98 protein-coding genes and 6 pseudogenes (1 of these 104 running past the window's edge) are annotated in these 114,614 nt (G+C 72.1%); 54 read left to right on the forward strand and 50 right to left on the reverse strand.

Features of this window, described 5'->3' with window-relative positions:
* The 3 genes from NQU55_RS17560 to NQU55_RS17570 all read right to left on the reverse strand — a co-directional run.
* Nucleotides 1-234 (reverse strand): ACT domain-containing protein (locus NQU55_RS17560; RefSeq protein ID WP_505017593.1); only part of this gene is annotated, 234 nt, incomplete at its 3' end.
* Nucleotides 235-337: 103 nt separating this feature from the next.
* Nucleotides 338-1,780, reverse strand: coding sequence for an aspartate ammonia-lyase (gene aspA, locus NQU55_RS17565; RefSeq protein ID WP_168096201.1), 1,443 nt, complete (start codon nt 1,778-1,780; stop codon nt 338-340).
* A 102-nt stretch (nt 1,781-1,882) separates the two neighbouring features.
* On the reverse strand, nt 1,883-2,914 hold the full coding sequence (locus NQU55_RS17570) for an asparaginase (RefSeq protein ID WP_168096200.1): 1,032 nt from the start codon (nt 2,912-2,914) through the stop codon (nt 1,883-1,885).
* A 174-nt stretch (nt 2,915-3,088) separates the two neighbouring features.
* Here NQU55_RS17570 and NQU55_RS17575 point away from each other — a divergent pair, with 174 nt between their 5' ends.
* From NQU55_RS17575 to NQU55_RS17690, 24 genes are all read left to right on the forward strand, one after another.
* Entirely contained in the window at nt 3,089-3,544 is a 456-nt protein-coding gene (locus tag NQU55_RS17575; RefSeq protein WP_168096199.1) for an Lrp/AsnC family transcriptional regulator, read from the forward strand.
* 310 nt (nt 3,545-3,854) lie between these two features.
* The gene (locus NQU55_RS17580; RefSeq protein WP_168096198.1) at nt 3,855-4,142 is read left to right on the forward strand and encodes a hypothetical protein; all 288 of its coding nucleotides are present in this window, start codon (nt 3,855-3,857) and stop codon (nt 4,140-4,142) included.
* A gap of 238 nt (nt 4,143-4,380) precedes the next feature.
* A complete protein-coding gene (locus NQU55_RS17585) occupies nt 4,381-4,806 on the forward strand; it encodes a VOC family protein (protein ID WP_168096643.1) in 426 nt (141 codons plus the stop codon).
* Nucleotides 4,807-4,903: 97 nt separating this feature from the next.
* Nucleotides 4,904-6,472, forward strand: coding sequence for an alpha/beta fold hydrolase (locus tag NQU55_RS17590; RefSeq protein WP_256790821.1), 1,569 nt, complete (start codon nt 4,904-4,906; stop codon nt 6,470-6,472).
* A gap of 347 nt (nt 6,473-6,819) precedes the next feature.
* Nucleotides 6,820-7,008, forward strand: coding sequence for a hypothetical protein (locus NQU55_RS17595; protein ID WP_168096111.1), 189 nt, complete (start codon nt 6,820-6,822; stop codon nt 7,006-7,008).
* Between the two features lie 41 nt (nt 7,009-7,049).
* A complete protein-coding gene (locus tag NQU55_RS17600) occupies nt 7,050-7,586 on the forward strand; it encodes an RNA polymerase sigma factor (protein WP_058043007.1) in 537 nt (178 codons plus the stop codon).
* Nucleotides 7,583-8,296: a hypothetical protein gene (locus tag NQU55_RS17605; RefSeq protein ID WP_168096113.1), complete on the forward strand. Its 714-nt coding sequence runs from the start codon at nt 7,583-7,585 to the stop codon at nt 8,294-8,296. Before NQU55_RS17600 ends, NQU55_RS17605 begins: the two co-directional genes overlap by 4 nt.
* Nucleotides 8,297-8,744: 448 nt before the next feature.
* Nucleotides 8,745-10,877 (forward strand): eCIS core domain-containing protein, encoded by a 2,133-nt coding sequence (locus tag NQU55_RS17610; protein WP_256790822.1) that lies wholly within the window; start codon nt 8,745-8,747, stop codon nt 10,875-10,877.
* Between the two features lie 140 nt (nt 10,878-11,017).
* Nucleotides 11,018-12,697 carry a phage tail sheath family protein gene (locus NQU55_RS17615; protein ID WP_256790823.1) on the forward strand — a complete coding sequence of 560 codons (1,680 nt, stop codon included), beginning with the start codon at nt 11,018-11,020 and terminating at the stop codon, nt 12,695-12,697.
* A 52-nt stretch (nt 12,698-12,749) separates the two neighbouring features.
* A complete protein-coding gene (locus NQU55_RS17620) occupies nt 12,750-13,274 on the forward strand; it encodes a phage tail protein (RefSeq protein WP_058043010.1) in 525 nt (174 codons plus the stop codon).
* 4 nt (nt 13,275-13,278) lie between these two features.
* Nucleotides 13,279-14,007, forward strand: coding sequence for a hypothetical protein (locus NQU55_RS17625; protein ID WP_168094063.1), 729 nt, complete (start codon nt 13,279-13,281; stop codon nt 14,005-14,007).
* Nucleotides 14,008-15,013: 1,006 nt separating this feature from the next.
* Nucleotides 15,014-16,213: a Pvc16 family protein gene (locus tag NQU55_RS17630; protein WP_168094062.1), complete on the forward strand. Its 1,200-nt coding sequence runs from the start codon at nt 15,014-15,016 to the stop codon at nt 16,211-16,213.
* Nucleotides 16,210-18,444: an ATP-binding protein gene (locus tag NQU55_RS17635; RefSeq protein ID WP_168094061.1), complete on the forward strand. Its 2,235-nt coding sequence runs from the start codon at nt 16,210-16,212 to the stop codon at nt 18,442-18,444. Before NQU55_RS17630 ends, NQU55_RS17635 begins: the two co-directional genes overlap by 4 nt.
* Nucleotides 18,441-18,746, forward strand: a complete 306-nt coding sequence (locus tag NQU55_RS17640; RefSeq protein ID WP_168094060.1) for a hypothetical protein — start codon at nt 18,441-18,443, stop codon at nt 18,744-18,746. Before NQU55_RS17635 ends, NQU55_RS17640 begins: the two co-directional genes overlap by 4 nt.
* A complete protein-coding gene (locus tag NQU55_RS17645; protein ID WP_168094059.1) occupies nt 18,743-19,384 on the forward strand; it encodes a hypothetical protein in 642 nt (213 codons plus the stop codon). The genes NQU55_RS17640 and NQU55_RS17645 overlap by 4 nt, the downstream gene beginning before the upstream one ends.
* Nucleotides 19,385-19,408: 24 nt before the next feature.
* Complete coding sequence (locus NQU55_RS17650; protein ID WP_168094058.1) at nt 19,409-19,735, forward strand: LysM domain-containing protein; 327 nt, start codon at nt 19,409-19,411, stop codon at nt 19,733-19,735.
* Complete coding sequence (locus tag NQU55_RS17655; RefSeq protein ID WP_168094057.1) at nt 19,732-20,853, forward strand: hypothetical protein; 1,122 nt, start codon at nt 19,732-19,734, stop codon at nt 20,851-20,853. The genes NQU55_RS17650 and NQU55_RS17655 overlap by 4 nt, the downstream gene beginning before the upstream one ends.
* Nucleotides 20,850-21,383: a phage baseplate assembly protein V gene (locus NQU55_RS17660; RefSeq protein ID WP_168094056.1), complete on the forward strand. Its 534-nt coding sequence runs from the start codon at nt 20,850-20,852 to the stop codon at nt 21,381-21,383. Before NQU55_RS17655 ends, NQU55_RS17660 begins: the two co-directional genes overlap by 4 nt.
* A 9-nt stretch (nt 21,384-21,392) precedes the next feature.
* The gene (locus NQU55_RS17665) at nt 21,393-21,734 is read left to right on the forward strand and encodes a hypothetical protein (protein ID WP_168094055.1); all 342 of its coding nucleotides are present in this window, start codon (nt 21,393-21,395) and stop codon (nt 21,732-21,734) included.
* A 7-nt stretch (nt 21,735-21,741) separates the two neighbouring features.
* On the forward strand, nt 21,742-22,104 hold the full coding sequence (locus tag NQU55_RS17670; RefSeq protein ID WP_168094054.1) for a GPW/gp25 family protein: 363 nt from the start codon (nt 21,742-21,744) through the stop codon (nt 22,102-22,104).
* On the forward strand, nt 22,101-25,148 hold the full coding sequence (locus tag NQU55_RS17675) for a putative baseplate assembly protein (RefSeq protein WP_256790824.1): 3,048 nt from the start codon (nt 22,101-22,103) through the stop codon (nt 25,146-25,148). The genes NQU55_RS17670 and NQU55_RS17675 overlap by 4 nt, the downstream gene beginning before the upstream one ends.
* Nucleotides 25,145-28,444: a putative baseplate assembly protein gene (locus tag NQU55_RS17680; RefSeq protein ID WP_256790825.1), complete on the forward strand. Its 3,300-nt coding sequence runs from the start codon at nt 25,145-25,147 to the stop codon at nt 28,442-28,444. The genes NQU55_RS17675 and NQU55_RS17680 overlap by 4 nt, the downstream gene beginning before the upstream one ends.
* The gene (locus NQU55_RS17685) at nt 28,441-30,744 is read left to right on the forward strand and encodes a hypothetical protein (protein ID WP_168094698.1); all 2,304 of its coding nucleotides are present in this window, start codon (nt 28,441-28,443) and stop codon (nt 30,742-30,744) included. Before NQU55_RS17680 ends, NQU55_RS17685 begins: the two co-directional genes overlap by 4 nt.
* Before the next feature lie 49 nt (nt 30,745-30,793).
* Nucleotides 30,794-32,233, forward strand: a complete 1,440-nt coding sequence (locus NQU55_RS17690) for a DUF6519 domain-containing protein (RefSeq protein WP_256790826.1) — start codon at nt 30,794-30,796, stop codon at nt 32,231-32,233.
* 173 nt (nt 32,234-32,406) lie between these two features.
* Here the strand turns inward: NQU55_RS17690 and NQU55_RS17695 are convergent, their stop codons facing one another.
* Nucleotides 32,407-32,700 (reverse strand): hypothetical protein, encoded by a 294-nt coding sequence (locus NQU55_RS17695; RefSeq protein ID WP_168095477.1) that lies wholly within the window; start codon nt 32,698-32,700, stop codon nt 32,407-32,409.
* A gap of 330 nt (nt 32,701-33,030) precedes the next feature.
* On the opposite strand from NQU55_RS17695, the gene NQU55_RS17700 reads away from it, so the two are divergent.
* On the forward strand, nt 33,031-34,137 hold the full coding sequence (locus tag NQU55_RS17700; protein ID WP_240976847.1) for an alpha/beta hydrolase: 1,107 nt from the start codon (nt 33,031-33,033) through the stop codon (nt 34,135-34,137).
* A 36-nt stretch (nt 34,138-34,173) separates the two neighbouring features.
* Here NQU55_RS17700 and NQU55_RS17705 read toward each other — a convergent pair whose 3' ends face one another.
* The gene (locus NQU55_RS17705) at nt 34,174-35,121 is read right to left on the reverse strand and encodes an SMP-30/gluconolactonase/LRE family protein (protein WP_168095476.1); all 948 of its coding nucleotides are present in this window, start codon (nt 35,119-35,121) and stop codon (nt 34,174-34,176) included.
* 310 nt (nt 35,122-35,431) lie between these two features.
* The gene (locus NQU55_RS17710; protein ID WP_168095475.1) at nt 35,432-36,667 is read right to left on the reverse strand and encodes an MFS transporter; all 1,236 of its coding nucleotides are present in this window, start codon (nt 36,665-36,667) and stop codon (nt 35,432-35,434) included.
* Nucleotides 36,668-36,748: 81 nt separating this feature from the next.
* Between NQU55_RS17710 and NQU55_RS17715 the strand changes: the two genes are divergently transcribed.
* The 7 genes from NQU55_RS17715 to NQU55_RS17745 all read left to right on the forward strand — a co-directional run bounded on the left by NQU55_RS17715 (nt 36,749) and on the right by NQU55_RS17745 (nt 44,945).
* Nucleotides 36,749-37,150 carry a MerR family transcriptional regulator gene (locus NQU55_RS17715; RefSeq protein ID WP_168095474.1) on the forward strand — a complete coding sequence of 134 codons (402 nt, stop codon included), beginning with the start codon at nt 36,749-36,751 and terminating at the stop codon, nt 37,148-37,150.
* A gap of 220 nt (nt 37,151-37,370) precedes the next feature.
* A complete protein-coding gene (gene dacB / locus NQU55_RS17720) occupies nt 37,371-38,981 on the forward strand; it encodes a D-alanyl-D-alanine carboxypeptidase/D-alanyl-D-alanine endopeptidase (RefSeq protein WP_256790827.1) in 1,611 nt (536 codons plus the stop codon).
* A 420-nt stretch (nt 38,982-39,401) separates the two neighbouring features.
* Nucleotides 39,402-40,070, forward strand: a complete 669-nt coding sequence (locus NQU55_RS17725; RefSeq protein ID WP_168092584.1) for a GTP cyclohydrolase II — start codon at nt 39,402-39,404, stop codon at nt 40,068-40,070.
* A gap of 25 nt (nt 40,071-40,095) precedes the next feature.
* Nucleotides 40,096-40,872, forward strand: a complete 777-nt coding sequence (locus NQU55_RS17730; RefSeq protein WP_168092581.1) for a flavin reductase family protein — start codon at nt 40,096-40,098, stop codon at nt 40,870-40,872.
* Nucleotides 40,873-41,056: 184 nt separating this feature from the next.
* Entirely contained in the window at nt 41,057-42,919 is a 1,863-nt protein-coding gene (locus NQU55_RS17735; protein WP_168092580.1) for an outer membrane protein assembly factor BamB family protein, read from the forward strand.
* Between the two features lie 12 nt (nt 42,920-42,931).
* On the forward strand, nt 42,932-44,182 hold the full coding sequence (locus tag NQU55_RS17740; RefSeq protein ID WP_168092579.1) for an MFS transporter: 1,251 nt from the start codon (nt 42,932-42,934) through the stop codon (nt 44,180-44,182).
* 163 nt (nt 44,183-44,345) lie between these two features.
* The gene (locus NQU55_RS17745; protein ID WP_168092578.1) at nt 44,346-44,945 is read left to right on the forward strand and encodes a TetR/AcrR family transcriptional regulator; all 600 of its coding nucleotides are present in this window, start codon (nt 44,346-44,348) and stop codon (nt 44,943-44,945) included.
* Between the two features lie 95 nt (nt 44,946-45,040).
* Here the strand turns inward: NQU55_RS17745 and NQU55_RS17750 are convergent, their stop codons facing one another.
* The 5 genes from NQU55_RS17750 to NQU55_RS17770 form a co-directional block, all read right to left on the reverse strand.
* Complete coding sequence (locus NQU55_RS17750) at nt 45,041-46,630, reverse strand: alpha/beta hydrolase (protein ID WP_168092577.1); 1,590 nt, start codon at nt 46,628-46,630, stop codon at nt 45,041-45,043.
* The gene (locus NQU55_RS17755; RefSeq protein WP_168092576.1) at nt 46,627-47,868 is read right to left on the reverse strand and encodes a serine hydrolase domain-containing protein; all 1,242 of its coding nucleotides are present in this window, start codon (nt 47,866-47,868) and stop codon (nt 46,627-46,629) included. The genes NQU55_RS17750 and NQU55_RS17755 overlap by 4 nt, the downstream gene beginning before the upstream one ends.
* Nucleotides 47,869-48,104: 236 nt before the next feature.
* Entirely contained in the window at nt 48,105-49,616 is a 1,512-nt protein-coding gene (locus NQU55_RS17760; protein WP_168092575.1) for a carboxylesterase/lipase family protein, read from the reverse strand.
* 138 nt (nt 49,617-49,754) lie between these two features.
* On the reverse strand, nt 49,755-50,024 hold the full coding sequence (locus tag NQU55_RS17765) for a hypothetical protein (RefSeq protein ID WP_168092574.1): 270 nt from the start codon (nt 50,022-50,024) through the stop codon (nt 49,755-49,757).
* Between the two features lie 36 nt (nt 50,025-50,060).
* Nucleotides 50,061-50,798: a TetR/AcrR family transcriptional regulator gene (locus NQU55_RS17770; RefSeq protein WP_256790829.1), complete on the reverse strand. Its 738-nt coding sequence runs from the start codon at nt 50,796-50,798 to the stop codon at nt 50,061-50,063.
* A gap of 148 nt (nt 50,799-50,946) precedes the next feature.
* Between NQU55_RS17770 and NQU55_RS17775 the strand changes: the two genes are divergently transcribed.
* Nucleotides 50,947-52,032, forward strand: a complete 1,086-nt coding sequence (locus NQU55_RS17775; protein WP_168092572.1) for an alpha/beta fold hydrolase — start codon at nt 50,947-50,949, stop codon at nt 52,030-52,032.
* Here the strand turns inward: NQU55_RS17775 and NQU55_RS17780 are convergent.
* The 4 genes from NQU55_RS17780 to NQU55_RS17795 form a co-directional block, all read right to left on the reverse strand.
* Complete coding sequence (locus tag NQU55_RS17780) at nt 52,001-53,182, reverse strand: gamma-glutamyl-gamma-aminobutyrate hydrolase family protein (RefSeq protein WP_168092571.1); 1,182 nt, start codon at nt 53,180-53,182, stop codon at nt 52,001-52,003. The two genes, NQU55_RS17775 and NQU55_RS17780, sit on opposite strands and share 32 nt — an antisense overlap.
* A gap of 120 nt (nt 53,183-53,302) precedes the next feature.
* Nucleotides 53,303-55,045, reverse strand: a complete 1,743-nt coding sequence (locus tag NQU55_RS17785) for a hypothetical protein (RefSeq protein WP_256790830.1) — start codon at nt 55,043-55,045, stop codon at nt 53,303-53,305.
* Nucleotides 55,046-55,384: 339 nt separating this feature from the next.
* A complete protein-coding gene (locus NQU55_RS17790; protein ID WP_168092570.1) occupies nt 55,385-55,690 on the reverse strand; it encodes a hypothetical protein in 306 nt (101 codons plus the stop codon).
* 194 nt (nt 55,691-55,884) lie between these two features.
* Nucleotides 55,885-58,275 (reverse strand): Orn/Lys/Arg family decarboxylase, encoded by a 2,391-nt coding sequence (locus NQU55_RS17795; protein ID WP_256790831.1) that lies wholly within the window; start codon nt 58,273-58,275, stop codon nt 55,885-55,887.
* A 242-nt stretch (nt 58,276-58,517) separates the two neighbouring features.
* On the opposite strand from NQU55_RS17795, the gene NQU55_RS17800 reads away from it, so the two are divergent.
* Nucleotides 58,518-59,783, forward strand: coding sequence for an APC family permease (locus NQU55_RS17800; RefSeq protein ID WP_168096399.1), 1,266 nt, complete (start codon nt 58,518-58,520; stop codon nt 59,781-59,783).
* Between the two features lie 172 nt (nt 59,784-59,955).
* Complete coding sequence (locus tag NQU55_RS17805; protein ID WP_256790832.1) at nt 59,956-60,267, forward strand: hypothetical protein; 312 nt, start codon at nt 59,956-59,958, stop codon at nt 60,265-60,267.
* Between the two features lie 157 nt (nt 60,268-60,424).
* Here the strand turns inward: NQU55_RS17805 and NQU55_RS17810 are convergent, their stop codons facing one another.
* Entirely contained in the window at nt 60,425-61,207 is a 783-nt protein-coding gene (locus NQU55_RS17810; RefSeq protein ID WP_168096401.1) for a TetR/AcrR family transcriptional regulator, read from the reverse strand.
* 113 nt (nt 61,208-61,320) lie between these two features.
* On the opposite strand from NQU55_RS17810, the gene NQU55_RS17815 reads away from it, so the two are divergent.
* From NQU55_RS17815 to NQU55_RS17825, 3 genes are all read left to right on the forward strand, one after another.
* Nucleotides 61,321-62,250, forward strand: coding sequence for a zinc-binding dehydrogenase (locus tag NQU55_RS17815; RefSeq protein WP_256790833.1), 930 nt, complete (start codon nt 61,321-61,323; stop codon nt 62,248-62,250).
* 85 nt (nt 62,251-62,335) lie between these two features.
* Nucleotides 62,336-63,193, forward strand: a complete 858-nt coding sequence (locus tag NQU55_RS17820; RefSeq protein WP_168095773.1) for a helix-turn-helix transcriptional regulator — start codon at nt 62,336-62,338, stop codon at nt 63,191-63,193.
* A gap of 128 nt (nt 63,194-63,321) precedes the next feature.
* Nucleotides 63,322-64,089 carry an SDR family NAD(P)-dependent oxidoreductase gene (locus NQU55_RS17825; protein WP_168095774.1) on the forward strand — a complete coding sequence of 256 codons (768 nt, stop codon included), beginning with the start codon at nt 63,322-63,324 and terminating at the stop codon, nt 64,087-64,089.
* Here the strand turns inward: NQU55_RS17825 and NQU55_RS17830 are convergent.
* The 4 genes from NQU55_RS17830 to NQU55_RS17845 form a co-directional block, all read right to left on the reverse strand.
* Nucleotides 64,040-65,332, reverse strand: coding sequence for an aminotransferase-like domain-containing protein (locus NQU55_RS17830; protein ID WP_256790834.1), 1,293 nt, complete (start codon nt 65,330-65,332; stop codon nt 64,040-64,042). The genes NQU55_RS17825 and NQU55_RS17830 overlap by 50 nt on opposite strands.
* Nucleotides 65,333-65,527: 195 nt before the next feature.
* Nucleotides 65,528-66,922 carry an erythromycin esterase family protein gene (locus tag NQU55_RS17835; protein ID WP_168095775.1) on the reverse strand — a complete coding sequence of 465 codons (1,395 nt, stop codon included), beginning with the start codon at nt 66,920-66,922 and terminating at the stop codon, nt 65,528-65,530.
* Nucleotides 66,923-67,080: 158 nt separating this feature from the next.
* A complete protein-coding gene (locus tag NQU55_RS17840; protein ID WP_256790835.1) occupies nt 67,081-68,277 on the reverse strand; it encodes a cytochrome P450 in 1,197 nt (398 codons plus the stop codon).
* Between the two features lie 487 nt (nt 68,278-68,764).
* Nucleotides 68,765-70,015, reverse strand: a complete 1,251-nt coding sequence (locus tag NQU55_RS17845) for a threonine synthase (protein ID WP_168095442.1) — start codon at nt 70,013-70,015, stop codon at nt 68,765-68,767.
* A 180-nt stretch (nt 70,016-70,195) separates the two neighbouring features.
* On the opposite strand from NQU55_RS17845, the gene NQU55_RS17850 reads away from it, so the two are divergent.
* Nucleotides 70,196-70,714 carry a hypothetical protein gene (locus NQU55_RS17850; RefSeq protein ID WP_168095441.1) on the forward strand — a complete coding sequence of 173 codons (519 nt, stop codon included), beginning with the start codon at nt 70,196-70,198 and terminating at the stop codon, nt 70,712-70,714.
* On the opposite strand, the gene NQU55_RS17855 is transcribed toward NQU55_RS17850, so the two are convergent.
* Entirely contained in the window at nt 70,708-71,703 is a 996-nt protein-coding gene (locus NQU55_RS17855) for an AraC family transcriptional regulator (protein ID WP_168095440.1), read from the reverse strand. The two genes, NQU55_RS17850 and NQU55_RS17855, sit on opposite strands and share 7 nt — an antisense overlap.
* 106 nt (nt 71,704-71,809) lie before the next feature.
* Here NQU55_RS17855 and NQU55_RS17860 point away from each other — a divergent pair, with 106 nt between their 5' ends.
* Nucleotides 71,810-72,754 (forward strand): MBL fold metallo-hydrolase, encoded by a 945-nt coding sequence (locus tag NQU55_RS17860; RefSeq protein ID WP_168095439.1) that lies wholly within the window; start codon nt 71,810-71,812, stop codon nt 72,752-72,754.
* A gap of 70 nt (nt 72,755-72,824) precedes the next feature.
* Here the strand turns inward: NQU55_RS17860 and NQU55_RS17865 are convergent.
* The 3 pseudogenes from NQU55_RS17865 to NQU55_RS17875 form a co-directional block, all read right to left on the reverse strand.
* Nucleotides 72,825-72,953 (reverse strand): annotated as a pseudogene (locus NQU55_RS17865) (phosphotyrosine protein phosphatase); the annotation flags it as partial.
* A pseudogene (locus NQU55_RS17870) lies at nt 72,936-73,515 on the reverse strand (arsenic resistance protein); the annotation flags it as partial. The pseudogenes NQU55_RS17865 and NQU55_RS17870, both read right to left, overlap by 18 nt.
* Nucleotides 73,512-73,604: pseudogene (locus NQU55_RS17875) on the reverse strand (transcriptional regulator); the annotation flags it as partial. The pseudogenes NQU55_RS17875 and NQU55_RS17870, both read right to left, overlap by 4 nt.
* A gap of 6 nt (nt 73,605-73,610) precedes the next feature.
* On the opposite strand from NQU55_RS17875, the pseudogene NQU55_RS17880 reads away from it, so the two are divergent.
* The 3 genes and pseudogenes from NQU55_RS17880 to NQU55_RS17890 form a co-directional block, all read left to right on the forward strand.
* Nucleotides 73,611-73,871 (forward strand): annotated as a pseudogene (locus NQU55_RS17880) (glyoxalase/bleomycin resistance/dioxygenase family protein); the annotation flags it as partial.
* Nucleotides 73,859-74,002, forward strand: coding sequence for a hypothetical protein (locus NQU55_RS17885; protein ID WP_168092029.1), 144 nt, complete (start codon nt 73,859-73,861; stop codon nt 74,000-74,002). The pseudogene NQU55_RS17880 and the gene NQU55_RS17885, both read left to right, overlap by 13 nt.
* 143 nt (nt 74,003-74,145) lie before the next feature.
* The gene (locus NQU55_RS17890) at nt 74,146-75,678 is read left to right on the forward strand and encodes an alpha/beta hydrolase (protein ID WP_168092037.1); all 1,533 of its coding nucleotides are present in this window, start codon (nt 74,146-74,148) and stop codon (nt 75,676-75,678) included.
* Nucleotides 75,679-76,113: 435 nt separating this feature from the next.
* On the opposite strand, the gene NQU55_RS17895 is transcribed toward NQU55_RS17890, so the two are convergent.
* A complete protein-coding gene (locus tag NQU55_RS17895; protein ID WP_168092048.1) occupies nt 76,114-76,872 on the reverse strand; it encodes an ArsR/SmtB family transcription factor in 759 nt (252 codons plus the stop codon).
* A gap of 489 nt (nt 76,873-77,361) precedes the next feature.
* On the opposite strand from NQU55_RS17895, the gene NQU55_RS37125 reads away from it, so the two are divergent.
* A complete protein-coding gene (locus tag NQU55_RS37125) occupies nt 77,362-77,631 on the forward strand; it encodes a CGNR zinc finger domain-containing protein (protein ID WP_168092049.1) in 270 nt (89 codons plus the stop codon).
* On the opposite strand, the gene NQU55_RS17900 is transcribed toward NQU55_RS37125, so the two are convergent.
* Nucleotides 77,528-78,931: an amino acid permease gene (locus NQU55_RS17900; RefSeq protein ID WP_168092038.1), complete on the reverse strand. Its 1,404-nt coding sequence runs from the start codon at nt 78,929-78,931 to the stop codon at nt 77,528-77,530. The genes NQU55_RS37125 and NQU55_RS17900 overlap by 104 nt on opposite strands.
* A gap of 231 nt (nt 78,932-79,162) precedes the next feature.
* Nucleotides 79,163-80,065 carry a class I SAM-dependent methyltransferase gene (locus NQU55_RS17905; protein WP_168092039.1) on the reverse strand — a complete coding sequence of 301 codons (903 nt, stop codon included), beginning with the start codon at nt 80,063-80,065 and terminating at the stop codon, nt 79,163-79,165.
* Nucleotides 80,066-80,162: 97 nt separating this feature from the next.
* Here NQU55_RS17905 and NQU55_RS17910 point away from each other — a divergent pair, with 97 nt between their 5' ends.
* Complete coding sequence (locus NQU55_RS17910; protein ID WP_168092040.1) at nt 80,163-80,753, forward strand: TetR/AcrR family transcriptional regulator; 591 nt, start codon at nt 80,163-80,165, stop codon at nt 80,751-80,753.
* Nucleotides 80,754-80,774: 21 nt separating this feature from the next.
* Here NQU55_RS17910 and NQU55_RS17915 read toward each other — a convergent pair whose 3' ends face one another.
* On the reverse strand, nt 80,775-81,767 hold the full coding sequence (locus tag NQU55_RS17915) for an NADP-dependent oxidoreductase (protein ID WP_168092041.1): 993 nt from the start codon (nt 81,765-81,767) through the stop codon (nt 80,775-80,777).
* A gap of 142 nt (nt 81,768-81,909) precedes the next feature.
* On the opposite strand from NQU55_RS17915, the gene NQU55_RS17920 reads away from it, so the two are divergent.
* Nucleotides 81,910-82,938 (forward strand): GlxA family transcriptional regulator, encoded by a 1,029-nt coding sequence (locus NQU55_RS17920; protein WP_168092042.1) that lies wholly within the window; start codon nt 81,910-81,912, stop codon nt 82,936-82,938.
* A 12-nt stretch (nt 82,939-82,950) separates the two neighbouring features.
* Here NQU55_RS17920 and NQU55_RS17925 read toward each other — a convergent pair whose 3' ends face one another.
* The 7 genes and pseudogenes from NQU55_RS17925 to NQU55_RS17955 all read right to left on the reverse strand — a co-directional run.
* Nucleotides 82,951-83,784, reverse strand: coding sequence for a MerR family transcriptional regulator (locus NQU55_RS17925; protein ID WP_168092043.1), 834 nt, complete (start codon nt 83,782-83,784; stop codon nt 82,951-82,953).
* 130 nt (nt 83,785-83,914) lie between these two features.
* Complete coding sequence (locus tag NQU55_RS17930; RefSeq protein WP_206329134.1) at nt 83,915-84,517, reverse strand: hypothetical protein; 603 nt, start codon at nt 84,515-84,517, stop codon at nt 83,915-83,917.
* 341 nt (nt 84,518-84,858) lie between these two features.
* Nucleotides 84,859-85,755: an alpha/beta hydrolase gene (locus NQU55_RS17935; protein ID WP_168092045.1), complete on the reverse strand. Its 897-nt coding sequence runs from the start codon at nt 85,753-85,755 to the stop codon at nt 84,859-84,861.
* A gap of 202 nt (nt 85,756-85,957) precedes the next feature.
* Nucleotides 85,958-87,388 carry an MFS transporter gene (locus NQU55_RS17940; protein WP_168092050.1) on the reverse strand — a complete coding sequence of 477 codons (1,431 nt, stop codon included), beginning with the start codon at nt 87,386-87,388 and terminating at the stop codon, nt 85,958-85,960.
* Between the two features lie 77 nt (nt 87,389-87,465).
* Entirely contained in the window at nt 87,466-88,536 is a 1,071-nt protein-coding gene (locus NQU55_RS17945) for a PLP-dependent cysteine synthase family protein (protein WP_168092051.1), read from the reverse strand.
* 600 nt (nt 88,537-89,136) lie between these two features.
* Nucleotides 89,137-89,601 (reverse strand): hypothetical protein, encoded by a 465-nt coding sequence (locus NQU55_RS17950; RefSeq protein ID WP_168092046.1) that lies wholly within the window; start codon nt 89,599-89,601, stop codon nt 89,137-89,139.
* A 217-nt stretch (nt 89,602-89,818) separates the two neighbouring features.
* Nucleotides 89,819-90,121: pseudogene (locus NQU55_RS17955) on the reverse strand (DUF3224 domain-containing protein); the annotation flags it as partial.
* Between the two features lie 53 nt (nt 90,122-90,174).
* Between NQU55_RS17955 and NQU55_RS17960 the strand changes: the two are divergent.
* Together NQU55_RS17960 and NQU55_RS17965 are read left to right on the forward strand one after the other, a co-directional pair.
* Nucleotides 90,175-91,221: a helix-turn-helix transcriptional regulator gene (locus NQU55_RS17960; protein WP_256790836.1), complete on the forward strand. Its 1,047-nt coding sequence runs from the start codon at nt 90,175-90,177 to the stop codon at nt 91,219-91,221.
* A 77-nt stretch (nt 91,222-91,298) separates the two neighbouring features.
* Nucleotides 91,299-92,447 (forward strand): DNA polymerase III subunit beta family protein, encoded by a 1,149-nt coding sequence (locus tag NQU55_RS17965; RefSeq protein WP_168095542.1) that lies wholly within the window; start codon nt 91,299-91,301, stop codon nt 92,445-92,447.
* 99 nt (nt 92,448-92,546) lie between these two features.
* On the opposite strand, the gene NQU55_RS17970 is transcribed toward NQU55_RS17965, so the two are convergent.
* The 4 genes from NQU55_RS17970 to NQU55_RS17985 form a co-directional block, all read right to left on the reverse strand.
* Nucleotides 92,547-93,833, reverse strand: coding sequence for an NAD(P)/FAD-dependent oxidoreductase (locus NQU55_RS17970; RefSeq protein WP_168095541.1), 1,287 nt, complete (start codon nt 93,831-93,833; stop codon nt 92,547-92,549).
* 61 nt (nt 93,834-93,894) lie between these two features.
* The gene (locus NQU55_RS17975) at nt 93,895-94,563 is read right to left on the reverse strand and encodes a methyltransferase domain-containing protein (protein WP_256790837.1); all 669 of its coding nucleotides are present in this window, start codon (nt 94,561-94,563) and stop codon (nt 93,895-93,897) included.
* Nucleotides 94,564-94,672: 109 nt separating this feature from the next.
* Nucleotides 94,673-95,371 carry a DUF6461 domain-containing protein gene (locus tag NQU55_RS17980; RefSeq protein WP_256790838.1) on the reverse strand — a complete coding sequence of 233 codons (699 nt, stop codon included), beginning with the start codon at nt 95,369-95,371 and terminating at the stop codon, nt 94,673-94,675.
* A gap of 134 nt (nt 95,372-95,505) precedes the next feature.
* Nucleotides 95,506-96,054: an RICIN domain-containing protein gene (locus NQU55_RS17985; RefSeq protein WP_168092603.1), complete on the reverse strand. Its 549-nt coding sequence runs from the start codon at nt 96,052-96,054 to the stop codon at nt 95,506-95,508.
* 466 nt (nt 96,055-96,520) lie between these two features.
* On the opposite strand from NQU55_RS17985, the gene NQU55_RS17990 reads away from it, so the two are divergent.
* A complete protein-coding gene (locus tag NQU55_RS17990) occupies nt 96,521-97,714 on the forward strand; it encodes a saccharopine dehydrogenase family protein (RefSeq protein WP_168092615.1) in 1,194 nt (397 codons plus the stop codon).
* A gap of 98 nt (nt 97,715-97,812) precedes the next feature.
* Here the strand turns inward: NQU55_RS17990 and NQU55_RS37130 are convergent, their stop codons facing one another.
* The 4 genes from NQU55_RS37130 to NQU55_RS18005 form a co-directional block, all read right to left on the reverse strand.
* Complete coding sequence (locus tag NQU55_RS37130; protein WP_372504737.1) at nt 97,813-97,890, reverse strand: 50S ribosomal protein bL37; 78 nt, start codon at nt 97,888-97,890, stop codon at nt 97,813-97,815.
* A 154-nt stretch (nt 97,891-98,044) separates the two neighbouring features.
* Nucleotides 98,045-98,728 carry a DUF899 family protein gene (locus NQU55_RS17995; RefSeq protein ID WP_206329264.1) on the reverse strand — a complete coding sequence of 228 codons (684 nt, stop codon included), beginning with the start codon at nt 98,726-98,728 and terminating at the stop codon, nt 98,045-98,047.
* Nucleotides 98,729-98,847: 119 nt separating this feature from the next.
* Nucleotides 98,848-99,504: a DUF5701 family protein gene (locus NQU55_RS18000; RefSeq protein ID WP_168092604.1), complete on the reverse strand. Its 657-nt coding sequence runs from the start codon at nt 99,502-99,504 to the stop codon at nt 98,848-98,850.
* A gap of 173 nt (nt 99,505-99,677) precedes the next feature.
* Nucleotides 99,678-100,589: an alpha/beta fold hydrolase gene (locus NQU55_RS18005; protein ID WP_168092605.1), complete on the reverse strand. Its 912-nt coding sequence runs from the start codon at nt 100,587-100,589 to the stop codon at nt 99,678-99,680.
* 118 nt (nt 100,590-100,707) lie between these two features.
* Here NQU55_RS18005 and NQU55_RS18010 point away from each other — a divergent pair, with 118 nt between their 5' ends.
* The gene (locus tag NQU55_RS18010; RefSeq protein ID WP_256790839.1) at nt 100,708-101,301 is read left to right on the forward strand and encodes a hypothetical protein; all 594 of its coding nucleotides are present in this window, start codon (nt 100,708-100,710) and stop codon (nt 101,299-101,301) included.
* 18 nt (nt 101,302-101,319) lie between these two features.
* Here the strand turns inward: NQU55_RS18010 and NQU55_RS18015 are convergent, their stop codons facing one another.
* From NQU55_RS18015 to NQU55_RS18045, 7 genes and pseudogenes are all read right to left on the reverse strand, one after another.
* Nucleotides 101,320-102,303 (reverse strand): asparaginase, encoded by a 984-nt coding sequence (locus tag NQU55_RS18015; protein ID WP_168092606.1) that lies wholly within the window; start codon nt 102,301-102,303, stop codon nt 101,320-101,322.
* 117 nt (nt 102,304-102,420) lie between these two features.
* Nucleotides 102,421-102,828 (reverse strand): annotated as a pseudogene (locus tag NQU55_RS18020) (VOC family protein); the annotation flags it as partial.
* Nucleotides 102,829-102,947: 119 nt separating this feature from the next.
* On the reverse strand, nt 102,948-103,313 hold the full coding sequence (locus NQU55_RS18025) for a helix-turn-helix domain-containing protein (RefSeq protein ID WP_168092618.1): 366 nt from the start codon (nt 103,311-103,313) through the stop codon (nt 102,948-102,950).
* 70 nt (nt 103,314-103,383) lie between these two features.
* Nucleotides 103,384-104,253, reverse strand: a complete 870-nt coding sequence (locus NQU55_RS18030) for an SDR family oxidoreductase (protein ID WP_168092607.1) — start codon at nt 104,251-104,253, stop codon at nt 103,384-103,386.
* A gap of 213 nt (nt 104,254-104,466) precedes the next feature.
* Nucleotides 104,467-104,862: a hypothetical protein gene (locus NQU55_RS18035; RefSeq protein WP_168092608.1), complete on the reverse strand. Its 396-nt coding sequence runs from the start codon at nt 104,860-104,862 to the stop codon at nt 104,467-104,469.
* A complete protein-coding gene (locus tag NQU55_RS18040; RefSeq protein ID WP_168092609.1) occupies nt 104,859-108,455 on the reverse strand; it encodes a CHAT domain-containing protein in 3,597 nt (1,198 codons plus the stop codon). The genes NQU55_RS18035 and NQU55_RS18040 overlap by 4 nt, the downstream gene beginning before the upstream one ends.
* Before the next feature lie 133 nt (nt 108,456-108,588).
* On the reverse strand, nt 108,589-110,472 hold the full coding sequence (locus NQU55_RS18045) for a B12-binding domain-containing radical SAM protein (RefSeq protein WP_168092610.1): 1,884 nt from the start codon (nt 110,470-110,472) through the stop codon (nt 108,589-108,591).
* A 181-nt stretch (nt 110,473-110,653) separates the two neighbouring features.
* On the opposite strand from NQU55_RS18045, the gene NQU55_RS18050 reads away from it, so the two are divergent.
* The 4 genes from NQU55_RS18050 to NQU55_RS18065 all read left to right on the forward strand — a co-directional run.
* The gene (locus NQU55_RS18050; protein WP_277355336.1) at nt 110,654-111,982 is read left to right on the forward strand and encodes an MFS transporter; all 1,329 of its coding nucleotides are present in this window, start codon (nt 110,654-110,656) and stop codon (nt 111,980-111,982) included.
* Between the two features lie 16 nt (nt 111,983-111,998).
* Nucleotides 111,999-112,610 (forward strand): PadR family transcriptional regulator, encoded by a 612-nt coding sequence (locus tag NQU55_RS18055; RefSeq protein ID WP_168092612.1) that lies wholly within the window; start codon nt 111,999-112,001, stop codon nt 112,608-112,610.
* Entirely contained in the window at nt 112,591-113,583 is a 993-nt protein-coding gene (locus NQU55_RS18060) for a hypothetical protein (protein WP_168092613.1), read from the forward strand. The genes NQU55_RS18055 and NQU55_RS18060 overlap by 20 nt, the downstream gene beginning before the upstream one ends.
* A 70-nt stretch (nt 113,584-113,653) precedes the next feature.
* Nucleotides 113,654-114,614, forward strand: the 5' portion of a protein-coding gene (locus tag NQU55_RS18065) for a cation diffusion facilitator family transporter (protein WP_168092614.1). The gene runs 122 nt beyond the window's last position; 961 of the gene's 1,083 nt are visible here — the first part of the coding sequence; the start codon lies at nt 113,654-113,656; its stop codon lies off the right edge, out of view.

Raw genomic sequence — 114,614 nt, forward strand, 5'->3', positions numbered from 1 at the left:
CACGCCCTCGATACCGCGCAGCTTCTCCACGATCTCATCGGCATGCTCGGTCGACGTCGTCGCCATCGTGACGTCGATCCGCAGCTTCTCATGACCGGAAGCAGTCACATCGAGGCCGGTCACCGAACCGCCCGAGCTCTCCACCGTCGTGGTCAGCTCGCTGACCGAGGTTCCGCTCGTGGGAACCTCCAGTCGGACGGTCATCGAGTACGAGACGCTGGGCGCCGTTGCCATGAAGGTGCTTCTTCTTTCTGGTGCTGGTGGTTGCTGTGCTGGAGAGGGCCGGAGCCGGCGTCGGTGCCGGCTCCGGGGCGTGCGGCCGGTGGTCCGGGTGCGGTCAGGCCTCGACGGCCGCCGCGGCGGACGCCCGGGTGTGGGGGCGGGCGAGGTTGTCCGGGTGGAGGATCTCCCGGAGCCGCTCCTGGGTGAGCAGGCCCTTGGCCAGGACGAGGTCGTGCACCGAGGCGCCCGTGGTCAGGGCCTCCTGGGCGACGGCGGTGGCCTGCTCGTAGCCGATGTGCGGGTTGAGCGCGGTGGCCAGGCCGATGGACTGGCCGACGAGGCGGGCCAGGTGCTCGCGGTTGGCGGTGATGCCGGTGACGCAGCGCTCGGCCAGGGTCAGGCAGCCGGCGCTCAGGTGACCGATGCTCTTGAGGAGGCTGTGGGCGATGACCGGCTCGAAGGCGTTGAGCTGGAGCTGGCCGGCCTCCGCGGCGAAGGTGACCGTCACGTCGTTGCCGATGACCTCGAAGGCGATCTGGTTGACGACCTCCGGGATCACCGGGTTCACCTTGCCGGGCATGATGCTCGAACCCGCCTGGACCGGCGGCAGGTTGATCTCGGCGAGGCCGGCGCGCGGGCCGCAGGAGAGCAGGCGCAGGTCGTTGCAGGTCTTGGAGAGCTTGACGGCGATCCGCTTGAGCACGCCGGAGAGCTGGACGAACGCGCCCATGTCCTGGGTGGCCTCGACGAGGTCGCCGGCGACCGCGAGCGGGATGCCGGTGATGATGCTCAGGTGGCTGCAGGCCAGCCCCGGGTAGTTGGGGTGGGCGTTGAGGCCGGTGCCGATCGCCGTGCCACCGAGGTTGATCTCGCGGATGAGGGCGCAGGCCTCGGCCAGGCGGGCGCGGTCCTCCTCCAGCATGACGGCGTAGGCGGCGAACTCCTGGCCCAGCGTCATGGGCACGGCGTCCTGCAGCTGGGTGCGGCCCATCTTCAGGATGTCCGCGAACTCCTCCGCCTTGCCGGCGAAGGCCTCGCGCAGCACGTCCATGGCCTGCAGCAGCCGCTCGGCGGCGAGCTGCAGCGCGACCTTGACCGCGGTCGGGTAGACGTCGTTGGTGCTCTGCCCGGCGTTGACGTCCTCCAGCGGGTGGAGGTGCTTGTAGTCGCCCTTGTCGTGGCCGAGGAGTTCGAGCGCGCGGTTGGCGATGACCTCGTTGGCGTTCATGTTCGTGGACGTGCCGGCGCCGCCCTGGATGACGTCGACGACGAAGTGGTCGTGCCACCGCCCGGCCCGGATCTCCTCACAGGCCTGGACGATCGCGTTCACCTTGCGGTCGTCGAGCAGGTCCAGGTCGCGGTTGGCGAGGGCGGCGGCCTGCTTGACGGAGGCGAGGGCGGTGACGAGGTCGGGGTAGGCGGAGATGGGGGTGCCCGTGATGGGGAAGTTCTCCACGGCGCGCAGGGTGTGGACGCCGTAGTACGCGGCGGTGGGGACGTCGCGCTCGCCGAGGAGGTCGTGCTCGGTGCGGGAGGAGCCGGGGGCGGGGACCGACATGGGGGGATCCGATCGGGGTGCGGTGGGGGAGCGGAGGGGAACGGGCCGCGGGCGGGGAGGGGAGGGGGAGCCGCGGAGCCGGCGGAGGAGCGGAGGAAACGTTTATGCGGATGCGTGCGCGGACGCGGACGCGGTTTCGGCAGCGGGGGCGGGGGCGGCGACGAGCTGTCGCAGCACGCGCGTCCGCTCGTCCGCGTCGGGGGAGGCCAGCGCCGCGCTGAGCACGGCGATCCGGGCCTGGCCGGCGCGGAGGGTGCCGGTCAGCACGGCTCCGCCGGCCGCGAGGTCCACGGCGCCGCCCTGGGTGTAGATCTCGGCGACGGGGCCGGAGGGCACCCGGGTGGTCAGGGCGACGAGCACGCCGCGGGCGACCGCCGCCTCGACGGCGGCGGCGACCTCGGGGGTCGCGTTGCCCGCGCCGGTGGCGACGAGGACCATGCCCTGGGCGCCGGCCTCGACGGCGGCGTTGAACAGCAGCGGGTCGGCGTCGCAGTGGTGCATGACGACGTCGATCCGCGGGAGGGGCGCGTCCGCCTGCGGCAGGGGGAGGGGCGCGGGGCGCTCGGGCTGCCGGCGGACGAGGACGCGGCCGTCCTTGACGTCGGCGACGGGGCTGCCGGACGGGTCGGCGAAGGCGTCGGCGGCCAGCGTCTGCACCTTGATCGTGCCCCGGGCGGCGTGCACCTGCCCGTCGAAGGCGACCAGGACGCCCATGCCGCGCATGGCCGCCGTGCCGGCCGTCAGCAGGGCGTCGTGCAGGTTGCGCGGGCCGTCGCCGTCCGCCGCTTCGAGCGGGAGCTGGGCGCCGGTGAAGACGACCGGGCGGGGGTCGTGGTGGTGGAGGTCGACGAAGAACGCCGACTCCTCCAGCGTGTCGGTGCCGTGCGTGACCACGATGCCGTCGACGCCGGGGTCGGCGAGGACCTCGTGCACGGTGCGCAGCAGGGCGAGCTGGTCGCGGGTGGTGAGCCGGGCGCTGTTCACGCTCATCAGGTCGACGACCCGCACGGATATGCCCGCGGGCACCGCCGCCGTGGCCAGGACGTCCCCGCCCCGCGCGTCGGCGGCGAAACCGGAACCCTGCCAGCGGCTGGCGATCGTTCCGCCCGTGCTGATGACGACGACCTGTCCCACGTCTGCCGCCCTTTCTGAAGATCACTTCTGAAGATCGCTGCTCTGCAGCCTGAAGATCACGGCGGCCGTCCACGGGGGAGCGGCGGCCGGAAGGCAAACGATAAAACGAAACGGACGCAATTGGATCGCTGATTTGAGCAGCAGGGACCGCTGAGCGTGGTGGATAATTGCGCGATGGACGGAATCGACAGAAATATTTTGCGCGAGCTCCAGAACGACGGCCGCCTGACCATCCAGGAGCTCGCCCATCGTGTCGGCCTGACCCCCTCCCCGTGCATGCGCCGCGTCCGCCAGCTCGAGCAGGACGGGGTCATCCAGGGCTACCGGGCGGTCATCAATCCCGAGGCCGTGGGGCGGAGCTTCGAGGTCCTCGTCTCGATCGAGGTCAAGCGCGACCGGGAGGCCGTCGAGGCCTTCGAGGCCGCACTCCAGGACATCCCCGACGTGATCGAGGCCTACCGCCTCTTCGGCAGCCCCGGCTGCCTGCTCCGCATCGCGGTCGCCGACCTCGCCGCCTACGAACGCCTGTGGATCGAGCGCCTCACCGCGCTCTCCGGCATCACCGAGGTCAACTCGCAGATCATCATGAAGCGGATCAAGGAGCCCCGGGGTCTGCCCGTGGGGATCTGATCTGCCCGTGGGGATCTGAGAGGCGCTGCGGGAGGCCTTGAGGGGGTCCGGCGGGGGCCCCGGCCCCGGGCCGGATGACTTGTCATCCGACTAGCTCAAATTACCCTCAACCGCTCAATCATCCGAAAGGATGGTAGGCGGGCGTATCTATACCCAAGGCCTTGTCGTTAGTGGGGTCGGGCGCCCGCACGATGGCAGTCGTGCGGGCGCCCCAACAGTGAGACCCGGCCGGGTCTCACCCGTCGCCGTCTGCTGCCCTCCCAGGGGATCGCACCTCCGGGGCAGCAGGCGGCCGTTGAAGGAGCCCTCTATGAGTACGCCTCGCACACCTCAGGACGACACCGACAAGGCGGCCCGCTCCCTTGCGTTGATCAAGTGGGCGATGCTCCTGGCCTTCGGTGTGGTGGTGGCAGGCCTGACGGTCTTCACGGTCCTGGTGCTCGCCGATGCGGTCAGGCCCGACCAGGCCCTGAGGCTGACGGTGAAGATCACCGGATCCCTGCTGGCCGTCGGCGCGACCGCGGCCACCGCCCTGAGGATCCGCAGCGACCGCGAAGGCCGGAAGCGACTGCGCCGAGCCCTGAAGAGCATGTTGTAGCCACCTCCCCCGCAACCCCGTAGACGACGCACCGACGCACATCGTGGACCACTCGTATCGCGGACCCTCACCCTCCCCCGGGTGGGGGTCCTTGTTGCTGTACGACACTTGGAACGAGGGGCCTGCGGCCCGGTTACGGCCGCTGTGGCCGTGTCGACACATCTACTTCGGGGCGCCGGGCTCCCTGCTGGGCCCCGAGTCAGGGGGGAGGCGCCCGCGGATGGGGCATGATCGCCGGATGCCTTCTCTCGGACTGGTGACCCTCGTCGTGCGCGACTACGACGAAGCCATCGCCTTCTACTGCGACGCCGTCGGCTTCGAACTGCTGCAGGACACCCGGATCGACGACGGGAAGCGGTGGGTGGTCGTGGCCCCGCGGGGAGCGCGGGAGTCGGCGATCCTCCTGGCCAGGGCCGTGACCGGGGAACAGACCGACCGGATCGGGGACCAGACGGGGGGCCGGGTCGGCTGGTTCCTGAACACCGACGCGTTCGACCGCGACTACGCGCGCATGCGGGCGGCCGGGGTCGTCTTCGAGGAAGCGCCGCGGAGCGAGCCGTACGGCACGGTGGCCGTCTTCCGGGACCTGTACGGCAACCGCTGGGATCTGATCCAGCTGAACGGCGGGGCGGGGAGTCCGGGCCGGGTTGCAGATCGCCCTTGAATCTCCTGCAAGGGGAGTTCTTACCGTACCGGCGAGCGCGGACGGCCCATGCGGCCGGATCCGCGGAGTGCCGTATGCGGTATGCGAGGAGGCGATCATGACGGCGTTCGTTCTGGTGTCGGGCCCTTTCACCGGGGGCTGGGTGTGGCAGGAGGTGACCGCCCGGCTCGGGGAGTCGGGAGCCGAGGTGTACCCGGCGACGCTCACGGGCATGGGGGACCCCCGCCGTCCGGCAGAGCCCGGCACGGACCTGGAGACCCACATCGAGGACCTGGTCCGGCTGATCGACGGGATCGACGCCCCGGAGGTGGTGATCGTCGGCCATGACTACGGCATCCACCCGGTGCTGGGCGCCGCCGACCGGCGGCCGGAGCGGATCGCCCGCATCGTCTACCTGGATGCGGGCATGCCCCAGGACGGTGACGCGGCCGTCGCGCTGGTGCCCGATCAGGCGGTCCGGGAGGGGCTGTTGCAGCAGGGTGGGCAGGGACAGGAGCAAGGGCAGGGACGGGGACAGGGGGAAAGCGAGAACGAGAACGACCGGCGGATCCCCCCGCCGCAAGGCGACGGGTGGCAGCTCTGGGGCAGCACCGAAGGCGTCCCCGCGGAGGCGCTGGCGCGCATGGACCGCCGCGCCGTGCCGCAGCCGGCGGGCACGCTCACCCAGCCGCTCCGGCTGTCCGGCGCCGGATCCGGAATTCCGACGACCGGCGTCCTGTGCGCCGCCAACGGGTCGAGCATCGAGATGGTCGAGTTCCTGGTGAGGTCGGGCCCGCCGCAGTACCGGTGGCTCGCCGACCCCCGGGTGACCTTCTTCGAACTCGCCACCGGCCACTGGCCGATGCTCTCCGTCCCGGGCGAACTGGCCGACGTGCTGCTGAGCGCCGCCGCCGGCGAAGGACACCGGGTGACCGTGGCGCCGGGCGAGCAGCCCGCCCACCTGCGGCCCTTCCTCCTGGACGTGGAGGAGCGGCCGCGCGAGCGGGTGGGCGAGGTGGACCTCTACTTGCCGGATCCGCCGGGCGCACCGGACGCCGACCGGCCTCGTCCTGCGGTGGTGTTCGTCCACGGGGGCCCCGTAGCCGCCGACGCGCAGCCGACACCGCGGGACTGGCCCGCCTACGTCGGCTATTGCCGGTACGTGGCGAGCCTGGGAGCGGTCGGGGCGATGCTGGACCACCGGCTGCACGGCCTCGCCGACTACGCGCGTGCCGCCGAGGACGTCGCCGCGGCGGTCGAGCGCGTACGGGCCGACCCGCGCGTCGACGGGGACCGCATCGCGCTGTGGTACTTCTCCGGCGGCGGGTTGCTGTCGGCGGATCCGCTCGCCGAGCCCCCGCCGTGGCTGCGGTGCGTGGCGATGACCTATCCCGTGCTGGCGCCGCTGCCGGGCTGGGGGATGGTGGATGCCCGGTTCCGCCCCGTGCAGGCGGTGAAGCGGGCCGGGCGGCTGCCGGTCGTGCTCACCCGGGTGGGGCTGGAGAACGAGGCGATCGCGGCGACGGTCGGGGAGTTCCTGAGCGCCGCGGAGGACTGCAAGGCCGACGTCGAGGTGGTCGACGTGCCGCTCGGCCACCACGGGTTCGAGACGGTGGATCACACCGATGAGACGCGGGGGGCGGTGGACCGGGCGGTGCGGTCGGTGCTGGGGCACTTGACGGGCTGAGCTGAGCCTGGTTGACGGGCCGGGCCCGGCCTCCGTGGGGGAGAGGCCGGGCCCGGCGCCGGTGTCCGCGTCGGCGTTCGCGCCCGCGCGCTCGTCGGCGTTCATGTCCGCATCCGCATCCGCATCCGCGTCAGCGTTCGCATCCGCACCGGCACCGGATTACTGGACGATCGTCTTCCGTAACTCTTTACGTTCTGCCGTTGCACGATCAGGCCGCGGCGGTCGCCTTTATAGGCGGAGGACGAAGAAGGGTTCCTCCGACAGGGGCAGCAGGCGGCGCCCGGGGGAGCGTGCGCCGCCGGTGCGCCCGAGCCGCTTGTCCGCCGACCGGAGGGATCCCTGCTTCCGTGAAATCTCAACTCGCCGGCGACCTGCTCACCGCAGCGATGGTCGCACGCGTATTCGCCGGTGACGCCTGGCACCTGCTGCGGCGCGCCGCAGCCGCCACGGTACGCATCGGCCTGAACCAGCAGCCCGCGCCGCCGCGCCGCCCCGAGGGCGCACCCCGGCGCCCGCGGGTGGGAGGGATGCGATGAACCCCGGCCCCTCACGCTCTCCCCGCACAGGCGTCATTCCCGTGACCGGACTCCCCGCCGACTACCGCGCCTTCCACGAGCTCTACCGCGGCATCTACATCCACTGGGCCGAGCTCTACCTGCGCCACCGCCACGATGCCGAAGAAGCCGTCGACCAGGCCTTCGAAGAGCTCTACTTCGCCTGGTCCGAAGTGCTCTCCCAGGAATCCCCCAACGCCTACGCCTGGGCGGTGGTCCGCCACCGCACCGTCGACACGGCACGGGCCCGGGGCCGGCGGCCCGCCGTCATCGACACCGCCGCCTTCGAGACCACCGCGCTCCACCACGCGCTCGACCCCATCGGCGAGCTCGAACACAGCCTGGCCGTCTACGACGCCATCCACGCCCTGCCCGAACGCCAGCACGACGTCATCGTCCTGCTCCACGTCCTGGGCCACTCCACCCGCGAGGTCGCCAGCATCATGGGCATCACCCCCGCCGGCGTGCGCTCCGCCGCACGCTTCGCCCGCCACCGCCTCCAGCACGCCCTCGGCATCGACCAGGGCCCCTCCGGCGACGAAGGGGGGACGGACAGGTGACCGGCCGCACGTCGCTGGAGCTGGCCCTGGCCCGGGTACGGCTCGCCCGGCCGCCCTACACCATGGCCGACACCCAGGCGGCCGAAGCCCGGCTCGCGGCCCGCATCACCGCCCGCATGCTGCACGGGGCCCTGTCCTTCGACGACCAGATGGCCCCCGCCCGCACCGCGGCGGCCCGCACGGCCGAGCGCAGCGACCTGCCCCACCGGGCCTTCCGGCGCCAGCTGCAGGCACTGTGCCGCACCGTCGTCACCCGCAACCTCCACGAGCTCGGCGGCTTCCTCACCTGCCGCATCCTCGAACCCGCGGGCGCCCTCGTCCTGGGCTGCGTGCTGCACCTCGCCGAACGCGGGGACTCCGCCCAGTTCTGGTGGCAGTTCGCGGCCGGCGCGGGCAACCGCGGCGCGGCCTGCTGCCTCTACCTGCACCACATGGCCCTCGGCGAGCGACGGGAAGCCGAACTGTGGCACGAGCAGGCCGGGCTCGAACACCTCATCCCCAAGACGCCCGAAACCATCGACCGCACGGACCTCAACGCGGTCCTGAGCCTGCTCGCCCACCTCCGCGGCACCAGCGTCTTCTCCGCCGCCACCAACGCCGTCATCGCCTACGTCCCCCACGCCCTCGACGACAACGACGCCCTCGACCTCCCTCTACCCGACCCCGACTTCGCGGAACGGATCGAGGAGTTGACGTCCATCGCGTCGTAATCCGTGAACGGCGCGGCGTCCCCGGGCTGCAGACAGATTGCAGACAAGCCCGGCGGACGCCGCGTTGTCATGCTGTTTCCGAAGCCGATGGGCCCCACCGGGCCCGAAGGCGCCCCTGTGGGGCGTGGTCACGTTTCCGCTCCGCCCGGCTCGGACCGCAGGCCGGATCCGTGGGTTCGCGTGGGGGCGGAGGGCGGCGGAGAATGGGAGTGCCGGACACGTCGGCTCCGCGGCGTGGCCGCGTACGAGGTGATGCATGGTGGGTGTGTGCATGGCAGCCGCCCAGACGGCTGTGGAAGGGACCCCCTCCGCAGCGACGGCCTTGACGCGCACCCGCCCTCCCCCTCGGTCCGTCCCCGTCGACGGCGTTCTGCAGCGCTGCGGAGCCGTGCCCTGCCCGCCCGGCGCTTGCCGGAACTCGGCGAAGCCGGCCCCGGCGGTGACCGAAATGGGGGAGACCTTGCGGTCGGTGGGCCGCCCCTTGGATCCCGGCGTCCGGTCGCGCATGGAGGAGCACTTCGCCTACGACTTCGGCAAAGTGCGCGTGCACACCGACGCACGGGCCGCCGCCTCCGCGCAGGCCATCGGTGCCGTGGCCTACACCGTGGGCCGGAACGTCGTGTTCGGAGCCGGCCAGTACCGGCCCGGGACCCGTGGCGGGGAACACGTTCTCGCCCATGAACTGGCGCACGTCATGCAGCAACGGCACATGGCCGGGACTGTGCAGCACGCCGCGACGGCGCCCGCTGCCGATGACTCCTTGGAGCGCGAGGCCCACGCCGCGGCCGACACTGTGGTCCGGGGCGGCTGGCCCAAGGTCGTCGGACGGGCGACCGCGACTGGCGTGCAGCGGATGTCGATCGGGGGACCGTACTTGACGCTCGACGCCGCAGGCGGCTGCGGAATCTGTTACCGCGGCGATGTGAGAGCGATCGGCAGGGACGTCCACCGCCAGATCCAGGAGCTCATGGTGCGCATGTACGAGCCGTTCATGTTCCCCGAGGTGCGGATGGCGTTCGACCGGCGCAAGTGGCCCTACATTATCAACGCGGGCATCCCCGACCTCGTCCGGTCCACCCCTTGGAGCACCCAGGTGGGTGAGATCAAACCGGCCAACCCCGAGGGCTTCTTCGAGGGCGCCGCCAAGATGCAGATCTACCTGCGGCTCTTCCGCGAGTACTTCCGGAGGCGCCCCGGCACGCCCGTCGGCTTCCGTGTGGAGCCGCTCGACGCCGCGCCGCCCCGCCCCTTCCCCTTCAAGGAGACGAAGTCTCCGACGTGCCGGCAAATGGTCGTCGTCAACCCTCCTGTCGAGGGTGTGTACACGTACCTGTGCGTGCCACCTTTCAGCGTTGCCCGCCGGGTATGCCGCTGCCGTGACGAGAAGCGCGGACGGCGCAGAGCCCCGGAGAAGGCGCCTCAGCGCAAGCGGCGGGGGGACAAGCGGGAACGGGCCGCTGTGCCCGACGTCACCGCGCCGTCGGGCGTACCGGCGCCCGCGACCAAGGACGCCCCGACGCCCGCACCTGCGGCCGTCGGGGCCACCGGCCCCTCCCCGGAGGATGCCGCCAAGGGAACAGCGCTCCTAGCGGCCCTCGGACTCGCCGCGGCGCTGCTCCGCAAGGCCGCCGGGAAGGCCGCGGGGCGGCGGGTGGCCGCCCCCGCCGTCGTCCTGGCGGCCGCCGTGCTCGTCGCCGACGGGGCCGAAGCACACGTCGGCCTCAGTGGGGACGACATCCTCGACACCCTGTGCGCGAGGGCCGCCCAGAAGGGGACCCCCGTCCCCGACGACGTCAAGCAAGCCATCCGCAACGACCCCGCCCTCCGGAAGATCATGGACAACATGGCGAGGACGGGCGACGTCACGGAGGCCCAACGCCGCCTCGGCGAACAACTGACCCGCACCGTCGCGGAGAACCGCGGCGAGTTCAGCGACGACGACCTGCGCGACCTGCTGCGCGTCAGCGAGGCGCACCGTGGCGTCGTGCCCGGGGCGGCGGCGACGGCCGACGACCTCAAACGCTCGCTCACTCAGCGCCACGTCGAACGGCTCATGGGCGAGCTGGCCACCCGGGTCGGCCGAGGGGCCCCGCTCTCCGCGGCACAGCTGACCGAGCTGAGGGCCCTGCTGACAGCGCAACAGCCGCCACTGACCGAAGCCGAGATCCAGGACCTGATCACCCGGGTCCGGCCCGCCACCAAGGGCGAAGGCGCGGCAGAACTCGTCGCCTCCGTACGCAAGGCGTTGGAAGCGCTCCGCGGTAAGCCGGGCGGTGACACAGCGGGCAGTGCGGTCCCGCCCGCCCGCTGGGCTTCCCTCTCACCCGGTACGCACATGATCTTCGGCCCGAAGGACCTCGTCCTTCGCGACGGCATGACGTTCACCGCGACCCTCATCGGCCAGGACGAGAAGACCGGGCAGCGGTACCACGGTTCGGGCACTGTGAGGGCACGGGCCACCGGGAACGGCTGGGACATCGAAGTGCCCGCGGGGATACCGCTGTACAGCCCCGACGGGCGCCTGCTCGGGACCACGGTCAAGAAGACGTGGCCCGGTGCCCCGCGACGGTCGCTGCGCTGAGCGGCTGCGCCGAACGGCCCTGGTGGGTCCCCTGACCGGAGGAGACACGCCCCAGCTCGTGCGTCTCCCGTCCGGGCCGGTTTCTACGGTGGAACGCGTTCCGCTCCGTAGCCCCCGTACCGTCGGAGAGAAGAGGCGTCATGCCGGTGAAGGTCAGCTACCCGGGCGTCTACATCGACGAGGTCAAGAGCTCCGTACGGACCATCACCGGGGTTCCGACGTCGATCGCCGCATTCGTCGGCTGGGCCCCGCGCGGGCCGGTCGACGGGCCGGTGCACATCACGTCGTGGGCCGACTACGAGATGCAGTTCGGGGGGCTGCACAAGGACAGCCCTATGAGCTACGCCGTCGAGCAGTTCTACCGCAACGGTGGGGCGGAGGCGGAGATCGTGCGGGTGGTGGCGGCCCCGGCGGCCAACGAGAAGACCCCGCTTCTCCGGATCGGGAAGAAACCCAAGTCAGGGGACGAGCGCCCCACAGTGGTTCCCATCGGACCCGGGGTATGGGCAAAGAACCTCGAAGCACGGGTCCGGGGGGTCGAGGACGATGAGGACCCGGAGCGGGAAAAGGAGGGCGCTTACAGCCTGACGCTCACCGACACCGGAACCGGCGTGGAGGAGACCTACCTCAACATCAGTACGGACCCGGACAGCCCACGTAGCCTGAAGAGGGTTCTGGCCGGCTCTCAACTTGTCAGGTGGGACAGCAACGGCAAGAAAGCGCCCGAAAAGAACGACGAGGACGAGCCTGTTGACGGCCAGCAGGGCGAGGGAGGTAACCAACCCTCCAACGGCAACCAGCCCGGCGAAGACGACGAAGCCGGGTCCAATGCCGGGGGGACCGGGCAGTCGAAGGATTTCTTCTCGACAGTCGAGCACCTTCCTGACAAGGACGCGTTTCCCGCTCTAGCGGATTACAAAGGCGATCCGGTGAAGAAGAACGGTGTCCAAGCCCTGCTCAAGGCTGACATCTTCAACCTTCTCTGTATCCCCGACGCCACGGAGAGGCTGACCGGGGACAACTCCGAGGACCTGGTACTAGCCGCCGCGGAATTCTGCCGCGAGCACAGAGCCCTGCTGCTCGTCGACCCCCCGGGCACGTGGAACGACGCTCCCACGGCGGGCGCCGTCGCGGATTCCGCACGCACGCTCCCGGTCACCGGCGACCCCGCACGCAATGCCGCCATCTACTTCCCCCGAGTGCTGGCGACGGACCTGCCGCGGGGCGGCCTCGTGCGGGACTTCCCGCCGTGCGGGGTCATGGCCGGCGTGATGGCCCGGACCGATGCGCAGCGCGGCGTGTGGAAGGCCCCGGCCGGTACCGACGCGTCGCTCAACGGTGTTCAGGGGCTGAAGATGCCGCTGACCGATCTGGAGAACGGCCAGCTCAACCAGCGCGGGGTCAACTGCCTGCGCGAGCTGCCCGCCGTGGGCCCCGTCGCCTGGGGTGCCCGCACCATGCGGGGGAACGATCAGCTCACCGACGAGTGGAAGTACCTTCCCGTGCGCCGACTCGCCCTCTTTCTCGAAGAGAGCCTGTACCGGGGCACCCAGTGGGTGGTGTTCGAGCCGAACGACGAGCCGCTGTGGGCCTCGATCCGGTTGAACATCGGCGCGTTCATGAACTCTCTCTTCCGCGAGGGGGCGTTCCAGGGCCGTACGCCGACCGACGCGTACCTCGTGAAGTGCGACCGGGAGAACAACCCGCAGAACGACATCGACCGCGGGATCGTCAACATCCAGGTCGGGTTCGCGCCGCTCAAGCCCGCGGAGTTCGTGATCATCCACATTCAGCAGCTCGCCGGCCAGGTCCAGGTCTAGGCCTAGCCCTAGACCCGGTTCCAGGTCGCAAGAGGCAGGAGGAGCGAGGACGATGCCGGAGATCACGCGCCGGGACCCGTACAAGAACTTCCGGTTCCGGGTGAAGTTCGGCGGCGGGACGACGTACATCGCGGGGATCAGCAAGGTCAGCGGCCTGAAGCGGACCACCGAGGTGGTCAAGCACCGCGACGGCGGCGACCCGGGAACCAGCCGCAAGCTGCCCGGGCGCACCGAGTACGAGGCCATCACCCTGGAGCGCGGCTGCACGGCCGACACCGCCTTCGAGGAGTGGGCGAACAAGGTGTGGAGCCTGCGCAAGTCGGCCGGCGGGCTGGAGACCTCGCTGAAGGACTTCCGCCGCGACCTCATCATCGACGTCTTCGACGAGGCCGGGCAGCAGGTGCTGTCGTACTCCGTCCACGACTGCTGGGTGTCGGAGTACCAGGCACTCCCCGACCTCGACGCGAACGCGAACGCCGTCGCCTTCGAGCACATCAAGCTGGAGCACCACGGCTGGGTGCGCGAGCCCACCACGCCGCCGCAGCTCCCGCAGTTCACCGACACCGCATCGGGGTGACGGCGTGGTGGTGGCCGAGCTGACCGAGGCGCAGCTCCTGTCCGTGTGGGAGTCCGGGAGCGGGCAGGGGCCGCGGGGCCGGGCCTTGCTGCTGGCCAGGACCGCCGCCGGGGACGCGGAGCCCGTCGCCGACCTCACCCTGGCCGCTCTCCACGCCCTGCTGCTCGGCTTCCGGGAGCGGGCGTTCGGCAGCTCCCTCCCGTGCGCCGCCGACTGCCCGGTGTGCAAGGAGCCGCTGGAAGTCGCCGTGGAATCCGAAGAATTGCGGCCGTCCGCGCCAGCCGCTGTTCCCGGGGCGCGGACGGCGCCGCCCACGGGGAGTTTCCGTGCGGACGGCTGCGACGTCACCTACCGTGCCCTGACCCTGCGCGACTTGCTGGCCGTCGCCAACGGCGGGCGCGACGTCCGCCGGGCCCTGCTGCAGCGCTGCGTCGTCAGCGCCACCCCGGACGCGGGCTCGCTGCCGGGCAACGTTCTGGAGGAGGTGGCCCGGCGGCTCCCCGGCATCGATCCGGGAGCGGAGACGACCGTGGCCCTGGAGTGTCCCGGGTGCGGCCACGCCTGGTCTGCCGAAGTGGACGTCGCCGGTCACCTGTGGGCCGAGATCGAGGGGTACGCGCGCCGCCTGCTGTACGAGGTGCACGCGCTCGCCCGCGCCTACGGCTGGACGGAGCAGGACGTCCTCGCCGTCAGCCCCGCCCGCCGCCGCTTCTACCTGGAGGCGGCGGGATGAGCGACTTCGTGGACCGTCTGCTGGGCGCGCCGGGCCCGCGCCTCCGACCACGGCTTCCGTCGATGTTCGACCCGGAGCCTCCCCGCCTGCGCGAGCCCGCGACGGACGGGACCGAGGGGGAGGGCGAAGGCCTCGTCGTTCCGGGTGGGCACGGCGGCGGCTCGGAAGGCGGAACCCCCCGTGGGCCGGGCAACAGCCCCGGAGACCCCGGCCGCTCGTCCGCTCTGTCGTCGCCGCCCGCCCTGCCGCCCATCGAGCGCACCTACGAGGCCGGCACCTCCCGTACCCGTCCCGCTTCCCATGGAACGGCACCATCCGGTTCGGGAAGTCCCGAGGCGGAGGCCTCCTCGGGCGCTGCCCGGGACGATCGGCTCACGGACGGGCAGCCGGACTCCCCCGAGCCCGCGGCCCCGCTCTCCGCACCACCCTCCACCCACTCCCACACCCCCGCCGTCCCCGGCGCCGACCCGCCACCCCGCCCGCCCACGGCACCCCCTGCCACCCCACCGGCCCCACCCCCCACCTTCCCGGCCCCACCCCCCGCCGGACCCCGGTCGGTTACCGCCCGCCCGGCGCCCGCCGTCGGCACCGCATCCCCCACCCCGCAGCACCCGGGTGAGCCTTACGCCGCGCCTCCGTCTCCGTCCCGCCCCCAGAAAGCCGCCGCAGCGGCACCTTCCCCGGTCCCCGGCGCCGCGCCGCTTCCTCCCGCCGCCCACCCCGTCCGGCCCGCGTCGTCCCCCGTTTCCCCGCCCGTCCCCGCGTCCGTCCGGCCCGGGCCGCAGGAGCCCCTCCCCGCCGGGCGGACCCGCGCGGAACCCGGCCGGGCCGGGCTGCGGCAGCCCGCTCCCGGCGCGCGCGACGCCGAGACCGTCGTGCGTATCAGCATCGAGCGGCTGGAGGTCCGGGCGGCGGCTCCGGTGGCCCCGGCCGGGCGCCCGCAGGAGGACGCCGGACGCGCACGACGGGCCGGCCCGGGCCTCGATGAGTATCTGCGGGGACGGACATGAGCGACTCCAACGCCGTCGCCGCCGTCACCCGCGCCCTGCAGGTGGTCCTGGGCCAGGCACTCAGCGACACGGTCCGGGGTGTTCAGGTCACCTCGACGACGCCGGACGAGGCCGCGTCCGGCCAGAACCAGCCGGCCCTGAACGTGTTCCTGTACCGGATGACGATCGACGGGACCTGGCGCAACGCCGATCCGCCCGGCGTCCGTCCGGGGGAGACCGGGCGGCCTGCCCTGCCCGTCGTCCTGCACTACCTCCTCACCCCGTACACCAACGACGACCCGCACAGCCGGGCCGCCCTCCGGATCCTCGGCGCGGCGATGGCGGCTCTGCACGACCACTGCGTCCTGGGGCCGGAGGACTATGACAAGTCGGAGGGCCTCGGCGACGCCCACCTGCAGCCCGAGCCTGTACGGATCACTCCTGCGGACCTCTCCGTCGACGACATGTCCAAGCTGTGGAGCGCCTTCCAGAGCCAGTACCGGGTCTCCGTCGCGTACGAGGCGCGCGTGGTGCTGCTCGACAGCGCCCGGCCCGCCCGTGCGCCGCTGCCGGTGGTGCGGCGCGGGGCCGAGGGGCGAGGCCCCGAAGCCTCCGCGGACCCGGCCGATCCGTCTCCCACACTGAGCGGCGTGACCCCGGAGGTGGCGGCGGTCGACGACGAAATCATCCTGAGCGGCGCAAAGTTGGACGCCGGAACTCCGGTCGTCCACCTCACCCACCCGCTGTTCGGCGCCGTCTCCCTGGTCACGACCGCCGTGAGCGAGCACGAAGTGCGGGCCAAAGTCGAGGGGGACAATCTGGTGCCAGGACCGTGGTCGGTTACGGTCGTCCTCACCAGTGACGACGGCACACGGCAGGTCACCCGGACGCTCCCGCTGGCGGTCGCCCCGCGCATCACCACCTCCCCCCTGCCGCTGAAGGGTCGGCGCGGCTCGGACGGCAACGTCAAGCTCAAGGTGGACTGCGAACCGTCGGTCGCGGCGGGCCAGCGGATCCAGTTGCTGGTCGGGGACCGGCCCGTGCCCGTCACGGCCTTCCGGGGGCCGCGCGAGAAGAAGCTGACCTTCTCCTTCCCGTTCTCCGGGCCGGGCCGCCATGTGCTGCGGCTGCGCGTCGACGGGGTCGACAGCTCCGTCCTCGACGGCGACGCCGTCCCGCCGCGCTTCAAGGACGACTTGGCGGTGGTGCTGACATGACCTCCGTGAGGTCGGACCGTGCCGTCGAACCGGATCGTGCTGGCAAGTCGCACCGTGCCACCAAGTCGCACCGTGCCGCCAAGCCGGCCGACGCGCCGGAGTCATGGGACGACGTCAACGCGCGCTACCTGGACGCCGGGCTCGCGTGGCTGCGGCTCCTGCTGCGCGCCCGGGCGGGGGCGGTCGGGAATCATCCGGTGTCCGGGAATCACCCGGTGTCCGGGAGTCGTCCAGCACGCGGGCGGAAGGCGGCCGACGCCCCGCCCGGGCCGGAAGCCGCCGGCACCCCGAGCGGTGTAGGGCCGCGGTCTCCCGTCACCGACGAGCAACTCGCCTCCGCCGCCGAGGCCATGGAGCGTGCCGCGGCCGCCGACCCGCCGCCCGCCCTCGTCTCCCTCGGCGGGCTGCTGGGGCTGTCCGCGTTCGAGCGGCACGCCCTGCTGCTGTGCGCCGCCCCGGAGATGGATCCCTCGTTCGCGGAACTGTGCGCGGCCGCTCAAGGCGATCCGGGCTTGTCCTGTGCCACCTTCGCGCTGGCGCTGTCGGTCCTGCCGGAGCCCGCGTGGGACGTGCTCTCCCCGTACCGGGGGCTGCGCTACTGGCGGCTCGTCGACGTCGACCGGGCGGCGGGCCGGACGCTGGTGACCAGCCCCCTGCGTGCCGACGAGCGGATCGTCAACCACCTCAAGGGGCTGGACTACCTCGACGAGCGCCTCGAATCGCTGGTGACCCTCCTGCGGCCCGCACCGGGTGCGGCCGGCTCCGGCCTTCCGGGTTCCGGCTCCCCGGCCTCCAGCTCCGGTCACCCGGCAGCCGAGGAGATCGTCGGCCACTGGCAGCACGTACCCGCATGGTCCGGCGGCCGCATGCCGGTCATCCAACTCCTGGGCCCCGACCGGGAGACGAAGCGCGCCGTGGCGGTCGAGGCCGCCGCGGCGGCGGGGCTGCTGCTGTACGGGATGCCGGCCGGCCTGTTGCCGGGCGCGGCGGCGGAGCTCGACACGGTGGCCCGGCTCTGGCAGCGGGAGTCGCTCCTGCTGCCCCTGGCCCTGTGGCTCGACGCCGACACCGCCGACGAGGCGCGCGCCGACGGGGACGTACACGCTGGAGGGGAGTCGGCCGGCCGGCTCGGCCGTTTTCTCGACCGCATCGGCGGGCCGTGCCTCGTGGCGACCAGGGAGACCCGGCCCGACGTACCGGCCCCTACCGCAGTGGTGGAGGCCGTCCCGCCGCCGGCCGCGGAGCGGGCCGCGGTGTGGCGCACGTTCTTGCCCCCGGCGGACGCGGACCGGCTGGCCGGGCAGTTCGCCCTGGACCTGCCCTCGATCCACGAGATCGCGGCCGCCGCGGGCGGAAACCCGGACGCGGCCTGGCGCGACTGCCTGGTGCGCACCCGCCCCCGCCTGGGCGGACTGGCGCAGCGCCTGGAACCGGGGGCCGGCTGGGACGACATCGTGCTGCCCGCGCAGGAGGCGGAGCTGCTGCGGCAGATCGCGGCCCAGGTGGCCCAGCGCGACACGGTCTACCGGAACTGGGGCTTCGCGCAGCGGACCGGCCGCGGGCTGGGGATCAGCGCGCTGTTCACCGGGCCCAGCGGTACGGGCAAGACCATGGCGGCCGAGGTGCTCGCCCGGCATCTGGGACTCGACCTGTTCCGGGTGGACCTCTCCGCGGCGGTCAGCAAGTACATCGGGGAGACGGAGAAGAACCTGCGCCGGCTCTTCGACGCCGCCGAGCCGGGCGGCACCATCCTCTTCTTCGACGAGGCCGACGCGCTCTTCGGCAAGCGCAGCGAGGTCAAGGACTCCCACGACCGGTACGCCAACATCGAGGTCGGCTACCTGCTGCAGCGCATGGAGTCCTACCGGGGCCTCGCGATCCTGGCCACCAACCAGCGGCGCGCGCTGGACACGGCGTTCCTGCGGCGGCTGCGCTTCATCGTGCCCTTCGACTTCCCCGGCCCCGCCGAACGCCGCCGGATGTGGGAACGCGCCTTCCCCGACGCCGCGCCGGTGGACGCCCTCGACGCGGACCGGCTGGCGGAGCTCCCGCTCAGCGGAGGGATGATCCGCAACATCGCGCTCAACGCGGCCTTCAGCGCCGCCTCAGCGGGCACCCCCATCGGCATGCCCGCCGTGCTGGCCGCGGCCCGCGCCGAACTGCGCAAGGCCGACATGCCGCTGCCCGCGGCGGACTTCTCCTGGGACGGTCAGCCGGAGGTGACCCCGTGAAGGTCGAACTGTCCATCGGACGGCTGGTGCTGGAAGGCGTCCCCGGCCACCGGGCCGCCGTCCTGAGCCGGGCGCTGGAGGCGGAACTCGGCGCCCTGCTGGCCGCGGCGCCGCCCGGCGGCAAAGGGGCCCTCGTGGATCTCACGGACGTCCACCTGCGCCGCGTCGCGACGGCCCCGGTACGTGCCACCGCCGACCCCGTCGCCCTCGGACGCCGCGTCGCCCGCGCGGTCCACGGTGCCCTCGGGATGTCCGGTGCCGCTCCGGCGACCCCGGCCGCCCGCCGAGAGGCGGCCCGATGACGACGCCCCTCGCCCTGCGCGGCGGATTCGTGTTTCTGGACCCCGAGCAGGGGCGCGTCCTGCGGGTGACGCCGTTCCAGTACAACCCCGACAGCCTCACCCGCAGCCTGCAGCCGCGCGGTGCCGGAGCGGGCGGCGGGGAACGGCTGGAGGCGCTGCGGCTCAGCGGCCCGCCGCAGGAGACGTTCCGGTTCGAGGCGGAGTTCGACGCCGCCGACCGCGCCGACAAGGGCGGCCGGCCCGACCCGGCGGCAGGCACCGGGCTCTTCGCCGTGCTCTCCGCACTGGAGAGCGCCATCCAGCCCACGGGGGCGCAACTGCGCGAGAGCGACCGGCTGTCGTCCATGGGAATGATCGAGATCGCCCCGGTGGAGGCGCCGCTGACCGTCCTCGTGCTCGGCCGGCGCAGGGTCGTACCGGTACGGATCACGGAGATGTCCGTCGCGGAGGAGGCTTACGACAGCGCCCTCCAGCCCGTACGGGCCAAAGTCACCCTGTCCGTACGCACCCTGACCACCGACGATGTCGGCTTCGACCACCGCGCCGGAGCGCTCTACCTCCGCTACCACCAGGGCAAGGAGAGCTTCGCGGCCCTCGGCGCGTACGGCTCCGACGCCGTCGGCCTGACCGGGATCTGAGCGCGGGGAACCGAGGAGACGCAGATGTTCGAGTCCACCAGCCGCTACCGCGGGCTCCCCACCGCCACCTGGACCGGCCCGGACGGGCGGACCGTCACCTACGTCCGCCGCCGCTTCCCGCCGCACCCCGAGGACCTGGTGACCGTTCGCGAGGAGGCGGTGGCGGCCGGCGAGAGGCTCGACGCGTTCGCCGCGCGGCACCTGGGCGACCCCGAACAGGACTGGCGGATCGCCGACGCCCACCGGGTGCTGCGCCCCGACGACCTCACCGCGGTGCCGGGACGGCGGCTGCGGATCACCCTGCCCGCGGGGGTGCCGGGCACGTACGCGGTGGGGGAAGCCCCGGGATGACCCACAGCCTGCAACTGATGCTGCTCACGGGGAAGTACGTGCCCACGCCGGCCCCTGCCTCGCTCCTCGACGCCTTGCGGTCCGTGCAGGTCACGACCGCGAGCGAGGGGGCGAGCGGCTTCCAGCTGACGTTCGCGCTCGGCAAGCGGTCGGCCGTGACGAGGGAGATGCTTCCTCTGGGGATGCTGGACCCGAAGACCCGCATCATCGTGATGGTCGTCGTCGGCGGCATGCCGCACGTCCTGATGGACGGACTGATCACCCGTCAGGACCAGACGTGCGGGTCGTCACCGGGGGACTCGACGCTCACGGTGACGGGGCAGGACATCTCGATCGTGATGGACCAGACGACGAAGCTGAACTCCTACCCGGCCCAGGCGTCCCCGCTGCAGGTAATGACGGTGTGCGCGGCCTATGCACGGTACGGCATCGTGCCGTTGGCCATCCCTTCCCTGTTCGAAAACATCCCGAACCCGCTCAAGACGCCGCCGATCCAGCACGACACCGACCTGGTGTACCTCAAGTCCCTCGCGACGAGCGTCGGCTACGTCTTCTACATCGATTCCGGACCGGTCCCCGGCGCCAACATCGCCTACTGGGGGCCGGAAGTACGGGTGGGCGTGCCGCAGCCCGCGCTCACCGTGGACTCGGACGCCGCGACCAACGTCGAGTCACTGAGCTTCGGCTACGACGGCACCGGCCGCACCGCCTACACGATCGGCATCACGGAGCCCATCAGCAAACAGGTGATCCCGGTCCCGGTCCCCGACGCCAGCCCCCTCCGGCCGCCCCTCGCCGTACGCCCGGCACCGGCGTTCAAGGAGGAACCGCTGCTCGGTCTGACGGGCCGTTCGCTCCCGGAGATCCTGTTGCTGGGTCTCGGCAAGAGTGCCCAGTCCAGCGACGTCGTCACCGGCCAGGGCCGACTGGACGTCCTGCGCTACGGGCACGTCCTGAGCGCCCGGCGCCTCGTGGGCGTCCGCGGCGCGGGTCTGACCTACGACGGCCTGTGGTACGTGCGCAGTGTCACGCACGAGATCAAGCGCGGCGAATACAAGCAGAGCTTCAGCCTCGCCCGCGAGGGCCTCGTCTCGAACACACCGGTGGTGATCCCATGACAGCCCCGACCACGAAGCGGTTCCACGGCCTGCACCAGGGCGTGGTCGTTTCCAACGTGGATCCGCTCCAGGAAGGCCGGCTGCTGGTGCGGGTCCCCGAGGTGCTCGGCAACAAGCCCGGCATCTGGGCCTCGCCGCTCTCGCCCGTGGCGGGCGTCGCCAGCGGCATGTACGTCGTGCCGCTGGTCAACTCGGGCGTGTGGGTGCAGTTCCTGGAGGGCGACCCCCACCGGGCGGTGTGGGTGGGGTTCTGGCGCGGCGGTGCCGGGGACGTGCCCCCGGCGGCCCGCACCACCCCACCGGGGACCCCGCAGATCGTCCTGGCGACCCCCGGGCAGAAGGCCCTGGTGATCAGCGACGCGCCCCCGCCGATGGGCGGCGTCAAACTGCAGTTCCTGGGCGAGACCGGGCCCCACATCACGATCACCGCACTGGGTATCGAGCTCTCCTGCGGGCCGGGACTCGCCAGCATCAAGCTGGAGGGGCCGGTCGTGAGTATCAACGGCACCTCGCTGCAGGTCGTGGGGTGAGGGCGGGTCATGCCCGGACTGGTCCTGCACGCCGGAGCCGTCATGATGTGCGCCCACCCGCCGGGCTTGGTGACCCTGCCGGCGCCCACCCAGCAGAAGGTGCTGGTCAGCCTGCAGCCGGTCGCCACCGTCGCCGACGTCCTGGTGGTCGGGGGCTGCTCCCTGACCGGCTCCCCTGTGCCCCCCTGTGTCACCGTGCGCTGGTTCCAGTTCTCCCCCCGCGTGCTGGCAGGCGGCCGGCCCGTCCTCGTACATCCGACCCCGCCCCCCAGTCCGGGGCCCGCCACCGGGGTGCCCGCCCCCGGGCCGCCGATGGTCCAGGCCATGCAGATCAAGGTGAGAGCGAGCTGAGCGGCCCGTGGACATCGACTTCCCCTACCGCATCGACGAGCGCGGCCGCACTGCGGAGACCGGCCACGCCGACCACGTCCGCGACATGGTCGAGATCGTGCTCTTCACCACCCCCGGGGAACGCGTCAACCGCCCCGACTTCGGCTGCGGGCTGCTCGACCTGGTCTTCGCCCCCAACGGCCCCGAGCTCGCGGCCACCGTGGAGCTGACCGCCCAGGCCGCCCTGCAGCGCTGGCTCGGCGACCTCCTCTCCGTCGAATCCCTCGCCGTCACCGCCGAGGAATCGACCCTCACCGTCTCGCTGAGCTACCGGCTCGCCGCGACGGGGGAGCGCAACAGCGTCGTCCTCGACGGGGGGACCGCGGCATGAACCCCCCGGGCCTGCCGGTCTGCGAGGACGAGCGACGCCGCGCCTCCGTGCGCCGGGCCGGACTGGCCGGCATCGACTCCGTGACCGTCGATCCTGACCAGCGCGGCCTCACCGTCACGCTGTTCGGCACCGTGCCCCCCGGCATCGACCGGCACAGCTTCCGCATCGAAGGCGGTCGGCGGGTCACCGGCATCCGGGTCGTCGGCGCCACGGTCCACGGCTGCGCCGACCAGGACCCCGCCACCGACGTGCACCTCGCCCTCGACCAGCGCGGCGACACCTCCACCTACCGCCTGCTCGCCCTCGGTGACGCCTTCGACCCTCGTTACGCCGCGCACGAGTTCGGCTTCCGGCAGCACTGTCCCACCGGCCTGGACTGCCGGCCCGCCGGCCCCCCGCCCCCGCCGCCGACCCGCCCGGCGCCGGCCGTCGACTACCTGACCAAGGACTACGCCGGCTTCCGGCGCCTGCTCCTGGACCGGCTCGCCCTGACCATGCCGGACTGGGCCGAGCGGCACGTCCCGGACCTCGGCATCACCCTCGTCGAGATCCTCGCCCATGTCGGGGACCGGCTCAGCTACCAGCAGGACGCCGTCGCCGCCGAGGCGTACCTGGACACCGCCCGGCTGCGGACGTCCGTCCGCCGGCACGCCCGCCTGGTCGACTACCCCATGCACGACGGCTGCGCCGCCCGGAGCTTCGTCTGCGTCGAGACCGAGACGGACATGGAGGCCGACCCGGCCGAATTCGCCTTCGCCGTGGTGCCTCCCGGGAGGCTTTCGGACGCCGGGCCGGTGATCACCGGTGATGTCCTATGGGCGCAGGCGCAGGTCTGCTTCCGACCCCTGGAGGACCGCCGGATCCGGCTCCGCGCCGCCCACAGCCGCATCGAGCTGTGGGCCTGGGGAAACGAGCAGTGCCACCTGCCCGTAGGGGCGACCGAAGCCACGCTGCGTGACGGCGAGTTGAAGGAAGGGCGCGCTCACAGGGCCCTGGATCTCCACCTCGGTGACGTTCTCATCCTGGAGGAGGAGCGCCGCCCCGCCACCGGAGCCCCGGCCGACGCCGACCCCACCCACCGGCAGGCCGTCCGCCTCACGCGCGTCACGCCGCGCATCGACGCCGTCGAAAAGGTCCCCGTCGTCGATATTGCCTGGGACCCCGAGGACGCCCTGACGTTTCCCCTGTACTTGACTGTGCGCGGCAGAACCGCCCCCCTGGCCGTCGCGCGCGGCAACGCTGTCCTCGTCGAACACGGATTGGACAACACTTGGGGAACGGGCGCAACGGGCGAACGGGGGGCAACGGGCGCATCGGGCTCCGCGGCGCCGGTGTTCACCGCGCCGGGCCACTGGGCCGGCGGGAGACCTTTCGCCCCGTCCCTGCCCGACACCGGCCTCACCTGGTCCGCCCCCTTCCCCGATCCGGCCCACGTCGCTGCCGCGCAGGCGCGACAGCTCACGCTGCTTCCGGAACGCGCGCGCGACAGGATCCGCAATCTGCTGGACGCCGAGAACGCCGTGGGGAAGGCCACGGGGAACGCCGGCGAGGGAAGTTACGGGAGTAAGGGCGAGAGTCAGGAGGGGCGTACGGACGGGAGCGACGCGGAGGCTGAACACCGGAGTTACGGTGGGGATGAGGCTGAGGCAGGCTCCGTGGGTCACGGCGGGGACACCGCCGTCGGCGACGACGAGCGCGCCCTGCGGACCCTCTTCGGGGAGGGGACCCTGCGAGCGGTCGGCTTCTACGAGGACCGCAGGCGTGCCCTCGCCACCCTCCTCTCCCGCTTCGAGCACTTCCTGGACACCAAACTCCGCCGCCTGGACGCGCTGGTCCAGCAGGCCCGCTCCGGATACGTCCTGCCCGAGGAAGACGTCGACGGGGAACTCGCCCAGAGCTGGGGGCCGGACGCCCAGGACGTCCTTCCCGACTCCCCGCTCCTCCACGGGCCGGCCGCCCGCGCCCTGCGGACCGACCCGCGCGCCGCGCTGCCCCGGCTGCTCCTCCAGCCGGTGGCTCCCGCGGGAGGGGAAGCACCCGAGAGCGGCAAGAAGCAGGGGTCCGCGGCGGACCGCACGCCGCGGGCCGCCCGCGAGCAGGCCGCAGGCTCCGCCCCCTGGACGCCCTGCCGCGACCTGCTGAGCTGCGGCCCGCGCAGCCGGCACGTCGTGGCCGACACCGACGACCAGGGCATCGTCACCCTGCGGTTCGGCGACGGCCGGGCGGGCTGCCTGCCCGTACCCGGCACGAAGCTGCGGGCCGAGTACAGCCTCGGCAACGGCCGCACGGGGAACGTCGGCCCCGCGGCGATCAACCGGGTCGCCTTCCGCACCCTCCGTCCCGGCGGCATCACCCGCGTCCGCAACCCCCTGCCCGCCACCGGCGGCACCGACCCCGAGCCCGTGACCGACGTACGCCGCGCCGCGCCCCGCGAACCCTTCCGCAGGCTCCTGCGCGCCATCACCGCCGACGACTACGCCGCACTGGCCCAGCAACAGCCCGGCATCCAGCGCGCGGCCGCGGCCCTGCGCTGGAACGGCAGCTGGTACGAGGCCGACGTCGCCCTCGACGCCCAGGGCGCCGCGGACGTGCCCCGGGACCTGCTCGACGGCGTCCGGCAGGCCCTGCACCGCTACCGCCGCATCGGCCACGACGTCGTCACCAGTCAAGCCGTACAAGTGCCCCTCGACGTCGCCCTGACGGTGTGGGTGGATCCCCACCACATCACCGGGCACGTCAAGCAGGCCCTCCTGAGCGCGCTGCGCCCCGGCCCTCTGCCCGGCGGCGGACGGGGCTTCTTCGACCCCGACGCCCTGTCGTTCGGCACCCCGGTGCCCGCCAGCCGACTGATCGCGGCGATCGTCGCCGTCCCCGGCGTGCGGCATGCCGAAGTGACCCGCCTGCGCCGGCTGCATGGCACCGGCCCCGCCATCCCGGACGACGGCGTGCTGCGGATGCGGCCGCTGGAGATCGCCCGGCTCGACGACGACAGCGCCCGGCCGGAGAACGGCCTGCTGGAACTCACCCTCGAAGGAGGACGATGAGCAGCCCGACCTGCCGCTGCGGCTGCCGCACCGCCACCGGCCCGGCCGGTCCGGCGCGCATCTGGAACCGGCCCGGACTGCCCGAGCTGTCCTGCCGCGCCGGCACCCACGGACAGGTCCTGGACGCCATGCTCGCCCGGCTGTCGGGCGAGGACCACCGGCAACTCGCCCGCCTCACCCACCGCGAGACCGACGACCCCTCCGTCGCCCTGCTGGACGCCTGGGCCGTCATCGGCGACATCCTCACCTTCTACCAGGAGCGCATCACCAACGAGGGCTACCTCGGCACGGCCACCGAACAGGAGTCCCTGACCCGGCTCGGCAGGCTCGTCGGCCACGGTCCGCGCCCCGCCCTGGGCGCCGGCACCTTCCTCGCCTACACCCTCGACCCCGGCGCCCGCGCCACGATCCCGGCCGGGTCGCAGGTCAAGAGCACGCCCCTGCCCGGTGCTCTCCCGCAGACCTTCGAGACCTCGGAGGACCTCCACGCCCGCGCCGAATGGAACCAACTGCCCGTCCGCCGGACGGAGCCGCCCGACCTCAGTGTCGAGCGCCTGAATACAGTGCGGGCCCTGGAGCTCTCCGGCATTCACGCGGGTCTGCGGCCCGGCGACCGGATGCTGTTCTCCTTCTCCGACCCCGGGCTCTTCGCCGTCCGCACCGTCCACGACAGCAAGGCCGACCCGGAGCACCAGCGCACCACCGTGTACTTCGCGTCGGCCACGCCCGAGGACGAGTACGCCGACGCGGCCGAGGCCCTGGGCACGGTCGTCGGCCGGGCGATGGCCGTGGAGACTCCCGACGGCAGGGCCAAGGAGACGGTGCTCGAACCGATCAGGAAGGCAGGCACCGGCGAAGACGACCCCCAAGAAGCCGACTTCCGACGGGAGTCGCGCTTCTTCACCGACCTCTTCGAACCGCTCAACCGGCTCGACGAGCACCTCGCCGTCGCCCGGAAGAAAGGCGACCGGGCGATTGTGAAGCTGCTGGATCCGGTCGCGGTCGCGGCAAGAGCACTCCGGATCGCGGCGGCCCGGGCGACGAACTCCCCGGAGCTGGACGCCCTGATCCACCTAGGCGAACCGCCGGCAGGGGGCAACGGCGGCGGGACCGGTGAGGGCTCGAGCAGGCCAGGACTCGCCGACCCGGGCGAGGTCCAGGGTCCGAAGGCCGACAAGAGTGAGCGTGAGGGCCAAGTGCTGCTCGGCCTCACCCCCGTCCTCGGCGCCCTCGCACGGCCCCCTTCCCGCCCTCCCGCCGACCGGCGCGACCTGACCACGCCCATCGCCGACCTGTACGGGACGGGCTCCGACGCCCTGACCAGGCTGCTGGCCGCCACCCGCCCGCAGCTCGCCGGGCAGCTCTACCAGGCCCTGGGGACGGCATCGGTCACCCCGGTCGAAGAGCTTCAGGGGATTCAGTGGCTTCGGGTCAAGGCCACCCCCTACGGCGCGACCGTGAGCGAGAAGCAGGACCCCAAAGCCATTGAAATTGATGTGGGTACTGAGGACGACAGAAAGAAGAATCAACTCACCCTCGACGCCGTTTACGACACGATCCTTCCCGGTACGTCGATCGTCTTGGAGAAGGCGGGCGCGGATACGATCGTGCGCGAGGTCCGGGCGGTGACCCAGTGCGCCCTGAAGGCCGGTGAAAATCTGGTCTTCCAAGTGACCCGCCTGACACTCACGTCGGACCTGCCTGAGGCGTACTTGAGCGAGGCACGCCGGGACGCCGTCGTGTGGGCCGCCGGAGAGCCCCTCACCCCCGCCGAAGTCCCCGTCACCTCCGACGTCATGGGCCGCGAAATCACCCTCGACGACACCCGCGAGGGCCTCACCCCGGGACGCTGGCTCGTCGTCTCCGGCGAACGTACCGACGTCCCCTACACCACCGGCGTGCGCGGCACGGAGCTCGTCATGCTCGGCGGAGTGCGTCAGCAGACCGATCTGGAACGCCCGGGCGACCGTCTTCACACCACGCTCGTCCTGACCACCGAGCTCGCCTACAGCTACCGGCGGGAGACCGTCGTCATCCAGGGCAACGTCGTCCCCGCCACGGTCGGCGAAAGCGTCGAGGAGGTGATCGGCAGCGGCGACGCCGCGCAGGCCGGGCAGACGTTCGCCCTGCGCCGCACGCCCCTGACCTGGCTGCCCGCGGCGACGCCCACCGGCGCTGGGGGCACCCTGACCGTCCGCGTCGGCGGCGTCGCCTGGCACGAGTCGGACGACCTCACCGAGCTCGGTCCCGCCGACCGTGGATACCGGCTGCGCACGGGCCCGGAAGGCGAGGCCGCGGTCACCTTCGGCGACGGCGTTCACGGCGCGCGGCTGCACACCGGGACGGAGAACGTCACCGCCGAGTACCGCGTCGGCGGGGGCAGCGGCGGAAACCTCCCCACCGGCCAGGTCAACCAGGTCGTCAGCAGGCCGCTGGGCGTCAGCGCCGTCACCAACCCGATCCCGGCGACCGGGGGCACGGACGCGGACGGCCCCAGCGACACCCGCAGCCGCGTGCCCCTGCGGATGCGCGCCCTGGACCGGATCGTGTCACTGCGCGACTACGAAGACTTCGCCCGCTCCTACGCGGGCATCGGCAAGGCGTCCGCCCAGTACAGCCAGGACATCAGGCGTCGCGTCGTCCAGGTCACCGTCGCGACCGTCGGCGACAGCCCCGTCGGGCACGCCTCGCCGCTCCTCACCTCCCTCGAAGCCGCGCTCAACCGCTACGGGGACCCGGCGCTGCCGGTCGTGGTGGCCCTGCGCGAGAGGGTCCTCCTCGTCGTCTCCGCGGGCATCCGCGTCCTGCCCGATCACCGATGGGACGACGTCGAACCCGCCGTGCGCCGGGCCCTGCACGACGCCCTCGGCTTCGCGCGCGCCGAACTCGCGCAGCCCGTCCACCTCACTACCGTCATCGCCGCGGCCCAGGCCGTTCCGGGCGTCGACCACGTCGACGTGGACGTCTTCGGGGGCATCCCGGACGACATCGACACGGTGGGGCTGAGTGGCCTCGCCGAACAGCTGACCCTGGCAGCGCCTTGCGTCCCGGCCCGCCGTGCCGAGTACCGGGAGCTCCCCGCCCATGTCTTCCAGGACGACACGCTCACCTCCATCGCCCTGCGTTACGGACTGAGCCTCGACCGCCTCGTCGCCCTCAACCCCGGCGCTGTGCCCAGTGACGATCTGGAAAAGCTCGGGACCAAGCTCATCGTCGGCCGCGGCCTGCACGCCGCCCAACTCGTCGTCCTTGACCCCGCGGTGCCCGAAACCCTCGTCCTGCGGAGGATCCCGTGAACCCGGACCGGCTCTACGCCCTCCTGCCCGCCGTCCACCGCAGGATGGACGAGCGGAACGGCGGGCAACTACGCGCACTGCTGTCCGTCATCGCCGAACAGGCCGCGGTCGTCGAGGCCGACATCGAGCGCATGTACGACGACTGGTTCATCGAGACGTGCGCCGAGTGGGTCGTCCCCTACCTCGGGGCCCTCATCGGCTACGCCCTCCCGCCCGGAGCGGCCGCCGCCCTCACCGAGCAGGCGGAGGGCCGCGACCAGTTCCTCGCCCACGCCGTGCCGCGCCGCGAAGTCGCCGACACCGTTGCCAACCGCCGCCGCAAGGGAACGCTGGCCCTCCTGGAGGACCTCGCCGCCGACGTCGCCGGCTGGCCCGCACGCGCAGTCGAGCACCGGCGGCTGCTCGCCCTCACCCAGCCGGTCCGCCGCTTGACCGCCGACGACCACGGCACCGCACGCCGGCTGCGCCGCGGCGGGCTGGCCGACCTCCGCCGGACCGAGCCGCTCAACCGGGCCGACGGCCCCTTCGACGAGCTCGCGCACACGGCCGAGATGCCGCGCGCCTGCGGGACCCGCCGGGCCGGGCGGTACAACATCCCCGGACTCGGGCTCCACGTCTGGCGGTTGCAGGCCCACTCCCAGACCCGAGCCCCCGCCTTCTGCCTGGACCGGGCCGCGTACCGCTTCACGTTCAGCCTGCTGGGCAACGACACCCAGCTGTTCACCCTCCCGGTGCCCGAACCGTCGCCCTGCCACATCGCGGGCGAGCTCAACGTCCCGGCACCCATCGGCCGGCGGTCCCTCACCGAGCGCCTCCACGACTACTACGGGCCCGGCAAGAGCCTGTGCGTGTGGGAGGGGGACGGTGACGGGCCGCCGGTGGCGCTGGAGCGGGTCATCTCCGCCGACCTGTCCGGCTGGGACTACCGGACGCCGGAGGGGAAGGTCGCCGTCGACCCCGTCCTCGGCCGCATCGCCTTCCCCGCCCGGCAGGCCCCCGAGCAGGGCGTCCGGGTCACCTACCACCACGGGGCCGCGAGCGACCTGGGAGGAGGCGAGTACCCGCGCCCGTACGCGGTCGTGCCCGAGGGGGAAATCCCGCCCTACCGCGTCGGCCCCGGCGAGCCGTTCACCCGGATCACGGACGCCGTCGAGCAGTGGCGTGCCGACCACGACCGGTGGCGTGCCGCGTCGGAGCGGAAGCAGGACGTCCCGATTGGGAAGCAGCAGGACGTAGAACCGCAGCAGCAGGAGTACGGCCCCCGCCAGAATGACGGCCCCCACCAGGACGCCGGGCCCCACCTGGGCGGCTACCGGATCGTGCAACGGACCGCCCCGCCGCGCGATCCCGGGCCGAGGCCCTCCGACGTCATCGAGATCAGCGGCAACGACGTCCACCAGGACCTCCTCGACATCTGCCTCCACCGGGGCGACCGGCTCGTCCTGCGGGCCGCCGACGGCGCGCGCCCCGTTCTCCGCCTCCTCGACCTGTCCGGCAGCCGCCCGGACGCCCTCCGCGTCACCGGCACCGGCACGGGGGAGGGGCCCCCGCCCTCCGTCACCCTGGACGGCCTAATGGTCACCGGGCGCAGCATTCAAGTCCGCGGGGACGTGGGTGACCTCCTCATCCGGCACTGCACCCTCGTGCCGGGCTGGGACCTCGACGAGCGGTGCGGCCCGCGGCAGCCCGAGGAACCGAGCCTGGAACTCATTGACACCCCTGCCGACGTCCGCGTCGAGCACAGCGTGCTCGGGACCGTCGTCGTCCGCCGCGACGAGCCGGCCGACGAACTTCAGCGGATCCACCTCTCCGACAGCGCCCTCGACGCCACCGCGCGGACCTCCGCCGCCCTGACCGGCCCCGAGGACCGCCACGCCCTCGCCGTCCTCACCGCCCACCGCACCACCGTCATCGGCACCGTGCACGTCCACTCCGTCGACCTGGTGGAGAACTGCCTGTTCGACGGGGACGTCCACGTGGTGCACGGGGCGGCCGGCTGCCTCCGGTTCTGCTGGCTGCCGACCGGCTCCCGCACCCCGCGCCGCTTCCACTGCGAACCCGAACACTCAGGCACCGCCGCGGCCGCACCGCTGCGCTTCACCAGCACCCGCTACGGAACCCCCGGATACCTCCAGCTCGCCGACGGCTGCCCGGACGCGATCCGCCGCGGTGCGGACGACGGGTCCGAACCCGGCGCGTTGCACGACCTCTTCCAGCCGCAGCGAGAGGACAATTTGCGCACGCGCCTCGCCGAGTACGCCCCCGCAGGCTGCGACCCGGCCCTCGTCTTCGTCACCTGACCCCCACCCGACCTGACCCCCGCGGTTCAACCAGGGAGCCCGAACACCCATGCAAGGCGACTTCTCCCGCGTCACGTTCGACAAGGACCGGCGGTTCTCGGCCGTCCTGGCCCAGCAGGGACGCGTCCAGCTCGACGCGGACCTCAACGAGCAGACCGCCATCCTGATGCACTACATGCGCACCCTCGTCACCGACCTGTTCGGGCCGGCCGCCTACCCCGCCGGACCCAAAGGGAACCTGCCCGGAGGCTTCAAGGTCGCGTTCGAGAACCCCACTTTCTCCGTGACGTCCGGCCACATGTACGTCGACGGCATCCTGTGCGAATGCGACGAGGTGACCGACTACCAGGGGCAGCCCGACGGCTTCCTCGACCCGGACCACAAGCCGGAGTTCCCCTCGATGTTCCTGGTCTACCTGAGGGTGTGGGAAAGGCTGGTCACCGCGGCCCAGGACGCGTCGCTGCGAGAGGTCGCCCTGGGCCTGCACGGCCCCGACACGAGCGTGCGGACCCGCGTCGTCTGGCAGCTCGACTGGATGCCGGCCGATAAGACCCTCTTCAGCCTCGGCCCGGCTGCCTTCCTCGAGGCCAAACTCGACGAACAGTTCAAGCCCCGTGGCACGCTCGCCGCCAAGGTCGCGCGCCCCGAGGAGGGCACGGCCCCGTGCGACCTGCCCCCGGAGTCCGGATACCGCGGCCCGGAGAACCAGCTCTACCGGGTGGAGATCCACCAGGGCGGCGACGCGGGCAAGGCGACGTTCAAATGGTCGAGGGAGAACGCCTCGGTGGTCCTCCCGATCAGATCGGCCGCCGGCGCCACGCTGGAGCTGGAGTCCCTCGGCCGTGACGGACGGCTCGGCGTGGAGGCGGGGGACATCGTCGAGATCGTCGACGACGCCACGGTCTGCCGAGCCGCCACGGACGACATCCGCAAGATGTCCACGAGCCTGTACCGCGTCCTGGAGGCCGACCACACCGCCCGGCAGGTCGTCCTGCACGACGACCCCTCCCAGGACCACCACCAGCCGGGCCTCGGCGCCGACCCCGCCCTGCATCCCGTCCTGCGCCGCTGGGACCACCGCCCGGAGCCTGCGAAGCCGAAGAAGGCGCAGGAGAAGGCCGAGGACCAGCCGCACCTGGGCCGGCACACGCTCCTCGTCGAGCAGGGCCGCTGGATCGACCTCGAGGACGGCGTCCAGATCCACTTCGGAACGGACAAAGAGGGCGAGAGGAAACAGCAGTACCGGACCGGCGACTACTGGCTGATCCCGGCCCGGGTGGTCACCGGTGAGGTGGAGTGGCCCAAGGACGCCCAGGGGGAGTGGCGCCAGAAAGAGCCGACCGGTGTCGACTATCACTATGCCCCGCTCGCCGTGGTGAGGGAACCAGGAGCCGATGGCAAGCGGAAGGCGGAAGACGTCCGCACTCCCTTCCCGCAGCCCGCCCCGCACGAGATGGGCGCCGGGGAGCCCGACCAGCCCGAGCAATAGCCCGCCACGCCCGCACGGGCGTGGGCCCGTTTCGGCTCACATCCGGATGACAGCCGGAAGCGGCGGCACGGCATGCTGCCTCCACCGGCACCGACTCACCCCGCATCCGGCGGGAGAGCAAGCATGGCCGTCATCGCACACATCAGGCGCACCCGCTGAGCCACCGGTAGTCGTCATCCGACCGAGAAGGGCTCGTCATCCGAAATGGGCTCGTCCGAGATGGGCTCGTCATCCGAGACAGGCTGGTCGTCCAAGACAGGCTGCTCGTCACCTGAGACGGAGATGAGTTGGCCGTCGTGCTCGCCTCCGTCGCAGACGAGCTGGCCATCCCCGTCGTCCGTGATGGTCAGGACGACGTCGCCGCCCCCTTCTTCGCACAGTTCCCAGGGGACGTCGGTCGGCTGAGCCTGTGCGGTGGCAGGGACCCCGAACACGCCTATGGCGGCCAGGATCACTGAAACGATCACTCTACGCATGATTCCTCCCGTGCTGACGAGAGTGACGGCATCCGCCGAATGGCGGCATGCCCAACGATGACCGTCCCGACGTCCCGCAGCCCGTTGCGCTACGCCGAACGGGTGACCGCGCCCGACGGCGGCTGCCTCGACCGGACGACGGGCGACCCGCGGGCCGCGCCGGGCAGGCGCCGGGCGCATCGCGACCGTCATGGTCAGGTAAAAATGTCATCATTCTGTGAGAATCGGAACCCTTCGCGGCACGGACCTCATCTCCTCAGGCGTCACTGGAAACGACGAGGGCCGCACACCGGCCCCCGGCACCGGAGTGAGGTCCGTTCGATGACATACAGCCCGCCGACCACCAACCGGACCCGGCGAGGGCGTCCGGCCCGTACCAAGCGCTGGATCATCGCCGCGGCTTCCGTCGTCACCCTCGGCCTGGTCGCCTGGCCGGTCATGTCCTACTTCGAGATCCCGCCGTTCACGGACAAGGGGGACCCGATCTCCTTCGGCAAGGGCGCGGCGGGCGGGAAGAACGGCGACCAGGCGGCGGGCTCGAAGGCCCTGATGCCCCTGGGGCCGGACGCCGGCTTCAAGGTCTCCGGCACCGTCCCCGAGGACGGGTCCAAGGTCGCCGTGACGACGTACGACGGCAAGAAGTCCGGCTTCAAGGGCAAGGTCTGGGTCTGGGCCCCCAAGGAGTACGACGACCCGAAGTACGCCAAGAGCGGCTTCCCGGTGCTGATAGCCCTGCCCGGTGGCGCGGGCTTCCCCAACAACTACTGGATGGGCTCGGACCTCAAGCTCCAGGCCTCCATATCCAAGTGGGCGAAGGAGGGCAAGAGCCTGCCCTTCATCATCGCGATGCCGGTGCTGAACCCGGAGAACCACGACAAGGACCCCAAGGACCCGAAGCTCGGCCAGTACTGGGACGGCAGTGACATCCCGGGCCAGCCGAAGATGGGCACCTGGCTCACCGAGGACGTCCCGCAGCTGATCAAGGAGAACTTCCGGACCATCAAGTCCCGTGACGGCTGGGCCTTCATGGGCTCGTCCACCGGGGCTTCCGCGGGCCTGAAGTCCGTGCTGCAGAAGCCGGACAAGTTCAAGGCCGTCATCGCCTCCGGCCCCGACATCGTCCCCGACTCGCGCCTGTGGGCCGGCCACGCGAAGGAGAAGGCGGACAACAGCTCCGACGTCCTGGCCCAGCGGCTCATCGCGAGCAAGGGCCCGGACGTCTACCTGGCCTTCCAGGTCGGCTCCACTGAGCCGGTCAAGCCGCCGATCGACCGCTTCGTCGACAAGTACGGCAACAAAGGACCGGTCAAGACGAAGTACCACGTGATCCAGGGCGGGGAGCACAACGCCGCCAGCTACGTGCCCAACATGGAGACCGGGGGGCTCATCCAGTGGATCAGCGAGCACATGCAGGGGCCCACGTCCTGATGCCCTTGAGACCCCCGGTGTCCTTGCGGGCCTGACTCAGCGGAGCGTCACCTTCAGGATGCGGCCGGAGGCCTCCACCACGAACAGGGCCTTCTGGGCGCTGTGTTCGCCGAAACCACGGGCCACCCGGACGCTGCTGGGCATGTGCAGCCCGCTCGCCAGGACGCAGGAGCGGCCGGTGTCCGGGTTCACCCGGATGAGCTGACCGTCGCGGAAGGACGCGACGACCAGGCTCCCGTCGACGTACGTGAGGTCGTCGAGGAACTTCATGTCCAGGAGGTTCCTGCTGAGGTGCGTGACCGTCGTGCGGCGCGCCGGGTCGTTCAGCGGGATGCGGTAGACCGGGGACGAGGTGTCGGTGATGGCGCTCACGTACAGCTGGTCGCCGGCGATCTCCAGGCCGTTGGCGCCGAAGACGTCCGCGGCCCGGGTCCACTCCTCGTCCTTCGTGCCGTCCGGGCGGACCTTGACGATTCCGGTGGCCAGCTCGCGGCTGAGGTAGAAGTTGCCGGCGGTGTCGACGGCCAGGCCGTTGATGCCCCGGATCCCGCCCACGACCTTCTCCGGCTTGGGGGTGGCGGCGGCCGGGTCGAAGCGCATGATGCCGCCGTCCGTGGCCAGCGGGCTCACGCCGTAGTTGACGTACATCATGCCGTCCGGGCCGCGGCGGAGCCCGCCGGGGCCGCTCACCGGGAAGCTCGTCTTCAGCGTTCCGTCGGGGGCGTATCCCTCGACCCGGTTCTTGATGAGGTGGGCGACCCAGAGGGTGCCGCGGCCGTCGAACTCCAGGTTCTCCCGCCAGTCGAGGACGGGAACGCCGCCCTTGCGGAACACCTCCACGTCCGCCCGCTGTTCGCACGGGCCGAGGGCGGTCCTGGCCGGGGCCGGTGTCCCCGCGGCGGCCGCCGGTACCGTGCTGCCCCCCGCCAGGAGCGCGGAGATCAGGCCTGCCGCTAAGAACACCTTGCGTATGCGCGTCGTCATCGCCTCTGCTGCCCCATCCTGTGTCGGATTTTCCTGCTCAACTGACGGTACCTTGCTGATCGTCCGCGAGCTGTGCGAGGCGGGCCTGCGCATCGCGGCGGCCTTCGGCGCGGTCCTGGCGGCCAAGGGATGGAACCAGAAGAATTTTCTAAAAAAACCCTCTACATCGGGCGCCGGTTGGGCCACACTCGACCTGGGGCGGCCGCGAGTGCGAACCGGTCGATCCGGCCCTGCACGTAAGCGAGTTGCGGAGGGGCGTACCGTCGCCGCCCGACAGGGGAGGGCGGCGGCGGTCTCCCGGCGGCTCCGTTCAGAAGGGAGCCGCCCCGTGACCCTGCGGGTGAGCGTCTCCTGCGCGTGAAACCAGTCTTCCTGCCGTCCGCCCGGCGGCAGGAAGACGCCCGTCGTCGCCGCGGGGCAGGACCGGGTAGGTCAGGGCCAGGCCGGCCGCGGTCAGCAGGGCTCCGGCCAGGCCGGTCCAGCGCAGGGCGCCCGCGGCGACCATCAGCCCGCCCAGGGCGGATCCGGCGGCCGCGCCCAGGTTGAAGGCGCCCGCGTTGACGGCGACAGCCAGGGTGGGTGCGGCTCCCGCGTGCCGCAGGATCAGTCCTTGCAGCGGGGCGATGGTGGCGGTGGCGAGCAGCCCGAGCCCGAGGACCGCGAGCACGGCACTGGGCTGCCACAGGACGGCGAACGGCACGAGGGCCAGCACGCCGGTCAGGCCGCCGAACACGCCGCGCACGGTCGTGGACAGGGACTTGTCCGTCAGCTTTCCGGCAGCCAGGTTTCCCAGGACGCTGCCCGCGCCGTAGGTGAGGAGGAGCCCGGAGACGGCAGCGGGGGAGAAGTGCGCGATCCGGGAGAGGAGCGGCGTGAGGTAGGTGAAGACGGTGGTCACGCCCGAGAAGCCGACGGCGGTGGCGGTGATGGCCAGCAGCACCGGCTTGCGGGTGACCACGCGCAGCTCGTCCCGTACGCGCGTGGCGGGCGCCGGCTGCTCGGGCAGGACGGCGGCGAGCACCGCGGTCGCGGCCAGGGCGAGGACGGTCAACGCCCAGAAGGGGGCGCGCCATCCGGCGCTCTGCCCCATCAGGGAGCCCAGCGGCACGCCGAGCAGGGTGGCGACGGCGAAGCCCGAGGCGACGGTCGCGATGGCCGTTCCGGTCTTCTCCGGAGGGACCACGCCGGTCGTGATCACCATCGCCACCGCCAGGAACGCGGCGTGGCTGAGGGACGCGAGTACGCGCCCGGTCAGCAGCATGCCGAAGGTGGGCGCCAGGGCACAGACCGCGCTGCCCGCCGCGAACAGCAGCATCAGCCCCACGGCCAGCCGCCTGCGGGGCACCCGGGACGTCAGCATGGTCACCACGGGGCCGCCGGTCACCACGCCCAGGGCGTAGGCGGTCACGGACTGCCCGGCCGTTCCCTCCGAGATCCCGAGATCCGCCCCGACCTGCGGCAGCATGCCCGCGACCAGGTATTCCGCCGTGCCGACGACGAAGACGCTCGTGCTCAGGGCGGCGAGGGGGAGGAAGGTCTTGTTCATGCCGCGGACGCTAAACTCTGACATCCGTGTCAGAGTCAAGCCGCCGGGCTTGCCCCGCGCGGCAGTCACAGGGGGAACGGCATGAGGATCGGCGAACTGTCCCGGAGGACCGGTGTCCACGAGCGGCTGCTGCGCTACTACGAGGCCCAGGGCCTGCTCCACCCCGGCCGGCTCCCCAGCGGCTACCGGGAATACGCCGAAGGCGACGTCGCCGCCGTGCGCCGCATCCGCAGCCTGCTCGCCGCCGGCCTGAACACCGCCACCATCGCCGCGATCCTGCCCTGCCTGCGGGACGAGGGCGAGCGGCTCGTTCCCACCTGCTCGGACCTGGTCGCGGACCTCTTCCGGGAGCGCGACCGCATCACGCGCGCCATCACGGACCTGCAGAGCTCCCGGGCCGCGCTCGACGACGTCATCACCGCGGCCCCGGCCGAGGTGGCCGACCGGGCGCTCGCCACGCTGGAGTCGCCCGTGCCCGCGTGACGGGCCGTCAATCGGGCACGGCCGCGCCGCCGGAGGCGAACCGCGCGGCCGGCGCCCGCTGGGCTGAACGTGTTCCCTGCCCCGCCGGGGCTGGACCGCGCGGGTGAAGGTACCGGCCGGGACGTTCGGCAGGGGTGTCCCGCGCGGTACGGCTGCCGCAATCGGCACGGACGCGGGCCGTGGCGACGGCGGTCGACCCGGAGTGGGAACAGGTGGCGCGATGACAGGCTTCACGCGGGGATGGCGGGCACGGGCGGGCGTCGCGGTCGCCGTGATCACCGCGTTGACGGCGGCGTCCGCGGGCCCCGCGGCGGCGGTGCGCGAGCGCAGGCCCGGGGCCGCCATCGAGGCGGTGATGAGGAAGCCCGGCTACGAGCACGCGCGGTGGGGCCTGCTGGAGGTCGACGAGAAGGGGCGCACCGTCCGGTCGAAGAACGCCGGCGAGTTCTTCATCCCCGGCTCCGCGGCCAAGCTGTTCAGCGTCTCGGCCACCTGGCGGACCATCGGCGGCGACCACCGGTTCACCACGCCCGTGCTGGCCGTCGGGCACCGCAACCACACGGCGCTGGACGGCCACCTCGTGCTCGTCGGCCAGGGCGACCTCAGCCTGGGCGGCCGGACGGGCCCGGGCGGCACCATGGAGTACACCGACATCGACCACACCTACGCCAACGACGTCCCCGGCGCGACGCTGACCCCGCAGAACCCGCTGGCGGGGATCGACGAACTGGCCCGCCAGGTAAGGCACTCGGGCATCACCGAGGTCAAAGGGGACGTCGTCGTCGACTCCCGGCTCTTCACCTCGTCCGCGAACCTGGACCCGGCCCCGACCCCGCTGATCGTCAACGACAACCTGATCGACCTGCTCACCACCCCGACGTCCGCCGGCCGGCCCGCCAAGCTCGACTGGCGCCCGCGCGTCGCGCCGTACCAGGTCGACTCGCAGGTGCGCACCGTCGCGGCGGGCGGCACCACCGACATCTCCGTCACCGCCTCGCAGGACGGCACGCACATCACCCTCACCGGGACGATCGCCGCCGGGGCGAAGCCCGTCCTGAGGGTGTCCCCGGTGCGCAACCCCGACGCCTTCGGACGGACGGCCCTCATCGAGGCGCTCGGCCGTGCGGGCGTCACCGTCCACGCGCACGCGACCGGCCCCAACCCGACCGGTCTCCTGCGGCAGGACCGGCACGGCACGGAGCGCGTCGCGGCGTACGTGTCGCCTCCGTACGCCGAGTACGCCAAGGTCATCCTCAAGGTCAGCCACAACCTCGGGGCCAATCTGGGCATCTGCCTGATGGCCGTGCACACCGGGAGCCGCAACTGCGACGACGGCTTCCGGCCGCTCGCCGAGTTCGTCCGCAAGGCAGGGGTCGACCCGCGGCAGCTGCAGCTCCTGGACGGGCGCGGCGGCAACCCCGTGGACCGCATCGTCCCGACGGCCTTCCCGCGCCTGCTGAGGTACTGGGAGCGCACCCCCGACGCGGACCGGTTCCGCAAGGCCCTGCCGATCCTGGGCGTCGACGGTTCGCTCGCCGGATCCTGCACCCGCGCGGCCACCTGCCCGGCCCACGGCAAGGTCTTCGCCAAGCCCGGCACGGTCGCGGGCTTCGACGCCGTCAACAACCGGCTGGCGGTGGGCGGCGAGACCCTGGCCGGCTACTTCGAGGCCGGTCACGGCCGGCGCCACACCTTCTTCATCGGCGTCAACGGTGCCTCCGCACCGGACATCAAGGGCCTCCTCGCCATCATCGACGACCTCAACCACATCGCGGCCCTCCTCCAGCAACAGGCGGCGGCCGGCGGGCACGGGCCGCGGCGCGGGCACTGAAGGGCCGGGCACCGAAGGCCGGGCACCGACGGGCCGGCACCGAAGGGCCGGGCGCTGAGGGGCCGGGCGCTGAGGGGCCGGTGCTTCCGCGAACGGGCGGCGTGCCCCGGGCGAGGCGTGAGAAAACGTCAGCCCCGGCCGTCGCCCCGCTCGGATGTCGATCTCCGAGACCCCTTCGGAATTCTCTCCTGCAACAGGAGTCACAGCCCAAAGCCGGACCAACCGGAGTGGAGCTCCTGAAAAGCGCCACTTGTTTGACTCGTGTTTGACCCGTGAACTCTGGCGCATTTACGCAAGGTTCAGGGGGCGGGCATTGGCTAGTGTGAGCGGTGGTGCTCGGGGTGGGAGTGATTCACGTAACTGTCCCTGTGATGCGGTCGGATGGGGCAGGTGCGTCGGTCACGTATCAGGAGGGGCATGATGGCGTCAGAGCGACCGGGGCATTTCCCTGATGAACGCGGCGGAGCCACTGTTCGCCGGACCGTGGTCGTCCCGCTGGACATAGGGATCGGCCGGCCCGTGGAAGCGACCGTCACCTCGTTCGACGCTCTTTCCCACAGCGGCGAGCACGTCCTGATCGGCATGGGGATACCGGGCGACATCCCGTTGGTCCGCGTCCATTCCGAGTGCCTGACCGGCGACGTCTTCGGCTCGTTGCGCTGCGACTGCGGCCCGCAGTTGCGCGAGGCCCAGCGCCGCATCCACGAACGCGGCGGAGCGCTCGTCTATCTCCGGCAGGAGGGGCGCGGCATCGGCCTCTACAACAAGATCGACACCTATGCCTTGCAGGACACCGGCCTGGACACCTTCGAGGCGAACACCGCGCTCGGGTTCGCTCCCGACGCCCGCGACTATGCGGTGGCGGCGCAAATGCTCCAGGCGGCCGGCATCCACCGGATCGATCTCCTGACGAACAACTCCGACAAGTCGGAGCAGCTGCGCCGGAGCGGCATCGAAGTCGTCCACGAAATACCCACCGAGACCCATGCCAACCCCCACAACATCCGGTATCTCGCGGCGAAATCCACGGTCACCCGGCACGGGCTCACCCTCGATGCCGACCGGGACGTGAAGGAAGCGCTGTCGTGACCGGCACCACCGAGGGGGCGCAGGAATGATCAGCCAGGACCTGGTCGAGCAGCTGATGCGGTACGGGACGTCCACGGTCGGCATCATCACCGCGACCGGCCCGAGCGGCGTGAACCTCATGTCCGCGGAGTGGACCTACCTCGTGGCCCGGCGGCCACCGCACTTCGCCGTCGGCTGCCAGATCAAGAACCACACCACGGGGCTCATCCTGGAGCGGCGCGAGTTCGGCCTGACTCTCTGCGACGCGTCCATGGCCTCCCTGGCGAACTTCGCCGGCACCTTCACGGGCGCCGAGATAGACAAGAGCGCGGCTTCCGGCCTGAAGCTGCGCGAACCCGTCGTGACCGGCACACCGACCGTCGAGGGCGGCACGCTCAGCGCCGAGTGCCGCGTCCGGTCGGTGGTCGACCTCCCCGACTACGCGCTGATCGTCGGAGAAGCCGTGTGGATGGCGGTCGACCCGGCGCGCAACGCCACCCCGCTGGTCAAACACGGGGGCATGTACGAGCTCGGCGAGCGCATCCTCAGCCGGGAGGTGACCGGCTCCGTCACCGCGTTCCCCGACGGCACCGTGCGCCTGTGCGCCTCCGCGCAGGGCGTCGACGATCCGGAACAGCCGGTGCCGTGGACCGTCACCCTGTCCCCGGCCACCGGCGGCGCGGACATCCCGGTCGGCACCGTGCGCGACGGCGAGGACCTGGACGTCGTCATCGAGCTGCCACGAGCCCCCCTACCGGGCGACGCGCTGATCGTCGCCCGCCCCGACTGCCGGCCCGTACGCGTCGCGCTGCCGACGCCGTGACCGGTGGATCCCTGTCCCATCGCACTGGAGGGAGGTGAACAGTATGCGTAAGGCCGTCCGCCGCTACACCCTCTCGGTCAAGTAACCGGAGAGCAGGCACCGCAGAGCGATGACAGGCCCGGAAGCCCTCTCGTCCAGGGCTTCCGGGCCCCTCCGCCGACGACCGCCGGGAGAGAGCACACTCATGAAGCTTACTCAGCGCGCCGCCAGAGTGGTCCGGGTCGAGGGGCACGGGCTTCTCGTCACCGACATCCGCGGCGGCCTCCACCTGCTGGACGAGGATTTCGAGCTGATCCGCTCCGGCCGCAACCCCGAGTCCGTCGCGCCGGTCTACGCGGTGACCACCTCGGGCGACTTCGCCTACACCAAGGACGCCCGCGGCACGGTGACCCAGTGGAGCCTGCACTCGCTCCACCCGGTCAACTCGCTCGACGCGCAGCACCTGCGGGGCGACGGCGAGTACCTGGAGGGCGAGGAACCCTCCACCCTCATCAACCGCGGGATCTGCGTCTGGCAGGACAAGCTGTACGTCAACAACGGCTACATGGAGATCGCGGTCATCGACGCGCGGACCTTCGACCTCATCGAGGTGCGGCCCTCCATCACCGACCACTTCCTCGAATGGTTCTGCACCGAGCGGCCCGGTGAGCAGTGCGTCGCCGACAAGCACGGCAACCTCTACATCGGCGACCTCGCCGCCTTCGACTTCCCGGTCCACGTGCGGCTGGACGACAAGCTCAACCTGCACCGCGTCCGCTACGACCGCCGCCACGACCGGTACTGGGTGACGCAGGACGCCGGCGAGGACGACGCCCTGTACGTCGCCAACGGCGTGGTGGTCATCAGCCCCGACGGGCGGATGCTGCACAACTTCAAGTTCGCGGCCGACGACGTCGAGACCCTGGAGTTCGACGACACCTTCTCGTTCGCCTACTGCGCGGGCTTCGAAGGCGAGATCACCGTCTTCGACAACCGGGAGAGCGAACCGCGCATCGTGCGGACCATCGCCCCCTTCCGCCACCAGATCACCGACATGACCATCACCTCCCGCGGCGACCTGGTGGTACTCACCCAGGACGGGCAGATGGAGCGGGTCTCCCCCGAGGGCGAGCGCCTGGCCCGCCTCGACTTCGACAGCCGCTGCGTGTGGGACATCCAGCCGGACCCGCTCACCGAGGACGGCTACCTCGTCGCGACCGACACCGGCGTACTCGCCGTCCAACTGACCGACGTCGAAGCCTCCCACCCGAACGCACGCGTCACCCGGCAGTGGGACCTCGGCCTCGGCTTCGTCCGCCGCGTCCGGCCCCTCGCGGACGGCACCTTCCTCGGCGTCACCCGCTCCGGAACGCTCTTCCGCCACAACCGGGACGGAGAGTCCCTCTGGCGCGTCCCCTTCGCCCCGCACCTGCACGACCTCGGCCCCGACGCCGACGGCGAGCGGGTACTGGTGGCGGCCAACGAAGGCGCCTTCGAACACGATGCACGCACCGGAGAGCGGCTGCGCACCCTGGACCTGGCCGGGCTGGTCGCGTGGACCTGCGCCTACGGACCGGCCGGAGAGCTGCTCTTCGCCACCCGCAACGGAGTCGTCTTCTGCTTCGAGCCGTCCGGCGAGCAACGCTGGCGCGTGGAACTCGGCGGCTACTGCAAGCGGATGCAACGCCACGAGGACAAGGTCCTGGTGACCGGTGGCGAGTTCGCCGTCAAGGCCGTCGACGTGGCCACCGGCAAGGTGACGGGCCACTGGTTCGACATGCTGGAGAACACCGTCGAGAGCGCGACGGTCATCGAGGACCGGCTGTACGCCACGTCCTACGGCCTGCAGATGGCGGTGTACGAGACGGGCTCGTCCGAAGTGCTCGGCGTCGTCGAACCCTTCCAGGACTTCCCCAAGGCCCTGGCCAGGCGCACCGGCCGCGACGGCTCGCCGCGCAACCTGCTGCTGGTGGGAGGACGCGGCGGCTTCCTCCAGATACGGGACGTCACCGAGGAGGGGCCCCTGCTCCTGCGCACGGTCTATCTGCCCGCCGGATACGGGAAGTGAGACGGTAGTCGGGTGAGCCTGCAGACCGAGCCGAGTCCATGGCGGGATCCCCGGTTCCGGGTGTTCGCGGCGGGGAACCTGGCCAACAACCTCGGCGAGGGCATGTACGGCTTCGCCCTGCCCCTGCTCGTGCTGAGCTACACGGGCTCCCTCGCCACGATGGCGCTGCTGGTCGCGGTGTCCCCGCTGGTGATCACCATCGCGGGCCCGTTCCTCGGCCACGTGGTCGACCGCTACGGCTCGCGCGTCCTCGTGGTGCCCGGACTGCTGCTGCAGCTCTTCGCCTCGCTGGCCCTCAACTTCGCGCTGCTGGGCGGACCCGCACCCGTGTGGAGCCTGTACGTGGCGGAAGCGCTCGTGCAGATCGGGGCCGTCTCCTACCGGGCCGGCTGGCTCGCCGGGATCCCCGCCATGTTCCCGGACAACACCGGACGGTCCCGGGGATCGCTGACCGTGCTGTTCCAGACCAGCCTGATCCTCGGCCCGGCCCTGGCCTCCCTGCTCGTCGGCCCGCTGGGCTACACCGGACTGCTCTGGCTCAACAGCGCGACGTTCCTCGCCCCGCTCGTCGTGTGGTTCCTCGGCGTGAACCCGGTGGCCGGCCAGAAGCGGTACCAGTCGGCCCCGGTCTCCTTCGTCGCCTCGCTACGGGCCGGGCTGCGCATCTTCTCCCGCGGCGAGAAGATGGGCACGCTGCTGCTCCTGATGGTGCCCGCGAGCTTCACCTTCTCGACCGGCACCACAGCGCTCTTCGTCTACCTCGCCCGCGACACGCTGGACGCGTCGCCGAGCTCCATCGGCGTCGCCCTGGCAGTGGCCAACATCGGCGGGCTCACGGGCGCGCTGATCACGGCCGAGATCCCCCGGTGGAAGATCCGCACCGTCACCGTGCTGGGCCTGGCCAGCGCCGGCGGGGGACTGCTGCTCATCGCCTCCGGCGCGGGCCTCGTGGCGGCGACCGCGGCCCTCACCGTCTTCTTCGTCTGTGAAAACGTCATCGCGGTCGCCACGGAGATGGAGATGTTCAGCTCCGTGCCGCCCGAGCTGATCGGGCGGGCCACCGGAATGTGGCGGCTGGCGACCGGACTTCCGACCGCCGCCGCTCCTTCGGTGATCGCCTTCCTCGGCGGATTCCTCGGGCCCCGGGCGATCTTCGTCGTTCTCGCCGTGGTCGCCGTCGTACCGCTGGCCTGGCTGCTCAGCCACCGCTCGGCGCTGCGCTACGAGAGCCCGGCTTCCAAGGCCCCCGCAGAACCTGCGTGAAACGTGGGCGAATGCCCATCGTGCGCCGCCCCCAATGCTGACGGGGGCGGCGCTTCCGCGTGTCACCCGCCGTGCCGGGAGTGTGGACCGGGCGACGTGCAGTGTGGATACTTTTTCTAGAAAGTCTTTCTAGCGCGCGAAGATGCCGAAGGTAAGGCGGGCGATGTCTCCCAAGCAACAACGTGGCGAAGCGACCGCCGACCTGCTGCTGACCACCGCGTTGCGCGTGTACGCGGAGGCGGGCCAGCAAGGCTTCACCGTCAATGCCGTCACGGCCGCCAGCGGCGTCAGCCTGGGCAGCCTCTACCACCACTTCGGCAGCTTCGACGGCCTGGCCGCCGCGCTCTACACCCGGTGCATGGAGGAACTGCTCGAAGAGATCGTCAGCGCCGTGAAGCGCTCGCGCACCGCACGCACCGGCATCCGCGCGCTCGTGCTGGCCTACCTGCGCTTCACCGAAGAGCACCGGGACGCCGCGCTGTTCCTCCACGCCTCGGCCTACTCCGGCTACCTGGCGGCGCACGCCGAGGAGATCCGCGCGGCCAAGGCCGCCAAGCTGAGCGGCCTCGGCGAGTGGCTGCGATCGCGCATCGGGGCCGGCGAGATCGTCCCCATGCCCCCGGCCCTGATCGAGGTCCTGGTCATGGGCCCGGTCGCGGAGGCCGCACGCCGCTGGCTGGCCAGCACCTACGACGACATCGACCTGACCGAGGCGGCACGCATCCTGCCCGACAGCATCTGGCGTTCTCTGCGCCCGGCCTGAGAAGAGGGGCCGCAGGGCAGCGGCAGGGGGTGCCGGCACGTCTCTTCCGGCCGGGGTCGCCCCGGCCGGAAGAGACGTGCTGTTCAGCTGTCCTGTCAGCCGCTCGTCTTGGCGCACGTCCGGTCGCCCGCCGGGAGTTCGCCCGTGGCCAGGTACGCGTTGACCTCCCGGTCCACGCAGGCGTTGCCGTACTCGAGGTAGACCCCGTGCTGGTTGGCGCCCTTGACGGTGATGAGCTTGGAGCCGGGCAGCATGCCGTGCAGCGCGCGCCCGCCCTCGTAGTCGGTACGCGTGTCGCCGGTGGCGGCCACGATCAGCGCCGCGGCGTCGTGCTGCACGCGAGTGGGCTCCTCGCGCGGACGGTCCCAGAAGGCGCACGGGCCGATGTTGTTCGTGAGCGGGCCGAACAGCGGGTGGGCGGCGCGGCTGCGCTCGATGTCACGCCAGTAGACCTCGGGGTCGCGCGGCGCGGCACCGTCCCCGCAGAGGATGGCCGTCTGCGCACTGCCGTACTGCGAATTCTTGCTGGTCAGCATCTCCTGCAAGGTCTTCTTGAACTCGGGGGAGAGCGGAGCCGGCCGGTTGTCCGCCGCCTTCGCCATGGTGGACACCTGGTCCCCGAACTCCGCTCGCGCACTGTCGGTGTCCGACGAGAGCGCGCCGAAGATCAGCGTCGGCACCTGGGTGGCGTCGAGCCGGAAGGAGTCGGAGCCCGTGCCGACGGTCAGCCCGCGCGCGGACGCATTGACGACGCGGTCGACGGTGGCGAGCACCTGCGCGCGAGTGCGCCCGAGGCCGTAGGCGTCGTGCCTCTTCGCCGCCCAGGCCGCCCAGTCGGCGAGCGCCTGCTCGTTCTCCTTCTCGACACCCCGCAGCAGCCGGGGGTTGTAGCGGCGCGGGTCGATCGCCCCGTCGAGGACCATCCGGTCGTAGCGGCCGGGGAACAACTGGGTGTAGACGGTGCCCAGATAGGTGCCGTACGAGTAGCCCAGGTAGGAGATCTTGCGCTCGCCGAGCGCGCCCCTGATGACGTCCATGTCGCGGGCCGTGTTGCGCGTGCTGATGTGCGGCAGCAGGGAGGCGTTCGCGGCGCGGCACTTCGCCGCCAGATCCTTGTGCAGGGCGACCTGCCGGTCGAAGCTCTCCCGGTCGGCACCGGCCGAGTAGATGGAGTGGCCCACGGGCCAGTTACAGTCCAGCGGGGTGCTGCGACCGACGGAGCGCGGATCCATGCCGATGATGTCGTAGCGCGCCCCGACGTCCTTCATGGCCTTGCGCATCTCCGGCGGGTCGCCGAGGGCGGGTCCGCCGGGACCGCCGAAGTTGATCAGCAGGGGGCCGACCCGGCGGCGGGTGTCGGTGGCCTTGAGCCGGGATATCGCGACGGTGATCGTACGGCCCCGGGGGTCGGCGTAGTCGAGCGGTACGGTCACGTCCGCGCACTGCGCGCCGGCCTTCTCCAGGTCACGGCCCGTGGTGTCGTCGGGGCCCTTGATGCAGCTGCGCCAGTCGAGACGCTGCTGGTAGTAGCGGTCGAGGCCCGCCTCGGACGGAGCCGCGGCGGGCTGCGCCATGGGGGCCGTGCCCGCGGAGGCGAAGGCCGCCGGCGCCGCGGTGAGGCAGGCGGTGAGGGCGAGGCCGGCGGCCGAGGCGCGGCGCGCGGCGACGGAGCTGAGGATGGTCACGGAGTCTCCTCGGTGCGGTCGGTGCGGTCGGTGCGGTCGGTGCGGTGAGTGAGGTCAGTGCGGTCAGTGTTGTCGGAGTGACCAGTGCGGCCGGCGGCGCAGAACGCGGTGTTCACGACGGCATGGAAGTCCTCCTCCGCCCGGTCGGTGCCGGGCACTTGGTTGAGGGCGAGGGCCACGCTCCGGTCACCCGGGCCGACCGCGCCCAGCGCCCGGTGCCCGCCGGGCACCGTTCCGCCGTGCCCCCACCACCAGCCGCCGCACTCCAGAGGTGAGGCGATCAGGCCCAGCCCGTAGCGGGCGCCGGGCCAGAGCCGGTCCGGGTCGGCGGGGACGGTGCGCTTCATCTCGCCGAGCCACCGCGCGGGCAGCAGCTTGCCGCCGAACAGCGCACCGAGGAACCGGTTGACGTCGGAGGGCGTCGAGATCAGCGCGCCGCCCGCGCCGCCGAAGGACACGTTCCACTCGGTGCCGTCGATCCGGGGCGACGGCGTGCCGTCCGGGGCGTCGGGCCCGGTGAAGTAACTGCGCGAGTGCGGGCCGCGGATGCGCGTCTCGTCGCCCGGCCAGTACGTGTCGCGCAGGCCGAGCGGCTTGACGATCCGGCGGGTCACCTCCGCCTCCACGCCGCGTCCGGTGACCTTCTCGACGATGAGCCCGGCGATGAGGTAGTTGGTCGTCGAGTAGTGCCACTTCTTGTCCGGGCGGGGCTGCTTGAGCACGGTCGCGATCATCTCGCGGGGCTCGAAGCGGCGGTGGCGCCACTCCTCCACGGGCCGGTCCACGAGGGCCTCGGTGTGGTCGGGGAGCCCGCTGGTGTGCTGGAGCAACTGCCGCACGGTGATCCTGCGGCCGTCGTGGCCGTTGCCCCGGATCAGCCCCGGCAGGTAGCGCTCGACCGGGGCGTCCAGCCCGATCCGGCCCTCGGCGGCGAGCTGCACGACGACCGTGGCGGTGAAGGTCTTGCTGACGCTGCCGATCCGCAGCCGGTCCTGCGCGTTCATCGGGCGGCCGGTGCCGAGGTCGGCCACGCCGCGGGCGACGTTCCACTTGCCGCACGTGCCGTCGTCCACTTCGACGGCCGCGCCCGGTATGCCGTGGCGGTGCGTGAGGGTGTCCAAGGAGGCGGCCACCGCGCTGCGTGCCGCGTCGCATCCGGGGGAGGACGCGGGGCGGGCCGCGGTCCCCGCCGCGCCGGCCGAGGGGGCGGCGAGGCCCGTCAGAGCGATCGCCGCCACGGCGAACGCTGCCGTACGGCGCCCATGGAAGCGGCCTCGGAAGCGGCCTCGTGGGCGACTTCCTGAGCGCCGCTCTAAGCGCCGTTCCAAGCGCTGTCCTAAGCGTTGTTCCAAGCGACTTCCTACGGTGGCGCCGCTCTCGCTGTGCCGTACACGTGTCATGCATCAAACGCTAGGGACGCAGCCGCCCGGGATCACTCCGGCAGGCCCCCGTATCCCTTCGGGGGCCTGCTCCACTACCGGCTTCCGGCGGGTCGCACGAGGTCGAAGGGGGCCGGTGGACGGCCCTCCCATATCCGGCGGGAGGCATCTTCCGGATACGGCACGGTCGTCGATTCGGCGTCCAGGACGCGCGTCAGCCGCTGACCGGGGCGGTAGGCGGGCCATCCGGCGTCGCCGGTGGTGGCGAAACGGATCCATGCCTGCTGGAGTTCGCGCGATACGGCGGCGGCTCCGGGGCCGGGCCGGCTGCCGAGGAGTCCCCTGCCGGCGGGGCTGTCCGGTGTGCCGAACGCCAAGGGGACGTCGAGGCTGTGGCAGGCGCCCAGGGCCCCTCCGAAGGCAGGGGAGGGCAACCGCAGCTCGAACAGGAAGGAGGTGCCCCCGGCCGCCGCGTTCGCCTCGGCCAGCTGCAGCGAAGGCATCCGGAACAGCGCGTCGGAGTACACCGCTTCCAGCAGCTCCTCCGGCGTGGCCCGCGGGTGGGCGGCCCGGTAGGCGTCCGCGCCGTCCGGCGCCGGGGCGAACAGGTCCAGATCCGTACGGGCGTCCTCCTCGGTGAAGGTGCCCCGCCGTCCGCTCAAGACGCTGAACAGCCGGAATTCCTCGCGGGTATGGCCGACGAGGAGCTCGGTTCCGCCCGCGCGGCCGCCGGCCAGGGCGGGCCAGGGCGTTTCGGGGAGGACCTCACCGTCCACGACGGGGCATATCGCGACGCCGGTCCGGGCCAGCCGTCCCCAGCGCGGGTGGTGGCCGGGCAGGCCGGCGCTGAAGGAGGTGAGTTCGCCGGCCAGCCGCCGGGGCTCGATCTCGGCGAGTGCGGCCGCGGTGGGCGCCGTGCCGAGCCGGTCCGCGAGCGCGGCGGCGACCTGTCCGGCCAGGGCGGGGGTGCAGTAGTTGCCCGGCACCGAGTGGGCGACGGCCCGCCGGAACAGACTGCGGGCCGGCTTCATCGTCAGCAGGGCGGCGATCGACCCCGCCCCGGCGGACTGCCCGGCGACGGTGACACGCCCGGGGTCCCCGCCGAAGGAGGCGATGTTCCGCTGCACCCACTGCAAGGCGGCGATCTGGTCGAGGAATCCGCGGTTGGCCGGTGCGCCTTCGAGGAGGGCGAAGCCCTCGGCGCCGATCCGGTAGTTGATGCTCACCACGACGAGCCCCGCCCCGGTCAGCGCCGCCGGGTCGTACAACGGGTCACTCGAGGCCCCCGCGATGTAGGCACCCCCATGGATCCACACCAGCACCGGCAGCCCCGCCGCCGCGCCCGGATCCGGAGTGCTGACGTTGAGCGTCAGCCAGTCCGTACCTTCCCCCGGATCCGTCCGCACCGGTCCGGACTGCGGTGCCGCGGGCCCGAACTCCGCCGCCGGCCTGGTCCCTTCCCAGGGCGAGGGCGGGACGGGGGCGGCGAACCGGAGCGCTCCCACCGGCGGCCGGGCGTAGGGAATGCCACGGAACACCGCCTGTCCCTGTCGCCAACGCCCCTCCAGCAGGCCGTCGGTGGTGCGCACACTCGGCTGTTCAGGCATGTCGCTTCCTTCCTCGGCGAGGGCCTCCCGGCGTTATCGGCCGAAGGCCGTTCACGGGATACGAGTAGGGCGGGACCGGCCTGCACGGCCTCAAGGCCGGTCAGGCAACGGTGGGCTCCTGATCCTGCCGGGCCTGCGTCACCGCCTTCTTGATTCCGCCGGTCGTCCGCCGAGCAAGCCCAGCATGGTGAAGTTGCCTCTTGACGGGTGTCCGCGCCCCAGGGTCACGCCCATCCCCAGCATGATCCTGGACCACGGGATCAACTCGCCCTCCGAGGCGGGTGCGTGCTGATGGAGCCCCTCCGCGCGGAACTCCACCCAGGATCCGCCCGGTCGCCGGGAATCTCCCACCACCCAGCGGCCGTCGATCAGTTCCAGCGGCCCTAAAACCGTGTCGGTGTCACTCATCGGCTCATTGGATCACATGCTCCGCAAACCGGTTCATCAGGAGCGGTCGATCAGGGCGGCGACGCCGTCCAGGATGCGTTCCAGGCCGAAGTCCAGCGGGTCGGTGCCGTGGGCGTCCGCGGGGGGAGCGAAGGCTCCGGCGGCGATGGCGGCGGTCAGGGCCGGGTAGCGGTGGCCGTGGCGTTCCAGGACGTCGGCGGCGAGCCGGTTCCACTCCTCGTTGCCGGCCTCGTCGGCGTCGGCGAACTGCTGGGCGAGGTTGCGGATGTGCCCGATGACCAGCAGGACGACGTCGTGCTGCTGGGCCGCGGGCAGCCCGGACGGTGCCAGTGCGGTGAACGCGGCGTCGAGCCAGGCCAGTTGACGGGGTCCCATGAGCTGCCGGCGCATCGCCGTGGCGGCGAGGATCCAGGGGTGGCGGCGGTAGAGCGCCCAGCAGTGGCGGGCCCACTCGGTCAGCCGGGGCCGCCAGCCGCCCGGGACGTCGCCGGTCGCCGGGGGCGCGCCGAGGGCGGCGTCGACCATCAGGTCGATCAGCTCGGCCTTGCCCGGGACGTAGCGGTACAGCGCCATCGTGGTGACGTCGAGCTCCGCGGCGACCCGTTGCATGGAGACTGCGTCCAGGCCCTCGGTGTCGGCGGCGGTGACGGCGGCGGTGACGATTCGGTCGGCTGTCAGCGAGGGCTTCGGGCCGCGGCGCGGCTGCCCCTGCTCTCCCCACAGCAGCGCCATGCTCGCCTTCGGGTCGCGCTTCTTCTCTCTGCTTCCGGGCACGTCGGCCCCCTCCCGGGCCGGTCTCCCGGCTCCAGTTTCCGTTCCAGCTCCAGTGACGGTCGGCGTTGACGACCCTCTCGGAACTGTGTATAACATAAACTCAATTGCGTATGAGGTAAGCAGTTCTGGTTTCCCTGGGGGAGTAGCTGTGATCAGCACCGTTGTCATGACGTCCGTCGCCGCCCTTGCCGCGCCCGCGGCCGGGACGCTCGCCCACCGGCGGTTCCGGCAAGCCCGCAACGCCCGGCTGATACGGATCGACACCTCGAACGGCATCGACGAGCAGGGCTTCGTCCGCATCGGCGGGATCGACCAGTGGATCTCGATCCGCGGTGAGGACCTGGACAACCCCGTGATGCTGGAGATCCACGGTGGCCCCGGCTCCTCCCACTCGGTCTACGGACCGCGCACCCGCTCCTGGGAGAAGCACTTCACGATCGTCCGCTGGGACATGCGCGGCACGGGCAAGACCCTCGGCCGCACCGGCGCCGACGGCCAAGGTGAGATCAGCTTCACCCGGCTGTACGAGGACGCTCTCGACGTCACCCGGTACGTCCGCAACCGGCTCGGCGTCGACCGGGTCGTCCTGGTGGCCAGCTCCTTCGGCAGCGTCTTCGGCGTGCGCCTGGCCCGCCGCCACCCCGACCTGTACTCCGCCTACGTCGGCACCGACCAGAACATCCACGACGCCGGCCGCGACGACTCCGCCCACCGCGCGCTCCTGGCGCGGCTGCACGCGGCCGGCAAGCGCAAGGAGGCCGCCGCCGTGGAAGGCATGGGCCGCGACGCCCGCGCCTGGACCGCCGAGCAGCACGCCGCCTACGCCAAGATCGCCGCCACCAGCGACCCCCTGACCTTCGCCACCATGAAGACCGTGGTCATGAAGTCGCTCTGGTTCTCTCCGCTGCACTCACTGCGCGAACTGGGCGACCTCGCCAAGGGCATGAAGCTCTCCGCGAAGCTCCTGCCCGAGACGGCGGCCTTCGACGACTGGGCCGATGGCACCCGGTTCGACCTGCCCTTCTTCATCTTCCAGGGCGACCGTGACGTACTCACCCCGCCGGAGCACGCCAAGCGCTTCTTCGACGCCGTGCAAGCCCCGGTCAAGGGCTTCGCCCTGATCGACGACGCGAGCCACTTCGCGTCGTTCCGCCACCCCGAGCAGTTCCTGAACCTGATGCTGACCAAGGTCCGGCCTGTCGTTACGGATGGGGCTGCGTCGGTCGCTTCGTGAACTCGTCATGCATGTCGCGCCGGTAGCGATAGGCCAAGGCCGCCTGGACGAAGTGCCGGAACAGGGCTTCCGAGGAGGCCACGGCCGGGTCCGGGCTGGTTCGTTCGGCGTCGGTGTACCGGCCCGGCATGTCGGGCAGGTGGGTTTCGGGGTGCCACTGGATGCCCATGACGGGGGCGCCCGAGCGCGTTTCGAAGGCCTCGACCGACGACGAGCCGTCCGCCGAGGTCCGGGCGGCGACGGCCAGGATGTCGTCGGGATGCCGCCGCACGTCGGCGTTCTGGGCGGCCTGTGTGCTCTGCCGGAAGGATCCGGGGGCGACTTCGGAGGCTGCCGCCCAGTGGGTGCTGGTCACGGGGGCGCCGGACAGCGCTGCCACTGCGTCCGGCTGAGCGGATGTGAAGGCGTCCGCAAGGCGTGTGCCGGAGACGGCGTCGACCGGGTGCCGCAGACCCCACACGTTGTTCTTGTCGGTATGCAGGGCACGCTCCGCTGCCGGCAGTGTTTCCACCGCCCCTCCGTAAGCCTCCAGCAACCGCCAGGAGCCTGCGCACACCGCGATGACCGGCATGCCGAGGTTCTTCGCCTGTTCGATGAGGGCCAGTTCGTAGGCGGCCCGGCTGCGGTGCTCCTCCCGCACGTGCTTCTTGGTCTTGGGTGCGTCAACGGAGTTGTGCCCGGCGTCTTCGGGCGTGCCCCGCTCACTGGCGATCTGGGTGTCATTGGCGGACGGCGCCCCGGGGATCAGCAGGGCGTCCACCCCTTGTAAGTGGGCACGCACTTGGGAGGCCTCGGCCGGACGGGCCGGGGTATCGGCCCCCGATGCCGCCGCTCCGGGCGGCAGCGTCCGGCCCTCCACCTGTACGTCACCCGCCAGGCCCGACATCGCGGACACGGCCTTCATGTCGTATCCGGTGTGCGCCGAACCGCGGCCGTCGGTCCGGTACGGCACCCCGACGACCACCTTCCCCGGCGTACGGGCCGACGCGGCCCCGCCGCCCTGCGCGCCGACCGCGGCCGCCGTCGCACGGTTCCCCAGCGTCTGCTGGAGCGTGGTGAGACGGGCGGCCAAGGCCGGATCCGGTGGCCTTTGCGCGGCGGGGGAGGGTACGGCCGGCTGCGCCTCTTCCGTGCGCTGGGTGCGGTGCACGTGCGTCTCCTCTCCCGCCGGGGCCACCGGACGCGGTTCCCGAGCCTGCATGCTCACCCGGAGCCGCGCCGCCCGTCTACAGGCCCTATCCGGCCTGCGAACCCTGCCGGGCGGCGGTCGTCAGGGCCACGGGTAGCCGAGCGCCTCGGCGGACTCGCGGCTGCCGCCCCTGACCTGTGCGTAGCCCTTCGGGTCCGCCGTCGAGAGGCGGTGCAGCGCCGCGGCGGCCTGCTGCTCGGCCGGTGTGCCGTCGTCATGGAGTTCCCAGATGAACTGCAGGTAATGGCCGTCCTTGTCCTGGCGCCCGGCGGCGATGCCCGGCCGGAACGTGAACGACACGGCGATCGTGTCGGGCTCGCCGAAGTCGGTGCCGGCCCAGTCCAGGCGGGCGTCCCACCGGGCGAGGACGCCCGGCCGGTCACGGAGTCCCGCGGCGATGAGGCGCGCGGCGTTGCGGGCGGGCCAGGCCCAGGAGCGGTCGGTCTCCGCGCGTGCGATCTCGGCGTCGTAGGCGGCCGCGTCGAAGCGGTACTCGGGGAGTTCGGGCGCGGGCCGCCCGGAGGGCAAGGTGCGCGGGTGGCGCCAGTCGCGCCACACCACCTGGTCCCCGTCGCGGCAGATGGTGACGTGGAGCGCGCCGCAGCAGCCCTCGGTGCAGTACGCCTCGGCGAGCCGCACTTCGCGGGGCTCGGCCGTGGCCCGCAGGCGGCCGGTGTCGAGCAGGTACTCGGGGGAGTGGGCGGGGCCCCGGCCGAAGACCTCGGGCACCAGGGGACGGCCGTCGATCAGGACCCGCGTCTCGACGCACTCCGGTACCGCCGGGTCGCGTACGACGACCTCGATACGGAGCCGGCCCGGGGCCGCCGGGCGGGTGAAGGGCTGCCGTGCGGCGCGGCGTATCCACTGGATCCGGCGGCGTTCGGCAGGGCCGGTGAGGCCGGGGCCGGTGAGGCCGGAGTCGGTGAGGCCGGGGTCGGTGAGGCCGGAGTCGGCGGGTACGGCGGCCCAGGCAGGAGCCGTCAGTACGGACTCCAGACTCTCCAGGAGCGCCTCGCGCTGTCCGGGGCGCCAGCCGAGGAGCACGCTCGGCCCGCTGTGCAGGTCGAGGGCGACGGAGAGCAGGATCGCGTAGTGGTCGAGGCCGGGAGACAACTGGGCGGCGCGGGTGACGAAGGCCTCGTACGCGGCCGTTGCCCGGTCGTAGGCGAGGATCTCGTGCCGGTAGTCGTCCGCCCGCCCCATCCTGACCAGGAGGCGTCCTGCCTGGGCCAGGGTGGGGGCGTCGACGGGATCGTTGCTGATGATGTCGTCGAGCATGACGGCCTCCGCGATTCTGCGGGCGGTTTCGGACCCCACGGCACGGGGGTCGAGGGGGACGGCGAGCAGCCCGTCGCGGGCCGCCCGGTCGTCGCGGGCGAGCAGGGCGTCGACCAGGCGGCGCAGCTCCCGGCCCTCGGTGCAGCGGCTCAGCCACACGAGGGCGCCGGTCGGGCAGTCGATGGCGGTGAGGGCCGCGACGACGGGCCGGGCGAAGCTCCGGAACAGGCCGAGGACCGTGAGGCAGGCGACGTCCTCCGGCTCGCCGAGGCGTGCCAGGAGGTCGATCCCGACGCTCACGGCCGGTGCGCTCGTGCCCGTACGGACCAGGCGGCGCCCGAGGGCGCGGGCCGCCGCCTCGTCGTCGAGGGGAAGCCCGGCGAGGGCGTTGCGGACGTCGGCGACTTGCGCGCCCAGTTCGTGGAGGCGACGGTGCACTTCGTCGGCGGCCCGGAGTGCGTCGGGGTCGCTCAGGAGCGGGGCGATGGCGCCCGTGGCGGCGGCCCGGGCTTCGGCCCGGTCGGGATTGCCGGGCTGCCGGGTCACGGCCGGGGCCTCTGAGGGCGAAGCCGGTGCCGGACCCGGATCAGGGGCCGGCAGGCGGTAGCCGCGCCGAGGCGGGCGGCCGTCGGGCTCTGCGTCCCGAAGGCGCAGGGCATAGGCGTACAGGGAGGTCCGAGGGGTGAGCGCACCGCGCTCTTCCTGCGGGCTCACCAGGCGGGGTGGGACTCGATTCCGTAGGTCATACGGAGGATCCTGCCAGGCCCGCCGTGCCTCCCGCCAGGGTTTTTCCCGGGACGGGCAACGGCCTTGCGCGTTCCGGCGGACATCGTCGAGCCGCTCGTCACGCGCCGACTCACCGCCCGCGGGGTGCCGGTCACCGTTCTACGACCCGGCCTGACCGTCGGCATCTCCGGGCCTCTCGGCGCCCTCCACCTCGCCGTACACGACGTTGGCCGTGCGCACCGTCTGCCAGCAGGGGGAGCAGAGATCCAGCCAACGCGGGCCGTCCGTATTGGAGTTGACGATGACGGCGCACCGGGCGGGCTGCCCGCAGCCCAGGCACAGGTGCCGGCCCTCGCGTGCGCGGAGGTGGAGGTCCGACTCGTCCGCGTCGGCGGGCGCGCTCGCGAGCAGTGCGGGCTCGGCGGCGATGAGGTGGAGCAGCCCTTCGGCGGTCGCGGCGTTCACCCGGCGACCGTACGGCACCCGCACCGCGCGACGCCAACACAAGCTCTCCCGGGAACGCGGCCCGGGACGCGCTCATGGCCGCCGCCCTGCGGCCCTCCTGGCCGTGGGGGAGGCGATGAAGCACCGCCTCCCGATGGCTGTGGCCTCGGGCGGGGCCCGTCACATCATCGAGACCACGACCGACGTGAGGCCGTTCACGCGTCGTCGGCCCGCACGGACGCAGCCGCCGTCTGCCCGGCCTGCTGGGCCGGGATGCGGCGTACGCATTCGATGAGGTAGTCGCCGCTGTCCGGGTCGAGCGTGACGCCGTGGGCCTCGCTGTGGAAGCCGGGGAAGCGCCGGTCGAAGGATTCCAGGGCCTGGAGGTAGCGCAGCAGCGGGCCGTCCTGCGCGCCGGTGCTCTCGCCGGGCATGAGGACGGGGATGCCGGGCGGGGTGACGGTCACCATGGCGGCGGCCACCCGGCCCGCCGCCTCGGCCAGCCGTACCCGCTCGGTGCCGCCGCGGATGAGGCGCTGGTAGCAGTGCTGGGGCGGGGTGACGGGCTCGGGCAGGTCCTGGAAGGCGGTGTCGAGCAGCTCGACCAGGTCGGTCTCGCGCAGGTGGTCGTGCATCTCCTGGCACAGGCCGCGCAGGGTCCCTCCGGTGTAGCGCTGCGGGTGCGCCTCGACCAGCTCCGGCAGGACGCGTTCCAGCGGCGCGTCCTCGTCGTAGAGCGTCTTGAAGTCCATCAGGGCGTCCATGAGCGTGCCCCACTTGCCCTTGGTGATCCCCATGGAGAACAGGATGAGCGTGGTGTAGCTGTCGGTCTTCTCCACCACGATGCTCCTGGTGGCCAGGTAGGCGGTGAGGACGCGGGCCGGGACGCCCCAGTCGGACATCCGCCCCGAGGCGTCGATGCCCGGGCAGGTGAGGGTGACCTTGACGGGGTCGAGGAGGCAGTAGCCCTCGGTCAGGCCGGGGAAGCCGTGCCAGTCGGCGCCGGGCTCCAGCTGCCAGCAGGACGGCTCGCTGCGCAGCAGCTCGGCGGGGGCGTCGGCGAAGGGCACCTGCTCGCCGGTGGCGGGGTCGGTCACCGTAGCGGGCTGCCAGACGCCGAAGAACCAGCCGGGCCGGTCGCCCGCGGCCGCGATGCGCCGGCCGATGCGGACGACCGTCTGGCGGAAGCGGACGGCCTCGGCCACCGCCTCGTCGATCAGCCAGCGGCCCTGCGGCCCGTCCATCATCGCGGCGGCCACGTCCAGGGAGGCGATCATCGGATACAGCGGCGAGGTGGTGCCGTGCATCATGAACGCCTCGTTGAACCGCTCGTGCTCCACCGGCGCCCGCGGCGCGGGCTTGACGTGCACCATCGCGGACTGCGAAATCGCGGCCAGGAGCTTGTGCGTGGACTGGGTGGAGAAGACGGTGGGCCGCTCGGGCTCGGGGAAGGTGTCGGGGCCCACCGCCATGCCGTAGCGCCCCGCGTAGAGGGGGTGGAACCGGGCGTAGGCGAACCAGGCCTCGTCGAAGTGGAGCCGGGGCGTGCTCGGCGCGAGGGCCCGGGCGACCTGCAGCGCGTCGTAACACAGGCCGTCGTAGGTGGAGTTGGTGAGCACCGCGTACTGGGCGTCGGGGGAGACCGCCCCCGGGGTCAGCGGGTTGCGGGCGATCCGGGCGGCGACCGACTGTGCCCGGACCTCGGCGGGCGGCAGCGGCCCCGCCAGCCCGTACCCGTTGCGCGTGGGCACCAGGTAGACCGGCCGCGCGCCCGACAGGACCAGGCCGTGCAGGACAGACTTGTGGCAGTTGCGGTCCACCAGCGCGATCTCGTCGCGCGTGACGCTGAAGTGCCCGACCATGCGGTCGCATGTCGAGTCGCCGTGCAGGACGAAGTAGGTGCGGTCGGCGCCGAAGATCCGGGCGGCATTGCGCTCCGCCGCGCCGACCGGGCCGGTGTGCTCGAAGAGCGAACCGAGCTCCTCGACCGAGATCGACAGGTCGCTGCGCAGCAGCCGTTCCCCGAAGTGGTCGTAGAAGGCCCGGCCGACGGGGGACTTGAGGAAGGCGACGCCGCCGGAGTGGGCCGGGGTGTGCCAGGAGTACTCGTGCGTGTCGTCGAACGCGCGCAGCGCCTTGAAGAACGGCGGCAGCAGCTCCTCCTGGTAGCCGCGGGCGGCCCGTGCGATCCGTCCGGCGATGAAGGGCGCGGTGTCCTCCAGCGGCCAGATGTAGCCGACGACGGTCTCCGCCACCCACAGGGGCAGGTGGTCGAGGTCCTCGCCGGCGGTGATCAGGAAGACCGGCAGGTTCTGGAAGCGGCGGCCCACTTGGCGCAGCACGCCGGCGCCGCCCGGCTCGCCGTCTCCCGCGCCACCGTCCTTGCCGTCCTCCTCGCCGGCTCCGGGAAGACCCCAGTCGACGACGGCGGCGGCCAGTCCGGCCTCGGTGCGCAGCACCGCCCGGGCGCCGTCGCTCGTGGAGGCCCAGCGCACTTCGTAACCGGACGCCTCCAACTCCTTCTGGATGCGGCGCAGTTGATCGGCCCCGGCGCCCCCGTCCCCGGAGTTCTCCCGTACTGCGAACAGAACCGTCCCGTCTGCCATGGCGCCCCCTGAAGCTCTGCTGCGATGTCTGCTGCGATGCCTGCTGTGGTGTCTGCTGCGGTGTGCGAGAGGCAATCGCAGGAACACGGGCAGCGGCGCCGCGACCGGCCCGAAACCACCCCGATGGGGGAAAGGGGACCCCGGTGGTGAGCTCCGGCCGGACGTCCCGCTCCGGTAGCGTGCGCCGGTATTCGGTACCCATGGCGCATGGGGCCCGCCGGGGCTCCGGGGAAGGGCGGACGATGAATGCGGCTCCGGATCCGGCCGACGCAGGCGGGTTGAAGCGGCGGCTGGGCGTCTTCGACGCGGTGGTCATCGGCCTGGGGTCCATGCTCGGGGCGGGGATCTTCGCCGCGCCCGGGCCGGCAGCCGGCGCCGCCGGATCCGCCCTGCTGCCCGCTCTGGCCCTGGCCGCGCTGGTGGCGTACTGCAACGCCACCTCCTCGGCGCGGCTGGCCGCCCGCTACCCGGCCTCGGGCGGAACATACGTCTACGGCCGCGAGCGCCTCGGCGACTTCTGGGGCTACCTGGCCGGCTGGGGCTTCGTCGTGGGCAAGACCGCTTCCTGCGCGGCCATGGCCCTGACGGTCGGGACGTACGCGTGGCCGGGTCAGGCCCATGCGGTCGCGGTGGCGGCCGTGGTGGCGCTGACGGCGGTGAATTACGCCGGAGTGCAGAAGTCCGCCCGGCTGACCCGGGCGATCGTCGCCGTCGTCCTGGCGGTCCTGGCGGCAGTGGTCACCGCCTGCCTGACCGGCGGAACGGCGGAAGCCGGCCGCCTGCACATCGGCGCGGACGCCGGCGCGGGCGGGATGCTGCAGGCGGCCGGGCTGCTGTTCTTCGCGTTCGCCGGGTACGCCCGCATCGCGACCCTCGGCGAGGAGGTCCGCGAACCCGCCCGCACCATCCCCCGCGCGATCCCGCTCGCCCTGGGCATCACCCTCGTGGTGTACGCGGCCGTCACCGCCGCGGCGCTGTCCGTCCTCGGCCCCGGCCGGCTCGCCGAGGCCACCGCACCGCTGGCGGAGGCCGTGCGCCTGTCCGGAGCGCCCGCCCTCGTGCCCGTCGTGCGCGCCGGCGCGGCCGTCGCCGCCCTCGGCTCCCTGCTCGCCCTGATCCTGGGCGTCTCCCGCACCACCCTCGCCATGGCCCGCGACCGCCACCTGCCCCACGCCCTGGCGGCCGTCCACCCCCGCTTCGGCGTCCCGCACCGCGCCGAACTCGCCGTCGGGGCGGTCGTCGCGGTGCTCGCCGCGACGGTGGACGTACGGGACGCGATCGGCTTCTCCTCCTTCGCCGTCCTGGCGTACTACGCCGTCGCCAACGCCGCCGCGTGGACCCTCACCTTGGAGGAGGGGCGCCCGCCGAGGCCGGTCCCGGTCATCGGCCTGACCGGCTGCGCGGCCCTGGCGTTCGCCCTGCCCGTGACGTCGGTGGCGGCCGGAGCCGCGGTCCTGGCGACGGGGGCGGCCGCCTACGGCCTCCGCAAGCTCGTCTCCCGCGCCTGACGGCAGGCGGTGGCCCGCCGCTCGACCCGAACGGGTTTGCGGATGACGGAGTCAATGAACTCCCCGCAATGCCCGGGCGGTTGCTGCCAGACTTCCGGTCGCAGGCCCGGCTGATGAGTCCGGGCCGGGCGGAGATCGGGGGATCGCTGTGAAACGCCGCGTCAGAACACGCTTGGCGGCACGGAAGGACGTGCTCCTGGCCCGCTTCGCGAAACTTCCGGTCGCATGGAAGATCGTGGTCATCGCCGGGCTCGCCGTATGCGGATATTTCTCGGCGAAGTTCATCCTCGCCGTGATCTTCGGCCTTCTCATGACCGCTTTCGCCATCGCCGCGATCCTGTTCATGCCCTTCCTGCTCATCGGGGGCCTCGCGGGCGGCGGCAGGAGCGGCCGCAGGAAATCGGCGCGCCGCAGCTATGAGAAGTGGTGCGAGGAGAACGACGGGCGCGGCCGCTACCACTCGGACAGCGGCGTGCCGTTCTGACCGGCGGGCGCCGCGCGCCTTCACGAGGCCCGGCGCCTTCTCATACCGGCAGTTGACGACCCGGCGTTGCCCGGCCCCGGGGCCCGACGGCGTGGACAGTGCGTCAGCCGTCAGCCGAGCCGTCAGCCGTCAGCCGTCCGGCTCGGCCGTGGTGCGGTCAGTGCGCGGTAGTCGCCGGCGTCGCCTGGAGCGTCAGGGCTCCCGGAATCGCGGCGAAGGCGGTGCCGAGCTCGGCGGCGAAGGCGTTGCGGCCCGGGTCGCCCGGGAGGGACACCCACGTATCCATCGCGTAGTGACAGGCGGCGACGAGGAAGTCGAGGGCCAGGCGCAGGCGCAGGTCGTCGCGGGGGTCCTCGACGCGGAGCCGGTGCCGGAGGGTCTCGGCCGCGGCGCGGGCCGTGCGGTCGCAGAAGTGCAGGCCGTGGGCGTCCATGGACGGCGTCTCGGCGGCCAGGCGGCGGCTGAGGCGGACGCGCCGCGTCCATCCCTCGTCGGTCATCCGCTCCAGGGCCGCGAACACCGATGCCTGCAGCATCTCCAGGACCGTTTCGCCGCCCGGGCCGCCCGGGCCGCCCGGGCCGCCCGGACCGCCCGCTGCGCCCGGTGTGCCCGGCTCGCGGGTCTCCAGGTCGTCGAGGAACGCCGCCCACAGATCCTGGGTCGGCGCCATCGCCACGTCTTCCTTGCTGGCGAAGTTGCGGAAGAACGTGCGCTTGGAGACCTCGACCGCGTCGCACAGTTCGTCCAGCGTCGCCCCGTCGAAGCCCCGTTCCGTGAACAGCTCCAGGGCGGTGTCGATCAGCGCCTGACGGGTGCGCAGCTTCTTGCGCTCGCGCAGCGGGAGGCGCTCTGCGGGCGCAGGCGCGGCCGCGGGTGCGCCCGCAGGTGTGTCGGGAGCGCCGGATGTGTCAGGTGTGCCAGGTGCGCCGGTGGTTGCCATCACGGCCAGTGTAGCGAGGGCGCTAATGCCACCTGTAGGTTAATGCCACTGAGTGGCACAATCTCTCGGCACACAGTCGATCCCGAAGCCGATCCCGAAAGGCCTGACCCTCCATGCGCGCACTCCTCGTCGACCCCGCCGCCCCCGGCCGCCTGCGCCTGGGCGAGGCACCGGAGCCCGAACCCGCCCCGCACCAGGCACTCGTCCGCGTCGCCGCGACCTCACTCAACTTCGGCGAGGTCCAGCACGCCCTGGCCGAGGCGCCCGCCGGAGCCGTACTCGGCTGGGACGCCGCCGGTGTCGTGGAACGCGCCGCGGCCGACGGCTCCGGGCCCGCCGCCGGCACGCCCGTGGTCACGCTCGCCCCCGACGGCGCCTGGGCGGAGCTGCGCGCGGTCGACACCGATCTCATCGGCACCGTCCCCGCCGGCACCGACCTCGGCGCCGTCAGCACCGTCCCCGTCGCCGGCGCCAGCGCCCTGCGCGCCCTGCGGCGACTCGGGCCGATCCTCGGCAAGCGCGTCCTGATCACCGGCGCCACCGGGGGAGTCGGCCGGTACGCGGTCCAGCTCGCCCGCCGCGGCGGAGCCCACGTCATCGCCTCCACCGGCGACCCCCGCACGCACGGCGACAGCCTGCGCGCCCTCGGCGCGCACGAGATCGTGACCGGCCCCGAAGCCCTCGCCGAACCTGTCCACGGAGTCATCGACATGGTCGGCGGACGCCACCTGGTCGAGGGCTACGCCCGCCTCGCCGAACACGGCACCCTCGTCTCGGTGGGCCGCGCCGCACAAGCCCCCGACACCTTCCCGCCCGCCGCCTTCTCCGGCGCCCCCACCGGACACGACCGTTCGCTGACCAGCTTCTTCCTGCTGCGCTGCACGGGACTCGGCCCCGACCTGACCTTCCTGGCCGACCTCGTCGCCTCCGGAGAACTCGAACCCCGGATCGCCTGGCGCGGCCCGTGGAACGCGGCCGCCGACGCCGTCGGCCTGCTCCTCGAACGCCGCCTGCACGGCAAGGCGGTCATAGACCTCACCTGACCTCTCCTGGGATCTCTCCTGCGACATCTCCTGACCCCTCCGCCCGGGCCGGGCCCCGGCCGGTGACGGTGCCTAAGATCGCCGGATGGACATCTCCCGGCTCCCCGCAGAGGCGCGTCAGCGACGCAGCGCCGAGATACGTGAATTCCTGCGCTCGCGCCGGTCCCGCCTGACTCCCGAGGACGTGGGAATGCCGCCCGGCGGCGGACGCCGCACCCCCGGCCTGCGCCGCGAGGAAGTGGCGGTGCTCGCCGGGGTCGGGGTGTCCTGGTACACGTGGCTGGAGCAGGGGCGCGAGATCAACGTGTCGGCCGACGTGCTGGACGCCATCGCGCGCGTACTGCGCTTCGACGCCGCCGAGCGGGAACACCTGTACCTGCTCGCCGGCCTCAACCCGCCCCAGGCGCCCGCGTCCGACCGGGAGGTCCCCTCCGGGCTCCGGCGCGTGATCGACGGCTGGCTGCCGAGGCCCGCCTACGTCATCGACCGGCACTGGAACCTGGTCGTGGTCAACCGCGCCGCCCGCGTGGTGTTCGGCTACGACGAGGGCGCCCACAACTGTCTGGTGAGCTTCTTCACCAACGCCCGCCACCGTACGGCGCTGCACCGCTGGGAGGACGCGGCGCGGGCGATCGTCGGCCAGTTCAGGACGGACGCCGCCCGCTACCCGGACGATCCCGAGTTCGGCCGGCTCGCCGCCGACATGTGCGCCGCGAGCCCCGCGTTCGCCGGCATCTGGGCGGAGCACCCCGTCGGCAGCGCCGCCCACGGCATCAAGGTGCTCGACCTCCCGGAGGCGGGGCAGCTGACCTTCGAGTACACCACGCTGCCGCTGTCCGACCTGCCCGGTCACCGGCTGCTGCTGTACACCCCCGCACCGGACACGGACACCGGCTCACGGCTGGAGGCCCTGCTGTCCACGCCGGAGGTGCTCGCGGGCTGAGCTCCCGGCATCACCGCGCACCGCCTGATGCGGCTTCAGGTTGCCTGACGCGGCCTCAGGGTGGTGGTGTCGGACCCAGGCTCAGCCGACCCTTCCGACCCGGGCCGCCCCACTTGAAGATCGTCGGCATGAAGCGATTCACCAACAAGACGGTCCTGATCACCGGCGGCACCAGCGGCATGGGTTTCGCCACCGCACAGCGGCTCCTCGACGAGGGCGCGTACGTCGTCATCACCGGGCGTGACCGGACGCGCCTCGACGCCGCCGTCGCACGGCTCGGCGCCGCCCCGGAGCGCATCCTCGCCGTCCGCGCGGACGTGGCCTCGCAGGCCGACCTCGACCACCTCATGCGGCGCACGGAGACCTGGCGCGGCCACCTCGACGCGGTGTTCGCCAACGCGGGCGTCGGGGTGTTCAAGCCGGCCGCCGAGATCACCGAGGCCGACTTCGACCACGTCGTCGACGTCAACTTCAAGGGCGTCTTCTTCACCGTCCACAAGGCGCTGCCGCTGCTGCGGGACGGCGGTGCCGTCGTCATCAACGCCTCCTGGACCCTGCACCGCGGGCTGTCCGTGGCGTCCGTCTACTCCGCCAGCAAGGCCGCCGTCCACAACCTGGCCCGTACGCTGGGCGCGGATCTCGCCCCCCGCGGCATCCGGGTCAACTCCGTCAGCCCGGGCTACATCGACACCGAGATGTACCGGAAGGCGACGCCCACGCCCGACGCCGAGGCGCGCAACGTCGCGGAGGTGCCCCTGGGCTCCCTCGGCCATCCCGGCGACGTCGCGGCGGCCGTGGCGTTCCTCGCCTCGGACGACGCCGCGTACATCACCGGCCAGGACCTCGTCATCGACGGCGGACTCGTCGGTTCTGTGCCGGCAGCGATCCAGGGGTGACGCGTGGGACATGAGACGCACTCGTCTCCCTGAGGGCGATCTCACCGGCGATGACGTCGCCCAGCCGCCGGACCCCTTCGCGGATGCGTTCAGGCGGCGGGTAGCAGAACGACAGGCGCATGTTCGTCCGGCCGCTGCCGTCGGCGAAGAAGCCGGCACCGGGTACGTAGGCGACACGGGCGCCGGTCGCCCGCGGCAGCATGGCCTTCGCGTCCAGCCCGTCGGGGAGGGTGGCCCAGACGAAGAAGCCTCCGGCCGGGGTCGTCCAGGTCACGCCCGGGGGCATGTGTGCGGTGAGGGCGTCGAGCATCGCGTCGCGGCGCTCGCGGTACATCTCCCGGAAGACCTTGATCTGGTCCGGCCAGGGCTCGGTGCGCAGGTAGCGGTCGACGGCGAGCTGCGTGAACGGGGACTGGGACAGGATCGCGGACTCGGCCGCCAGGACCAGCTTGTCCCGGACGGCGGCGGGCGCGAGGGCCCAGCCGACGCGCAGCCCCGCGGCGAAGGTCTTGGAGAACGAACCGAGGTAGACCACGTCGTGCCCGCGGGCCGCGTCGGCACGCAGGGCGCGCACCGGCTCGCCGTCGTAGCGCAGCAGCCCGTACGGGTTGTCCTCCAGGATCAGCACCCCGGCGCGGCGGCAGACTTCGAGGACCTGGTGGCGCCGCGCGGCCGAGAGGGTCACTCCGGCGGGGTTCTGGAACGTCGGCACCGTGTAGAAGAGTTTGGGGGCGCGCCCCTGGGCGTGCAGGCGGGCGAAGGCGTCGGCCAGGGCCTCGGGGACGACTCCGTCGCCGTCCATCGGGACGTGGGCGATACGGGCCTGGTACGCGGCGAAGGTGTTGATCGCCGTCACGTAGGTGGGGGCCTCGGTGACCACGGTGTCGCCCGGGTCGAGGAAGATCCTGGCGACCAGGTCCAGGGCCTGCTGCGAGCCGCTGGTGACGACCACGTCGTCCGGTGCGGCGGTGATGCCTTCGAGGGCCATGACGTCGCAGATGCTCTCGCGTAACGACCGGACGCCCTGCGCGGAGCCGTACTGGAGGGCGACCGTCCCCTGCTGCAGGACGAGGTCGGCCATCACGGCGCTGACGGTCTCCAGCGGCAGCGCCGCGACGTTCGGCATCCCGCCGGCCAGGGAGACGACCTCCGGGCGGGCCGCCACGGCGAACAGGGCCCGTACTTCGGAGGCGATCATTCCGTCCGTGCGGGCGGCGTAGCGGCTCCGCCAGGGGTCGAGCACGGCACGTTTCTCGTGCCGGCCGGGTGAACCGGGTGAATCTGATGGTTCATCGGGCTGCGACTGCATCGGCCGTCTCCCTCACCGCACCGTGACCTCGGAACGGACCCGAGGGTAGTGAGGCGGACGGGGGACATCTTCCTTCCGTCACCCGCCCGGGTGACGGAAGGAGGAAGGCGAAACCATGGCGGCCGGTGACTACTTCGGCTGCGGCGGCACCGCCACGGACGCCTGTACGTGGTGCAGGTGCACCACGATGTCGAAGGCGCGTCCGAGAGCGAGCGGCGGCGTCGGGTCGTTGGGGTACCGGCCGGGGACGACGAACGTCGGGCGCTCGGTGTTCAGCCAGCTCTTGACGGCCGGGTTGCGGCCGGCCGCGCGCAGGTCGACGTAGAAGTCGCGGTGGCGCACCTGGTCGAGGGTGTACTCGTTGCTGCCGGGCGCGGCCGGGCCGACGCTGTACGTCCCCGACTCGCCCGTCGCCGTCTTGGCGCGGTAGTCGCCCCCGTAGAAGGAGGTCCCGACGGCGAGGTAGTCGCGGCCCGCGAGCTCGCGCAGGTCCGCGCCCATCGTGACCGGGTAGTACTCGGGCACCGCGGACTCGTAGGAGACGTGCCCGTTGTGGGCCGAGACCACGATCCGTTCGCCGGTCTGCCGCTGCCACCACACGGCGGTCTCCGCCATGGTCCGGTCGCGGTGGCGGCTGGCGGCCTTCGCCTGGGCCGGGTCGCTCCAGTCCACGGTGTACTCCGTGGCCATGTGCGAGAGGATCCGGGCCTCCTGCAGCACCCAGGGGTCCTGCTTCCCGGCCTTGGACAGCAGCTGGTAGGCAGCCTCCGCGTCCTTGGCGATCGCCTTCCGCTCCGCGAGCGGCAGCGCGTTGTACGCCGCCATGCGCGCGGCCACGCCGGTGGGCAGGGCGCGCAGCGCGGCGTAGTGGCGTCGGAGCTCGGGCGCGAGGGCGGGCTCGTTGCCCTCCGCCCAGGTGAGGATGCGCTCGTACTGCTCCGGGTCGGCGTCGGAGAAGTCCATGCCCACGACCCGGATCTTGTGCGAGCCGGTGCGGTTGTACTCCCGCATCCAGTCGAAGAGCTGGGCGAGCTCCTCCGTGTTGAGCAGGGAGTACCCGTCCTGGAACTCCTCCCGCATGATCTGCCGGACGTCGCCCTTGCCCGTGAGGAGGTACGTGTTCAGCCGCGTGGCCGCCGACCAGCTGATCTCCATGGCGTAGGCGGAGAAGCCCTCGCGCCGGACCAGCTGCCTGAACAGCCGGTCCTTCACCGTGAACACCTCCTTCGAGCCGTGCGAGGCCTCGCCGAAGCCGACGATGGACGCACCGCGCGTCATCGACGCGAACGCGGCCAGGTCGCCCGCCGGCCCGCCGGGCTCGGCGGTGCGCAGCGGGTGGGCGTACCGCTCCAGGCCGGCGACCACGTCGCGGTCCGAGGCGGTGGGGCGAACGGCGGCCTGCCCGGCGGGAGAAGCGGCCGTGGCCGCGGCCGCACCGGCGGCGGCCGGGCCCAGGAGCGCGGCGAGGGCCAGGGTCAGGGCCGCTGCCGGCACTATGGAACGGCGCAATGATGCGTGTGTCATGCAGCGATGCTATCCAGGCGGGCTGGAGGGGCTGCAGGGACCGCAGGGGCTGGAGGGCCCCGAAGGCCCGGTGGCTGCAGGGACCCACCGGGCCTTCGGGGGCCCTCCGCGGAACGCTGGGGCCTTCTGGGACATGGCGGGTTTCCGGGAACGCCCGCTCACCAAGTGACCGGCAGGGCCACCGGCCCCCGGATCAGCACCTCGGTCTGCCACCGCACCTCCGCCTGCGGCGTGGCCAGCCGCATGGTGGGCAGGCGGCGGGCCAGAGTGGCCAGCAGCAGCTCCGACTCCATGCGGGCCAGCATGGGACCCACACAGAAGTGCGGTCCGTGCCCGAAGGCCACGTGCGGCGGGCCTTGGCGGTCCACGTCGATGCGACCGGGATCGGGGTAGACCTGCTCGTCCCAGTTGGCCGCGACGTAGGAGACGTAGACGAACTCCCCCTGACGGATCAGCACGCCGCCCACTTCGACGTCCTCGGTGGCGACCCGCGGCTGCCCCACCCCGTGCTTGTGCGGGATCCAGCGCAGCAACTCCTCCACCGCCTGCGGCACCAGCGCGGGCTCGGACTGCAGCCTGTCCATCAGCCCCTTCTCGGTGAGCAGCGTGTACACCATGTTGGAGGCGTTGTTGCGGACCGCGTGCCAGCCGTTGAGCCCCATGAGGGTGGCCAGCGCGAGGAGTTCCTCCTCGTCGATGCGGCCTTCGTCGACGGCGGCCACCATCGCGCTCATCAGGTCGTCCCGGGGCTCGGCCCGGCGCAGGGCGGCCAGTTCGCGGAAGTACGCCCTGGCCGCTTGCTGCACCTGCCTGGCGCGCTCGGCCGCCGCGTGGTCCGACGCCCTCGACAGCAGGGTCTGGGCCCAGTCGCGCACGCGGATGCGGTCGGCCTCCGGGACGCCGAGCAGGTCGCTGATCACCGCCAGGGGGAACGGCGAGGTGACGTGACGGATGACGTCGGCGGGCGGACCGGCGTCGAGCAACCCGTCGACCAGGCGGTCGAGTACGGCCTGGGCGCGAGGGCGCAGCTGGTCCATGCGGCGCTGGGTGAAGGCGGGCGCCACCACCGCGCGCACGCGTGCGTGATCGGGCGGGTCCACGAAGCTGACGGCCCTGTCGAGCGGGATGAAGTGCTTGGTCATCTTCGGGATGGACCGCCCGACGATGTCCCGGCTGAACCGCCGGTCCGAGGTGACGAACCGCACGTCGGCGTGCCGGGTCACGAGCCAGCAGTCCCCGTCGCCGTGCGGGAGCCGGATCCGGGAAACCGGGGCGTCTTTCAGGGATTCCCAGAGAAAGGGGTCGAATTCCAGGGCCGGTAGATCGGTGACGTCGTACAGCCGCGGACACTCCATGTCACATCCTCCTCTCCGTCATGGCTGCCCGCGGATTCCCCCGCCCTACACATCCGGCAGGAGTGACGCGCGCGTATCCCTTTTGCCGACGTGCGCAGCGTGCAATTCAGACACTCGGCACGCCATCGGTGCATCCATAGACCTGCACTACTTGTTCGTGCGTACTCCGCCGGTTTCAGCCGGCTCCCCTTCGGCCGGACTCGCTCAGCGGGCCCTGCTCATCCGCCTCCGCCGCACCCGCCGTCGGAGCCACCGGACCCGTCCGAGCCGGCCGACCCGTCGGCGTGCGTCGCCGCGCCTGCCGGGCCCTTTCCCAGCCTTCCCCCTCGTCGGGCAGGGAGGCCGCTCGCAGCGGAATCCGCGGTGGCGTACGGAAGCACCGGCGGAGCGCGGCGGCACGCTCGTCCGTCATGCGGAATCCCCTGCGTCCGCCCCTGGCGTCGTCGAGCGCCCAGAGCAGGGGCCCCGGCCTTCCCGGCGCATCTCGTCAGTCGCGGATTCCTGCAGCGCGCAGCCGCCGGGACACCTCGTCCCAGGAAGGATCGACGGGAGTGGTGAGCTCCGGCGACGCGCCCACGCCGCGGTCCTTGAAGCCGCTGGACGTGGAGATGCAGACGACCGGCCCTTCCCGCTCCACCTCCTGCCCCGCACTGCGCAGGCCGGCCAGCCCCGCGGCGGCCGAGAGCTCCGCCCACAGGCCGTGGCCGGCCAGCTCCGCCTGGGCGGCCCGCATCTGCTCGTCGCTGACCAGCAGCGAGCTGCCGCCGCTCCCGCGCACGGCCAGTACGCCCCGGATGCTGCCGACCGGGCAGTCGATGCCGTACGCGTCCGAGTCGCCGACGTCGACCCGGGTGGCCGGGACCCCTTGGCGCAGGGCGGCGTGGAGCGGGCCGCCGAGGGCGGGCTCGCAGGCGTGGATGCGCGGGACGCTCTCCGCCAGGCCGAGCCGGTGCAGTTCCGTGAACCCCTTCCAGACGCCGAAGAGCAGTTCTCCGTAGCCGGTGGGCACGAACACCGCCGAGGGGACGCCGAGGTCGGCGAAGATCTCGTACGCGACGGTCTTGTAGCCCTCGGCGCCGAAGGGGTGACCGGTGTGCGTCACCGCGAGGTTGCTGACCGGGTGCAGGCCCGTGCGGTCGACGATCAGCCGCATCAGCGGCCAGCGGTCGGCAGCGGGCACGGGCAGGACCAGCGCCCCGTAGGCGTTCAGGAAAGAGGCGACCGCGGGCGGCACGTCCGCGGACGCGAGCACGACGCAGCGCAGCCCGGCACGCGCCGCGTACGCGGCGGCGGACGCGCCGTGATTTCCGGAGGAGGCGACGACGATGCCGCTCGCTCCGACACCGACGGCGGCGCTGGTGGTGACCCGGTTGAGCCGGTCCTTGTGGCTCCATGTGGGGTTGCGGGATTCATCCTTGATGAAGACGCCGTCCCCGATGCCGATCAGCGGGGTGCCGCCTTCCCCGAGGCCGGGCGCGAGCAGCGGGGGCAGCAGTGGAGCCCACCGGTTGTGACCGGCGCCGGCCCCGGGGGCGGTGTCGGAGCCGGCAGCGGTGAACAGCGCCGAACTCGCCTTGTCGTAGGCGTAGTCCACTTCGAGCGGGTGGGCGATCGTGTCGGTGCTCGTGGTGGGGCACCCCGCGACCAGCGGCGGCCACAGCGGGTGGCGGACCTCCGGGTCCCCCAGGGATCGTTGGCTGGTGGCGAGCGAATCTCCTGCAGTCATCGACGTGGTCATGGCCGGGAGTCTAGAAGCCGTCGTCCGGCAGGGCAGGGGATAAGCAGGGCAACGGGTTCGCGAAGATGCCGCACCATGAGGGGAGCATCCGCCCGCAGCGCCGCGAGGGTGGCACGGTGCCCGGACGATGCCGGCCCTGCGTCGGCACGATGCCGGCCGAATCGACCTGGGAACGGAAAGTTGACCCCGTATTCTCTGGCGTTCTACATGAACGTCGTGACCTCCGGAACCGTGCTCGGCGCGAAGCCGACCGACACCCCTGACCGGGTTACGGAGATCCTGGGACCGGATTTCGCCGAGAACTCCTTCGACCACCACTACCTGTGCCGCGATTACGGCATGGCGGAGTTCTTCTGGGACCGGGAGTCCCCGGCCTGTTCGTGGTCCGGCCACCACTTCACCCTGCAGGTGCACCGACTGGCGCGCGGGGACAGCAAGGCCGTCAACGGGACGATCCGGGCCCGGTACGGGCGCTTCGACCGCAGACTGCGCTTCGAAAAGCTGCAGAGGCTCCTGCGGGAACGCGGAACGTCGCTCCTGGAGATCCCGCATGTTCAGGCGCCGCAGTACCGCACGTACTGGCAGCCCGATTCACGGGTGTCCGTCACCGTCATCGGCGAACGCGAGGAGGGCATCACTCCGAGCAGCCTGCGATCGGGTGATGTGTACAGCATCAGTGGCGACCGGCGTGTTCAGTGACTGCCTTGTAGCCGTGCCTGCCCCTGCCCCTGCCCCTGCCCCTCTGCCTGTGCCTGCCCCTGCGCCTGCGCCTGGGCTTGCGCCTGGGCCCGATACCGCCCCGGCGTCGTCCCGAACTCCCTGTTGAAGGCGTGCGAGAGCGCGTACGGACTGCCGTAACCGACGCGGCGGGCGACGGTGGTGAGCGTGTCCGGGGTGTCGCGGAGCAGGGTGGCGGCGAGGGTCAGGCGCCACCACGTCAGGTACGCCATCGGCGGGCGGCCGACGATGGCCGTGAACCGGCGGGCCAGCGTGGGCCGGGAGACGCCCGCGGCGGCGGCCAGGCGCTCGTTGGTCCACGGCGCGGCCGGGTCCGCATGCAGTGCGCGCAGCGCGGCGGCCGTCACGTCGTCGCTCAGCGCGCCGGGCCAGGCTCCGGCCGTACTCTCGGCCATCCAGGAGCGGATCATGTAGACGAGGAGCAGGTCGAGGAGGCTCGGCAGAGCCGTGTCCGCCCCGGCCCGCCGTGCATCCAGCTCGCCGCCCAGCAGGGCGATGGCGGCGCGGAGTTCGGGGTGGCTGCCCACGCGGTTCGGCAGATGGACGACCTTCGGCAGTTCCGCCATCAGCGGGTGCACGCGGCTGCGGTCGAGCCGGTACTTGCCGCACAGCATCTCCACGTCGCTGTCGCTGCGGCCCGTGTCGTCCTGCGTTGCGGGTTCGTCGCGCCACTGCTCGAACGGCACCGCCTTCTCCGCGGCCGCCGCGTCGAGCGTGAAATCGGCGAGCACATGGCCGGTACCGTGCGGGAGCAGCACCGCGTCACCCGCGCCGAGGCGGACCGGGGAGCCTCCGTCGGCCAGCAGCCAGCAGGAGCCTTCCAGGACGACGTGGAACCCGGCCCCGTCGTACGACGGCATGCGTACGCACCAGCTGCCGCTCGCCCGTACCCGGTCGGAGAAGGGGCGCCCGAGGCGTACGGCGGAGAGTGCGTCGCTGACCACGTCCATGGCTGTCAGGGTATCGCCGAGGGCCATCAGGCTTGAGACGCCGGCGTATCCGGACGAGCAGAACAATCATTGAGAGGCTCAGATCCCTGTCCCTAGGGTCGAGGACATGAAGAGCGAGGATGCGCAGAGCGAAAACGTGCAGGGTGTTCAGAGGCTGATGCTCGGGGACGTCGAGGTCATCCGGGTGGTGGAGTGGCAGGGCCCGCTGCTGCCGGCCCGGGGCCTCGTCCCCGGAACCACCACCGAGACGTGGAGGAACAACGAGGACTGGCTGGCGCCGGACCACTGGGAGCCGCACACCGACAGGGCGGTGTCGGCGCTGCAGAGCTGGGTGCTGCGCAGCGGCGGGCGCACCGTCCTCGTCGACACCGGCGTGGGCAACGGCCGCGAGCGGCCCGACTCCCCGCATTTCCACCACTGGCAGGGCGACTTCCTCGGCCGGCTGGCGCAGGCCGGCATCCGCCCGGAGGACGTCGACGTCGTCGTCAACACCCATCTCCACGTCGATCACGTCGGCTGGAACACCACGAGCGCAGGCGCTGAGGGGGAGTGGACACCGACCTTCCCCAATGCCGAATACCTCATCCCGGCCGCCGACGACTTCCACTACGGCCCGGACAACGGATACGGGAACGGGCTGCGGGAGGAGGACCGGCTCCTCTACGAGGACAGCATCGCGCCCATCCACAGGGCCGGCCGGGCCGTACTGTGGGAAGGCGTCCACCGCATCGACGACCACCTCACGCTGGAGCCCGCACCCGGCCACACGCCGGGCTCGTCCGTCCTGCGCCTTACCTCCGGGACCGACCGGGCCGTCTTCGTGGGCGACCTGCTGCACAGCCCGGTGCAGCTCCTCCACCCCTCCTGCAACAGCTGCTTCTGCCTCGACCAGGACCAGGCAGCGGCCAGCCGCCGCCGCATCCTGGAACGGTCCGCAGCCGAACGCGAACTGGTCTTCCCCGCACACCTCGCCGGAGCGGGCGCCATGGAAGTCCGCAAGGAGGGCGACGGGTTCGCTCTGCAACGGTGGGCGGCCTACGACAAGGCGTAGCAGAAGGGACCCGGGGGAGGATCGGGAGGCGGCGGCGTCCCGGAGTGCGACATGGCGCCCCGGCCCGACGTCATGCGCGGGCCCGGACGCCGAGTTCGGTGAGCAGGTTGCGGACGCGCTGTTCGATGTCGTCGCGGATCGGGCGGACCGCGTCGACGCCCTGGCCGGCCGGGTCGTCGAGCTTCCAGTCCAGGCGGCGGGTGAGGCAGCCGGCGTCGAGCGGGATGCCGAGGAAGCAGGCCGGGCAGGACGGAGAGGTAGAACCAGCCGAGCGCGGAGAACGCGATCACCTGGAAGACGCTGTTGAGCGCGACCAGGACGGCGGCGGCCTCGCGGTCGCCGCAGGCCGGGTCGTTCCAGATGATCACCATGGCGATGCACCGGGCGAGACCCACGATGATCAGGCCCGTGCGGTACTCGGGCAGGTCCGGCAGGAACAGCCAGGCCAGGGCGAACATCACCGCCGGGCCTACGACCCAGTTGATCACCAGTGACGGGACGAGGAGGCGGCGGTCGCGGGTGACCGTGTCGAGGCGGTCGTAGCGGACCTTGGCCGGCACCGGGTACATCATCACGAGCAGGCCGAGCGCGATCGGCAGCGGGACGCCGGTGACGGTGACCTTCGCCAGTGCGTCCCCCAGCCCGGGGACGAGGCGGCCCAGGCCGAGACCGGCGCCCATCGAGGCCAGGATCCACACCGCGAGGTAGCGGTCGAAGAAGGACAGCCGGGCCGCCACGGGGGCGGTGCTCGGGCCGGTCACGACGGCGCTTCGGCCGGCTCGGGCAGGGGCTGCCCGGCGGGGCGGGTGAGGATCCCGGCGAGACGGTCGGTCATCTCCGGCAGCAGCCGGTGGAACAGGAATCCGGCCTGGCCACCTACGAGGAGAACGACACCTCCTGCTGCTACGCCCTCCAGGACAAGGTCTGGGTCCACGGCCCCGGCCGCGAGCCCTGGGAGGTCTACGTCGTCAAGGCCGACGCCACCACCCTCGGCAAGAGCCCCGTACAGGGCACCGGTGACGGCGACGCCTGCTGCGCCGCCACCCCGGCAGCCGCTGACGACAACCGAGCCGCCGGCGAAGCAGAGCCCGCTATCGCCTGCGGATGCGGCGGGTGATCCTGCGCCCCGGGGTCGCGGCCGGCACCCGCGGGCTCATGACCTCCGAGGGCAGCCAGTCGGTCACGATCAAAGCCGACTGGCTCGACCGCCGCCTCGCTTTCGCCTTCGCCCTCCTCGGCGACGGATAGCTCTTGCTCGGCGCCTCGCGCGAAGGCGGAGAAGGGCGCGTGGCCGGGATTGGCTGTCCGGGGAGGAACCGGTCTTGCCCTCTTGATCGCAACGGGGCTGGGATGGGCGCATGACCCATCAAGACCGGCGTACGCCGCGTGCCGTGCGACACGGCGTGACCCTGGGCGCCACTGCCCTGGCGCTGCTGGCGGCCACGCTCACTCCCGCCGCTCACGCGGCTCCTGCAGCCCCACCGACCGCGGTGGCGAGCGCATCCTTACCGGCCGCCGCCTCCCCCGTGGACTGGAAGCCGTGCAGCGAGGGTTCCCCCGCTCCCGTCTCTCCCGTCTCTCCCGTTCAATGCGGCACGGTACGTGTTCCGCTGGACTGGAAGGAGCCGGCGGGGAGAACGATCGACGTCAAGGTCGCCCGGGTTCCCGCGCGCGACCGGGCCCGCCGCGTCGGCGCGCTCTTCTTCAACCCCGGTGGCCCCGGCGGGCAGGGGGCGACGATGCTCCAGTACGGCGCCGCCGACACGCTGTTCCGGGGGCCGCTGCGGGATCGGTTCGACATCGTCAGCCTCGACCCCCGGGGGACCGGTGGCAGCCAGGCCCTGGACTGCGGCCCGGTCCTCGACCCCGGCCAGGTCGTGTTCCCCAAGAGCCCCCGCGAGTACGAGGAGATGAAGCGGAACAGCCGGGCCCGCGGCGAGCGCTGCCTGGCCCGGCACGGCGACCTCGTCCGCAACGTCGACACCGTCTCCGTCGCCCGCGACATGGACGCCTTCCGCGCGGCGCTCGGCGAGGAGCGCATCAACTACCACGGCGTGTCCTACGGCACCTTCCTCGGCGCGACCTACGCCCAGCTCTTTCCGCACCGGATCCGGGCCATGGTGCTGGACGGCCCCGTCGACCACGCGACGGGCCCGGCCCGCTTCCTGCGCGAGGAAGCCGCCGAGATGGAGGGCGAGTTCAATCGCTTCGTCGCCTGGTGTGCGAAGGACAGCGCGTGCGCACTGCACGGCGAGGACGCGGGCGCGGTGTACGACCGGGTCGTGGCCCGCGCCGACCGCACCCCGATCCCCGCGCCCGGCACGAAGGTCGCAGCCGTCAACGGTGACTGGATCCGTATGGTCCTGCCCGAACAGCTCCTGCGGATGCGCCTGTTCGAGGATGCGATGGGCGTGAACGCCTGGGTCGAGCTGGCCGAACGGCTGGCCGCCGCGGACCGCCGCAACGACGCCTCCGGCATCGTCGAGGGCGGAGGCTACGTCGGCAATCCGGACAGCCCGTACACGGTCGTGTCCTGCCTGGACTTCCCGCCGCAGTTCACCGGCTACGCCGACGCCGCGGCCCGGCTGGGTCAGGCCCGCAAGGCCGCCCCGCGCACGGGCGCGGCCGCGGAGGCGTGGATCATGTCCGCTTCCTGCGCGGACTGGCCCGTCGAGGCGACCAACCCGTGGCGGCCGACCATCGTCCGCGGAGCCCCGCCGATCCTCGTCGCCGCCAACACCCACGACCCGGCGACACCGCTCCCGGGCGCCCGCCGCCTGGTCGGCCAGATCGCCGGCAGCCGGCTTCTGGTCACCGACGTGAACGGGCACGTCTCGTACTACAACTCCGCCTGCGCGCGGGAGCGCGAGACCGCGTACCTGATCAGCGCCAAGCTGCCGGCACGGCTCACCTGCCGGGACTGACGGCTCTCCGGCGCGCCGACCGGGGGCGGGCGGACCGACTGGCGGACCGACGGGCGGACCGACTGGCGGCGCGCCGACCACGGCACCCATCTGCGGTAACCGGAGTCGTGGGGCCGGGAAAGCGCTGCTCTGATGGACACGTGCGGGCACGTACCCGTGTGTCGGATGGGCAGGAGGCAAGGCATGACCGGTGGCCGACGTGAGGACGAGTCCAGGAAGGCTGCCCGCGGTGAGCGGGCACCCGGGCTCGGACACGCGGATTCCGTTTCACGTGAGGACGCGATGACCAGGCGTCTGGCCGACTGGGAGGAGGAGGGCGGGGCGCTGCCCGAACCCCAGCCCCGGTCGAAGGGGCCTGGTCAGGGGCCTGGTCAGGGACCCGCTCACCGCACCGGCCGCTGACGGGCCCCCTCCCCGGGCACCGCAATCCGTGCCTCAGCGGCGGCCCCACAGGTCCACGGGGAGGGGGCTGCCCGTCTCCAGGTACGTCTTGAGGTTGGACAGGACGGTCGACCAGCCGCCGGCGGCCTGGCGCTTCTCGGCCTCGTCGCGGAGGTTCTCATGGGTGACGGTGAGCCGGACGACGTCGCCGAGGGCCTTGATGTCGAAGGTGACCTTCGAGGGCCCGTCGGGGCGCTCCTCGCCGGGGCCGGCCCAGGTGGTCACGAGGCGCTTGGGCGGATCGCTCTCCACCACGGTGCCGACCACGTCCGCCACGCCCGAACCGTCGATGCGGACGTGCTCCCAGGAGGAGCCGACCTGCCAGTCGGAGACGTTGCTGTGGCCCCAGTAGGCGGCGGTCGCCTCGGCGTCGGTCAGGGCTTCCCAGACCTTCTCGGGCGTGGCGTGGATGTAGGTGGTGTAGACGAAGTCGGGTTTGGTGCTCATGGCGGCCTCGGCCCTTTCCTTCAGCGCGCTCAGTGCCCGGAGGCGCGGGCGCTCGAACTTGTCGATCCACCGCTCCTGGATCTCGTGGAGCGGTACGGGATTGAGGTAGTGGAGTTTTTCCCGGCCCCGCCTGACGGTGCTGACGAGGTTCGCGGCCTCCAGAAGGCCCAGGTGCTGTGTGGCGGACTGGCGTGACATCGCCAGGCTCTCGCACAGCTCACCCAGGGACTGGCCGTTGTTCTCGTGCAGCCGGTCGAGCAGGTACCTGCGGGTCGGGTCAGCCAAGGCCTTGAAGACCTTGTCCATATCGCTGCTCACCTCTCCATCATGCAGGCATTTACCTGCATGTCAATCGCGGAGCCGGGTGACGGCGTGGTGAACCGGCCCCGCAGAGGGGTTCTGACCTGGGGGGAAGGGCCCCCTTATCGCCGCGGTCGATCAGCGTCGGCGTATCCCGGGGTGCTCCTGTTCATCGTCCGCTCTCCGGCGCGCAGGCCGATCCTTCCGCCCAGCCGGCCGCCGAGGAGCGCGCCGAGGGCGGCGGTACTGGTGACGAGGAAGCGGTAGCCGGCGTGGGTCCGGCCCAGGCCCCCGTTGCCGCCGGCGATCGGGCTCAGTAGCGGTGCGGCGCAAGCGAGTGACCTGGTGCACACGGGGAGCGATACGGGAGCGAGGGTGCGCGCGGTCGAGTGCGTGGCGAAGGTGGCGGCCGGACTGCGTTATGCCCTCAGGGCGGACGGAGCCGGTCGGCTCGGCTTCGAGCCGGTCGGCAGGTCGGCCGAGCGAATCACCGGCATGCTGCTGAGCCGGGTGCACGACGCTCAGCGGGATGGCACCTGGGAGCGGCTGAAGATCTGCCGCAGTGACGCGTGCGCGTGGGTGTTCTACGACCACTCACGCAACCACTCCGCCGTGTGGTGCGCGACGGGAGTGTCGCAGGGCCGAGTCGCCCTCGGACCGCTCAAGCCGCCTCGGCGCGGGCCTCGGCGTCGTCGATCCCCAGGGGGCGGCCCGCCCGGACCCAGAGGACGTAGAGCGCCCCGGCGACGAGCAGCGTGGCGGTGAGGGAGAGTGTCGGCCAGCCGCGGAGGAGGTTCACCGCGAGGGTGAAGGCGACAGCGCCGGCGGCCGCACCGTTCAGCCACGCGAGGGCGGCCTTGCGTTCGGCGCGGGCGAAGCGGGCCATGGCCAGGAGGCCGACGAGGAAGCTCACGAAGACGGCGACCGCGTAGAACAGCACGAGCTCCTGCTCCTTCCCGGCGGCAGCCACGATGATCACCCCGGCGGCGGCCGCATGCGCGACAACGGCCCAGTACGGCGTGTGGAGGCGGTTGGTGCGGCCGAAGGCCGCGGGCAGCACGCCGGGCCGCTCCGCCGTGCCCGCTAGCGCCTTGAACAGTCCCGGGCCGGCCTGGAAGGGCGAGCTGGCCGCCGCGAGGAGCAGCAGGGAACTGGTCAGCTGGAACGCGCCGTACAGCCGGCCGGATCCGGCCGCGGCCCGGGCGATCTCGGCGATCTCGGTCGAGTCGTGGCCGGGGATGCCGATGCGCAGACGTACGGCCAGCAACGTCAGAGCCAGCGTCAGCCCGCCGACGATGACCAGGAGCAGGGCCAGCGTGCCCCGGCCGAAGCGCCGCCGCCGGGCGTCGTCGAGCTGGCCGAGCTGCGCGATCGCGGTCGAGGGCGCTTCGACACCGGTGGCCAGGGCCATCGCCACGGGAAACGCCAGGACGACCGCCAGGGCCGCCGACCGGCCCGGATCGGTGGCGGCCGGCGCCTCCCCGACCGCGTGCGGCGAGACGAAACCGAGCACGAGCACGGCGACGGAGACCAGGACGAAGAGCAGCGTCATGACGGCGAACAGCAGCCTGCCGCCGTGCCCGAACCACGTCAGCCCCGCCACCACGAGCAACAGGAGCAGCGCGAGCGGGATGCGGAACGCCGCCAGCCCGGGGAAGAGCGCGATGACGGCGCTCGCGGCCGCGGCGATGGAGATCCCGATGGTGAGCACGAAGTCCACGACCAGCGCCCCGATCGGCACGAACGTCCACCGCGGCCCGAACGCCCGCCCGGCCGCGGCCGCAGCCCCGCCGCCCTGCGGGAACCGGCGCACCAGCTGCCAGTAGTTCGCGGTGACGACCACGATCAGGCCCACCACCAGGGCCATCGTCGGCAGGAGCAGGGCGAGGTCCCCGTGCAGCGCACGCAGCGCCGCTTCGATCGCGTACGCGACGGAGGACACCGGATCGGCGATCACGGCGAAGGAAAAGGCGAAGAAGAGGACCGGGCGGCGCGGCCCGCGGCGGCTGACGGGGGCTGCTGTGACGGCGGCGGCAGGTGCACCCGGCTCGGAGGAGGCGGTCATGGCGGGGACCTTTCGCGGCGAGAGCCGGAACCCACGGAAGAGCCCGCGCGCCACCGACCGCCGACCGGACTTCCCGGCACTCCTGACGCCGAGGGTACGTCGGGATCCCGTCAAGGAGAGGCGTAAATGCCCTCAATCTCAAGGGACTTGTAGGGTCGCTCAGGCGCTGCCTGATTTCCTCGGACGGAGGTCGTGGTACCTCCACCACCGCAGGCCTTACGGATCGAGCCGCTACGGCTCGGCTCGCGTCGCAGTGACCGCCACCGTCACGTAAGGCATCGTGAAGCCGCCGCCCATCGCGTCGATAGCGGCTCCGACGTGTTCCAGCACCTCTGTCAGTTTGTCCGGGGGCAGTCGGGTGAGGGCGCCTTGGGTGGGCATCTGGTCCAGCCACGCGTCCCGCGTGTAGGACCACTCCCAGTCGAACCGCCACTGCTCCGGTGCGCCGAATCCACCCGCTTCGCGGATGCCGTCGGCGGCTTTGGCGGACAGGGCCTGGTAGCCGTCCGGGGCGGCCTTCGCTGTCGCCTGGAGGGCGAACGGGGAGTCGGGCGCCACCCGTTGGTAGGCCGTGGCGAAGGCTTCTGCCACCTCGGGCGGAAGCCGGGGCACGTTCCAGAACGCTGCCAGCCGGCCGCCGGGCCGCAGTACTTGCGCGGCCTTGGCCGCTCCTGCGACCGGGTCGATCCAGTGCCAGGCCTGGCCGGCGACGACCGCGTCGAATCGCCGCCCGGCCGGGTCCCAGGCCTCGAACGTCGCCACGTCGACGACGTCGAGCCCCAGCCGGCGCGCCAGGCCGGCCATCCGCGCGTCGGGCTCGACTCCGGTCACTTTGCAGCCGGCCGCCTGGAACTGCCGGGCGACGATGCCGGTGCCGCAGCCGACGTCGAGGATGTCGAGGACGGCAGGGGAAGCAGAGGAAGCAGAGGAAGCAGAGGAAGTAGGGGTTTCCGGGGCATCGAGCGCGTCAACGCCGGGCCCGGCGGCGGCGATCCGCTCCACCAGCGCTTCGGGATAGCGGGGCCGGGCCCGGTCATAGCGTTCGGCGTCCGAGCCGAACGACTCCGCTGCCTGACGATACTGGTGGGGCTCATGCTCGGAAGGGCGCGAGGGCTCCTGAGGTAAAGTGGGCATGCGCCCACTATGAATGGGCGGTCGCCCACTCGTCAACCGGCGGGACGGGCAAGGGAAAAGCGGTAGCGGTACAGGCGAGGGAAAGAGGGATCGCGGTATGCCGACAGGCGTGGCCATGCGCGACGCGCGAGAGCAACTGTTCGACGCCGCCGAGCGCATCCTGCTCCGGGACGGACCGAACGCCCTGACCAGCCGGGCGGTCACCACCGAGGCGGGCTGCGCCAAGGGCGTCCTCCACCGGCACTTCGCCGACTTCGACGCCTTCCTCGCCGACCTCGTCCTGGACCGCATCGCCCGGATCGACGACCAGGGCACCGCCCTGCGCGACGCCGCCGGCACCGGCACCGTCGCCGGTAACCTCGCCGGCGCGCTGACGGACCTGTTCGGCTCGGTCGCCGTGGCGATCGTCGCCCTCGTCACCTTCCGGGACGACCTCCGCGCCCGGCTGCGCCCCACCAGCCCGTCCGGCATCCCGGTCCTGACGGAAGCCACGGCCATGCTCGCCTCGTACCTGACGGCTGAGCGCGAACTCGGCCGCGTAGCGCCCGACGCGGACGTCGACACGCTCGCCCCCACGCTGATCGGAGCCGGCCACCTGCTGTTCGCCGACCGCAAGGCCGCTCCGCCGGACGCCGAAGCCGTCCGCGCGCTCGTGACCTCGGTGATCGCCGGAGTGGTGGAGGGCTGAGCGGGGAGAGAGAGTCACCCCTTACAGGTTCTCCGGCGCGGGGCGGTGGGCAACTGCCAGGACGATCTTGCCGGTGGTGCGGCCGGTTTCGCCCAAGCTGTGGGCCTGAGCGGCCTGTTCGAGCGGGAGGACCGTGTCGACGATCACTCGCAGGCGGCCTTCCTCGACCAGAGCGCTGATCTCGCGCAGCCCCTGCTGGTCGGGCTCGACGAGCATGAAGACCGCTCGTACGCCGGCTTCCTCGGCCTGGCGGGTGGGGAAGGTGTCGTCCAACGGGAGGATCGAGACGAGTGTGCCTCCCCGGCGCAGGGTGCGCAGGGAGTGTGCCCAGTTGGGGCCGCCGATGCTGTCGAGGACGACGTCGACGTCGCGGACGGTCTCGGCGACGTCCTGGGCGCGGTAGTCGACGAGTTCGTCGGCGCCGAGCGTACGCAGCAGGTCGTGCTTGGCCGCGCTGGCGGTGGCGATGACGTACGCGCCGCGTGCCTTGGCGATCTGCACGGCCAGGTGGCCGACGCCGCCTGCCGCGGCGTGGATCAGGACGCGCTGCCCGGGCCGTACGCACGCAGTGTCGACCAGGGCCTGCCACGCGGTGAGCGAGGCCAGCGGCAGGGCCCCGGCCCGGATGTGGTCGAGGCCGCGCGGGCGCGGGGCGAAGTGGCGGGCCGGCGCGGTGACGTACTCGGCGTACGCGCCCGCCGGGTGCGGGAAGCGCGGCATCCCGAACACCTCGTCGCCGGGCCGGAAGATCGTCACCCCCGCGCCGACGGCTTCGACGACTCCGGACACGTCGAAGCCGAGGGTGAACGGCGGCACCGCTCCCGAGGCGAACGCGCCGCGCTCGCGGGTCTTCCAGTCGGCGGGGTTCACGCCCGCCGCGTGCACACGGACGAGGATCTCGCCGCGGCCCGGCTCAGGACGGTCCGTCTCGACGACCTTCAGGACGTCGGGGCCTCCGGCCCGGTCCTGGGAGACGGCGCGCATGGTTGCGGGGGCGGTGAGGGGGTGGGACATGAAGGGTTCCTTCTCGGGGCGTACGGGCTCAGGCGCGTACGGGGCTCACGTACCGGCCGTGCTGCCGGCCACGCCCCAAGGCTGCCCGCTCGCCGAATCCCCTGGTCGCGGCGCGATGGCCACGTCATGAAAGGATCCGGCCATGCACCACGTAGGCGTCCTGGCCCTGGACGGCGTCGTCCCCTTCGAGCTAGGCATCCCCGCCCGCAACTTCAACGCCGCCCGTGACGGCGACGGCAAGCCGCTCTACTCCGTGACGACGTGCAGCCTGGACGGCGGCCCCGTGCGCACCGACGCCGACTACGACCTCGCCGTCTCCCACGACGCCTCCCTGCTGGCGACCGTCGATACCGTCGTCGTCCCGCCCTCCCACCGGCTGGGAGCGATACGGGAAGAAGGCCGGCTGCCCGGGCCGCTGCGCGACGCCCTGGCCGCCATCCGCCCCGGCACGAGGATCGTCGCGATCTGCACCGGCACCTACGTCCTGGCCGCGGCGGGACTCCTCGACGGCCGCCCCGCCACCACCCACTGGCGCGAGGCCGACCGCCTGCAGCGCATGTTCACCACCACCCGCATCGACCCCGGCGTCCTCTACGTGGACGACGGCGACATACTCACCTCCGCCGGAGTCGCCGCGGGCATCGACCTGTGCCTGCACATCGTCCGCCTCGACCACGGCAGCCACGTGGCCAACGAGGTCGCCCGCTCCTGCGTCGTACCGCCCTGGCGCGACGGCGGCCAGGCCCAGTACATCCGCCGCCCCGTCCCCGCACCGTCCGACGGCAGCACCGCGGCGACCCGGGCCTGGGCCGCGCAGCACCTGGCCGAGCCGCTCACGCTGTCCGGCCTCGCCGCCCACGCCAACATGAGCGTGCGCACCTTCAGCCGCCGCTTCCGCGACGAAGCCGGCAGCACGCCGGGCCAGTGGCTGACCCGGCAGCGCGTCGACCTCGCACGGCACTTCCTGGAGACGACCGACTGGCCCGTCGACCTGGTCGCCCTCCGGTCCGGACTCGGCACCGGCGCCTCCCTGCGCCAGCACCTCCGCACGGCGATCGGCGTCAGCCCTCAGGCGTACCGCCGCACGTTCCGCTCCGGTCCGGGCGGACGGTCGCCTGACGCCGGCAACAGCGGGAAGCGAACCGCAGCCTTCCCCGGAGGGAAGGCGTAGGGGTCGCCGGCCCTACGCCACCGGCACGGCGATGTCGCACACCTCTGTCGCCGAGCCGGCCGATGCCCAGTCGGCGAAGTAGACCTCCCTGCCGGGTCCGGTCTCGCCGCCGTCGTTCGCCTCGATCCACCGGTACACGGCGTCGTACGCCGAGAGGATCTGCGGGTACTCCACCTGCGCCTTGGTGATCGTGGTGTACGCCTCGCGGTGGGCCGGCTCGGTCCGGACGGCCGCGCCGGCCTCCGCCGCCTCCGAGGCCCGGAGCGGATCGATGGGTACGCAGAGCTCCACCGGCCCGTCGCTGTCCTCGTTGACCTCGCCGTGGTAGATGACGAACGGCGCCGCCACCACGCCCCCGTAGGCCTTCGCCTCCTCCTCAAGGCGCGAGCAGGTCTCCGGGATCCACACCGACAGGTCCTCCGGCCGGACGTGGCGCTGCTCGACGAGCACCGCCTGCTCCGGCACGTCACGTTGCCTGATCTCATACATGTCCAAGCCTTCCGTCCCTCCCGACAACTGGATGCGCAGGTGGACGGCGAGCTCCCGCTGCGCGGCGACGCGCCGCTCGACGCCTTCCCAATACGCCGCGACCAGGCCGGCCGCTTCCGGCTCCGGCGCGGCCAGCACCTCCGCGATGCGGGCGAGCGGCATGTCCAGGCCGCGCAGCCGCACGATCAGCCGCGCGGTGGTCAGCCGGCTCTGCCGGTAGTACCGGTAGCCGTTCACCGCGTCGACCCGGTCCGGGGTCAGCAGCCCCTGCCGGTCGTACACGCGCAGGGCCTTGGGCGAGAGCCGGGCGCGGCGCGCGAACACGCCGATGCTCAGCAAGGGGTCGTCGTCCTCCATGCCGGACACTCTCCGGCCTGCCCCTGGGGCAAGGTCAAGGCGGGCTGACGACCGTGACACGGGCGGACGGACACATCACGGCGTGTCCGACGGGCGCCCGAGCCGGTGGCTCGCGGGCCGCTTGCTGCAGTCAGCCGCGCAGGGAATCGCGCACGGAATCGACCGCCGTCAGTCGGAGCCATGAACCGTCATGAAAGCGAATCCGAAGTGGGCCGGTGGCGAAGCCGCTGCGGAACGGGCCGTCGACGACTGCCTGGTCGGCCTTCAGAACGTCAAGGATCTGCGCCTTCTTGTCCTGGCCAAGCGTCACCCGGCGCCGGGGACCGGCCAGCACCACGCGGTCGGCGCCCAGGATGACGAGCCGGTTCGGGTGCGAGGACTGCGTGTACCACCGTAGGAGAAGCCGGCCGGCTTCGGCGTGCCAGTCACCGTCGAACACTTCCACGGGCCCGTTCCCGGGAAGTGCGGTGTCACGCCGAAGCCGTTCCTTACGAGCCTTCTCGTCCCGGAGCGCTTGGCGCTCCTTCTTCGTGCGCAGCAGGGGCCCGAGGACGGCCTCGGCGGCCGCTTCCAGGGCCGCGTAACCGATGGCGATCAGCATGAAGGGGGACACGGCGATATAACCCAGAATCCCGAGAGGACGTATCCAGCCCGGCCGCAGCCGGGGTCGGCCGGCCGCCGCGTAGACGTCCTTCGGCGGCTTCGGGACGGGCCCGAGTTTGTACCAGCCCACGGCAACAGGGGACTCACCCAGCAGCTCTGCGGCCGTCCGCCGGGCGCGCTTGGATATCACGGGTTACGAAACTCCTTCGCGGTACCGAAAGGCAGGGAGATCACACCCGGTCGAGGGGCGCCTGCGCGACGCATGAGCGGTGTTTGACCGTGACGCCGGCGTGTACGTCTCCCTCCCCGGTCATTCTCGGACCCCTGTTCGATAGCGCTGATCGTCAAGAGCCTAGCCAGCCCCTGTCTCCTCGGCGCACGGCACCCTGCGATCGACGGCGTGCCTCCTCGCCCAGCTGCTGCGGCGGCTGTGGCTGCGGCTGTGGTGGCTGCGGCGGTGGCGGCGGGGTTTCACCCGGCCAGGGCTCGGCGCAGGACCGCGCCGAGTTCGGTGATCTGCCGTTGCGACACCTCGGCGGACAGGATCGCCTGCGACCCGTGGAACGTGCCGGCCCACTGGTGCAGTTCCACCGACACGCCCGCCTGCAGCAGACGCATTCCGTAGACGAGGGCTTCGTCGCGGTTCGGGCAGAGCTCCGCGGTGGCGATGTAGGCGGGCGGGAGGCCGGAGAGGTCGGTGGCCCGTGCCGGGGCGGCGTACGGGGTGGCGGGCGCCGAGCCGAGGTAGTGCCGCCAGATCGCGGTGGACTTGTCGCGGTTCATCCAGGGCGTCTCGGTGAAGTTCCGCGCCGACCACGTCTCTTGGCGGTCGTCGAGCCCGGGCTGGTTGAGCAGCTGGAAGCGGATCGCAGGGCCTTGCTGGTCGCGCGACCGCAGCGCCATCGCCGCCGCGAGGCCCGCCCCGGCACTGTGTCCTCCGACCGCGATGCGCTCCGCGTCGATGCCGAGCTCGGCTGCATGCTCGGCGGCCCAGGTCAGGACGGCGTAGGCGTCGTCCAGGGCGGCCGGATAGGGGTTCTCGGGGGCCAAGCGGTAACCGACGGAAATCACCACTGCACCGGCGCCGTCGGCGATACGGGCGGCCCACGGGTGCTCGGTGTCCAGGTCGCCCATGACGAATCCGCCGCCGTGCAGCCAGATGACGGCGCCCCGTGCCCCGTGCGGGCGGTAGATCCGCACCGGTACGTCCGGGGCGGCGGGTACCGTACGGTCCTCGACGTCCATGCGCGTGGTGTCCGGTGCCGGCACCGAGGCGACCAGGGCGGCGAGGTTCTTGCGCTCGGTGACCGGGTCGGTCAGGTCGGCGCGGGGGAACATCGGGATGAATGCTTCCAGTTCAGGGTCCATGTCAGCCATCCTCACGGCCGCCACCCGCGCATTCATCCGCCATCCGTCGGGCATCCCGCCCCGACCACGCACCGATCGGCGCCCCCGTCCGGGCCGAAGACCACAGTCCGCAGGTCACCGACTTGCGGACTGTGGTTGGTTTTGGTCAGGCCCCCCGGACCGGAGCCGGGCTAGCGTGGTTGGTTGTTCAGGGGGCGTTGGATCAGGTCTTGGTGGCGGGTTGTCTGCCGTCGGGCCTGTTGGGCCTGTTGGGCCTGTTGGGTTTGGTGGGTTCGGTGGGTCTGTTGGGCCTATCGGGCTCGTCGGGGCCGTCGGGTTGTTGTTCGGGTGCGGTCGGAGTCAGACGGCCTGTGCGGTGCAGGCCGAATACGGCCAGGGCGCAGCCGCCTCCCGTGGCCGCGAGGGCCAGCCACGGGAGTGCCGGGGTTCCGGCGGAGTGCGCGGCGTCCAGGGCCGCGCCGGTGAGGAGGTTGCCGAGGGTGATGCCGATGCCGCAGATGGTGTTGTAGAGGCCGTAGTGCGTGGCCACGTACCGGTTCTCGGCGAGGGCGACGATCGTGTCCATCTCGAAGGGGTAGGCCAGCATGGTCCCCAGCGCGATGAGGAGTGCCGAGAGGAGGGGCGGGCCGACGGCCAGGGCCCAGCGGGCCGGCCCGTCCGGGGGCGCGGGAACCGCCGTGGCTGCCAGGAGCGGCAGGAAGGCCGCTCCCAAGGCTGCCAGCCCGGCGACCAAAGACCGTTCGGAGCCCCAGTGCTTCTTGCACCAGGCCGTGAGCCGCGTCTGGCCCGCGATGGTCGCCAGGCCGGAGGCGGCGAACAGCAGCCCTATGCCGACCGTCCCGACCCGCTCGTCCCCGGCCATGCGGCGCACCTCCAGCGGAAGCGCGAGGTAGACCTGGAAGGACAGCGCGTACGAGCCGATCATGGCGAGGGAGAACAGCAGGAACGGCCGGTTGGACACGACCGTGCGCCACTGGGAGAGCACAGACGTCACTGACTTGCCGGTCTCGGACTCGGTCTCGGTCTCGGTATGGGGATCGGCCGTGGCCGTAGCTGTAGCTGTAGCTGTAGCTGTAGCCCCGGCCCCGGCCCTGGTCCCGGCCTCGTGTGACGGCGTCCGGGCCGGTAGCGCCCGTATCTGTACGAGCGACAGCGCGGTGAAGACTCCGGCCGCCACGAGACAGGTGAGGCGGAAGCTCACTCCCGTCAGCGCCACACCGACCAGTGGGCCCAGCAGGATCCCGGCCTGGTAGAAGACGTTGAAGAGTGCGAATGCTTCCACGCGGCGCTCCCGGGCGTCGTGGGCGACGTAAGCCCGCACGGCCGGGTTGAACAGGGCGCCGGCCAGGCCGGTGGCCGCCGACGCCGCCAGCAGCGCGGGCAGGGAGTCGACGAGCCCGAGCACGGCGAAGCCGACGGTGCGCAGCATCAGCCCGGTGATGATCATGGGCTTGTATCCGAACCGGTCGGCGAGGGTGCCGCCGAAGAAGAACATGCCCTGCTGACTGAAGTTGCGGACGCCCAGGATCAGTCCGACGGTCCAGGCGGCCATGCCCAGGTTCCCGGACAGGTACTGGGCGAGGTAGGGCATGAGCATGTAGAAGCCGAGGTTGATGGTGAACTGGTTCGCCATCAGCAGCTGCACGCTGCGGTCGAAGGTGCGGGCTTGCGACAGGGGGTTGAGGCGCTTCCGGGTGGCCGGCGGGTTCTTCACGACCGGCCCTCGTCGTTCGCATCGGCGCCGCGCTTCCGCTGCGCGGCGAGCGGATCGACGACGGTGGCGCACCGCGTCCAGCGGGTGACCTCCTTCTCGTCCGGCCGCCCCACGACCTCGGGTTCGGCGGCCGGCGGCGCGTCGAGGAGGCCGTGGGCGGAGCAGTAGTCGTCGTCGTAGACCGTGCCGAGGTAGCGCTGCGGGCCGTCGGGGAAGACGGCCGCGATCCGGGTGTGCGCGGGCAGGGTGCGTGCGAGCCAGCCGGCGACGAGGGCGACCGCGCCGACGCTCCAGCCGCCGGTGGCGTAGTGGGAGGAGGCCAGTTGGCGGCAGGTCCACACGGCCTCGGCGGGGGAGACCCAGTGCACTTCGGAGAAGTTCTCGTACGCGACGTTGCGGGGGTAGATGCTGGAGCCGAGGCCGCGCATCAGCCGGCTGCGGGCGGGCTGCCCGAAGATCGTGGAGCCGACGGTGTCCACGCCGACCAGCCGCAGCCCGGGATAGAGCTGTCGCAGTACGCGGGAGACGCCGGCGGAGTGGCCGCCCGTGCCGACGCTGCACACCAGGACGTCGATGTGGCCCAGCTGGGCGGCCAGTTCGAGCGCGAGCGGGGTGTAGGCGGCGACGTTGTCGGGGTTGTTGTACTGGTCCGGCACCCACGCGCCGGGGTGCTGCTCGCGCAGGCGGTCCACGCGGTCGCAGCGGGCCTGCTGCCAGCCGCCGGTCGGGTGGGGGTCGGAGACGACGTTGACCTGCGCCCCGTACGCGGTCAGCAGCCGGGTCATGGACGACTCCAGGCCGGGGTCGGTGACCAGCGTGACCGGGTGCCCGTAGACCATTCCGGCCAGGGCCAGGCCCAGTCCGAGCGTGCCGCTGGTGGACTCGATGATCATGCTGCCGGGAGCCAGATCGCCGCGGGCGCGGGCCCGCTCCACCATGTGCAGGGCCGGACGGTCCTTGATGCCGCCCGGGTTGAAGCCCTCCAGCTTGGCCCAGAAGCCGTGGCCGGCGGGGGCGAGGGGTTCGGACACGTGCAGGACCGGGGTGTCGCCGACGAGGCCGGAGATCCCGAAGGTGTTGGGGGCGGCAGGGGCGGCAGGGGCGGCAGGGGCGGTAGGGGCGGTAGGGACGTTGGGGGAGTTGTGAGCGGTGGGTGTGAGGGGTGTGAGGGGTGTGATGGGGGTGAGGGGGGCGGCAGAGGAGCTTGGGCGGGCGGAACCGGTGCCGTTGGTCGTCAGGGGGTCCATGGCTCGTTCGCCTTTCGGTCGGTCGGTGCGCCGGTGAGGGGGGGGCTCGTCTCGCGTGGTGGGTGAGCTGAGCTCCTATTTGCGCCACCGGCAGAGAAGGGCGAGCGTCTTCCGCCTCGACCGATCGGTGTCCGCCTTGCGGGGGTCCGGGGTGACGGACGTGTAGTGAGGAACGGGGGAGTTGCGCGGCACAGGCACTCCGTACGACGGCCACGTGGCCGGAATTCTCCGGGCAAGTGGAGGCGAGTCAGACGGGCGGCCGGATGGCGCCGAGGCAGGGCTCGGTAATTCCCCTCAGGAGAGCAAGGGAACAGAGGGAAATGGAGAAGCAGGCGCCAAGGCCGGGTGGGAGTGGAATCCGACCGGTTTCGGAACGTTCGGAGCATTCGGAGCGTTCGGAACGTTCGGAGTGTCTGACTTCTAGATTCGCAGGACGCGTGAAGCCGCTGAGTGTGCTGCTTCCGGCGCAGCGGGAGACGGCCGTCCGCCCGTCCAGGGCTGCGAGCTCAGTGCCGACAGCGCGTCGAACAGCGCCGAGCAACTGGGAGCGAAGAGGGCCGGGCCGTCCTGGGGCTTGGCGGACGTGCAGTTCTCGGCGCCGTGGGAGGACTCGTCCTCGTGGTGGTCGGCGGCGTGGACCTGCTCCGTGCCGGGGGCCGCGACCGGGGCCGGTTCACCATGGGCGTGGTGCTCGTCAACGGCGTGCGCAAAGGCGGACAACGCCACCGGCCTGCCGGTCGCGTGACTGACCGCGCTCTCCCCGCTGATGCCGTGGGTGTAGAGCACGCCGAACAGGAGCAGCAAGGCCGGCCACAGCAGACGCGACAGACCCGACACCGAAGGGCGGGTCCGTCGCATCCGGAATACGAGCTGGGCCGAGACCATGACGTGATCGTAGCGGAATACAGGGCTACTTATGTCAAGGGCGTCGCATCGAGGGCATGTAAATCGGCCAACGCGGGTGTTTTCTTGTGGAGGTTGCTTAATGGCACGGGTTCGCTATCCGTGCGCAAACGGAAACCGTTTTGCCTCGTCAGGGATATGTGCCGTGATTGTCCGTGACGTTGTTGTCCGTGATAGGGGCGTCCGTGGCCGGCTCAGCTCAGCTCAGCTCGTAGGCGAAGGTGTACGGGACGGAGGGTGCACCGTGCTCGGCGGTGAAGCTGCCGGTTCCCCGCAAACCGGTCAGCTCGCCCGTGCCTGATCCCGGCACGACCTCGAAGCTGCAGTACACCGTGCCGTCAGTCCCGAAGGAGCCGCGTTCCTCGACGACGAAGGTGCCTTCCCGCCCGTCGAGGCTGCCGGACAGGATCTCCATGCCGGTGAACGTGCCTGTCTTCTCCGTGATGTAGACGATGCTGTACTCGCAGGTGGTGCCGGTGGCCTCGATGCCGCCGGAGAAGGAGACTGAGCCCCGTACCTGACATCTCCTGTCAGGTACAGCGGGACAATGGCCGCATGCGCGCCGACCGTCTCCTCTCCCTGCTCCTCCTGCTCCAGAACCGCGGGCGCATGACCGCTCCCGAGCTCGCCGCGGAGCTGGAGGTCTCGGTCCGTACGGTCTACCGGGACATCGAGGCGCTCGGTGCGTCGGGCGTCCCGGTCTGCGCCGAGCGCGGCCCCGCCGGCGGCTACCGTCTGATGGACGGGTACCGCACCCGTCTGACCGGGCTCACCGACGCCGAGGCGGGCTCCCTCTTCCTGGCCGGAGCACCCGGGGCGGCGCGGGAGCTGGGCCTCGGCGCGGTACTGGCCACGGCGCAGCTGAAGCTTCAGGCCGCTCTCCCGGCCGAGCTCGCAGAACGCTCCCGGCGCATTCAGGACCGGTTCCATCTGGACGCACCGGCGTGGTTCCGGGACGCCGAACCGGTTCCGCACCTGGCATCCGTCGCGCGAGCGGTGTGGGAGCAGCACGTACTGCGCGTGCGCTACCGGCGGTGGAACGGCCAGGTGTACCCGGGGCCGGACGCCCGGGAGCCCGGCCGCCGCCTGTGCCCGCTCGGCATCGTCCTCAAAGGCGGCATCTGGTACCTGGTGGCAGTGGCGGCGGAGGAGGACGAGGACGAGGGCGAGGCTGCTGCACGCACCTTCGGTGCTTCCCGTACCTATCGGATAGCGCGGTTCCTGGCCGTCGAGACGTCGGGGGAGACGTTCGAGCGACCGGACGGATTCGATCTGGCCGCTTGCTGGGAGGAGTCCTCCCAGCGCCTGGAAGCCGCGCTCCACCAGGGAACCGCCCGGCTGCGGATCTCGCCCCGGGCGCAGCGGCTGCTGCCCATGCAGTTCGGTGCCGCGGGCACACGGGCCCTGGAGAGCGCAGGGCCGCCGGACCACGAGGGCTGGGTGCAGGTGGAGATGCCGGTCGAGGCACAGGCCGTCGCGGTCAGCGACCTGCTCAGGCTCGCTACGGAGGCGGAGGTACTCGGCCCGCCCGAGCTGCGGCGGGCCGTCGGCGAGGCGGTGGCCGTGCTGGCGGAGCGCTATGCCGCGGTGCCGTCGCCCTGATCGGGTAGTGCGGCTGCCACGCCTCCACGCTTCAGCACTTTGACCTTCAAGCTGCTTGAAACCCGAGAATCGCCGTCATGGAAGACATCGACATCGACATCGACACCGATATCCACGCCGGCACGTTGATGAGCATCGGCGCCTTCGCGCGCCGGGTGGGGCTGGCGCCGAGCGCTCTGCGGTTCTACGACGACTGTGACGTGCTGCGTCCCGCCCACGTCGACGATGCGACCGGATACCGCTACTACGCCCCGGAGCAGCAGGCCCGTGCAGTCCTCGTCCGGCGGCTTCGGGAGGCCGGGGTGCCGCTCACCGATGCCTCGGTGGTGCTGGACGGGACGGATGAGGAGGCCCGTGCCGTTCTGCAGGAGCACGCGACAAGGGCACGGGAAACGGCCGCCTCGGCGCAGGTGGTGATCGAGGAGATCCTCCGCGCTCTTCCCGGCGGAACGCCCTGGAGCACCGAGGCCAGGGCCAAGGTTTGCGTCGGTGGGGCGGAGCTGGCCAGCGCCGTGCGACAGGTCGCACCGGCGGTGGCGTCCGGCCCCGCAGGGGCCGAGTTCCCCGTACTCGGCCACATCCTGATAGAGATCGACGGGCAGGAAGTGCGCCTGGTGGCCACGGACCGCTACCGCTTGGCAGTCCGCACCCTGCGGGCCATCTCCCTGGAGGGCGGTCCTTGCCGCGTCTTGATCGCAGCCCCGGAAATGAAGGACGTGGCAGCCTGGGCCATGCGCATGCCGGACATCACCATCGAGGTGGACCGGGACGGCGCGCGCCTGCGCAGCGGAGCCCACTCACGGACTCTGCCGACCGCTGATGAGACAGTCCTTCCCTTCCCCGACTACCAGCTGGTCCTGGACAACTTCCCGATGACGCGGCACCGGGTCATCACGGACCGCGCAGCTCTGCGCACAGCACTCGCTGTGGCCGAATGCGGCGATGCGCCGATCATCCTCCGGGCAGGCGAACAACAGCTCGCCCTCACGCCCGGGGACCCGGACCCGGGCTCGGACGGGCTCACGCTCCCCGCCATCTGCACAGGGCCGCCCCTGCGCATCGCCTTCGACCCGCAAGTGCTCCTCGCGGCGATCGAGGCCGGCGTCGGCCCTGACGTGCTGCTGGAGATATCGTCCCCGGACCGGCCTGTCGTGGTCCGCTCCGCGGATCAGGGCAGTTTCACGACGCTGGTCATGCCGGTCCACGACGCGGCGGCTGACAAGTGACCTTCCGCTGCCCCCGCCAGGCAGACCGCCAGATCCCCCGGGCCGCGCCCGGCGGCGGCAAGGAACGTCAACGTCACGGCCCACTCGAAGGGCAGCCGATCACGCCCCCGTGCGTGAGAGGTGAGTGGGTGGCGCCGCAGCCGCCCCGCGATGCCTGATGTTGACGGCCGAAGCCTTGGCCACTGCCACGGGGTTCAAGAATCGCAGCGGACCGATCAGGCGGGATCCGAACCGGTGCATGTGCCGTGCCATCGCTTCATCGCGCGCTGCCGCCGAGAACATCAGCCGCTCCAGGGGATTGAACGGGCGAGCCTTGGCGAAGTCGGCGGCCAGGTACTGGTGGCCGCGCAGCCGGCGCCGGTGTCTGTGGGCGTACACCGCGAGCGATCTGTCGAGGTCGCCCCGGCCGGCTGCGGCCGAGGCGACCGCTTCTGCCAGCCATTGCGCGGACTGCAGGGCCCACCCGCATCCCACTCCCCACAGCGGGTCGCTGGTCAGGGCGGCGTCGCCGATGAGTGCGACGCCCGGAGCGGTCGGCTTGCGGCTGTGGAGCGAGTAGTTGACAGTGCCGATGAACTTCGAAACGCGCTCCGCGGAGTCGATGGGCGGCGCCTCCGGTAAGGCGCGGAAGAAGGCGAAGAAGCTGCCCTCCAGGTCTTCCCGGAAGGCCGGCAGCCGCTTCTTGTCCGGGAGCACGGCGAGCACCGTCACCCCGTCCTCGTTGGGAAACGCGTACGCCATGTCGGGTTCGAGAAACCAGGTCTGACTGATCCCGCCGTGCAGCGGAAGGTCGCGGAAGTAGGCGAGATAGCCGAACCGCGCGTTCTCGTACGACCGGGCAGGCACCGCGGCGGACTTCGCTACGGCCGAGTGATTACCGTCGGCGCCGACCACCAGGCGGGCCCGGATCTCACGCTCGCCCTGGGGCGTCGACGCGCGCACCCCCGAGGTTCGCCCGGCTTCCCGGACCAGCCCGGTCACGTGGTGACCGAGGAGCAGATCGACGCCGGGGGTCTCCGCCGCACGGGACCTGATCAACGGGTCGAGGGTGCTGCGCCGGACGTTGTACGCGTACGGCAGCTCGGGGCCCGCCGGCGCCGCCCTCGGCTCGATCCATCCCCAGCGGGTGTAATAGCGGGCCGTGCTGCGGACGGCTCCCGCCGCCTCGAGATCGGGTACGAGGCCGAGTTCCTCCAGCACGGGGTAGGCGCAGGCCTGGAGGGAATGGCTGCACAGCACCTTGTACGCTTCGGGATCCGCGCGGCGTTCCAGCAGGGCGACGCGGACACCGCGTCGAGCGAGCAGGACGGCCGCGGCGCTGCCGGCGAGGCCGGATCCGCTGATGACGACGTCGTAGTCGTATCCCGCGCTCTCAGATCTGGTCATGGGTTGATCGCTCCCTTCGGGGTGTGGTGCCGTTCGGGGGAGTGGTGCAGTGCCACTGCTGTCAGGTGCATGAACAGTTGTCAAGGGTTGTGGATCGAGAGCGGTTGATCGTCTTCGAGTCCACCGAGGCCGGTTGGTAGGTGGTGGCCGGCACGGAGACGGTGACCTGGTCGGGCAGGAATCCGGTACCGTCCAGGCCCGCAGGGCTCAGGTGACGTGCGCTCGGGGTCATCCCGATCAGGTCGAGGGCCTCCGGCCTGGTCAGGGACGTCACGTACTCGACCTGCCCGGTACGGGTGGCTTCGAAGAAGGGAGCCGGCGCCTGGTGCAGGCGCTGCTCCAAGACGTCCCAGGTCGCCGCGGCGGCCCGCTCGTGGACCCGGGCCGCCGAGCGCAGCGCGCGCACCGAGGCGTCCAGGCCCAGGCCACGGGCGCCCGGCAGTTGGTCGAGCAGGCCGGCCAGGTAGTAGCCCGTGCCGCACCCGACGTCCACGACCGTGCCCTGCGCGGGCACGGCGCCGGCCGCCGGTCGGGCCACGGCCCGGCGGATGGGCCCGTACTTGCCGGTGGCCAGGAACCGGTCCCGGGCCCGGACCATGGCGGCATCGTCGCCGCTGGTGGCGCGGGTGCCCGTCAGGAGGCCGGCATATCCGTGGCGGGCGATATCGAAGGTGTGGCGCGCCGGGCCGCGCAGCGCGCCCCGGTCGGGACGGGCCCGGCGTCCGGCCACCTCGATACGGGCAGCGCCGGGGAACGTGGTTCACGCAGCAGGCGCACCAAGGAGGGCGACGCCGCCCGGTCAGGAGACCTGTCATACAACGCCCACCCGCCTCATCCTGTTAGGCGTCGTCAGTCGGCTCCTCGAAATCATCGATCTCCGGAGTTCCGCGCACCACGAAGAAAGGAAGGAAGCTCCCCTCCACCAAGTGCTCGCGGGGCAGGGAGAGGCCGAAGTGTCTCTCGATGACGCCGAAGGTGCGGCGATCACGGTCCTTGTAGTGCTCATCGTTCTGACGCGCGCGGTCGTGGCCGCCGGGGAGCAGGACGCTCTGCTCGATCAGTTCCGTCAGGAGGAGATCGGGCTCGGTGCCCCAGCGCCAATGCTCCTCACCGATACCGAAGCTGCAGATGAGTTGCCCACCCCGGGCGTAGTTGAACACCTTCGGGGGATGTTCCGGCATCGGGTCCAGACGGACGGCCTCGGCCCCGTCGCGCGACACGTCCAGGAGGCGGTCACGGCCCGTGGAGTCGCCGTATTCCAGGGCGAAGGACCAGTCGCCGTTCCTCCCGACGCGGATCAGGCCGTCCCCGTCCTCACCCGGACGGTACTGACCGTCGAAGACCGCGTCCCATGCCTCCAGGTCGTTGATCAGCCGGCGCTCGGCAGGCGGGGTGTCGCCTCCCATCCGAGCGGCCAGTTCGTCCGGGCCCATGCCGCGGGCGAAGATGATGCTCGAATCCCAGAAGTGCAGGTCGATCAGCCACTGAATGCCGTCGCGCAGACCGTCGCGCAGGTCGTCACACATGCCGTCGCGCATTTCGCCGTTCCTTTGCGTCCGTCGCTGTACGGGGCAAGGCCTGTCCTTCCCCGCCCCGCACACTAGGTGGCCCCACTGACAGGAGGATGTGTGTCAGTGGGGCCTCCGGCGGCGCCGTGAGCCGGGTGTGAAATCTAGGACGCTATCGCCCACTTCAGCTGGGCCGGGGCCGACGCGGGGGTTCCCGTGTACTTCGTCGTGTACGCGGGGGCCTTGCCGTAGTTGTCGCCGCCCGAGCCCAGGTACCAGCCGTTTCCTTCGTTCTTGACGAGTTTGGTGCTCGCGTCGTAGGACCACTTCAGCTGTGGGGGAGCGGCCGCGGGGTCCCCGGTGTATTTCGTGGTGTACGCGGGGGCCTTGTCGGAGGAGGAGTCGCCGCCGCTGCCGAGGTACCAGCCGTGCGCCTCGTTCTTGATGAGTTTGGTAGCGGGGTCGTAGGACCACTTCAGGTTGCCGGGCGCCGACGCGGGCTCTCCCGTGTATTTGGCGGTGAACGTGGGGGCCTTGGCGGCGGAGGTTTCACCGCCGCTGTCGAGGTACCACCCCGCCCCCTCGTTCTTGATGGGTGCCGGGGAGGAGGCGGCGGTGTGGCCCACGCCGGGGGCCAGGACCACCATGGTTGCGGCGGCCGCAAGGATCGCGGAGCGCCGGGCGAGCGGGTGCACGAGCGGGTGCACGGGCATGGCTTTCCTGCCGTTTCTGCGCGTGGTTCCGAGAAGGCGAACGGTTCGCCCCAGAACCGCGCTGTCCGCAATGAGCATGAGCCAGCACCCTTTTGCGCACCCACCGGAACCGTTCCCCACCACCGGTTCGTGCATGGGCATACGGCTCGGACGAGTGCGCAGCGGCGGCGCCGCGCGTTCGGGGGCGCCCGGCGTACGCGCGCTCGGGCCGCCGCGCAATCCGCGACGGCTCCGTCTGCGTGGCGGGGTTTCGACACGTGGCCGGGGGACACGCGGACCGGCGGCGGCCATGTGCCCGTATCGGCCGGACGCACGGAGAATCAGCCGTGGGCGGGCGGATACCCTCCCTCGCCCCTGACCGTGATCCCGATCCTGACCGCGCCCCGATCCCGACCGCGCCCCGACCTCGACCTCAGCAGCCGGAGGCTCCATGAACCGCTCCGCGAACAGCCCCCAGAGCACCACGATGAACCGGCAGACCGGCCCGGAACGCCCGTACGACGTCGTGCTCTTCGGGGCGACGGGGTACGTCGGGGAGCTCACGGCCGAGTACCTGCTGGAGCACGCGCCGGACGGGTGCCGGTGCGCGCTCGCCGGGCGCAGTCGCGCGAAGCTGGAGAAGCTGCGGGACCGGCTGGCGGCGCTCGACTCCGTACGCGCGGCGGATGTGGCTCTGGTGACCGCGGATGCGGGCGACAAGGCCGCGATGCGCACGCTGGCCGAGTCCGCGCACGTCGTCGCCTCCACCGTCGGCCCGTACATCTGGTACGGCCAGGAACTGGTGGCCGCGTGCGCGGAAGCAGGCACCGACTACACGGACCTCACCGGTGAGCCGGAGTTCGTGGACCTGACGTACGTGCGCCACGACGCGCAGGCCCGCAAGTCGGGCGCGCGCATCGTCCACGCGTGCGGCTTCGACTCGGTGCCGCACGACCTCCTCGCGTACTTCACCGTGCAGCAGCTGCCGGAAGGGGTGCCGCTGACGGTCGACGGGTTCGTGCGCGCGTCGGGGATCATCTCCGGCGGCACGCTGGCCTCGTCCCTGGCGATCGCCTCGCGGCAGCGCCAGGCGAAGGCGGCGGCGGAGGAGCGGAGCCGGTACGAGCCGCAGCCGGCCGGGCGCCGGGTCCGGGCTCCGCTGGGGGCGCCGCGGTTCAGCAAGGAGACCGGCACCTGGGCGCTGCCGCTGCCCACGCTCGACCCCCAGGTCGTACGCCGCTCGGCGGCCGCCCTGGAGCGGTACGGGCCCGATTTCCGCTACCGCCACTACGCGTCGGTGAAGAGGCTGCCCGTCGCCCTGGCCGGGCCGGTCGGCCTGGGGGCGGTGTGGGCGGCTGCGCAGGTGTCCCCCGTGCGGACGTGGCTGATGAGCTGCTACGAGCCGGGGAGGGGGCCGAGCGCGGAGCAGCGGGCGCGCGCCCGGTTCTGGGTGCGGGCCGTCGGCGAAGGGGGCGGTCAGCGTGTGTTCACCGAGGTCACGGGCGGTGACCCGGGCTACGGGGAGACGGCGAAAATGCTGGCCGAAGCGTCGCTGTGTCTCGCTCTGGACGACCTGCCGGCGACCGCCGGGCAGGTCACGACGGCTACGGCCATGGGCGATGCGCTGATCGGGCGGCTGCGGGACGCCGGCATGCCGTTCCGGCTCTGTCACGCCGACTGACGAGGCGCGCTGCGCCGAACGCCGTCCACTCGGCACACCCCGCCGGCGGCCGTCAGGCTGCGGGCGGGGCATTGGGCACGGTCAAGAGGCCAGCGCTGTCAGCACTGGGGCCGCTTGCCGTGATTGGCCGCCTTGCTACGGCGGGCCCTCTTCTTACGGCGCCGCTTCGAGGACATGAGGTCTCCTCTCCCGTAGATCTTCGATCAATTTATACCGTTATGGTGTGATCTGCTGGGTGAGGATGGCTGTCGGCTGTCGGCTGTCGGCTGTCGGCTGTCGGCTGTCGGAGCTCGGCTCGGCTCGGCTCCGCCCAGCTCGGCTCGGCTCACCTCAGTAATCGAGGCCCGCGAACCAGTCGCCGCGGCCCTGCGGGGTGAGGTCGAGCAGGTGCCAGACAGGGGCCAGGAGGTCGATGCCGCGCTGGTCGATGTCGTCGGCCATGCGGGGGTGGGCGGAGTAGAAGTGGCGGATCGTGCCGTCACCGTCGCGCGTGAAGACGGAGACGGTGGAGTCCTGCACTCCGTCCTTGTCCTCACTCCCCAGGTCGTACTTGAACGTGCTGTCGCCGCAGCTCAGGAGCCGGAGCCCATGCCAGCCGCGGTTGCGGGCGTGCTGCCGGAGGGCGGGCAGGTCGGCGGCCGCGGCGATGGCGAAGTCGGCGTTGCGGGCGATGTGGCGGGCGATGCCGTTGAAGCCGTCGATCCACAGGGTGCACATCGAGCAGGGGGTGGTCTGCGACTTGCCGTACATCAAGTGGTAGACGATCAGAGGGCGGTCCGGGGCGGTGAACAGCCCGCTCAGGGTGACCTCGCTGACCGGTGTGTCGCCGGCGTTCAGGTCGGCGGGGCCTTCGACGAAGACGTAGTCGTCGACGGGCGGGCCCTGCGGGAGCGCCCGCCGCCGGGCCGCGACCTGCTCCCGTCGGCGCATGAGCTCGATCTCGGCCAGGCGCAGCTCTTCGCGGGCGGCGAGGTAGTCCGCTGATTCCCCGGCCAGTCTGGTCTGCCGCAACATCGCGTCCTCCTAGGGTGGCCCCCCGGTGGATGAGGATCTCCGGACAATCCTGGCCCGCGGCCGGGGCCGCGGCATCCTCGCAGGGTGCCGCGGCCCCGGACTCCTGGGGCAGGGCGAGGCTAACGCCGCCGGCCCGTGGCGGAGGCGAAGCCGAGCCAGGTGTGGCGGTTGCCCCACCAGCACCAGCCGACCTTCGGGGCGTTGCGCCGCTCGCGGCCGTCCCGCCCGGTGCCGTTGCTGATCCAGATCGCCGGGGTACGGGCGTCCAGGGCGCCGTTCGCCTTGCGCAGCCGGGAGCCGATGGTCATGAAGCAGCGGTTGCGCTCCAGGATCGCCGACTGCTGGAGCACCCAGTGGATGCCCTCGGTGAGCAGCAGCGGGGTGCGGCCCTGCCCGGCGAGGGCGGGCAGGGCCTCCTCCGGGCTCCAGTCGGCCATGTGGTCGCCACGGTCGAGGTCGGTGACGAGGTAGAGAGGGGCGTCGGGCAGCTCCACGGTGCAGGGGGCGAAGTCGTCGACGTCGGCCATGTCGGTGACGACGAAGCCGGGCTTGCCGTCGTGCCGGAGCAGTGGTGCGAGCGCGGAGGCGGGGGCGTGGTCCGGGTGGACGGCGAGCAGGGCGCCGCCGTCCTCGTCACCGGCGTTCGCGGCGAAGGCGCGCAGCTCATCGGCGGGTATCCCGGCGAGCTCGTGCACCCCGAGCTCGATCAGACGTTCTGCCTGGGCGGCGAGGGAGGGGAGAGCGGTCACGGTGCCGGAAGGCGAGGTCTCGGGCAAGATACTCCTCGGTTCGCGATCAAGGTTGGTCGACCCGAGGTCAAACGAGGTGCCCTGCCGGAATGTTCCCGGCGCCGACGGTACAAGCCCTTTTCCGGTACGAGCCCGTCCCTGGGTACGGGCTCGTACCGGTACGGCCCGCTCCTGCCGATCGCCTCATCGCCCGCCGCAAGTCATTGTTCCGGGGAAGGGTCCGCAGCGGCGGCAGCAGGATCCTCGACGCCGAGCAGGCGTTCCGTCTCGGTGACGATGATCGTGGGTTCGTCGGTGGGGACCATGTGATCGGCCTGCTGTGCGAGGACGTGCCGGCCGTGTGGCGACTGCCGTGCGCGGTACGCGTGGGAGGCGTTCACGGACTGGCGGGCCTCTGCGCTCATGCCGGGGGTGGGGCGGGTCGCGGAGATGACCGTGACGGGGATGTCGCCGAGTTTCGGCGGGTGGTCGAGCAGAGTGCGCAGGTCGGCTTCGACGGAGGCCTGTTCTGCGCCCATCGTGTGCACCGCAGCGAGGGTGAATGCCTCCGCACGCATGTCGGCGGCGGCGTCGGGCGGCAGGGCGTTGGTCACCTTGCGGAAGAAGAGGCCGAACAGCTTGAGGCGGGCGAGGAGCACGGATATGCGGTAGCGGTTCTTCTCCAGCTTGCGGATGGAGGGTTCGAGGAGCAGGTCGCAGGCCTCGTCCGTGGGGTCGACCAGCACGAGGCCGGCGATCCGCTCGGGCCGGGCCGCCGCGGCGACGCGCACGATCAGGCCGCCCCAGCTGTGTCCCACCAGGACGAAGGGCCCCGGCCCGAGGTGGTCGAGCAGGTCGCCCAGGTCGTCGGCGAGCCGGTTGAGGTTGCGCAGGCCCGACGGGTCGGGGGCGCTGCGGCCGAGGCCGCTGCGGTCGTAGACCACCGTCCGGGCCGAACCCGTCACGGCCTGCTGGACGGGCGCCCAGTACGAGCGGGTCGAGGCCAGGCCTCCCTCGAACACCACGGTCGCGCCACCGCCTCCTGCCGGCCCCGGCTGTTCCATGAAGAACAGCTCGCGGCCGTCACGGGTCCGTGCGGTGCCGGGTGTTCCCTGGCTGTGCTGTCGCTGCATGGTGACCGTCCTCAGAGCGGATCCGGGCAAGCCGTTCCTTCGACCGACCGAAGGTGGAGTTAGGTTAGCCTAAGTAGTCGGTGGGGCGGTCCATGACAATCCAAGTAATCTTGCCGCCGTGACTGGTACTGACGCCGCGCTCAAGACCCGCTTCCTCGTCCTCCACGACTACGGCATGGGGGGCGCGTGGTGGTGGGTCCTCGCGCGGTCGGAACGGGAGATCCTCGAGACGTTCGCATGGGCGGAGGTCGTCACGGACCCGGAGACCCTGGCATGGCGCGAAGGCGACGACGACATACCGGAAGTCGACATCGACGCACCGCAGATGCCTCCGGGCCTGGACGGCATGCGGGCCGAACGTGACGCCCAGCGCGGCCGCCCGGGCTTCGGCGCACTCGCGGACAAGGACGTCGTGTACCTGCGCCGCCGATGGGACGAGGGCAATGACGAGGGCGACGACGAGGGCGACGACGAGCACCTGACCGTCTATCTGATGGAGGTCGGGCCCGACGGGCGCCGCATGCGGGAGGTGGAGCTGGCCGAGGACGGGACCGCCGCCTTCAAGAGCGGTCCCGACGACTGGCCCTTCAACACGCCGGTCGTGGACCTCTTCGCCCCGGAGGTGGTGGCGCAGGAGATCAGCCGCGAAGAGTTCGAGGAGCAGTGGGCTCAGGCTCGCCAGGTGGAACCCGACGCGGACACGGACCTCTGAGGAAGTCGCCCGGCAACATCAGTGGCCGTGTTCGGCGAACGCCGCGGCCACCTCGTCCCGCCCCGCACCCGCCGCCAGCAGCAGCCGCAGCAGCACCCTGGCCTTGTACGGGTCAAGCAACCCGCCGTTGACCAGCCCGCGTTGCTGCAGGTCGGTCTCCGAGCCGGGCGCGGTGTAGGTGTGCCGCAGCACCGGGCCGCTGCCCGTACGGGAGGTCAGGACGACCGGGATGCGGTCGGCGAGCGCACCCAGCACGGGGGCGAGGGAAGCGGGCACGTGCCCGACGCCGAAGCCGGCCACGACCAGGCCGCCGTACGTCTCGGCCAGCCCTTCGAGCTGAGCCCCGTCGTCGTCGAGCGTGACGCAGTGCAGGGCCACGCGGGCGCCGTCGATCCGTGCGCTGTCGCAGCCGGCCGGCAGGACGGTGGAGCGGCGCGGCGGGGCGGCCAGGATCCGCACCTCGCCCTCGATGACGTGACCCACCGGACCGGCGTTCGGCGACGCGAACGTCGCCGTGCTCGTGCTGTGGGACTTGCGGACCCAGCGCGCCGCGTGCAGTTCGTCGTTGAAGGCCACCAGCGCGCCGAGCCCGCGCGCCGCGGGCGAGGCGGCGACGCGGGCGGCCGCGAGCACGTTGGCCGGCCCGTCGGCGCCGGCCATGCCCGGCTGCCGCATCGCGCCCGTCAGCACGAACGGCGCCTCGTGCTCCCAGACCAGATCGACGAGGAACGCGGTCTCCTCCAGCGTGTCGGTGCCCTGCGTGACGACGACACCGACCGCCCCTTCGGCCACGGCCCGCGAGGCGGCCTCGACGACGCCGAGCACCTGCGCGAAGGTCAGGCTCCCGCTCGGCACGGCGTGGACGTCCTGCACGTCCAGCGCCGTCCCGAGCCCGTCGAGCCCGGGCACGGCGGCGGTGATCTCGGCGCCGGTCAGCCGCTCACCCTTGGCGCGCCCGGACACCGAAATCGTGCCCCCGAGCGCGAACAGCGCGATGCTCACGTTCCCCCCTCGTCACCACCGTCAACAGGCGCCAGAGTACGGGCTCCTGTTGACACCCCTGCTCCCGCCCCCGCCACCCGTTTCCGGGCTCCGGCGCCTGCTCGCGGCCCGGGCCTCAGCCCTCGGCTGGGTGAACCGGATGCGGTTGCCGAACGGGTCGCGCAGGCCGCAGTCGGTTCCGTACGGGCGGTCGGTGGGCTCCTCGGTGAACTCGACGCCCCGGGCCAGCAGCGTCTCGTACGTCTTGCGGCAGTCGTCCGTGGTGAAGATGAGCCAGCCGCCCATCGCCCCCTTGGTCACCAGTTCGCGGACCTGCTGCGCCGTCTCCTCCGACATCGCCGGGGAGCCCGGCTTCTCGAGAAGGATCTGACGCTCCGGGTGGCCGGGGATGCGGACGGTCAGCCAGCGCATGAAGCCCATGTCGACGTCGGCGGCGACCTCCAGGCCGAGCTTGCCGACGTAGAAGTCGAGGGCCTCGTCCTGGTCGAGAACGTATATCTGCGATTGCGTGATGGCGTTGAACATGTGCATCACGCTACTGGGCGGGACGGACGGAAACTTATCCAAAACTGCTCAGTCAGCGACTACTGAGTCGGTGACCACTGAGTCAGCAACTGCTCAGTCGGCCGGCGCCCCCCGGCTGGTCAGGCGCTCGGCCGCGTCCACGCCATCGTGAAGCACGTCGGTACGCCTGCGGCCGCGGACGCCGTTTCCTTGCGGTACGTCCTCGGCGACCGGCCGACGATGTCGCGGAAGGTACGGCTGAAGGTTCCGGGGCTGCCGAAGCCGACCTCGAAGCAGATGTCCGTCACGCTGCGGTCGGTCTCGCGCAGCAGGAACATCGCCCGCTCCACGCGCCGCCGCTGCAGATAGCGGTGCGGCGTCTCGCCGAACGCGGCCCGGAAGGTGCGCGTGAAGTGGGCCTCCGACACATGGGCGATCCGGGCCAGGGCCGGGACGTCCAGCGGCTGCGCGTAGGCCCGGTCCATCGCGTCCCGGGCCCTGAGCATGCGGCGGTTGGTGTCTTCAGTGGCGGTGCGGTTCACTGCACCATCACATCACGGCCGCCTTCGGGCCCGGTCACCCGTGAGGGCGCGCCTGCGGGGCCGGGCGCGGGCCCGCCAGGGATTCGGCCAGCTGGACGAACTGCGGGAGCCACTCCTCGTGAGAGACGCCGCGCGTGGACTCCAGTGCCGCTTCCGCCTCCTTGCCGATCACCGTGTGGAGCGGGGTGGCGGGGTTCTCCACGGCGGCGACGATCGCCTCCGCCGCCTCGCGGCTGTCTCCGGCGCCCTCGCCCATGCGGGCGAGGAAGCGCGCCAGCCAGGTCTCGTCCGCTGCGTACGGGTCGTCGCCGGAGGGCTCCCGCTTGGCGGCGTTCTCGTGGATCCGGGAGACGAAGGCGCCCGGTTCGGCGCACACCACGCGGATGCCGAACGGCCGCACCTCCGCCGCCAGCGCCTCGCTCGCGGCCCCGAGCGCCGCCTTGCTGGAGGTGTAGAACCCTCCGTAGGGCACCGCGAACATCCGGGCCGCCAGGGAACTGACGTTGACGATCACACCGCCGCGCCGGGCCCGCATGGCGGGCAGGACGGCGCGGATGGTGCGCAGCGCGCCCCAGTAGTTGGTCTCCATCACGGCGCGCGCCTGCTCCAGGGACGCGGCTTCGACGGCGCTGGTGTAGTCGACGCCCGCGTTGTTCACGAGGACGTCGACCGCGCCGTGGCGCTCCTCGACCGCTCGGACGGCGGTGGTCACGGACGCGTCGTCGGTGACGTCGAGGGGCAGCACCTCGATGTCCAGCCCCTCGGCACGCGCGCGCTCGCGGAGCCCGTCCGCCTTGGCCGGATTCCGCATCGAGGCGTGGACGCGGTCCCCTCTGCGCGCGAACGCCAGCGCCGTCTCCAGGCCGATGCCGCTGCTGCAACCGGTGATGAGGACTACCGCCACGGCTGATCGCCCGCCTTCCGTCGATGACGCCGAGGTTGATGACGCCGAGGTTCCGGATCCGTCGGCAGACTACGGGCGGACCGGGAGCGGCTTCAGCCCCTACACCCCCCTATGCCGGATCCAAGGTCAGGTGTGTGCGGCACGTACGTGACTGAGGACACGTACCGTCTTCGACGGGCTTCGAGGGCCGCCTGGGAAACGCCGCCCCGGTCCTCAGCCTTGTTCCCCGTCCTCGGCGTCCCGGATGACTTCCTCCACCACGATGTCGATGATCCTGTCCCGCTCCTCCGGAGTGGTCCGGCCGTCGGCCGGCAGCTCGATCCGTACGCGACGGGCGATCACCGGCCGCGACGGGGACGGCGTCCTCGTGCGCAGGTCCTGGTAGACCGTCCACGCCAGGGAGGCCACGCTGACGATCAGCGAGCCGAGCGCGACCGGATCGGCGTCGAGATACTGCCCCGCCCGGGCACCGGCTCCGGCCCCCTGCGCGTGCAGCGCCGCCTCGACCCGGGCCTCCAGCTGCGCGCCGTGGGTGCCCGCCATCCGCCGTGCCGCCGCCCGCGCTCCCCGCCCGGCGGGGTTCTCCGTCGCTGCCGTCCGCTCGCTCATCGTCTCTCCTCCGAGCCGTGTGTCTCGATCCACTGACGTACGTCAGCGGGCAGTGGGGTGCCGGTGACGCGCGCCCAGCACTGTTCCAGCGCCGCCATGCCCAGCCGTCCGGTCAGACGGGCCAGGTCGCGGGGGCGCGAGCCGGCCGACGGGTGCGGGAAGCGGCCGAAGAGGGTCGCCGACCGGACCGCCCACTCCAGGGCATCTCCGGGCCTGCCGCGGGACGCCGCCAGCCCGCTCATCTCGTGGTACGTGAGTGAGAGGGAGCGTTTGTCGCCCAGCGCCTCCTCGATGGTCAGGCACCGCAAGTACCACTGCTCGGCCTCGTCCAGCCGTCCCTTCGCGTGCGCCACCCGGCCGAGGTCGCTGCAGGTGCCGGCCATCGCGGACCGGTCGCCCAGCTGCTCCTCGATGGCGAGGGCCTCGCGGTACCACTGCGCGGCTTCGTCCCACAGGACTCCGCCCATCGCCAGCAGGCCGAGCTTGTGGCACAGGTGGGCCCTGCGGCGCGGGTGTTCCGCCGCCTCCCCCTCCTTGGCGGCGCGGAGCCGGTGGTACCACTGCTCCGCATCGTTGCCCCGGCCCCGCAGCACCGCGACGACGCCGAGGTCGCTGAAGAGGTCCGCCATGCCGCGGTGGTCACCCGCCTCCTCCGTGACGGCGAGGGCCCGGCGCAACCATTGGTCGGCCTCCTCCCACTGCTTCCGCTCCTGCGCCGCGAGACCGAGCTTGCGGTACGCCTCGGCCTCGCCGGACGGGTTGCCCGAGCCCTTCCTGAGGGCGAGGGCCCGGCCGAACCACTGCTCGGCCTCGTCCGGCCGGTCCCGCACCTGGGCCAGCTTGCCCAGCTCGTCGTAGGCGGTCGCGAGCTGTTCCCGGGGCGGCTCCGGGTGCGCCCCGAGCAGGGTGAGGATCTCGGTGTAGACGGTCTCCGCGGCGTCGAACCGGGCCTGGATCTGCAGCCTGCCCGCCTGCGCCCGCGCGACCAGCAGCCACAGTTCTCCACCGGGTTCGCTGAGCAGGGGCGGGGTGCCGTCCGGCCCTTCGAGGGCCAGCCTGGCGCGGTCGCTCCACGCGAGGATCTCCTCGTTCAGCCCGCTGCGCTGCCAGTAGAGGTACAGGGGCCGGATCAGGTACCTGGCGCTGAGCCACGACCGTCCGGCCAAGGCGTGCCCCAGCAGATGGCCCAGCGTGCGCAGGTGCAGCCCGAGCGTGCGATAGGCCTGCGAGGCGCCGTCGGCGTGCAGCTCCCGGCGCAGCCACTCCGCGAAGCCGGTGACCGCGAACAGCATCGCCTCCTCGGCGTCCGCGCGCTGCGCCGCGTAGGCGGCAGGGTCGTCGGCGCGCCACCGTTCGGCGAGGTAGGCGGGCAGCGCGGGGTGGGTGCGGTACATGCCCCGGCCCAGGCCGGTGAGCAGGCCCACCTGGGCCGCCCGGTTCAGCACCGCGTCCCACCCGCGGCCGTCGACGTCGCGGAAGCGCCGCGGGGTCCGCTCGTGGCGGGAGAACTCGGCCAGCACCCGGGCGTCGGCGACACCCTGGAACAGGCATACGGCCGCCAGCAGCCGGCGCTCCACGGGGTCGAGGTGGGCGAGGGAGTAGCTGATACTGGCCGGCAGGGACGTGGTGCGGTCGCCGCCGGGCGGGGCGGGCAGGGTGGTGCCGCCCTGCAGGCCGGACAGGAGCGCGGCGGGGTCGGTGGTGTCCAGGTGGGGCAGGATCAGCCGCATGCTCAACGGGTGGCCGTCGAGCCATTCCAGCAGGTCGGCGAAGGCGCGGTCCGCGCGGCGCGGTGCCGCGGCGGGGAACGGCTGCAGCACGTGGTCGGCGTACTCGACGGCTTCGTCGTGCGAGAGGCCGCCGACGGTGACGCGGCGCAGGTCCCCCAGCCAGTGCTCGGGCGTGCGGCTGGTCACCAGGACGACGCTGCGGCCGCCGGCCGCGACCTCGGCGAGGAAGTCCCTGAGCTCGCCGCGCGCGGCGTCGTCCAGCGGGGGAGTGGCGCCGTCGGGGTCGGGCATGGACGCGACCGACTCGAAGTTGTCCCAGACCACCAGCAGCCGGTGCTCGCGCAGCAGGTCGCGTACGAGCTCGCGGCGCGTGTCCGTGTTCTGCCGGGCGAAGTCCGCGCCGTACGCGCGCAGGCCGATCGCCGAGACCACGCCGTCCAGGCCGAACGAGGCGACGCCGGGCTCGAAGGAGTGCCAGATCACCCACTCGGGCCGGCCGACGCCGCCGGTGTCGCGCCACCAGCGGCCGAACGCCTTGGCCAGCTCGGTCTTCCCGGTTCCGCCGGGGCCGTGCAGGACGACCACGCGCCGGTTGCGGGCCGCGGCCTCCAGGGTGTGGAACAGCGTGTCGCGGCCGACGAACTCGCCTTCGGGGGCCAGCGGATCGAACCGCTCGCCGGGGCCGCGCTCGCGCAGCCGGTCCAGGGCCGCCTCCAGGGACAGCTCCGGCCGGGCGGAGGCGGGCGCGGACCGCAGCTCGGGGAAGCGGACCTCGCGGCGAAGGTAGTGCACCGGGACCGCCCAGTCCTCCAGCGGCAGCTCCCCTTTCGGGCTCGGCCGCCCCGGGCGCCGGGCCATCTGCGCCCGCCCCGCGCGCACCGCTTCGCCGATGGTGTCACCGGCGAACAGCCGCTCGTAGAAGGCCGTCATGAACTCGGCCGCCGCCACGGCGTACACGCTGTACGACATGGCCACCACCGCCGAGGCGCCGCCCGCCAGCAGCCGGGTGGCCACGGCCGCCTCCAGCTGCTTGCCCACCGCCCCGGACTGGCAGGCGTTGAGCACCACGACCGGCACGCGGGCGTCCGCCAGGATGCGGGCGATGCGGTCGGCCCCTACGTGGTCCGCGCCGCCGCCGGGCTTCTCGAAGACGAGCACGCCCTCGTCCGTCAGCGCGCCGTGCCCGTCGAAGTGCACGATCTGGAACGGCGTTCCGGCCTCGCGGGCCGTCCGCAGCCGCTCGGCCAGCGCCTCCAGCGTCGGCGGCCGCAGCACCTCCACCTCGACGCGGCCGCGCACCGCCTCCAGCCGGCGCAGCAGCGGGCGGGCGATCATCCGGTAGCCGACGTCGCGGGCGCCGTCGGGCCGGGAGATCACCATCAGGACGCGCAACTGCCGCCCGCCGACGTCGAATGCGTTGCCGAGGTTCGCCGCGGGCAGGCCGCGGCTCAGCCCCACCCCGTCCAGCGCCAGCGGAGTGGGCAGGCGCGGGTCGCACAGCAGCTCCCACGGCAGCCCCAGCCAGGCCGGCGCGGCCGAGCGCAGCACGATCTCGGTGGAGCCGGGGTGGGCGGCCCGGGTGCGCACCTGGACGTAGGCGTCGCGGGCCGGTCCCGCGCCGAAGAGGGCGGTGAACATGGCCCGGCCCCACACGGGCAGCCGGCCGGCTATCCGGCTGCCCCGGTCCTCGTACACGCCGAAGGGCGCGCGCAGGTAGTCCTCCAGGTACCAGCGCAGGTCCTCCAGCTCGTCGGAGGTCAGCGGCCAGTTCAGCGCCGCCGGCTCGCCCACGGGGCCCGGGAGGTCCCCGTCCAGCCACGCCGACACCGACGCGCGCCCCGACGCGTCGAGATCAACCAGCAACCGGTCCGCCACTGCGCATCAGAGCCCCTCTCGAACCTCTGGTCTCACAACTCTGCCGGACGTGAACTTACCGATGGCGGAGGGTGGATGGCGCGGCAGCGGGCGGATCGGGGGTGTGAGGTGGGAGACCCGGCTACGGAACGGACGCTCCCACCACTTCCTGGCCGGGCTCGCGCCGCGTCGCGTCCAGGCGGTCGAGGAACACCGCGGTGATGGACGCGAGCGGTTCGGCGTCCGTGCGCCGCACTTCGAAAGCGCAGCCCTCGGCGTCGCCCGCCGCGGCCGAGGCGCGCTGGGCCGCGGCGTGCGGCACGCCGGTGTACCCGGACAGGGCCGCGGCGATCACGTCGCCGGAGTACAGGCACAGTTCGGGCGCGTCGGCGGCGGCCCGCCCGTCCCCGACCACCCGCTGCGTCGCGCAGAAACAGCTCCCGGGGTCCGTCCGCACCAGCGCGGTGCCCCCGTCCGTGACGCGGGCGTCGCGGACGAGGGCGGGCACGTCCATGCGCCGTCCCGTCGCGAGCAGGGCCCGGCTGTGGGCGGCCAGGCGGTCCGCCGCCTCGGCGAGCGGCACCTCGCCGCCCCGCCCCCGGCGCAGGCCGCCTTCCTCGAAGTAGCGCGGCCACAGCGCCATGGCCTGGGTGACGGCCCACGCCCAGTACATCTCCTCGGGCGAGACCTCTCCGTTCCCGAAGGCGAAGTTGAACTGGTCGAAGAGGGCCGGTTCGGTGAGGCTGTCGATGAGCCCGGACGTCAGGCAGGTCCGGTAGTCCGCGGAACCGGGGATCGGGTAGAAGGGGTTGGTGTAGAACCGCACTCCGGCCAGTGCGCAGTTCACGGAGTCCTGGGCCATGTCGGCGAGGGTCTGGCCCGGCAGGCCGACGATGAGGGAGCCGTTGACGTCGAGGCCGTGCCGACGGAAGAGCGAGGCCCCGGCGGCCACCTTGGGGAGCGAGGTGAATCCCTTGCGCATGCGACGGAGCCGGACGGCGTCGGTCGTCTCCAGGCCGAAGAAGAGGCTTTCGAAACCGGCGCCGACCATGTCCGCCACGAGTTCGTCGGAGAGTTTCAGCACGGTGATTCCATTGGGCAGCCGAAGTTTCACCTCGAGCTGCCGCTCCCGGATGATCCGGCATATCGAGCGGACCCGGTCCATGTCGAAGGTGAAGTTGTCGTCCTCGATAAGGAACCGGTGCACTCCGTATCGGTTGACATAATGCTCGATTTCGTCGACGACGTTTTCCGGGGAGCGTGCCCGGAACTCCTTTCCCACGGTGGCGTGCACGGTGCAGAACGTACAGCTGAAGGGGCAGCCGCGGCTGGTGATGAGCGTGGTCGTCCCGTCGTAGCGGGCGAAGTCGAGCTGGTCGGCGGCGGGCGGTGGAAGGGCGTCGAGATCGGCGGCGAACGGAGTCCGCGGCCGGATGTGCGGAGCGCGGCCCGGCTCCGTACATCCGCAGAAGCCTTCCCCGCACCGGAAGGCGATCCCCGGCAGCCGGTCCAGACGGCGGGCGCCCGCCAGCTCCGCGACGAGCGGGCCGACCGTCGCCTCGGCCTCGCCGAGCACCACGACATCGATCTCCGGGACCTGCAGGGCGTGCGGGAAGCTCACCGTGCCGTGCTGGCCGCCCAGCAGGACGACCGCCTGCGGGTGGATGCGTTTGGCCAGCCGCGCCAGGTCGTAGGCGGCCTCGTAGAAGGGCGTGAACATGCAGGAGATGCCGATGACATCCGGCCGGTGGCTGCGTAACGCCTCCTCCGTCCGCTCCCGGCGGGCGCCCCAGTGCAGGATGTGGCGCCAGCGCGGATGGTGCCGGAGTTTTTCCTGCTCCTTCGCGGTGAGTTCGCTCTCGGGCACGACGTGGTTGTCCTCGACGAAGGAGAGGGCGTCGAAGATCGCCGTCCGGTGTCCGGCCTCCCGCAGCGCGGACGACAGATAGGCGAGACCGATCGGCACGTGCCGGCCGACCTCCACCATGCAGGCCCGGATCGGCGGCTTCATCAGCAGAATGCGCATGGCTCCTCCTCGGGGGATCGCACGGCACCCCTGACCGCATGCGCACGCTCACGCTCCCGGAAGGGTGCCTGAAACTCGCGGGTCGATCCGCCCCATTCTGTGCCATAATTCCGGCTCGGAACAGGCGGTTTTACGCCCCATGGCACCGGCGGGGAAATTCGCTCAGGAAAGGGGTGCGGGAATGGGGTGCTGGACGCCGCCCGGAATCCGTCCCGGACGCCCCCGCGAATCCGCGGAGTTACGCAGGTTACGCAGAGGGCTCTATGTCTTTTCCGCGCTGAACGACTTCGTCCCCCTCGTTCCCGTGGTCGCCCTGCGCTTCTCGGACGCGGGCCTGGGCTCCGTCGAAGTCTCCTCGCTGTTCGGGCTGCTGGCCGTTTCGGCGCTGCTCCTGGAAGTGCCCTCGGGAGCCTGGGCGGACGTCGCCTCGCGCCGCATGCTGCTCGCGCTCGGCGCCGTCCTGCGCGCCGCCTGCTTCGTCCTGTGGGTGCTCGTGCCCTCCTACCCGGCCTTCGTCGCCGGGGTGCTGCTCTGGGGCGCCTGCCACGCCCTCACCTCGGGAACGCTGGAAGCCCTGGTCTACGACGAACTCTCCGCCGAGGACTCGGCCGCGAGTTATCCACGGCTGCTGGGACGCTCCCGTGTCGGCGCCCTGGCCTCCAACGTACTCGCCACGCTCGTGGCCACCCCGCTGCTCGCGGTGGGGCACTACGCCCTGGTGGAAGCCCTCAGTGCGGCGGTCTGCGCGGCCACGGCCGGGGCGGCGCTGTATCTGCCGCGCCGCGCATCGAAGGGGCGTGTCACCGAGCAGGGCCCGTTCGCCGACGGCCGGGCAGCCGCCGATGCCCGTCCCGCCGAACCCGCCGTCGCACGCTACCTCGCGATGCTCCGCGCGGGGCTGGCCGAGGTTCGCGGCGACCCGGAGGTGCGCCGGGCTGCCGCGGTGGCCGCCGTCCTCCCCGCGGTCCTCGTCATCGACGAGTACCTTCCCCTGCTGGTGCGTTCGACGGGCATCTCCACGGCCTTCGTGCCGCTGCTGGTGATCCTCGCCGTGGTGGGCAAGGCGCTCGGCGGCTGGCTCGCCGGACCGCTGGCCGGGCTGGGCGCCTCGCGGCTGGCCGCCGCCCTGACCGTGGCCGCGGTGCTACTCGCGGCGGGCTCCCTGGGGCAGCACCCGCTGGGCATCCTGCCCGTGGCCCTGTGCCTGGGAACCGTCCAACTGGCCATCGTGCTGTCGCAGGCCCGCCTCCAGGACGCGGTCCGCTCCGACGCGCGCGCCACGGTCACGTCGCTGGCGGGGCTGGGCACCGACGCCGTGGCCATCGCCTTCTACGTCGCCTACGGCGTGGGCTCGTTGTGGGGGAACGTCTCCGTGGTCATCGCCGGATTCGCCGCCGTCCCCCTGCTGCTGGCCCTGGTCGTGCCGCGCTGGCTCCCCGGGCCGCGCGCCGCGCCGGCTCCCGGGCCGGGGCGCCGTGGCGGGCCCGGGGCTTCCCAATGGTCTATTTAGACCATAGTCTTCGGTCATGCCGCGCCGCGTCCTCGACAACCCGATCGTGCTCGCCGTGCTGGGACTCCTGCTGGAGCAGCCCTCGCACCCGTACCAGATGCTCGCCGAGCTGCGCACCCGCAGCGACAACCACGCAGCCGCCGTCAACCGGGGCTCGCTCTACAACGTCGTCGCCGCCCTGACCGAAGCCGGCTGGGCGACCGTGCAAGGGCAGCAACGCTCCGGCAACCGCCCGGAGAAGACCGTCTACGCCCTCACTCAGGCCGGCCACGAGGAACTCGTACGGCGCCTGGACTCCCACATCCGCCACCCGGAACGGGAGTTCTCCCAGTTCCTGGGCGCGGTCGCCTACCTCGGCGCCCTCGGCCCGGGCGGCGCCGTGGACGCCCTCTCGGAACGGGCCCGGCGCCTGCGCGAGCGCACGGCAGCCGACGCGGAACGCCTCGCGGAAGCCCGCAAGGCCGGCGTGCCCCGGCTGCACGTCATCGAAGCCGAATACGCGATCGGCCTCGCCCGCTCCGAGACGGCGTGGATCGAGGCCGTCATCGACGACATCCGCACCGGCGCCCTGACATGGCCCGCCGAGAGCGAAGGGAACCGCACCACCGATGCCCACGAAAACGCGTGACGGACTCGTCTTCGGGATCTACCCGGGCGGAGTCGCCGGTGACGACACCGGGCACCTGGCCGACGGCCCGCCCGACGACCCGGCCCGCATAGCCACCGCACTCGACCTCCTCCAAGGCCGCCCCGGCCGACCCTTCCTGGTGCGCGCCTACACCGCCTTCGACGACACCACCCGCCCCGGCGGGCCGCACGCGACGGCGACGCCGGCCGCCGCCGAGCAGTACGCGGTACGGGGCCGCCGCCTGGACCTGGTGGCGCAGTACCGGTCCGCGGCCGGAAACGTCGACGGCTACTGCGCGTTCCTGCGCGAACTGGTCGACCAGTACGGCGCGATCACGGACACCCTGCAGGTGACGGAAGAGCCGAACGTCACCACGATCCCCACGCTCGACGGCTTCTACCCCCGGGTGAACGAGGCGATCGCCCGCGGAGTCTCCGCCGCCAAGGCGCGCGTACGGGAACTCGGGCACACCCACCTGCGCGTCGGCTTCAACACCACCCCCCTCTTCGGCCCCGCCGCCTCCTTCGTCGCCGACCTGACCGGCCACGGGAAGGCGGACTTCGTCGGCGACCTGGACTACGTGGGCCTGGACTTCTTCCCCGACGTCTTCCGGCCCGTCGCCGCCGACCTCGCCGCCGCCACCGAGGGACTGCTGCGCCACCACCGGGACGCCGTACTGGCACCCGCCGGCCTGGCGCACCTGCCCCTGCACATCACCGAGCACGGCTGGCCCACCGGGCCCGACCGCCCCGAGCACCGTCAGGCCGACGTGGTCGAGACCGTCGTACGCACCGTCGCGGCCCACGCGCAGGACCTGCGGATCGGCGCCTACGCCCACTTCGCGCTGCGCGACGCCGACAGTGCCGACCCCGGCCTGTTCCATCAATTCGGCCTCACCACCGACGACTACACCCCCAAACCGGCCTTCGACACGATGCGGGCACTCGTTGCGGAGCTGAGCGCACCTGCATAGGCATCGCACCTGGTCACCGGACGTATGACGGTTGTAGCCGCAATCGGATCAGCGTGCCATCGTGGGTGCCATGGACGGGAACCGGCACCGGCATGAGCACGGGCACGGGCACGGGTACGGGGAGGGCCGTGGGGAGGGGCAAGGGCATGGACATGGGCGCGGACATGGGCATGGACATGGACAGGGACATGGGCTCGGGCACTTCCTCACCCCGCACCGGCACGAGGCCGCGGACAAGGTCGACGCGGCGATGGAGGCCTCCCGGGAGGGCATGCGCACGCTGTGGCTGTCGCTCGGGATCCTGGGCGCGACGACGCTCGTCCAAGCGGTGGTCACCGCGCTCTCCGGGTCGGTGGCACTGCTCGGCGACACCCTCCACAACGCCGCCGACGCACTGACCGCCGTACCGCTGGGCATCGCCTTCGTACTCGGGCGACGGGCCGCCAACCGCCGCTACACCTACGGATACGGCCGCGCCGAGGACCTCGCGGGCGTCGCGGTGCTCGCGACCATGGCGGCCTCGTGCGCACTCGCGGCGTACGAGGCCGTCGACCGGCTCCTGTACCCCCGCGACGTCACGCACCTGTGGGCCGTGACCCTGGCCGCGCTGGCCGGCTTCATCGGCAACGAGTGCGTGGCCCGCTACCGCATCCGCACCGGCCGGCGGATCGGCTCCGCGGCCCTGGTCGCCGACGGCCTGCACGCCCGCACCGACGGCTTCACCTCCCTGGCCGTCCTCCTCGGCGCCGGCGGCGCCGCCCTCGGCTGGCGCCTCGCCGACCCCCTCGTCGGCCTGCTCATCACCGCCGCGATCCTCCTCGTCCTCAAGGACGCCGCCCGGGAGGTCGGCCACCGCCTGATGGACTCCGTCGAACCGGAACTCCTCGACAGCGCCGAGAACGCCCTGCGCGGCGTGGACGGCGTGCGCGACCTCGGGCAGGTGCGCATCCGCTGGATCGGGCACTCCCTGCGAGCCGAGGCCGACATCGTCGTCGACCCGCACCTGACCGTCGTCCAGGCCCACCGCCTGG

Origin of the sequence: Streptomyces telluris (assembly GCF_024519335.1) — a bacterium.
Classification (GTDB): domain Bacteria; phylum Actinomycetota; class Actinomycetes; order Streptomycetales; family Streptomycetaceae; genus Streptomyces; species Streptomyces telluris.

What these genes read in the sequence shown, in the direction of transcription:
- aspA (WP_168096201.1), bottom strand. Translation starts at nt 1,780, where the DNA reads ATGTCGGTCCCCGCCCCCGGCTCCTCCCGCACCGAGCACGACCTCCTC.
- NQU55_RS17575 (WP_168096199.1), top strand. Translation starts at nt 3,089, where the DNA reads ATGGACGGAATCGACAGAAATATTTTGCGCGAGCTCCAGAACGACGGC.
- NQU55_RS17580 (WP_168096198.1), top strand. Translation starts at nt 3,855, where the DNA reads ATGAGTACGCCTCGCACACCTCAGGACGACACCGACAAGGCGGCCCGC.
- NQU55_RS17585 (WP_168096643.1), top strand. Translation starts at nt 4,381, where the DNA reads ATGCCTTCTCTCGGACTGGTGACCCTCGTCGTGCGCGACTACGACGAA.
- NQU55_RS17590 (WP_256790821.1), top strand. Translation starts at nt 4,904, where the DNA reads ATGACGGCGTTCGTTCTGGTGTCGGGCCCTTTCACCGGGGGCTGGGTG.
- NQU55_RS17610 (WP_256790822.1), top strand. Translation starts at nt 8,745, where the DNA reads ATGGGGGAGACCTTGCGGTCGGTGGGCCGCCCCTTGGATCCCGGCGTC.
- NQU55_RS17615 (WP_256790823.1), top strand. Translation starts at nt 11,018, where the DNA reads ATGCCGGTGAAGGTCAGCTACCCGGGCGTCTACATCGACGAGGTCAAG.
- NQU55_RS17620 (WP_058043010.1), top strand. Translation starts at nt 12,750, where the DNA reads ATGCCGGAGATCACGCGCCGGGACCCGTACAAGAACTTCCGGTTCCGG.
- NQU55_RS17630 (WP_168094062.1), top strand. Translation starts at nt 15,014, where the DNA reads ATGAGCGACTCCAACGCCGTCGCCGCCGTCACCCGCGCCCTGCAGGTG.
- NQU55_RS17635 (WP_168094061.1), top strand. Translation starts at nt 16,210, where the DNA reads ATGACCTCCGTGAGGTCGGACCGTGCCGTCGAACCGGATCGTGCTGGC.
- NQU55_RS17645 (WP_168094059.1), top strand. Translation starts at nt 18,743, where the DNA reads ATGACGACGCCCCTCGCCCTGCGCGGCGGATTCGTGTTTCTGGACCCC.
- NQU55_RS17650 (WP_168094058.1), top strand. Translation starts at nt 19,409, where the DNA reads ATGTTCGAGTCCACCAGCCGCTACCGCGGGCTCCCCACCGCCACCTGG.
- NQU55_RS17655 (WP_168094057.1), top strand. Translation starts at nt 19,732, where the DNA reads ATGACCCACAGCCTGCAACTGATGCTGCTCACGGGGAAGTACGTGCCC.
- NQU55_RS17660 (WP_168094056.1), top strand. Translation starts at nt 20,850, where the DNA reads ATGACAGCCCCGACCACGAAGCGGTTCCACGGCCTGCACCAGGGCGTG.
- NQU55_RS17665 (WP_168094055.1), top strand. Translation starts at nt 21,393, where the DNA reads ATGCCCGGACTGGTCCTGCACGCCGGAGCCGTCATGATGTGCGCCCAC.
- NQU55_RS17675 (WP_256790824.1), top strand. Translation starts at nt 22,101, where the DNA reads ATGAACCCCCCGGGCCTGCCGGTCTGCGAGGACGAGCGACGCCGCGCC.
- NQU55_RS17680 (WP_256790825.1), top strand. Translation starts at nt 25,145, where the DNA reads ATGAGCAGCCCGACCTGCCGCTGCGGCTGCCGCACCGCCACCGGCCCG.
- NQU55_RS17690 (WP_256790826.1), top strand. Translation starts at nt 30,794, where the DNA reads ATGCAAGGCGACTTCTCCCGCGTCACGTTCGACAAGGACCGGCGGTTC.
- NQU55_RS17700 (WP_240976847.1), top strand. Translation starts at nt 33,031, where the DNA reads ATGACATACAGCCCGCCGACCACCAACCGGACCCGGCGAGGGCGTCCG.
- NQU55_RS17705 (WP_168095476.1), bottom strand. Translation starts at nt 35,121, where the DNA reads ATGACGACGCGCATACGCAAGGTGTTCTTAGCGGCAGGCCTGATCTCC.
- NQU55_RS17710 (WP_168095475.1), bottom strand. Translation starts at nt 36,667, where the DNA reads ATGAACAAGACCTTCCTCCCCCTCGCCGCCCTGAGCACGAGCGTCTTC.
- NQU55_RS17715 (WP_168095474.1), top strand. Translation starts at nt 36,749, where the DNA reads ATGAGGATCGGCGAACTGTCCCGGAGGACCGGTGTCCACGAGCGGCTG.
- dacB (WP_256790827.1), top strand. Translation starts at nt 37,371, where the DNA reads ATGACAGGCTTCACGCGGGGATGGCGGGCACGGGCGGGCGTCGCGGTC.
- NQU55_RS17725 (WP_168092584.1), top strand. Translation starts at nt 39,402, where the DNA reads ATGGCGTCAGAGCGACCGGGGCATTTCCCTGATGAACGCGGCGGAGCC.
- NQU55_RS17730 (WP_168092581.1), top strand. Translation starts at nt 40,096, where the DNA reads ATGATCAGCCAGGACCTGGTCGAGCAGCTGATGCGGTACGGGACGTCC.
- NQU55_RS17735 (WP_168092580.1), top strand. Translation starts at nt 41,057, where the DNA reads ATGAAGCTTACTCAGCGCGCCGCCAGAGTGGTCCGGGTCGAGGGGCAC.
- NQU55_RS17745 (WP_168092578.1), top strand. Translation starts at nt 44,346, where the DNA reads ATGTCTCCCAAGCAACAACGTGGCGAAGCGACCGCCGACCTGCTGCTG.
- NQU55_RS17760 (WP_168092575.1), bottom strand. Translation starts at nt 49,616, where the DNA reads ATGCCTGAACAGCCGAGTGTGCGCACCACCGACGGCCTGCTGGAGGGG.
- NQU55_RS17765 (WP_168092574.1), bottom strand. Translation starts at nt 50,024, where the DNA reads ATGAGTGACACCGACACGGTTTTAGGGCCGCTGGAACTGATCGACGGC.
- NQU55_RS17795 (WP_256790831.1), bottom strand. Translation starts at nt 58,275, where the DNA reads ATGGCAGACGGGACGGTTCTGTTCGCAGTACGGGAGAACTCCGGGGAC.
- NQU55_RS17800 (WP_168096399.1), top strand. Translation starts at nt 58,518, where the DNA reads ATGAATGCGGCTCCGGATCCGGCCGACGCAGGCGGGTTGAAGCGGCGG.
- NQU55_RS17810 (WP_168096401.1), bottom strand. Translation starts at nt 61,207, where the DNA reads ATGGCAACCACCGGCGCACCTGGCACACCTGACACATCCGGCGCTCCC.
- NQU55_RS17815 (WP_256790833.1), top strand. Translation starts at nt 61,321, where the DNA reads ATGCGCGCACTCCTCGTCGACCCCGCCGCCCCCGGCCGCCTGCGCCTG.
- NQU55_RS17820 (WP_168095773.1), top strand. Translation starts at nt 62,336, where the DNA reads ATGGACATCTCCCGGCTCCCCGCAGAGGCGCGTCAGCGACGCAGCGCC.
- NQU55_RS17825 (WP_168095774.1), top strand. Translation starts at nt 63,322, where the DNA reads ATGAAGCGATTCACCAACAAGACGGTCCTGATCACCGGCGGCACCAGC.
- NQU55_RS17835 (WP_168095775.1), bottom strand. Translation starts at nt 66,922, where the DNA reads ATGACACACGCATCATTGCGCCGTTCCATAGTGCCGGCAGCGGCCCTG.
- NQU55_RS17840 (WP_256790835.1), bottom strand. Translation starts at nt 68,277, where the DNA reads ATGGAGTGTCCGCGGCTGTACGACGTCACCGATCTACCGGCCCTGGAA.
- NQU55_RS17845 (WP_168095442.1), bottom strand. Translation starts at nt 70,015, where the DNA reads ATGACCACGTCGATGACTGCAGGAGATTCGCTCGCCACCAGCCAACGA.
- NQU55_RS17855 (WP_168095440.1), bottom strand. Translation starts at nt 71,703, where the DNA reads ATGGACGTGGTCAGCGACGCACTCTCCGCCGTACGCCTCGGGCGCCCC.
- NQU55_RS17860 (WP_168095439.1), top strand. Translation starts at nt 71,810, where the DNA reads ATGAAGAGCGAGGATGCGCAGAGCGAAAACGTGCAGGGTGTTCAGAGG.
- NQU55_RS17885 (WP_168092029.1), top strand. Translation starts at nt 73,859, where the DNA reads ATGCGGCGGGTGATCCTGCGCCCCGGGGTCGCGGCCGGCACCCGCGGG.
- NQU55_RS17895 (WP_168092048.1), bottom strand. Translation starts at nt 76,872, where the DNA reads ATGGACAAGGTCTTCAAGGCCTTGGCTGACCCGACCCGCAGGTACCTG.
- NQU55_RS37125 (WP_168092049.1), top strand. Translation starts at nt 77,362, where the DNA reads ATGCTGCTGAGCCGGGTGCACGACGCTCAGCGGGATGGCACCTGGGAG.
- NQU55_RS17900 (WP_168092038.1), bottom strand. Translation starts at nt 78,931, where the DNA reads ATGACCGCCTCCTCCGAGCCGGGTGCACCTGCCGCCGCCGTCACAGCA.
- NQU55_RS17905 (WP_168092039.1), bottom strand. Translation starts at nt 80,065, where the DNA reads ATGCCCACTTTACCTCAGGAGCCCTCGCGCCCTTCCGAGCATGAGCCC.
- NQU55_RS17910 (WP_168092040.1), top strand. Translation starts at nt 80,163, where the DNA reads ATGCCGACAGGCGTGGCCATGCGCGACGCGCGAGAGCAACTGTTCGAC.
- NQU55_RS17915 (WP_168092041.1), bottom strand. Translation starts at nt 81,767, where the DNA reads ATGTCCCACCCCCTCACCGCCCCCGCAACCATGCGCGCCGTCTCCCAG.
- NQU55_RS17920 (WP_168092042.1), top strand. Translation starts at nt 81,910, where the DNA reads ATGCACCACGTAGGCGTCCTGGCCCTGGACGGCGTCGTCCCCTTCGAG.
- NQU55_RS17925 (WP_168092043.1), bottom strand. Translation starts at nt 83,784, where the DNA reads ATGGAGGACGACGACCCCTTGCTGAGCATCGGCGTGTTCGCGCGCCGC.
- NQU55_RS17935 (WP_168092045.1), bottom strand. Translation starts at nt 85,755, where the DNA reads ATGGACCCTGAACTGGAAGCATTCATCCCGATGTTCCCCCGCGCCGAC.
- NQU55_RS17940 (WP_168092050.1), bottom strand. Translation starts at nt 87,388, where the DNA reads ATGGCGAACCAGTTCACCATCAACCTCGGCTTCTACATGCTCATGCCC.
- NQU55_RS17950 (WP_168092046.1), bottom strand. Translation starts at nt 89,601, where the DNA reads ATGGTCTCGGCCCAGCTCGTATTCCGGATGCGACGGACCCGCCCTTCG.
- NQU55_RS17960 (WP_256790836.1), top strand. Translation starts at nt 90,175, where the DNA reads ATGCGCGCCGACCGTCTCCTCTCCCTGCTCCTCCTGCTCCAGAACCGC.
- NQU55_RS17965 (WP_168095542.1), top strand. Translation starts at nt 91,299, where the DNA reads ATGGAAGACATCGACATCGACATCGACACCGATATCCACGCCGGCACG.
- NQU55_RS17970 (WP_168095541.1), bottom strand. Translation starts at nt 93,833, where the DNA reads ATGACCAGATCTGAGAGCGCGGGATACGACTACGACGTCGTCATCAGC.
- NQU55_RS17980 (WP_256790838.1), bottom strand. Translation starts at nt 95,371, where the DNA reads ATGCGCGACGGCATGTGTGACGACCTGCGCGACGGTCTGCGCGACGGC.
- NQU55_RS17985 (WP_168092603.1), bottom strand. Translation starts at nt 96,054, where the DNA reads ATGCCCGTGCACCCGCTCGTGCACCCGCTCGCCCGGCGCTCCGCGATC.
- NQU55_RS17990 (WP_168092615.1), top strand. Translation starts at nt 96,521, where the DNA reads ATGAACCGGCAGACCGGCCCGGAACGCCCGTACGACGTCGTGCTCTTC.
- NQU55_RS37130 (WP_372504737.1), bottom strand. Translation starts at nt 97,890, where the DNA reads ATGTCCTCGAAGCGGCGCCGTAAGAAGAGGGCCCGCCGTAGCAAGGCG.
- NQU55_RS17995 (WP_206329264.1), bottom strand. Translation starts at nt 98,728, where the DNA reads ATGTTGCGGCAGACCAGACTGGCCGGGGAATCAGCGGACTACCTCGCC.
- NQU55_RS18005 (WP_168092605.1), bottom strand. Translation starts at nt 100,589, where the DNA reads ATGCAGCGACAGCACAGCCAGGGAACACCCGGCACCGCACGGACCCGT.
- NQU55_RS18025 (WP_168092618.1), bottom strand. Translation starts at nt 103,313, where the DNA reads ATGCTCAGGGCCCGGGACGCGATGGACCGGGCCTACGCGCAGCCGCTG.
- NQU55_RS18035 (WP_168092608.1), bottom strand. Translation starts at nt 104,862, where the DNA reads ATGAGCGAGCGGACGGCAGCGACGGAGAACCCCGCCGGGCGGGGAGCG.
- NQU55_RS18045 (WP_168092610.1), bottom strand. Translation starts at nt 110,472, where the DNA reads ATGCGCATTCTGCTGATGAAGCCGCCGATCCGGGCCTGCATGGTGGAG.
- NQU55_RS18050 (WP_277355336.1), top strand. Translation starts at nt 110,654, where the DNA reads ATGGGGTGCTGGACGCCGCCCGGAATCCGTCCCGGACGCCCCCGCGAA.
- NQU55_RS18055 (WP_168092612.1), top strand. Translation starts at nt 111,999, where the DNA reads ATGCCGCGCCGCGTCCTCGACAACCCGATCGTGCTCGCCGTGCTGGGA.
- NQU55_RS18060 (WP_168092613.1), top strand. Translation starts at nt 112,591, where the DNA reads ATGCCCACGAAAACGCGTGACGGACTCGTCTTCGGGATCTACCCGGGC.